Here is a 115,343-nt window from a genome sequence, read left to right as displayed (position 1 = left end):
TCGCCGATGATGTAATCGATGATGCGCTGGTCGAAGTCTTCGCCGCCCAGGAACGTATCGCCGTTGGTCGACAGCACTTCGAACTGCTTCTCGCCGTCCACGTCGGCAATCTCGATGATCGAGATGTCGAACGTACCGCCGCCCAAGTCATACACGGCGATCTTGCGGTCGCCCTTCTCGTTCTTGTCCAGGCCGAATGCCAGCGCAGCCGCGGTCGGCTCATTGATGATGCGCTTGACGTCCAGACCGGCGATGCGGCCGGCATCCTTGGTGGCTTGGCGCTGCGAATCGTTGAAGTAGGCCGGCACCGTGATCACGGCTTCGGTCACTTCCTCGCCCAGGTAGTCCTCGGCGGTCTTCTTCATCTTGCGCAGGGTTTCGGCCGAGATTTGCGGCGGTGCCAGCTTCTGGCCGCGCACTTCCACCCAGGCGTCGCCGTTGTCAGCCTTGACGATGGAATACGGCATCAGGCCGATGTCCTTCTGGACTTCCTTCTCTTCAAACTTGCGACCGATCAGGCGCTTGACGGCGTACAGCGTGTTCTTCGGGTTGGTCACCGCCTGGCGCTTGGCCGGGGCACCGACCAGGATCTCGCCGTCTTCCATGTAGGCGATGATCGACGGGGTGGTGCGAGCGCCTTCGGCGTTCTCGATCACCTTGGGGGTGTTGCCCTCCATGATGGAGACGCAGCTGTTGGTGGTACCAAGGTCGATACCGATGATTTTGCCCATGTTCTTGCTCCTCGAATCTGGTGTCAGGACTGCACTGAATACAAACTTGGATCGGATGTGGGAGTGCCGCCCGGCTTTTCAAGGCCGAATTTTGAAAAGTTGAGCATTTTGGCCGGTTTTTCTTGGGAAAGCACCCGAAAACGTGCGCTCCCTGGCAAAAACGCGCGTTTTGAACGCCCAGAGCCGCAAACCGGGCAAAAAAGGTGTGGGTGTTACCCTTGGGCACATTGCCACTCGCCGGACGCCAACCCGGCTTTTGTGTCCATGCCTTTGCACCCGCTCCGTTCCATTCTTGGCGCTGCCCTGCTTGCCGCATGCGCCGTGCCCCCCGCCGATGCCGCCGTTGCCCTCCTCCAGCCTTCCCGCCGCGTCAACGCCAACCAGCCCTTCACACTGACCCTCGTCATTTCGGGCGATGCCGCCCAGCGCAGCTATGCCGTGCCGGCCAAGTTACGCGTAACGGCCAGCGCTGACCTGCAGGGGCCCGTGGAAGTGATTCTCGATCGACACAATGCTGGCGCCGGCGAAACCCTGCACCTGCGGCCGGGCCAAGTCCGCACCGTCGCCTACACCGGCACGCTGCCCGAGGTGCTGCGCGGCACGGTTCGGATCGATGTGCCGGATCTCGATGCGGCACCCGTTCTGGTGACGCTCGTGCGCGGCGCAGACGCCCCGCAGATCGCGGCCGATGGCGCCCCCACTGGCGCAGCCCGCAACGCCGCCGCCGAAGCGACCCGCCCCGGGGGTGCGCTGGGCACCAACCCGAGCGCCCCCGCTGCCAGTGCAGCTGCTACTGCGACCCCGCCCACTCCCGTGGCAGTTGCTGGCAGTGGCGAGGCATCCCGCCCGCCCGAAGACACCGCACGCCTGACTTTCCACGAACCCATGTTTGCCGCAGTGGGCGCGCATGGGGGCCTGAACGCCAAGTTCCAGTTGAGCTTCAAGTTTCGGATTTTTCAGCCAGAGAACCCGGCATCGGCAGCGCTGCTGGATAACGTGTACTTCGGTTATACGCAGTTCTCGCTGTGGGATGTGGGCAAGGAATCGGCGCCGTTCCGCGATACGAACTACCGGCCCAGCGTGTTCTATTACCGGCCCGATACGGGCATCCATGGCGGCGCCCTCACGCGGCTATCGTTCGCGGGCGGCATCGAGCACGAGTCGAACGGCCGCGACGGCGACGCCTCGCGCGCCATCAACACCGTGTTTGTACGCCCGACGTTTCACTTTGGTGACCTGAACGATTACCACTGGAAGTTCGAGCCGAAGCTGTACGCGTACCTCACGCGCACCGGCAACACCGATATCGCGCACTACCGGGGTTTTGGGGATTTCCGCGTGTCCTATGGCGCCCCCAACGGCTGGGAATTGGCCGCCACGCTGCGCAAAGGCACCCGCAAGGCCTACGGCAGCGTCGACGCGCAATTGACGTATCCGATGAGCCGGATCTTTACCGGCACGGCTGGCTACCTGTTCATCCAGTATTTCACCGGCTACGGCGAGAGCCTGCTCGACTACAACCACAAGCTGGGCTCGCAGTTGCGCGTCGGGTACAGCCTCTCGCGATAGGACGCCGCCGGCTTAGAGCGTGTGCTGGCCGCTGGCCTCGGGCTGGAACGCAACGCGATCGATGCGCAAGGAGCGCTGTGCGCCATTGGGCGCCGAGTATTTGACCGACTTGCCCGCACGCGCACCCAGCAGCGCCGCGCCCATCGGCGAGAGCACCGACAGTTTGGCCGATGTCACGTTGGCGTCTTCCGGGTAGACGAGCGTCCACTCTTGTTCGGCGCCGGCGTCATCCACCACGCACACGACCGAGTTCATGGTCACCACATCGGCGGGAATCTTGTTGCCGGGCACCACGTTGGCACGAGCAATGAGGTCGTCGACCAGATCGGCCAGCGGTGAGTTGTTGCCCGCGCGAGTGGCGGCATTCTCCAGACGGGTGAGGTCCAGCTCAGTCAGGTAGATGGTGGCTGCTTTGGACATGACGATCTCCTACAGGTCTATGTTCAACACGAGGCAAAGCCGCTGCCGATGGCCTTACGGGCCAATGGAACGCAGCGGCAAGAACACCAGCGGGCGCATAGGCCGGCCGGCGGTGATACGAAGCCGAAACTTCTGGGGGAGTAGGGAGAGCCCGGCGGCAACGTGCCGCAAAGGCACTAGAACAACCACCGGGCGGCGGCAATGGCCGCGTTCATCGCCTGGGCGGCGCGCGGCGAAGTGCGCGCCACGCGCTTGGGGCGCACAGCACGGAAAGACGAAGAGATAAGAAAGGCGGCAGCCACCGGCATCGACGTCATGATGGTCGCTGCCTCAGATGAGCGGCTTGCCGGCCAGCTTGTTGCGCGCATTGGCAACGGCGGCGGCAAATTGCGCGTGGCCATGCCAGCCGGTCGCCCGGCCGAGCTTCTTGCCACGATGGAAAAACATGAACACCGGAATACCGTGCAGGCCAAAGCGCTGGCCAAGCTGAGGGTGCGCATAGACGTTCGCGTGCAGCCAGCTCAGCCCAAGCTCACGCACCGCGGCCGGTTGCGCGAGCATGGCCTTCTTCGCCATCTCGCAGTTGAAGCAATCGACGCCCCAGAAGAACACGCACACGAGTGCATCGCCCGCCGCCGCAATGGCTGCGTCGAAGGTCTCTGTGTTCACCTCGCGCATGCCAAACGCCGCGAATGCGGTCTTGTCGACCGTGATCGCGCCGTTGGCGTATTGCGAAGTGGTTGCGTTCTGGATCACGGGGCGTGGGCTTACTTGGGCGCCGCCACCGTCACGAGGGCTGGGCGCAGCACGCGGTCGGCCAGCGTGTAGCCACGCTGCAGAACAGCGACCACGGTATTGGCTTCCTGATCGGCCGGCACCATCGAGATGGCTTGATGGCGATGCGGATCGAACTTTTCGCCCACCGGGTTCAGCTCGGTGACGCGGCCCTTTTCGAATGCGGCGTACAGCTGCTTGAGGGTCAGTTCAACACCCTCGCGCAGCTTGGTGGCGTCGCCCGAGGTATCCGCCAAGGCGGCCTGCAGGCTGTCCATCACGGGCAGCAGGTATTCGGCGAAGCCTTCGATGGCGAACTTGTGGGCCTTAGCCACGTCGTCCTGACCACGGCGGCGGATGTTCTCGCCTTCGGCCGTGGCACGCGCCCAGTTTTCATAATTCTGGCGCGCCTTTTCTTCAGCAGCTTCCAGTTGGCGGCGCAGTTCTGCGACGTCCATGTCGGCCACCGCTTCTGCCACGGCGGCTTCGTCACCGGCGACGGCCTGGGCGTCGGCGCTCGCGCGCTGAGCCTGGCTCGAATAAGCGTGGGCCGCCTGGCCCGTCGCCGACTGGTTCGGCTGGGTGGCTTGGGTGTCCGCTGGCATGTCCGAGTTCGAGGAGGTGTCCGAAGTGTGTTTCATAGCGCTGGATAAAGAGGATCGACGCATGGCATGTGCCCGAGAGGATCCGCTGGATTTTACGAACGATTTGTCCCCGTTATGGGGCAATTGGCGCGCTTTTCAAGGGCGCCGGATGCGCGACAACTGTGCGTCGTGCATCACGAAATATGGGGTTACAACTTTCATCAGACTGCAACGGCACAGCAATTGCGACGCCTTTATTGGCCGCCTATGATGCAAGAAAAAACTGGGGGGCGCGAGCTTCTTTGAGGGTTCGTACCATGCATAACAAGCTGCCCGTTCTGACCGTGCTCCTGCTGTTGACGCTGACCGCAGCCACAACGTTTATTTGCCTGTCTGGGGCCGTCACACCGCGTTATACGGAGTACGGTAGCGGCAAGGCATTCTTCAAGCACTACATCATCAAGCCGGCACAGATGCAGCAGATGCCGCGCGGTTTGACCGTATTAAGTTAGCACACACTCGCACGGTGTACCTCACTCTCCGCCGAGTTTGTCGATACGCCGTCGATCTCGCTTGGTCGGTCGGCCAGCAATTTGTGTGGCGGGTTCCCGATACAGCCGGCGTTTGTCGGCATTCTCTTCGCGTTTTAAGCGACTGGTGTCCGTCTCGGCGTAGAGCGTTTGTGCAACGGAGGCTGGACCGCGCACTTCCGCCAGCGCCAATACCTCGACTTCCCACTGCTGTTCATGGGCGTGAACCCGCACGTGGTCACCGATCTTGACATCCTTGGCGGGACGAACCGGCTGATCGTTGATCTGCACGCGACCGCGCTCCACCGCATCGGTCGCCTGCGACCGAGTCTTAAAGAAACGCGCCGCCCATAGCCATTTGTCGATGCGCACGCGATCGGCCGCGTCGGTGCTCACTTTCATGCGGCGGCCCCCTTGCTCTGCGCACGGGTGCGGCTGGCATCCAGCACATGCGGGTGCGTAAGCGTGAGCGGCCAGCCCTGCAGATGCGCCAGCGCAATGTCGGCAATGCCGGCAATCCACGCTTCGCTGTCGTTCAGGCACGGGATGTAATGGAAATCCTTGCCGCCGGCGACACGGAACGTGGACTGCCCTTCCATGGCGATCTCTTCCAGCGTCTCCAGGCAATCGGCCGGGAAGCCAGGGCAGAACACGTCGACGCGGTTGGTGCCAACGCGGCCGAGTTCTTCCAGCGTGGGCGCGGTGTAAGGCTGCAGCCATTCGGCGCGGCCAAAGCGCGACTGGAAGGTGACCAGGTACTGACCCGGCTGCAGGCCGAGCGCTTCGCCCAACAAGCGGCCGGTCTTCAGGCATTCGCAGTGGTACGGGTCACCCAACTCCAGCGTTCGTCGCGGCACGCCATGGAACGACAGCACCAGTTTGTCGCCATGCGCAAAGTCAGGCGCGCCATGCTGCGCCCAATACGCGCCCACCTGCTGGTGCAGCGCATTGATGTAAGCGGGGTCATCGTGGAAATGCTTGACCAGCCGCAACTCGGGCTGATTGCGCATTTCACCCAGCACTCGGAAGACCTCATCGAAGGCCGTCGCAGTGGTGGTGCCGGAATACTGCGGATACATCGGCAACACGAGGATGCGCTCGACACCCTGCTTGCGCAGCGCCTGCATGACCGATGGGATCGACGGATTGCCATAACGCATCGCGCAGGCGACCACCACATCGTGGCCCTGGGCGTTCAGCAACTGCTGCAGCGCATGCGCCTGCCGCTCGCTGTAGACAAGCAGCGGCGAGCCCGTCATGTTGGCCTCGCGCAGCCAGATGCTTTCGTACTTGTGCGCTGACGCCCGCGAACGCAGCGGCACGATCAGCCCATTGAGGATGAACCACCACACGGCGCGCGGAATCTCCACCACGCGGGGGTCGGACAGGAACTGACGCAGGTAGCGGCCCACCTCGCGCGGCGACGTGCCGTCGGGTGTGCCGAGGTTGACGAGCAGGATCGCGGTGCGATCGGGCTGACCGTGCTGGAACAGGGGTTCGGGCAAGAAAGGCATGGGCGCGGATTCGCGATAGACCCGACCGATTATACGAGCCGAGTCATCGAGTGTGCCTTACGCCACCACAACGCCGTCCTTGACCACACCGGCACACGGGTTGAGCCCCATCGCATAGGCTAGATCGGCAGGCCGATCGATGCGCCAGAGCGCGAAATCTGCCGCGCAGCCCGGGGCAAGGACCCCACACGTGCCTGACAGACCCAGCGCAGCGGCGGCGTGACGCGTGGCGCCGGTCAGCGCTTCCAGCGGCGTCAGGCGGAACAGCGTGCACGCCATGTTCATCGCCAGCAGCAGCGACGACAACGGCGACGTGCCGGGGTTGCAGTCGGTCGACACGGCCATCGGCACACCGGCGGCACGCAGCGCGGCCATCGGCGGCAGGCGCGTTTCACGCAGGCAGTAGAACGCGCCGGGCAGCAGTACAGCCACAGTGCCGGCTTGCGCCATGGCGGCCACGCCCGCATCGGTCAGGCATTCGAGGTGATCCGCTGAAAGGCCGCCGTAGCGAGCCACCAGCGCTGCGCCACCCTGGTCGGAGAGTTGCTCGGCGTGCAGCTTGACCGGCAGGCCGTGGCGCTGCGCCGCGTCGAACATGCGCGCCGTCTGTGCGGGCGTGAAGCCGATGGTTTCGCAGAAGGCGTCAACGGCATCGACCAGACCTTCCGCGGCGAGCGCAGGCAGCACCTCGGCGCAGAGGTGATCGATGTAGTCATCCGCACGGCCGGCGAATTCGGGCGGCACGGCATGCGCGCCGAGGAAGGTTGTCCGCACGCGCACCGGCAACGCCTGGCCGAAGCGCCGTGCGACGCGCAGCATGCGGCGCTCCGTTTCCAGGTTCAGGCCGTAGCCGGACTTGATTTCGACGGTGGTGACACCTTCGGCGCGCAACGCATTCAGGCGCGGCAGGCTGGCTTCGGCCAACGCGTCTTCGCTGGCCGCCCGCGTGGCACGAACTGTGGAGAGGATGCCGCCGCCCGCGCGCGCGATCTCTTCGTACGGCACGCCGTTCAGGCGCGCTTCGAATTCATTGCTGCGGTTGCCGGCGTAGACGAGGTGCGTGTGACAATCGATCAGGCCGGGCGTGAGCCACGCGCCGCCGCCATCGTGGTCGCGTGTGGCGCGGGCGTTGACGGGCACATCAGCGCGGTAGCCAAGCCACGCAATGCGGCCATCCTTGACGGCGATGGCGCCGTCGCGGATCTCGCCGTAGCCGTCAGCATCGGCGGTGAGCGTGGCGAGGTGGACGTTGGTCCAGAGCGCGTCCCAGTGCAGGTTGGCCGGATCAGTCATGTGCGGCTCCCTGCAGGCCGATGCCGTCTGCCACGCGCGCCACCAGACGGGCAGCGACACGTGCGGTGTGATTGTCAATATCGAGCGACGGGTTCAGTTCCGCCACATCCGCCAGCCGCAGCTTGCCCGAGCTGACCACGCGATCGACGATGGGCTCGATCACGTCCATCCCGACGCCGCGTGCCGACGGTGCGCTCACGCCGGGGGCAACAGCGGCCGGCAGCACATCGAGGCACATCGTCAGATAGACGTGGTCGACCTGGCTCAGGAACACCTCGACCACCTTCAGCACGTGCGCGAGCTGCATGACGTCCATCTCGTCGTCGTGCATCCAGCGCACGCCGAGCTGGCGCGCACGCGCGAACAGCGCTTCGGTGTTGGCGTAGGTGCTCACGCCCAGGCAGGCGTAATGGAACGGCCAGCCGCGCCGGGCACAGTCTTCGGCGATCTGGCGGAACGGCGTGCCCGAGCTGCCGCGCTCGCCCGCACGCAGATCGAAATGCGCATCGAGGTTGAGAATGCCGATACGCGGCGGTTGATCGGATTTCGCGGCCAGATGCCGCGCCAAGCCGCCAAACGAGGCCCACGCGATCTCATGCCCGCCGCCGAGCGCAATCGGAAACGCGCCGCGATCGAGCAGATCGTGGAGCACACCGGCCAATTCGCTCTGCGCGTCTTCCAGCGCATCGCCCTGGCAAGTCACGTCGCCCGCATCGACGACCACACGGCCGGCACGCGCGGGCAAGTTCGCCAGCATCTTGCGGATGGCGGCGGGGCCCGCCTGTGCGCCGGTTCGCCCGTGGTTGCGCGCGACACCGGCATCGCAGGCGAAACCCGCCAGGGCGACGGTGTTGGCCAGCGGCGTCGATGCATCGATGCGGCGCACGGTCTGGTGCCAACGCAAACCCAGCGGGCCTTCCTCCGCATCGACGCGGCCTTGCCAGACGTTCGGTTCGGCTTGGGCGAGCATGGTCAGACGAGTGCGAGTTCGCCGACGTGCGCGCGGCACGAATCGCCCAGATCGCCGTCGAGCACGAGGCGGCGGGCGCCTTCGATGTCGGGGGCGAACAGGCGATCTTCACCGTAGTACGCCACACGCGCGCGGATGCAGCCATGCGCCTTCTGCAGCGTGTCGGACGTCGCCAGCGGCTTGTGGAAGTCGATGCCCTGCGCTGCCGCCAGCGCTTCGATGCCGACGATGGTGGCGGTGTTCTCGGCCATGTCCTGCAAACGGCGGCCGGCGAAGGTCGCCATGCTGACGTGGTCTTCCTGGTTGGCGGAAGTCGGCAGGCTGTCCACGCTGGCCGGGTGGGCAAACGTCTTGTTTTCCGAGGCCAGTGCCGCGGCCGTGACGTGCGCAATCATGAAGCCCGAGTTCAGGCCCGGCTGCTCCACCAGGAACGGCGGCAGACCCGACAGCGTGGAGTCGATCAGCAGCGCGATGCGGCGCTCGGACAACGCACCGATCTCGGCAATCGCCAGCGCAAGCATGTCGGCAGCAAACGCCACCGGCTCGGCGTGGAAGTTGCCGCCCGAAATCACTTCACCGGCATCGGCGTAGACCAGCGGGTTGTCGGTCACTGCGTTGGCTTCGGTGAGCAGCGTGGCGCCGGCCTGACGGATCAGGTCGAAACACGCGCCCATGACTTGCGGCTGGCAGCGCAGGCTGTACGGGTCTTGCACGCGCTTGTCGCCCACGAGGTGCGACTGGCGGATGGCGCTGCCGGCCAGCAGGTTGCGGTACACCGCGGCAGTGGCGATCTGCCCCGCCTGACCACGCACGGTGTGCACGCGCGGGTCGAACGGCGCATCGCTGCCCTTGGCGGCATCCACCGACAATGCCCCCGACACGGTGGCGGCTTGAAGCAGACGCTCGGCCAGGAACAGGCCGTTGAGCGCCAGCGCGGTCGACACCTGCGTGCCGTTGATGAGCGCCAGGCCTTCCTTGGCGGCCAGTGCGATCGGCTCGATGCCGGCGGCGGCCAACGCGGCACGCGCCGGCGTGCGCACGCCGTTCACACGTACGTCGCCCTCACCCAGCAGGGCAAGCGTCATGTGCGCCAGCGGTGCCAGATCGCCCGACGCGCCCACCGAACCCTTGGACGGAATGCACGGCACGATGCCGGCGTTCAGCAGTGCCAGCAGCGTATCGATCACGACACGGCGCACGCCCGAATAGCCGCGCGCCAGGCTGGCGGCCTTCATCAGCAGCACCAGTCGCGCCACGTTGTCGCTCAGGTCTTCACCCGTGCCGACGGCGTGCGAGAGGATCAGGTTGCGTTGCAGGCGCTCCAGCTCGTGCGTGGCGATCTGCGTTTTGGCCAGCAGGCCGAATCCGGTGTTGATGCCATAGGCCGGTGCGCCCTTGGCGACGATGGCCTGTACCGTGGCGGCCGACGCTTCGATGGCGGCCGCGCAGTCGCCAGACAGCGCGATGGGCGTCGGGGCCAGCCACACGCGGCGCAGGTCGGCAAAGGACATCTCGCCGGGTTGCAATGTCAGGATGGGGGGCGTGGTCATGGTGTTCATAGCAATACGAGCAGGATGTCTCTAACTTAGCCGATCATCGGCAGGTTCAAACCGTTGCGCTTGGCGCAGGCAATGGCGGTTTCGTAGCCGGCATCCGCATGGCGCATGACGCCGGAGCCGGAATCGTTGACGAGCACACGACCCAGGCGCTTGGCCGCAGCGTCGGTGCCGTCGGCGACGATCACCACGCCCGAGTGCTGCGAATAGCCCATGCCGACACCGCCGCCGTGGTGCAGCGACACCCACGTCGCACCGCCGGCCGTGTTGAGCAGCGCGTTGAGCAGCGGCCAGTCCGACACGGCGTCGGTGCCGTCGCGCATGGCCTCGGTTTCGCGGTTGGGGCTGGCGACCGAGCCCGTGTCCAGGTGATCGCGGCCGATCACGATGGGCGCCTTCAACTCGCCGTTCTTGACCATCTCATTGAAGGCCAGACCGGCCAGGTGACGCTCGCCCAGGCCCAGCCAGCAGATGCGTGCGGGCAGCCCCTGGAAGGCGATGCGGTCCCGCGCCATGTCGAGCCAGCGATGCACGTGCGTGTTGTGCGGGAAGAGTTCCTTGATCTTGGCGTCGGTCTTGTAGATGTCTTCCGGATCGCCCGACAGCGCCACCCAGCGGAACGGGCCCTTGCCCTCGCAGAACAGCGGACGGATGTAGGCCGGCACGAAGCCCGGGAAGTCGAAGGCGTTTTTCACGCCCTGGTCGAACGCGACCTGGCGGATGTTGTTGCCGTAGTCGACGGTCGGAATGCCCATGGCCTGGAAATCGAGCATGGCCTGCACGTGCACGGCGCAGGACTTGGCAGCCTCGTCGGTCAGGCGGGCGTGCTGCGACGGATCGCGTTGCGCAGCACGCCATTGCTCGACCGTCCAGCCAACCGGCAGGTAGCCGTTGACCAGATCATGTGCCGAGGTCTGGTCGGTCACCAGATCCGGCTTCAGGCCGCCGGCGCGGGCACGCTTGACCAGCTCCGGCAGGATTTCCGCCGCATTGCCGAGCAGCCCAATGGACACAGCCTCGCCGCGCTCGCAATGGTGGCGAATCAGGTTGAATGCGTCGTCGATGTCCTTGGCCTGCTTGTCGAGGTAACGCGTACGCAGGCGGAAATCGATACTCGATTGCTGGCATTCGATGTTCAGCGACACGGCGCCGGCCAGCGTGGCGGCTAGCGGCTGTGCGCCTCCCATACCGCCCAGGCCGGCAGTGAGAATCCAGCGGCCGGCTAGGTTGCCGCTCGTCCCCTCGGGGGACCGCCCTTGTGCCAGCAAGGGCGAGGGGCTGTTCGAATAATGCTGGCGGCCCGCCTCGGCAAACGTTTCGTAGGTGCCCTGGACGATGCCCTGGCTGCCGATGTAGATCCAGCTGCCGGCAGTCATCTGGCCGTACATGAACAGGCCCTTGCGATCCAGCTCGTTGAAGTGTTCCCAGTTCGCCCACTTGGGCACGAGGTTGGAGTTGGCGATCAAGACGCGCGGCGCATCCGGATGGGTCTTGAACACGCCCACCGGCTTGCCCGATTGCACGAGCAGCGATTCGTCGTCGTTCAGCTCGCGCAGCGTTTCCAGGATCTTGTCGAAGCAGGCCCAGTCGCGCGCGGCGCGGCCGATGCCGCCATACACGACGAGGTGCTTGGGGTTCTCGGCCACGTCCGGGTCGAGGTTGTTCTGCAGCATCCGGTAGGCCGCTTCGGTCAGCCAGCTCTTGCAATGCAGCTCGGTGCCGCGAGGGGCGCGGATTTCGCGCGAGGCGTCGTAGCGCGGGTCGTTGGTCAGGTGGGCAGCGTTGGTCGGGGCGTTCATATGAGGTCTCCTGCGAACTCCTTTGTCATGGAGCGCATCTTATGTTGTATATACAACTTAGGCAAGAAAACTTTACAAGCTAAGAGCAAACCCTGATGATGACCGCCATCCGCACATCACATCGGCCGCCCAAACCGCACCGCAAGCCACGTCCATGTCACACGACCCGTCCGCCAGCACGCCCGCCTTCCAGCGCATCAAGGAAGACATCCTCATGCGCATCCGCAGCGGCGAGTGGCAAGAAGGCGAAATGATCCCGGGGGAGACCACGCTCGCGCAGACGTTTGGCGTGTCGCGCATGACGGTCAATCGCGCGCTGCGCGAGCTGACCGCCGAGCAGATCCTCACGCGCGTGCAGGGGTTGGGGACGTTCGTCGCGCAGCAGAAGTACCAGGCGACGCTCGTAGCGATCCGCAACATCGCCGAGGAAATTGCCGCACGCGGCCACCGGCACCGTGCCGAACTGCACAAGCTGGAGCGCGCCCGCGCGAACGAAGCGATGGCCGCGTCATTCGGCGTACCGGTGGGGCAAGCCCTGTTCCACTCGCTGATCGTGCACTTCGAGAATGACCTGCCGATCCAGGTGGAAGACCGCTGGGTGAATGCCGGGCTGGCCCCTGACTATATGCAGCAGGATTTCACGCAGACCACGCCAAACGCCTACCTGATGCGTGCCGCCCCGTTGCAGGGCGTGGATTACGGCATCGAGGCGCGCCTGCCCACCCGCGAGATCGCCGAAATGCTGCACATGGATGTGCGCGAACCGTGTCTGATGCTACGGCGCAAGACGCTATCCCAGGGCCAGGTCGCCTCCGTGGCAACCATGTGGCACCCGGGCGGGCGGTATCAGTTCACGGGCAGTTTCTAAGCGCGTCGTTGCGCTACATCATGACCTTGCCCCGGGGCGCGGACGAGAATGCTCGAAAAGATGCGCGGCGGCTGATGCCAGTCCGCCCAGTTCGCTACCTCACTCCACACCCGGCCCAGGAGAGCACTGTCATGAGCGGCATGCCCGAATTCAAAAGCGTGGTCAAAGATGTGTCTGCGCACATGCGCAGCTTGCGCGAATCGCAGCCGGAGTTGATGACGGCATTCAGCCAACTGGCGGCAGCCGGCACAAAAGACGGCGCACTGAGCAAGAAGACGCGGGAACTGGTGGCGCTGGGAATAGCCATTTCCAGCCGCTGCGACGACTGCATCGGCTTCCATGTCCAGGCGCTGGTCAAACTCGGCACTACCCGTGCCGAACTGGAAGAGGTGTTGGGAACAGCCGTCTACATGGGAGGCGGCCCTTCGATGATGTACGCCACGCATGCGCTGGCGGCGTTCGAGCAGTTTTCAGCCTGAGACATTGGCGGGCAACCCGGCCCGCCACAGGCGGCGTTGTTTCAATACTGGCTGAGGGTGCTGGATAGCAGCTTGGCGGTGATATCCACGATCGGGATCACGCGCTCATACGCCATGCGCATCGGCCCGATCACGCCCAGCGTGCCGACAATCTTGCCGTCCACCTCGTACGGCGCGGTGATGACGGCCATGTCTTCGTGCGGCACAAGGCTGCTTTCGCCGCCGATGAAGATCTGCACGCCCTCGGCACGGCTCGATACGTCCAGCAGTTGCAGCAGGCCAGTCTTCTGTTCGAACACGGCAAAGAGCCGGCGCAGCTTGTCCATGGATGAAGACAAATCTTCCACATCCAGCAGCTTGCGTTCGCCCGAAATGACGACCGGTTCCTCTTCCGACGCGGCACTGCTGCCCGCTTCCACGGCAGCCTGCATCAGCGCGGTCATGTCGGCCTGCAGTGCAGACAGCTCGCCGCGCAGGCTTTCGCGCACCGCATCGAACGTCTGGCCGCCGTAGTGTGCATTGATGTAGTTGGCCGCTTCCACCAGTTGCGACGGGCTGTACGGCGTATCGGTATGGATGATGCGGTTCTGCACGTCGCCTTCGGGCGTGACGACGATCAGCAGGATGCGGGATTCCGACAGCCGCAGGAATTCGATCTGCCGGAACGCATGCGTGCGGCGCGGCGTCATCACGATGCCGGCAAACTGCGAGAGGTTGGACAAGGTCTGCGCCGCCGCCGCAATCACCCGCTGCGACGATTCCGACCCATGCGACGCCAGCTGCGTGCGCACCTGCTCGGCAATCGCACCCACCATCTGCTGCGCCATGCGGTCTTGCGTGCTCAGCACATCCAGCGGGCTGGCCGTCAGCATCGTATCGACGAAGAGGCGATAGCCGCGCGGCGTCGGCACGCGCCCGGCGGAGGTGTGGGGGCTCGCGATGAAGCCCATCTCCTCGAGGTCGGACATCACATTGCGGATGGTGGCCGGCGACAGATCGAGCCCCGAATACTTCGACAAGGTGCGCGAGCCCACGGGCTGGCCCTCGGCGATATACCGTTCGATCAAGGTCTTGAGGAGGATAGTGGCGCGCTTGTCCATGATTCTTCAATTTTACGCAAAATCGGCGCCCGTCTACGGGTGATGTCGGCGTTTCTCCACGAAACACGCGCTGACGTGGCGACGGTCATATCGATATGGTGTAATGCGCGCATGTCGATTCCCTCGTCCGCCGTGGCCCCGCAAGCTCCCGCCTCCTCGTCCGTTTCGCCTTTCAAGACCGTTGCGCTGGTCGGCCGGTATTCGGCTGCCAACATTGCCGGCCCTCTCATGGAACTGGCGTCGTGCATTGCCGCGCGCGGGCATGACATTGTCTTCGAGCGCGAAACGGCGCTCAACATCGGCGTTCAGGACTACCCTGCCCTGCCGCCCGAAGAGATGGCGCGCCACGCCGACGTGGCCGTCGTGCTCGGCGGTGACGGCACGCTGCTCGGCATCGGGCGCCACCTGGCCGGTGCCAGCGTCCCCGTGATCGGCGTCAACCACGGGCGGCTCGGCTTCATGACCGACATTCCGTTCGACGACGTACACACCGTGCTGCCCGACATGTTGTCGGGCCGCTACGAGGCCGAAACCCGCACGCTGCTGCAGGCTCAGGTCGTGCGCGACGACGAGGTCATCTTCTCCGCCCTCGCCTTCAACGACGTGGTAGTCAACCGCTCGGGCACCTCGGGCATGGTGGAGCTTGCCGTGTCGGTCGACGGCTTCTTCATGTACAACCAGCGTTCGGACGGCTTGATCGTCTCCACGCCCACGGGCTCGACGGCGTATGCGTTGTCTGCCGGCGGGCCGATCCTGCATCCTGCGCTCTCGGGTCTGGTGCTGGTGCCCATCGCACCGCACTCGCTGTCGAACCGGCCGATTGTCATTCCGCAAGACGCCGAGGTGGTCATCCAGGTCACCAGCGGGCGCGATGCCAGCGTCAACTTCGACATGCAGTCGCTCACGTCACTGCTGCCCGGTGACCGCATCGTGGTGCGCCGCTCGGAGCGCACGGTGCGGCTGCTGCACCCGGTCGGCTACAACTACTACGCCACGCTGCGCAAGAAGCTGCACTGGCACGAGTATCCGACCGAAGACAACCGGCTCTAAGAACCTGCCCATGATCCTACTGCGCGGCCCGATCTTGAACTTGCAATGCTCGCCGTACGCATGTACGGCTGCGCTTCTCGCTTCAACCTCGAGCCGCTCGCTACGAATCATGGGCAGGTACTAAAACTCCTCGCTCACCGCTTCCATGCTGCGCAGCCTCACCATCCGCGATTTCGTCATCGTTCACGCGCTGGATCTCGATCTGGCCGACGGTTTTACCGTGTTTACGGGCGAGACCGGCGCGGGCAAATCCATCCTGATCGATGCACTTGCACTCACGCTGGGTGAGCGCGCCGATGCGGCTGTCGTGCGCGAAGGCGCGCCGCGTGCCGACATCACCGCCGAGTTCGACGTGCATCCGCATGTGGCCGCATGGCTGGAGGCACATGAACTGCACGACGACGAGGGCGTGATCCTGCTGCGTCGCACAGTCGATGCTGCCGGCCGCAGCAAAGCCTTCATCAACGGCGCGGCCGTCACGCTGGCGCAGCTGCGCGAGGTGGGCGAACAACTGGTCGACATCCACGGTCAGCACGCGCATCAACTGCTGCTGAAGGCGGATGCGCAGCGCAGCCTCCTCGACGCCCATGCGGGCCTGGAAGGCGCCGTGCGCGTGGTCGGAGAACGTTACCGGGAGTGGCATGCCGTGGTGCGGGCACGCGAAGCCGCCGAGCAGCAGTCGCGCGAAGTCCAGCTCGAGCGCGAGCGCATCGAATGGCAGGTCAACGAATTGCAGAAGCTTGGCCCGCAACCTGGCGAGTGGGAAGAGGTCCAGGCCGAGCACCACCGCCTGTCGCACGCAGCCAGCCTGATCGAAGGCACGCGCGCGGCGCTGGATGGGTTGTCCGAGTCCGAAGGTGCGGTGCTCACGCAACTGGGAGCGACGCTCCATACGCTGCGTGAACTGGCCGAGATCGACCCCGCGCTTACCGACGTGCTGGCTGCACTTGAGCCGGCCGAGGTGCAGATCCAGGAGGCCGTGCACACGCTCGCCCGCTATGCCGATCGCGCCGAGCTGGACCCGGACCGCCTGGCCGAAGTTGACGCACGCATGCAGGCACTGCACACCATGGCACGCAAATACCGCGTCGCCCCCGAAACGCTGCCCGCTGAACTGGCTGAACGGCAGGCGCAACTGGCCGCGCTGCAAGCGGCATCCGACCTGGATGCGCTGCAGGCCCAGGAAGCGCAAACCCAAGCCGCCTATATGACGGTCGCGCAATCGCTGTCGCGCGACCGCGCCAAGGCCGCGCGCGAGTTGGCCGACGCGGTGACCGGGGCCATGCAAGGCCTGTCGATGGCCGGCGGCCGCTTCGACATCGCGCTGCACGCGCTGGAACATGGCGGGGCAGCGGGGCTGGAGCAAGTCGAATTCCTCGTCGCGGGGCATGCGGGCGTGTCACCACGGCCGTTGGCGAAGGTCGCCTCGGGCGGCGAGCTGGCGCGTATCAGCCTGGCCATCTCGGTGATTGCCAGCGAGGCAAGCCCGACGCCCACGCTGATCTTCGACGAAGTAGATTCCGGCATCGGCGGTGCGGTGGCAGAAGTCGTGGGACGACGCCTGCGCGAACTCGGCATGCGCCGCCAAGTGCTGTGCGTCACGCACCTGCCGCAAGTGGCCGCGCTCGCCAATCACCATATTCAAGTCGCCAAGCAGACGGTCGCCGGCAGCACGCGGTCCGACCTCGTGGTGCTGGACGCCACGGGCCGCGTGGACGAGATCGCCCGCATGCTGGGCGGCGCGTCGCTCACCGACACCACGCGGCGCCACGCAGACGAGATGCTCGCCGCGGGCCGTGCGCAATCGGCACCTGAATCCGCGGCGCGGAAATCCCGCCGCGTGGCACAGTGATCGCCTATACCGGAACCATTACTGCCAGGGTTGGCACGAAGGTTCCGGCTGAACACGCTACAAACATCCTCTACCGAATCCAAGGAGAACTTCATGGCCCGCATGGCCCGCACGATCCAACCGGCTGCCCGCCCTCGATCCCTGCTGTCGACCGCCAAGCCTGCGCTGGCCGCGGCTCTCGGCCTGTGCCTGCTGGCCGCGTGCAAGTCCGTGCCGGCCATTGATCCGGGCAAACCGCCTGCCATGGACCCCGCCTCGGCCAACACCCAGCCTCCTGCTTCCGTGTCGGCTGCACATAGTCTGGGCGACATCATCATCGGCCTGAGCACGCCGACCACCTCGTCCGCCACCGTGCAAGGCGTGCTGGATGCTGCCGGTGCACGCGCAACGCCGCGCCTGGCCTTTGCGGTGGTGCGTCCGATGTCGGGTGGATTCTGGGTGGTGCGCGCCAGCTCGGGCGATGCAGCGGCCACGCTGGATGGCGCAGTGACAGCTTTGCGCAGCACGCCCGGCATCGCTTCGGCCGACCCGGATCGCATCATGAAGATTCAACGCTGAACCACCGCGACACCACTCCACACTGTGAATGATCGGGCGCCGCCTGGCGTCCGGTTCCGGCTCCACACTCCCTCGCCAGGCCCGCATTCTGCTTCAGCAGCAACGCACCAGCCGGCCTTTTTCCCCTCGCAAACGTGATCGGCCATCGCCGCCACACCAAGCGGACAAGTCGCGTGCTACCTTTGGTTTTGTGTAACGGTATGTCAACGATCACATCCTGACGACGTTTCTCATTACAACGAGACCCCCACGGAGCACCCGCTGATGACCCCCTCCCTCTTCCGGTTGAAGTCTTGGCTCCGCGCGGGCGCCGGCCTGGCCTGTCTTGCCTGGGTGATGGGCAGCCAGGTCGCCACGGCTGCCGCGCCGCTGCCGCAATACACCGGTGACCTGATCATCAAATGGCGCGACGACACGAGTGGCACGCGCAAGACGCTCTCCGCCAGCGAGGCGAACAACCGCTTGCTGTCGGTAGCGCAAGCAGCGGGCAGCACGCTGCAGGTCAAGCGCACGCTGGGCACCAATGCGCAGCTCATGCACACCGGCCTGACCGATGCGGCCAGCATCCAGGCCACCGTCGACAAGATCGCGCAGGACGCCCGCGTGGCCTATGTCGTGCCTGATCGCATCCTGCGGCCCAACACCATTCCGAACGATCCGCTGTTCGCCACGCAGAACAACCTGGCCGCACCGGCGCTGGTACCGGGCGGCATCAACGCAGCCGCGGCGTGGAGCATCACGCAGGGCTCCACGGGCATCGTGGTGGCGGTGGTCGATACCGGCTACACCGATCATCCCGACCTGTCAGCCAAGATCCTGCCGGGCTACAACTTCATCTCGGACCCGGCCCGCGCGGGTAACACCTTCGGCCGGGGAACGGACGCGCATGACCTGGGCGATGGCGTAACGAGCACGGATGTCGCAAACATTTCGGGCTGCACCAGCAGCGATATCGCCAATAGCAGCTGGCACGGTACCGAGGTCAGCAGCGTGCTCGCCGCCCAGACAAACAACACCCTCGATATCGCAGGGGTCGGCTGGAATACGCCGATCGTGCCGGTACGCGTGTCGGGCAAATGCGGCGCGCTGCTTTCCGACACGGTGGACGGCATGCTGTGGGCGGGCGGCATCAACGTGTCCGGCGTGCCGACCAACGCCAACCCGGCGCGCGTGGTGAACGTGAGCCTGGGCAGCACGACGCAGTGCTCTGCGGCAGAACAGGACGCGGTGAACCAGTTGGCCGCACGCGGCGCCATCGTGGTGGCGGCCGCCGGCAATGAAGCCGCGCAGACCGTTGATGCGCCGGCCAATTGCACAGGCGCCATCGCCGTCACCGCGCACGTCGACAGCGGCGAGAACGCCAGCTACGCAAACGTGGGGCCCCAGGTGGCGTTGTCCGCGCCGGGCGGTGGCTGCGGCAACTCGAAGGTCGTTACTAGTACAACTCCGGCCACTTGTGCGGAACCCGTTTCCGTCATCCAGGCCGACTCGAACGACGGTACGCAGAGCGTCGGCAACCCCACGGTCAAGTCGGTGGCAGGTACGAGCTTCTCGACACCGGAAACAGCCGGCACCATCGCGTTGATGCTGAGCGTGCAGCCACAGTTGTCGAACGCGCAGGTATTGGCGGGCCTGAAGCAGACCGCACGCCCGCACCCGAGCGGCACGTTTTGCGCCGTGAACACCGGCATCTGCGGCGCGGGGCTGCTGGATACCGCAGGTGCTGTCAGTTATGCCCAGAACACGGCGCCTGCCGGCGCGGGTAGTGGGACGACGGGGTCGGGCGGATCGACCGGGAGTTCCAGCAGCGGTGGTGGAGGCGGTGGGACCATCCCGCTGGCCGGTGCAGCGCTGCTGTTGGTGGCCGGCATGTACGGCGGTCGCCGTCGCCCGAAGGCGCATTAAGCGCACGCGGCCTCCCACAAGGCGCCTCGCTTTTCGCGTGCAACGCTGCGCGGTACGCGGCTCTTGGCTGGTTACGCCGATTGACCGTACCGCACCCGCGATTTGAGCCAGATATAAAAATTACTAAACAACGCAGTTAGCCTGTTTAAGCGAGGAAACGCGCAATTCTTGTGATAATTGCGCCTCCGTTTCCCAAAATAACAGGTTAATTACATGAAATTGATTGCCCAGGGGGGCATTGTCCGCGCACTCGTCGCGCTTGGACTGGTCTCGTATCACGCTGTCCCGGCTTTGGCCGTAGGTCAACCAGCAAACGTTGGCGCCCAAATGCAATGGGTGTCGCAGTTGATCGTCAAGGAAAAGAGCGGTGGAAGCAGCACATCCCAGCTGCAGTCCTCCGAGACGGCAATGCACGTAAGCGTTGCGACGGTGCAACGCTGGTCGGCCGCTGCACAGTTGCCGATGACGTACAAGCGCGCAATGTCGGGCGGCGCTCATGTGGTCACGTTGCCGCAAACCATGTCGGTAGCAGACGCACAGGCCGTGGCCCAGCGCATGGAAGCCAGCGGCCAATTTGAGTATGTGTCTCCAGACCGGATCTGGCACGCGGCGTCCACGCCGTCCGATCCGCTGTTCCAATACCAATGGAACCTGCTACCCACGACCGGCACCGCCAACAACGTTGTAACGGTCAGTAACATTGCGCCCGCCAATGGCGCGACAACGGTGGGCGGCGCCAACGTGACCACCGCCTGGGACACGACCAAAGGGTCGAGCAACGTCAGCGTTGCTGTGCTGGATACTGGCATTCTCGCCGGCCACCCCGACTTGTCTGGGGCGCACATCAACCAGGGTTACGACTTCATCACCAACCCCGTTGTGAGTAACAAAGGTGGCGCCGGCCGCAGCAGCGACCCGACAGATCCGGGCGACTGGGTCACCAGCTCGGATATCACCACCTATCCGACTATCTGCGGCGGCCTGACGCCTTCCAACAGTTCCTGGCACGGCACCTTTGTGACCGGCCAACTCGTCGCGCAACAAAACAGCATAGGCGTCGCCGGCATCGCCCCGGGCGTCAGCCTGTTGATGGCACGCGTGCTGGGCAAATGCGGCGGTTCAAGCTCTGACATCATTGATGCACTGACGTGGGCCACGGGCGGCACCGTCACCGGCGTCACCACCGTTAATACGGCGCCTGCCAAGGTCGTCAACATGAGCCTGGGCGGCGTCGGCAGTTGCGATACCCCTACGCAAAACGCCATCTCGGCCGCGCGTGCCCGCGGGGCTGCCATCGTGGTGGCAACCGGCAATGAGGGCAACACGACGACCATTGGTACTCCCGCCAACTGCACGGGGACCATTGCCGTCACGGCGCATACCTTCGAGGGCGACAGGGCCAGTTACGCGAACGTCGGCACCGGCACGACGCTGAGTGCGCCTGGCGGTGGCAACGGTTCGATGGTCAGCGGTCTGGGGGCACTGGTTGCATCGGTGACGAACATGGGCACGACCACAGCCACCACAGACGGTTACACCGCTGAAGGCGGCACTTCGATGGCGACTCCGCACGTCGCAGGCGTCGCGGCGCTGATGCTGTCGGTCAACAGCTCGCTGACGCCTGATCAGATTGCCACCGTCCTCCAGCAGTCGGCTCGACCGTTCCCGGCGGGCACATACTGCGCAACGCATACGGGCGTCTGCGGCGCCGGCATGCTGGATGCGGGTGCCGCCGTTGCGCTGGCGAAGGGCAATCCGACTGTGCACGCATCGACGTCGGCAAGCACAGTGGTCGCAAACAACGCGGTCACGCTCACAGCAACCGGCAATGCCGGCCTCGTCAATACCATCGCGAGCGTGCAATGGGCGCAGACTTCCGGGCCGTCCGTCAGCCTCACCACTGCCGGCCCCGATAGCAACGGCAATTACACCGCCACATTCACGCCATCGGCCGAGGGCACCTACGCCTTCAAGGTCATGCTGACGAGCAACACCGGCGCGACCGCCACCGATACCGCCAACGTGACAGTCACTGCAGCCGCAGCGAGCACCGGCACCACCACCCCGCCTGCGACGACCACGTCCAGCGGTGGCGGCGGTGGCGGCGCTATCGGCCTGGGCGGCGCAGCATTGCTGCTGGCCGCCGGCTTGGCCGGCCGTCGGCGTCGTGTGAAGTAAGCCTATTGGTACTTTCGGCCCGCGCCTTCATTGGGCGCGGGCATTTTTCGCACTCCCGCTTTGTCCCATCGGACTTTCCGCTGCTCACCTAGGCAGGCGATTGTCGCGAAGGCGCCACTCCCCCAACACCCAAATCAGCAACCCGCTCGCCGCGCCAAACGCATGCGCAATGCGCACCACGCCAAACCCCCAGTGCGGATCAAAGGCGATGGGCGACAGCCAGGATTGCTCCAGCCACACCTTCACCAGCACGCCCGCGCACAGCGCCACGCCAATCCAGCGTGAGAAACGATCCTCTGCCGCGTCCGTGGATGGCCTCAGCAGCCGTAGCCCGCCCCATGCCGCCAGGCCATGCAGCGCGCCGGAGAGCCCACCGTACCACTGCACCGTGGGCTGATTGAGCAGTGCAACCTGCACGAGCACCCCGCACGCCACCAGCACTCCAACGATGACTTGCGGCCGCAACACACGCGCCAGCAGCAGGATGAGCCCGGCCGCCGCCATCGCATCCGCCAACCAATGCCACTGGTCCAGATGCACCCACATGGCGGTCACGATGCGCCACCACTGCCCTGTTCGCACGGCGTCGCGTTGATACAGCCCGACCGCATACAACCACGGCACGAACGAGAACGCCGCCGACAGCGCAGCCACACCGGCGCACGCGGCCCACGTGTGCAGCGTTTGCCGATGCACCCTCATTGCGCAGGCCCGAATACTTGCTTCCACAACGCACGTACGTGAGCGGCCTCGCGCGCGCAGGTGTCGATCGGTACGCGGGCAGTGGGTTGCCCGTCGAGCCGTAATTTGTGCTGGCGCGCGCGGAAGTCCCGATAGGCATCGGCCACTTGCGCGGCCGCTGTCGCATCGATCAACCCGAGTTCGCCAGCCATGCGCAGTAGCGCGATGTTGCCCTTGTTGAGGGTCAGCTCGGCATGCGCTGCGCTATGCAAAAGCACCAGGAACTGCACGGTGAATTCGATATCGACCATGCCCCCGCGATCGTGCTTGAGATCAAACAGCCCCGTCGGGTTCGCATGGCCTTCGGCCACGCGTTCGCGCATCGCTACGATTTCGTCGCGCAGCGGGCCGGGTTCGCGCGCCTGGCGCAATACGGCGGTGCGCAGCGCCTCGAAGCGCTCGCCGATTTCCGCATCGCCCGCACAGAAGCGTGCACGCGTGAGCGCCTGGTGCTCCCACACCCACGCTGCGTTGTCGCCCTCGCGCATCTGATAGCGGCGGAACGCCTCGAAGTGCGTGACCATCAGGCCCGCCGCACCGTTCGGGCGCAAACGCGTATCGACGTCGAACAGCGTGCCGGCGGCGGTATGGCTGGTCAGCCAGGTAATGAGCTTGCGTGCGAATGACGCGTACACGTCCGGCGCGCGCTCGTCATCGTCGTCATACAGGAAGATGATGTCGAGGTCCGACGCATAGCCCAGTTCCTTGCCGCCGAGCCGCCCGTAGGCGACCACGGCAAAGCGCGGCACCTCGCGGTGGCGTGTCGAGACCTGCTGCCAGACGGTTTCAAGCGTCAGGTCCAGCACGGCATCGGCCAGATCGGAAAGCCGGTCGCTGATGTGCTCGACACTCAGCATGCCCTGCAGGTCCTGCAACAGCACGCGGAAGGTCTCCGCATGGTGCTCCTGACGCAGGATATCCATCTGCATCTCGACATGGTCGGACGCTGCCTGCAGGCGTTCGCGCACGCGCGCCCGGAAGGCGGGCCAATCGGGCTCGGCCGACAACGCCTCTACGTCGAGCAGCTCATCGAGCAGTTGCGGATGACGCGTGAGGTAGTCCGCCGCCCAGCGCGACGCATGCAGCGTGTGGGCCACGCGCTCCATGGCCTGCGGATATTCGCTCAGCAGCGAGAGGTACGAGGATCGCCGGCTGATCGCGTCAAAGAAATCGAGAAAGCGCGCGATGGTGACATCGGCATCTGTCTGCCGCGATGCCTGGTCAAGGGCTCGGTTGATCAGCAAATCGAAACGCTGGCGGCTGACCTCAGACAACGCGCGATAACGCGGCGAATTGCGCGTCGCACGCAGTCGCTCCAGCACGCTGTCGGGGTTCGCATAGCCGAGTTCGGCGAGCTGTGCACGGGCGGTTTCGGTGTGCTCGTCGTCGAGCAGATCCGCATGCCAGACGGCGGCGCACGGCGGCTGGCTGTCCTGCTTGTCGGAGAAGGTTTGATCGAAATGCTGTGCGACTTCGTCCTGGTACGCCTCGAGCCTGGTGACCAGCGCCACATAATCGTCAAAGCCCATCATGCGTGCCACGCGCAGCTGATCTTCCGGCGAGCCCGGCAGGTTGTGCGTCTGTGCGTCTTCGATGTACTGCAGGCGGTGTTCAAGCTGGCGTAGGAAGCGATAGGCCTCGGTCAGGCGCGCCACGGCTTCGGCATCGATCAGGCCGCGCTCCGACGCCGCCCGAAGTACTTCCAGCGTGGGCCGCATGCGCAGCCCGAAATCCTGCCCGCCGCGAATGAGCTGAAACACCTGCGCGACGAATTCGATCTCGCGAATGCCGCCGCGCCCGAGCTTGATGTTGGGCGAGCGCGCCTGCAGGTGGCCCGCGTTATCGCGCTGCTGGTTGGCGCCATTGCTGCGCTTGGCGGCCTCGTTGCGGATCTGCGCATGCAGCGCGCGAATGGCGGAGATCACGCCGTAGTCGAGATAGCGCCGGAAGACGAACGGACCCGTCACGCGCTCCAACTGTTGAATGACCCGGGCCGCATGCGGGCTGGTCGGGTCGGTGATCACGCGGCCCTTGATCCAGGCGTAGCGCTCCCACTCGCGGCCCTGCACGACGAAGTATTCCTCCAGCATGCCCAGGCTGCACGCGAGCGGTCCCGCATCGCCGTTCGGGCGCAGGCGCATGTCGACGCGGAAGACGTAGCCGTCCTCCGTCACGTCGGCCAGCGCATTGATCAGCCGCCGGCCAAGCTTCGTGAAATATTCATGATTGGAGAGCGGGCGCGGGCCGCCCTGCGTGTCGCCGTCATCGTCGTAGAGAAAGATCAGGTCGATGTCGGACGAGACGTTCAGCTCGCGCCCGCCCAGCTTGCCCATGCCGACCACCACCAGTTCCTGCACCTCGCCGGAGGATTGCCCGATCGGCTGGCCGTGCAGCGCGCTCAGTTCCTGGCCGATCAAGGAAATGGCCGTGCGCACGGCAAACTCGGCCAGGTCAGTCATTGTTCCGGTGACCTCATCGAGCGTCGCGGCGCCGGACAAATCGCGCTCAACCAGTGTGCCGAAAACTTCATTGCGCAGCAGGCGCAAGGCGCGCTTGAGGGCAGTCTCGACCTCCACGGCATTGGTGTCGAACAGCTCGGTAAAGCGCGCCGACAGCCAAGCCACGTCAATCGGCTGCCCTGCGCCGGCCTGCACGCGCTCGGCCCAGCCTTCGCGCGCTTGCGCCTGGCGCTGGAGATAGCGCGAATACGCAAGTGCAAAGGGCAGCGCGGCGGCGGGAGCCTCCGGCGCGCGGGCCGGAGCTTGCAGAAATGGCTGGGCGGACAAGGCGGAATCAGTCATGCGGACGCATCGAGCATTGGCGGAAGCATCCATTCTCGCTGAAATGCGCGCCGATACACGCAGGGCAATCCGTGATCACCAACGTTCACGGGCACTGGGCGTGCTTGCCGCTGGGCAGGCGCCACACCGAACCCCAAATGTGGCGCCACCTCCTGAATATCGGATAATCCGCATCATGCCCCGCCCGTCCCAGCCCCCAGAATTGCCGAAGTCCGATGGTGGACACGCCAGCACCCTGTCCACACGCGGGGTGAGCCGACCCACGGCTTGGGCATGGCTGGTACGACGCGTCGGCCGGATCGGCACGGGCATCGGGGCTGTCTTACGCGCCCCGATCTGGCGCAAGCTGTGGCGCGTGCTCTGGAAGACGGCGGTGGCGCTGGCCGTCCTGGCCGTCGTGGGCATGCTGGCGGTGCGCTTCATCCTGTGGCCGCGCGCAAGCCTGGCGCGCGAATGGATGGAACGCGAGGCGTCCAGCGCACTGCACGCCACAGTCGGCATCGGCTCGCTCGAGACCTACTGGGAGGGCTGGCACCCGGCCTTCCGCGCCCAGCGCATTGACGCGCACGACACTGCCGGCCGCCGCACCTTGGCAGTCCAGGACGTGCAGGCACGGCTGTCCTGGCGCTCGTTGCTGCGCATGCAGATCACCTTTGCCGCCCTGCACGCCAGCAACGCCGACGTGCTCGTACGGCGCAATGCTGAGGGTGCCTTGCTCGTCGCGGGCATGCCGCTCGGCCCGGACACTGGCGGCGACAGCGATTTCCTCGACCAGCTCCTCTCCCAAGGAGACATCGATTTCCAGCAAGGCGCCGTCCGCTGGCTCGACGAGCAGCAGAAGCTGCCCGAAGTGGCACTGGGCAATGTGCGCGTGCAGCTACGCAGCGGCCCGACGCGCCACCGGCTGGAGGCCAGCGGCACCTCGCCCACGCTGTTCAACGGCCCCATCAAACTGCACGCCGATTTCCGTCACGACCTGCTGGCCCGCCCCGGCGATTGGCGCCACTGGCATGGCCAGGCTTCCTGGCAGGTCGATACGCTGCAGTTGGCTTCCGTGCAGCACTATGTTCCCGTGCTGGCCGCCGCCAAAAGCGGCACGCTCACGTCCGACGGCTCGGTGGAGTTTGCCGACGGCGTATTCACGCGCAGCCAGGCACGGCTGACGGGGCAGCAGCTCGATCTGCAGGTCCGCAAGGATCTGGATCCGCTGCAGTTGCGCAGCCTCCAGGCGCTGGCCACGCATCAGCGCAACGCGCGCGGTGAGCACACCTTGCGCGTCGACACGCTGCTCTGGCAGCCCCTGAACCCGCCGGCCCAACCGCCGTCGGCACCCGAACTGGCAGGCCCCGGCATTCAGGCGCCCACCAACCCGGCCGGCACGCCGCGGGGCTTGCGCAACGTCACCGTAGGGTGGGCGCTCGACTCGCGCGATGCCCTGCGCAGCCTGCAAGTCAAAGCCACGACGCTGGATTTGGCCGACTTGCGCGACATCGCCACCGCGCTGCCGCTGCCCGCCGGCGTGCTCGAACCGCTGCGTACCAAACAACCGTCCGGCCGCATCGACGATCTGGACATCAACTGGCAACGCGATGTCTCCCGCTGGCGACCAAATTCGCCGGCGCCCGTGCACTTCACCGGCCGCGCCACGATGCGCCAAGTGTCATTCGGCCCCGGCGCGCTGCCCGCGGTGCCGCCCGGCCAGCATCCAGAGCCAGCCGTGCCCGGCGTTGAAAACATCTCCGGCAATGCGGTCTTCTCCAACGACAAGGGCACGCTGCGCATCGAGTCCAACGACACCGCGCTGCTGCTGCCCGGCACCTTTGCCGACGCGCGCGTGCCGCTGGACCGGCTGCAAGGCACGTTCAACTGGACGTATCGCAAGCAGGAACTGGTCGTCACGAGCGACAACCTCGCGTTCTCCAACGACGACCTGTCGGCGCGCATCACGGGCAGCTATCGTCACGCGCCAGACACCAGCCATCTCGGCACCATCGACCTGAAGGGCACGCTCGACCGCGCCAGCGTTCCACGTGTGCCGCGCTACCTGCCGCTGTCGATTGGCCAGCATCTGCGCGACTACCTGGGCGGCGCGTTGCAAGCGGGCACGGCCAACAACGTCGATTTCGCACTGGCGGGCGATCTGCACGACTTCCCGTTCCGTCCGCCGCACAAGGGCGTTTTCCGCGTAGAAGTGCCGATCGAGGACGTGACGTACCAGTCCGCGCCGCCCGAAGCCGCGCACAACCCGCCGGGCCGCGTGCCCACGCACCCGGGCGACTGGCCAGCGTTCACCAACATCAACGGCACGGTGATCTTCGATCGGGCATCCCTGGCGTTCAAGGTGGCGCGCGCCAAGGTGATGGGCGTGAATCTGCAGGACGTGAATGGCAGCCTGCCCGACATGGGCGACCACAGCCCGCTGCTCACCATCGAAGGCCGCGGCGATGGCGCCACGCAGAACTTCCTGCAATACGTCGAGGCAAGCCCCATCGGCCAGTGGATCGGGCATTTCACCAAGGACGCGCGTGCCCAGGGCAACGCCACGCTGGCGCTCAAGCTGGAGCTGCCGCTGCACGAGATGCATTCGACGCGCGCCCAGGGCAGCGTCACGTTCGTGCGCAATGACGTCACGCTCGTGCCGCAAGCGCCGCCGCTCACCGATGTGAACGGCGCGCTCACCTTTACGCAGAAGGGCATCGGTTTCGATAACCTGCGCGCGCGCTTTGCCGGCGGCGAAATCCGCCCCACGGGCGGCACCGCACCCGACGGCACGATCCGCATCCAGGTGGCGGGCACCGCGTCGGCGCAAGGGCTGCGTGAGACGACGCCCGAGAACAGCCCGGTGGCCGCCGTCGCCCGCTCGCTGGATGGCAGCGCGCCGTACAGCGCGACCATCAGCGTCAAGCAGCATCGGCCGCTCATTCAGGTGCAGTCAGATCTCACACCGATGACGGTGCGTCTGCCGGCACCGCTGAACAAGGCGGCCGGGCAGCCGCTGCCGGTGCGTTTCGAGATGCAGCCGCTGGCGTCCAACAACGCCATCGACGAAATCGTTTTGCAGGTCGGCAATATCGTCAGCGCGCGCTACGAACAACGCAACACGGGCAACGGCGTGGAGGTGCTGCGAGGCGGCATCGGCGTGCGGCAGCCGGTGCCGCAACCCCAGGAAGGCGTGCAGGCCAACCTGGCGCTCGATCAGTTGGACATCGACGCCTGGCGCCAGGTATTTGCCGCGCCCGCCGCAGACAAGAGCGCCAGCCAGATTGCCGCCGAACACGTGGCCAACGCCGCCAACGCCCCCGACAGCCATAGCGCATATCTGCCCAGCCACCTGAGCGCCCGCGCGCAAACGCTGCGCATCCTGGGCCGCGACTTCAACGCGGTGCGCATTGACGCCACGCGCGACGGCCCCAACTGGCAATCGACCATTGATTCGCGCGAAATTGCGGGCAGCGCGCGCTGGCACGCCGAGAGCGCCGCCGTGCCCTTCGGCGAGCTGACGATGCGCCTGTCGCGCATGAGCATCCCAGATGCGAAGGAAGAGACTGCGCTCACCGAATCGCTGGCCAGCAGCTCGCAGGAAATACCATCGGTCGATCTCGTCGCTGACAAATTCGACCTGCGCGGCAAGGCGCTCGGCAAGCTGGAGATCAAGGCGCGCAACCAGATCACCGACGGCGCACCCGTCTGGACGCTTGAGACGCTGAAGATCGAGCAGCCCGCTGCCACGCTGACGGCACACGGTACGTGGCGCATCCCGCGACGCCTGCGTGGCGGCGGCGATGACCCCGAGCGCCGGACGCTGCTTGACTTCAACCTTGACCTGCGCGACACCGGCGACCTGCTGCAGAAGATGGGCTTCGCCAAGGTGATCGACGGTGCCAAGGGCAAGCTCGAAGGCCGCGTGGTCTGGCGTGGCTCGCCCATGTCGATCGACTACCCCACGCTCAATGGCCGCATGGCGCTGAACCTGGAGCGCGGCCAGTTCCTGCCGGTCGATCCGGGCCTGGCCAAGCTGGCCGGCGTGCTGAGCCTGCAGGGGCTGCTGCATTTCGCCACCGACCTGCGCAGCGCCACCGGGCGCGGCACGCCGTTCGAAAGCGTGGCAGCCACCGGCACCATCGCCAGCGGCGTTGCCCACACCGAAGATTTCGCCGTCAAGGGCCCGCAGTTCCAGGTGGCCATGCAAGGCTCGGCCAACATCCTCGATGAAACGCAGGACCTGCGCGTAAAGGTCACGCCCAAGGTGGATGCCACGTCGGCCTCGCTAGCAGCGGCGTTCATCAATCCGGCCATCGGACTGGGGACGCTGGCCGCGCAGCTGGTCCTGGGCGATCAGCTGTCGAAGGCGTTCGTCACGGAATACCACGTAACCGGTAGCTGGGCGGATCCGAAGATCGAGAAAGTCGCGTCCAACGGTAATTCGGGCAGCCAACCGCAAACCTCGGCAAAATAGGCGCCATGACTTCGACCACCGTTGCTCCGGCCCCCGTCGCATCCGGCATGGATGCGCCTTTCGATGCACCTTTTCGCGTCGCCGCCATCCAGACCGTGTCGGCCATCGACGTGGACGCCAACCTGGCGCGCGCAGACGCACTGCTTGCCGAGGCGGCCGCCCAAGGCGCGCAACTCGCGCTGCTGCCCGAATACTTCTGCATGATGGGCCGCAAGGACAGCGACAAGGTCGCCATCCGCGAGAGCGACGAAGATGGCCCGATCCAGACCTTCCTCGCCGATGCCGCGCGCCGCCACAAGCTGTGGCTCGTCGGCGGCACGTTGCCGATGTGGTGCGAAGACGAACAGCGCGTGCGCAATACGTCGCTTGCATTCAACCCGGCCGGATTGCGCGTCGCGCGCTACGACAAGATCCACCTGTTCAACTTCGTGCGCGGCGAAGAGCGCTACGACGAAGCCCGCACCATCGAGCCCGGCGCCGCGCCGGTGGCCTTCGATGCGCCGTGCGGCCGCGTGGGCATGTCGGTGTGCTACGACCTGCGCTTTCCCGAGCTGTACCGAGCGTTGGCGTCGCAAGGCAACCTGAACTTGATTCTGATGCCGGCGGCCTTCACCTACGTGACGGGCGCCGCGCACTGGGAAATCCTGCTGCGCGCCCGCGCCATCGAAAACCAGTGTTATGTGCTCGCCGCCGCGCAGGGCGGGCGCCATGAAAACGGCCGCCGCACATGGGGCCATTCCATGCTGGTCGATCCGTGGGGCGAGATCATTGCCTCCGTGCCCGAGGGCGAAGGCGTGGCCATCGGCGACATGGACCCCGCCCGTATCGCACAAGTGCGCCGGGATTTGCCGGCGCTCAAGCACCGCGTGATGTAAGCCAACCGAATTTTTTGCGAGAACCGATCATGAACGCAGGCGACATCGCCATCCAGAATCTGTCCATCGCGCGCCGCGTGCTGCTCGATCCGTACGGCCTTGACGAAGCACACTTGCAGCGCGCGCTGGCCGACATCTTCACGCACCGCGTGAACTATGCCGACCTCTACTTCCAGTACACCCGCAACGAGGCGTGGAGCCTGGAAGAAGGCATCGTCAAATCCGGCAGCTTCAGCATCGACCAGGGTGTGGGCGTGCGCGCCGTGTCGGGCGACCGCACTGCGTTTGCCTACTCCGACGACATCAGCCTGCCCGCGCTGATGCAGGCCGCCGGTGCCACGCGCACGATCGGCAAAGCCGGTGCCGGCCGCGTGAAGGTCGCCAGCAGCCTGGCGAGCACCCCGGGCAGCCACTCGCTATATGCACCGAATGACCCGCTCGATTCGATGACCGCCTCCGAAAAGGTTGCCCTGCTCGAGCGGATCGAAAAGCTCGCCCGCGCCAAAGACCCACGCGTGGTGCAAGTGATGGCCGGCCTGGCCGGTGAATACGACGTGATGCTCGTTGCGCGCAGCGACGGCGTGATCGCCGCGGATGTGCGCCCGCTCGTGCGCATCTCCGTCACGGTCATTGCCGAGCAGAACGGTCGCCGCGAAATGGGCAGCTCCGGCGGCGGCGGCCGCTATTCGTATGGCTACTTCACCGACGAACTGCTGCGCGAATACGTGGACGAGGCAGTCTCCTCCGCGCTCGTCAACCTGGAAGCCAAGCCGGCACCGGCCGGCACGATGACCGTGGTGCTCGGCCCGGGGTGGCCCGGCGTACTGCTGCACGAGGCCATCGGCCACGGCCTGGAAGGCGACTTCAACCGCAAGGGCTCGTCGGCATTCTCCGGCCGCATGGGCGAGCGCGTGGCCGCCAAGGGCGTCACCGTGGTGGATGACGGCACGCTGGCAAACCGCCGGGGCTCGCTGAACCTCGACGACGAGGGCAACCCCACGCAGTGCAACACGCTTATTGAAGACGGCATCCTCACCGGCTACATGCAGGACACGCTCAACGCGCGCCTGATGAAGATGCCCGTGACCGGCAACGCCCGCCGCGAGAGCTACGCCGCCCTGCCGATGCCGCGCATGACCAACACCTACATGCTCGGCGGCGACAAAGACCCCCAAGAGATCATCGCCAGCGTCAAGAAGGGCCTGTATGCGGTCAACTTCGGCGGCGGCCAGGTCGACATCACCAACGGCAAGTTCGTGTTTTCGGCCAGCGAGGCCTACCTGATCGAAGACGGCAAGATCACCGCCCCGGTCAAGGGTGCAACGCTGGTCGGCAGCGGCCCGGAATCGCTCAAGCACGTGACCATGATCGGCAACGACATGCGCCTTGATTCAGGCATTGGCGTGTGCGGCAAGGAAGGCCAGAGCGTGCCGGTGGGTGTGGGCCAACCGACGCTGCGCATGGAGAACATGACGGTTGGCGGCACGGCCTGATTGCCCTGAAACCGTCGTTTTGGCACCGCAGGCCCGGAAAATACGCGCTTGCGGGCCTCAAGAAAAGGGTTTATAAAGACGGTTCGATTGGTGCGGCGCAGTAGTTTCAAGTCACCTCTGCGCCACAATTTTTCCTGCACTGCCTGCTTTCCCTCTCATGTCCTTCGCCAAGTTTTTTTACTTTTACTTTTGGCATCTCGCACCGCTGGCGGAAGGAGAGGGGCGCTTGCAGCAAAAATAAAGCACCCAGCAGATACGGAAAACCGCCAGCGACCCTGGCGGTTTTTTTTCGCCCAGTCACCTGCCCCACCCCGGCAACGACGCGAAACACGATCCGAACACAGTAGACGTTTCCAATAGAACTCAAGACATATCCCCGGAGCTTTCCATGCCGAAGAACACCGATGATTTGCGCATTCGCGAACTGAAAGAGCTGACGCCGCCGTCGCATCTGATCCGCGAATTCCCGTGCAGCGACACCGTGTCCGACCTGATCTACCAGAGCCGGAACGCGATGCACCGCATCCTGCATGGCATGGACGACCGCCTGATTGTCATTATCGGCCCCTGCTCCATCCACGACACCAAGGCAGCGATGGATTACGCCCGCCGCCTGGTCGAGCAGCGCGAGCGCTTCAAGAATGAGCTGGAAATCGTGATGCGCGTGTACTTCGAGAAGCCGCGCACCACGGTCGGCTGGAAGGGTCTGATCAACGACCCGTACATGGACGGCAGCTTCAAGATCAACGACGGCCTGCGCACCGCGCGCGAGCTGCTGATGAACATCAACGAACTGGGCCTGCCCGCCGGCACCGAATACCTCGACGTGATCAGCCCGCAGTACATCGCGGATCTGGTGAGCTGGGGCGCAATCGGCGCACGTACTACCGAAAGCCAGGTGCACCGCGAACTGGCTTCCGGCCTGTCGTGCCCGGTGGGTTTCAAGAACGGCACCGACGGCAACGTGAAGATCGCTGTGGACGCCATCAAGGCCGCATCGCAGCCGCACCACTTCCTGTCGGTCACCAAGGGCGGCCACTCGGCCATTGTGTCGACGGCGGGCAACGAGGATTGCCACATCATCCTGCGCGGCGGCAAGGCGCCCAACTATGACGCCGCCAGCGTGCAGGAAGCCTGCGACGCCATCTCCAAGTCGGGCCTGGCTGCACGCCTGATGATCGACGCTTCGCACGCCAACAGCAGCAAGAAGCACGAGAACCAGATCCCAGTGTGCGAAGACATCGGCCGCCAGATGGCTGCGGGCGACAACCGCATCGTCGGGGTGATGGTGGAATCGCACATCAATGCTGGTCGCCAGGACCACGTGCAAGGCACGCCGGTGTCCGACCTGGCCTACGGCCAGAGCGTGACCGACGCCTGCATCGGCTGGGACGATTCGGTGAAGGTGCTGGAAACGCTGGCCGACGCGGTGCGCAAGCGCCGTCTGGTGCCCGGCAGCGGCAACTAAGACGCCATCATCATGATTTGGGAAGGACGCCTGCGGGCGTCCTTTTTCTTTGCGCGCGCGTCAAAGCGCAGATCTATAACAAATGTGAGCGAGACGTATCAAAGTCACACAAGTGCGTTGTCTTTGACATATCGTAGGTGGATTCCCCCTGCTCTCCCGGAGGCATCCATGGCAGACACCCTGGCGGACACCGCCGTCAACACCGCAAACAAGTACCAGGCGATCGTGGCGCAGTACGCCACCGACGTCGGTATGAAGATCCTCGCGGCCATCGTCTTCTGGGTCGTCGGCCGCTGGCTGATCCATCTTGCGGTACGCATGGTCGAAGGCTCGTTGAGCCGACAGAAGGTCGATCCGACCGTGCTGCGCTATGTCGGCTCCATCATCACCGTCACGCTGAACGTGCTGCTGGTGATCGGCATCCTCGGCTATTTCGGCATCCAGACGACGACGTTCGCGGCGCTGATTGCCGCAGCCGGTGTGGCCATCGGCATGGCGTGGTCTGGCCTGCTGTCGAACTTTGCGGCGGGCGCGTTCCTGATCGTGCTGCGGCCGTTCAAGGTGGGCGACTTCGTGACGGCCGGCGGCGTGACGGGCACGATCAAGGAGATCGGCCTGTTTGCCACGACCATCAACACGCCGGACAACGTGGTCACGATGGTGGGCAACGGCAAGATCTTTGCCGACACGATCCAGAACTACACCTCCAACCCCTACCGCCGCGTCGAGCTGAAGGCGCAGCTGGCCGGAAGCGCCGACCACCGCGCCGCCATCGCGCTGCTCAAGGAGAAGATTGCCGCCATTCCGAACGTGCTGACCGATCCGGCGGTCGATGTCGAGATTCTGGAATTCAACTTGGTGGGGCCAGTGCTGGCCGTGCGCCCGTACACGCACAACGACAATTACTGGCAGGTCTATTTCGACACCAACCGGACGATCAAGGAAGCGCTGGCCGAAGGCGGCTTCCCGGCGCCCACGCCATCGCAGGCGCTGACCATCACCACGCCGGGGCAATTGGCGGGCTTGGCTGCCGTGGCACAAAGTACGACCACGCCGACCAGCGTGAACTGATCCACGCGCGGCAAAGCAAACGGCCCGGTGCACAACCGGGCCGTTTTGTTTTGATGCGCCGACTGCGATCAGGTCGGCTTGTGCTCGTCGCGTTTCCAGAGCACGTCCGAGCCGCCATCTGCGCGATTCAACACGCGTGCCAGCACAAACAGCAGGTCCGACAAGCGATTGACGTATTGGCGCGGCGCCTCGCCAATGGTTTCCGCCCGGCCCAGGGCGACGATGCTGCGCTCGGCACGGCGCGCAACGGTGCGGCAGACATGCGCCTGTGCCGCAGCGCGGCTGCCGCCTGGCAGGATGAATTCGGCCAGCCGCGGCAGATCGGCGTTGTAATCGGCCAGCCATTGGTCGAGCCGCAGCACGTGCGCGGTGGTCACCATCGTGTAGCCGGGAATGCAGAGTTCGCCACCCAGATCGAACAAGTCGTGCTGGATGGCGGTGAGCGCTGCGCGCACGCCGTCGGGCAACGTTTCCGTCAGCAGCACGCCGATGTGCGAGTTCAACTCGTCGACGTCGCCGATGACGGCGATGCGCAGGCTGTCCTTGGCCGTGCGGCTGCCGTCGCCGAGGCCGGTGGTGCCGTCGTCACCGGTGCGGGTGGCGATTTTGGATAGGCGATTGCCCACGGTGCGTCTCCCTGTATTGCGTCAATGTTGGTGGCGCCATTATCGCAAGGACGGCATGACCCCGGCGTTAGAATGACAGCCCGAGCCGGCTTCAGACCGCTGCCCCACGCGAGACGCCATGAACCATCCAGCCCCGCCCTCCCAGATCATCCGCAAGCCGATTCCGCCTGCGATGCTCGACGCGCTGCGTGCCCGCTTTGGCGATCGCATCTCCACCGCTGAAGCGGTACGCGCCCATCACGGCCGCGACGAATCCGCCTACGACCCGATGCTGCCCGACGCCGTCGTCTTCGCGCAGACCACCGAGGAAGTCGCTGCCGTCGCCAAGCTCTGCTTTGAACAGGAGATTCCGCTGATCCCGTACGGCGCCGGCTCGTCGCTCGAAGGCCATCTGCTGGCCGTGGCCGGCGGCGTGAGCCTCGATCTCTCGCAGATGAACCATGTGTTGTCTGTGCATCCGGAAGACCTGACGGTGACGGTCGAGCCGGGTGTCACGCGCAAGCAGCTCAATACCGAGATTCGCGATACCGGTTTGTTCTTCCCGATCGACCCGGGCGCGGATGCGTCCATCGGCGGCATGTGTGCGACGCGCGCGTCCGGCACCAACGCCGTGCGTTACGGCACGATGCGCGAGAACGTGCTGAACCTGACGGTGGTCACCGCTGACGGCCGCATCATCAAGACAGCCAACCGCGCGCGTAAATCGTCGGCGGGCTACGACCTCACGCGCCTCTTCATCGGCAGCGAGGGGACGCTGGGCATCATCACCGAGATCACGCTGAAGTTGTATCCGCAGCCCGAAGCCGTGTCCGCGGCCGTGTGCGCCTTCCCGAGCATGGGCGATGCGGTGTCCGCCGTGATCGACACCATCCAGATGGGCGTGCCGATTGCGCGCGTCGAGTTTGTCGATGCGCTCGCCATCCGTGCGATCAACCAGTACGACAAGCTCACGCTGCCCGAGATGCCGACGCTGTTCTTCGAGTTTCATGGCTCGGAGCACGGCGTGCAGGAGCAAGCCGAGACCGTCCAGCAGATCGCCGCTGAACACAAAGGCCAGGGCTTCGAATGGGCAACGCGCCCCGAAGACCGCAGCCGCCTGTGGAACGCCCGCCACAACGCCTACTTCGCCTTCCTGCAGCTCAAGCCGGGCTGCCGCGCCGTCACCACCGACGTGTGCGTGCCGATCTCGCGCTTGGCCGACTGCGTGGTGGAGACCGAGAAGGACCTGCTCGCCAGCGCGCTGCAACTGCCTGCCCCCATCGTCGGCCACGTGGGCGACGGCAACTTCCACGTCGCGCTGCTGATCGACCCGAACAAGCCGGAAGAACTGGAAGAAGCCGAGCGTATCAACCAGCGCATCGTGGCGCGTGCGATTGCCATGGACGGCACCTGCACGGGCGAGCATGGCGTGGGCCTGCACAAGATCGACTTCCTCATCGCCGAGCACGGCAACGATGCGATCGACCTGATGCGCAGCGTCAAGCAGGCGCTGGACCCGAAGCACATCCTGAACCCCGGCAAGATCTTCCACCTGTAACCGACGCACCCACCAGCGACCACCCGCATGTCCTCCGTCTTCAAGCGCGTTCCTCCGCTGCATCTGCTGATTGCCTTTGAGGCGGGGGCGCGCCATGCGAGCTTCGCGCGCGCGGCCGAGGAGCTGTCCGTCACGCCCAGCGCGGTATCGCACCGCATCAAGAACCTCGAAGAACTGTGGGGCGAAGACCTCTTCGTGCGCACCGGCACAGCACTGCGGCTCACCGCCGCCGGGACGCGCTACCTGCGCAGCGTGCAAGTCGCGCTCGACACGCTGCACGAACTGGCGCGGCCGGAGTTCAGCAAGCAGCGTGCGCGGCTGCGCGTGGCGATCCCGCCCACGTTCGGGCGCCAGCACCTCGTGCCGCGCCTGCCCGAGTTCAACGGGCTGTACCCGCACATTGATCTGGAACTGCATCTCTCCATCCCGTTCCTCGACGTGAAAGCCGAGGACACCGATGTCGAGATCCGCTACGGCACCGGCCGCTATCCGGACCTGAAGACCACGCTGCTGCTCAACGAACCGGTGTTCCCGGCGTGCGGGCGCGGCTACTTCGAGCAGATCAGCGGCAACACCATCACCGAAGCGTCGCAGTTGCTGAACCTCACGCTGCTGCGCAGCCCCCTGGAGCCATGGCGCCCGTGGTTTGAGGCAGCGGGGCTGGACGCGCCGGAGCCCGCCACCGGCTCGCTGTTCAACGACATCGGCCTGATGCTCGAAGCGGTGGCCTCCAACCAGGGCGTGGCGCTGGTGCGGCAGGCGATGGCGCGCAACTGGCTGGGCTCGGGGCAGATCGTCCGGCTGCTGGACATCGAATCGGCCTCGCCGCATGCTTATTACATCGTCCAGCGCGAACAAGCGCCGATGAAGCCCGAGGCACGGCAATTTGTGGATTGGTTGCTTGGGCTGGATTGGTAAGCCGCTCAACTGTGGGCAGCCGAGCCTCGTCACCGGAGCTCAAACCACCACATTCGAAACTTTTAGTATCGACGTTGAGGCCCTGAAGCCTCAACGTTGATGAAAAAAGCAGCAACGTCGGAGCAAAAAGGGTCATGGGTCGAGCCTCCGAGCCTCGAAGGCGACGTTCTGAACCTCATCGTTGCTGCTTTTTTCATCAACGCTGACCCTATTGGCCTCATGCGTGAGGTACCGGAACTCCGGATTCGAAACTTTTAGTGTGAAGCGCGGTGATCGGAGCCCCGCCATTGACCGTCGAAGGCTCGATCGTGAGGATCGGACCTCCACGATCCAGCCGTGCAACCTTGCCGCACCGCGATGAACCGCATTGGGCGCCTCGGCGAGCCAAATTCATCGCAGCAAAAGTCCTTAACACGCCGCATGGCGCGGCGGCCGGGCTATAGTGCCCTCCACCCCGGCCACCGCTGCCGGGCACAACGATGAGAGACACCCCATGAACGCGTCGCTGCCCGCCACCGCCCGCGATCAATCCGCCCTGCAGGCCGAGTTGACCGCCGCGCTGTCCCAGATCGTGTCCGACGACGCGCTGCTCTGGGAGCGCGAAGACACCACTCCGTATGAATGCGATGGCCTTGCCGCCTACCGGCAGGTGCCGCTGGCCGTGGTGCTGCCGGATACCGAGGCGCAGGTCGTCGAGATCCTGCGCGTGTGCCACCGCATGGGCGTGCCCGTCGTGCCGCGCGGCGCGGGGACGAGCCTGTCGGGCGGCGCGATGCCGACGCCGGGCGGGCTGGTCCTGTCGCTGGCCAAGTTCAAGCGCATCATCAAGGTCGACCCCTACACGCGCACGGCGGTGGTCCAGCCGGGCGTACGCAACCTCGCCATATCCGAAGCCGCCAACCCGCACGGGCTGTACTACGCGCCCGATCCGTCCTCGCAGATCGCCTGCACCATCGGCGGCAACGTCAATGAAAATTCGGGCGGCGTGCATTGCCTGAAGTACGGCCTGACCGTGCACAACGTGCTGCGCGTGCGCGCCGTGATGATGGACGGCGAGGTGGTCGAATTCGGCAGCGAAGCACCCGACGCACCCGGCCTCGACCTGCTGGCCACGGTGATCGGCTCCGAAGGCATGCTGGCCGTGGTGACGGAAGTGACCGTGCGCCTGATCCCCAAGCCGCAGCTCGCGCAGGTGATCATGGCGAGCTTCGACAACGTGGAAACCGGCGGCAACGCCGTGGCCGACGTGATTGCCGCGGGCATCATCCCGGCCGGGCTGGAGATGATGGACAAGCCCGCCACCGCAGCCGTTGAGGAATTCGTCTGCGCCGGCTACGACCTGGACGCGGCGGCCATCCTCCTGTGCGAGTCCGACGGCACGCCCGAAGAGGTGGCCGAAGAAATCGCGCGCATGAGCGAAGTGCTGCGTGCCTCCGGTGCCACGCGCATCCAGGTGTCGCAAAGCGAAGCCGAGCGCCTGAAGTTCTGGAGCGGCCGCAAGAATGCATTCCCGGCAGCGGGCCGCATCTCGCCGGACTACTACTGCATGGACGGCACCATCCCGCGCAAGCACATCGGCACGCTGCTGCGGCGCATCCAGGCGATGGAGCAGAAGTACGCCCTGCGCTGCATCAACGTGTTCCATGCGGGCGACGGCAACATGCACCCGCTCATCCTCTTCAACGGCGAAGACCAGGACGAATGGCACCGCGCCGAGCTGTTCGGCTCCGACATCCTCGAGACCTGCGTAGAACTGGGCGGAACCGTGACGGGCGAACACGGCGTGGGCGTGGAAAAGCTCAGCTCGATGTGCGTGCAGTTTTCGGCGGAAGAGCGCGACGCCTTCCTGCGCGTAAAGGCGGCTTTTGACCCGGCGCGCCTGCTGAACCCCGACAAGGCCATCCCCACGCTCGCGCGCTGCGCCGAATACGGCAAGCTGCACGTGCGCAACGGCCTGCTGCCGCACCCGGACCTGCCCCGCTTCTAAGCACGCGACGGCCATGAGGAATCCGCCCCGCAACAGCCGCAACCGATGGCACGCCCATAACGCGCGCCTTGGCGAGTATCTCGGCAAACCCGAGAGCGGCTGGCGCGCGCGCTGGTACACCGTCATCTTCGAAGCCGATACGCGCGCCGGCAGGCTGTTCGACCTGACCCTGCTGGGGGCCATCCTCGCCAGCGTGCTGGTGGTGATGCTCGACAGCCTGCCGAGCGTCAGCGGCCGCGCGGGCACGCTGTTCACGGTGCTCGAGTGGCTTTTCACGCTGCTGTTCACGGCGGAATACGCCATGCGCATCCTCGTGGTGCGCAGGCCCTGGCGCTACGTGCTCAGCTTCTACGGCGTCATCGATTTCATCTCGATCCTGCCGACGTGGCTGGCGATCTTTGTGCCCGAGTTGGCCTACCTGCTCGATGTGCGGCTGCTGCGCCTGCTGCGGATCTTCCGGATCCTGAAGATCACGGTCTACTTTGAAGAGGCGCAGATCCTGCTGCGTGCGCTGCTGAACGCCCGGCACAAGATCTTCGTGTTCCTGGGCACCGTCTTCATCATCACCATCATCCTGGGCACGGTGATGTATGTGGTGGAGGGGCCGCAGCATGGCTTCACCAGCATTCCGGTGAGCATGTACTGGGCGGTCGTCACGCTCACCACCACGGGCTTCGGCGACCTTGTGCCGAAGACCCCGCTGGGGCAGTTCATCACGTCGATGACCATCCTGCTCGGCTACAGCATCATCGCGTTTCCCACCGGCATCATCGGCGCCGAACTGGTGAACACCATGCGCGAAGAGTCCGGCACCGGCTCCGCCTCCGCCGCCCCACCGCAGACCCGCGCGTGCAGCGGCTGCACGCTGGAACGTCACGATACAGACGCCGCATTCTGCAAGCGCTGCGGCACACGGCTCCCACTGCTTCCAACGGAGACAGCTGGCAGCCAGTGAGCTGCCCGCCAGAAAGTTCGACATGCCAATCACCCCAGACACTGCCCTTTCGCCTGCGCTTTCGCGCTTTCGTGACGCCATCGCCCAGGCCGCCGACAGCCGCACGCCACTCACCCTGCGTGGTGGCGGCACCAAGGATTTCTACGGCCGCGCACCGGCACCTCACGGCACCGTGCTCGACACACGCGAATGGTCCGGCATCGTCGACTACGACTGCGCCGAGCTCGTCATCACCGCGCGCAGTGGTACACCGCTCGTCGAGATCGAAGCCGCACTGGCCGAGCACCGGCAGATGCTGGCGTTCGAGCCGCCGCACTTTGCAGCTGACGGAAAACAGGCAACGGTGGGCGGTGCGTTTGCATCGGGCCTGTCGGGGCCGCGCCGGCAGTCGGTGGGGGCTCTGCGCGATTTCGTGCTCGGCGCCGTCGTCATGGATGGCCGCGGCGACATGCTGAACTTCGGCGGCCAAGTGATGAAGAACGTGGCCGGCTACGACGTCTCGCGCCTGATGGCCGGTGCACTCGGCACGCTAGGGCTGATCGTCCAGGTGTCGCTCAAGGTGCTGCCGATGCCGTTCTGCGATGCAACGCTGCGCTTTGCCATGGCGCAAGGCGAGGCCATCGACACCCTCAACCGCTGGGGCGGCCAGCCGCTGCCGATCGCAGCGTCTGCGTGGATCGACGGTGCGCTGTGGGTACGCTTGAGCGGTGCCGATGCGGCAGTGCGCGCAGCCATCACCAAGCTTGGCGGCGAGCGCGTTGATGACACAGAAGGGGCCGCGTACTGGCGCGACCTGCGCGAACAATCGCATGCATTCTTCGCCCGCGCCGTGCAAGGCAGCCTGCCGCTGTGGCGCATCGCCCTGCCCCCCGCCACGCCGCCGCTGGCGCTGGGTCATGCGTCGGCCGATGAGCAACTCGTCGAATGGGGCGGCGGCCAGCGCTGGTGGATCGACACCGCCAACACCTCCGCCGAAGTCATCCGCGATGCAGCACGCAAGGCCGGCGGCCACGCCACGCTGTTCCGCAACGGCGACCGCGCCAGCGACATCTTCACGCCCGTCGGCGCGCCGTTGATGGCCGTGCACAAACGCCTGAAAGACAGCTTCGATCCGCACGGCATCTTCAACCCGGGCCGTCTGTATTCAGCGTTCTGACTGCCGACTTCTAACGCAAGCCCATCATGCAAATCACGCTCGCGGCGTTCCTGCGCAACACCCCCGACGGCGAAGAAGCCCAAAGCATCGTGCAGAAGTGCGTGCACTGCGGTTTCTGCACGGCCACCTGCCCGACCTACCAACTGCTCGGCGACGAGCTGGACGGCCCGCGCGGGCGCATCTATCTGATGAAGCAGGTGCTGGAAGGCCAACCTGCCGGCGAGGCCACGCGCCTGCACCTGGACCGATGCCTGACCTGCCGCAACTGCGAATCGACCTGTCCGTCCGGCGTGACCTACGGGCGCCTGGTGGAGATCGGCCGCAAGATCGTCGATGACCAGCTCGATGCGAAAGGAGAATCACGCCCGCTCGGCGAACGCGCCGTGCGCTGGGCACTGCGCGAAGGGTTGACGCGGCCGGCGCTGTTCGGCTCCGCACTCAAGCTCGGGCAGGCCGTGCGGCCGATGTTGCCGCAGGTGCTGCGCAACAAGATGCCAGCCAAGCAGCCTCACGCCGGCATGCGGCCAAGCACCGCACACGCACGCAAGATGCTGCTGCTCGAAGGCTGCGTGCAACCCGCCATGTCGCCCAACATCAATGCCGCCACGGCACGCGTCTTCGACAAGCTGGGCGTGCAGCTCATCAGCGCAGACCGCGCGGGCTGCTGCGGGGCCATCCGCTATCACATGAACGACCACGCAGGCGGCCTTGGCAACATGCGCGCCAACATCGACGCGTGGTGGCCACATATCGAAGCGGGCGCCGAGGCCATCGTCATGACGGCCTCCGGCTGCGGTGCGATGGTCAAGGAATACGGCCACCTGCTGCGCGATGACCCCGCCTATGCCGAGCGCGCGGCGCGCGTGTCCGCCATGACGCGCGACCTGTGCGAGGTGCTGCCCGCGTTTTCGCAACAGCTTCTGCAGAAGGCCAAGCCTGAAGCACAGCGGCCGCGCGTGGCGTGGCACCCGCCCTGCACGCTGCAGCACGGCCAGCAGATCCGCGGCGCGGTGGAAACGCTGCTCGGCTCGCTGGGCGTGGACGTCAAGCTCTGCGCCGACAGCCACCTGTGCTGCGGCTCGGCGGGCACGTATTCGGTGCTGCAACCTGAACTCGCCTACCGCCTGCGCGACGACAAGCTCGCCAAGCTGCAAGCGACGCAGCCCGAGCGCATCGTCAGCGCCAACATCGGCTGCGTGACGCATCTGCAGAGCGGCACCGATACGCCGGTCGAACACTGGATCGAACTGGTCGACCGCATGCTGGCCTGAAACGAACGCAGCCGGGTTCTATACTTGGCGCTTCGTTTCGCCCGGAGGCCCCATGCTGCAAACCTTCGCGATCCTGTTGACGTTCCAGTCGGTAGGAGAGCTGCTCACGTATTCGCTGCACCTGCCGGTGCCCGGCCCGGTGATCGGTATGGTGCTGCTGGTCATCTATCTGCTGGTAGACAAGGGCCGCGTGCTCGAAGTCATGCAGGGCACCGTCAGCGACCTGCTGCGACATCTGACCATCCTGTTCGTGCCGGCCGGCGTGGGCGTCATGACGCAACTGAACCGCATCGGGCAGGAATGGCTGCCCATCGTGGTGGCGACCGTCGTGTCGACGTGGCTGTCGATTGCCGCCGGTGCACTCGTCACCCGCGCCCTGATGCGCCGCTTGGGTGACAGCGGCGAAGGCAACGAGGAGCTGGCCCCATGAACGCAATGGCTCCCAACCTGCATCAACTCTGGGTCTACCTGGCCGCCAGCCCGCTGCTGGGCCTGACCGCCACGCTCATCGCCTACCTGATCGGCGTGCGTCTGCACGAGCGCAGCCGCTTCAACCCGATGGTCAATCCGCTGCTGATTGCGGTGGTCATCCTGGGCACACTCCTGACGCTCACGGGCACGCCGTACAAGACGTACTTCGACGGCGCGCAGTTCGTGCACTTCCTGCTGGGGCCGGCCACGGTTGCGCTGGCCGTACCGCTGTTCCAGCAATGGGCGAAACTGCGCCGCCACGCGCTGCCGCTGATGGGCGGGCTGCTCGCAGGGTCGGTGGTGGCGGTGGTGTCGGCAGTGGGCATTGCGTGGCTGTTGGGCGCATCGCCCGAAACGCTGCGCTCGATGGCGCCGAAATCGGTGACGATCCCGATCGCCATGGGCATCTCCGAGAAAATCGGCGGCGCGCCGACCATCACGGCAGTGCTGGTGCTCATTACCGGCATTGTCGGCGCCACTACCACGACGCGGCTGCTGAACCTGCTGCGCGTGCGCGAGTACAGCGTGCGTGGCTTTGCCACCGGCATTGCGGCGCATGGCATCGGTACGGCGCGCGCGTTTCAGGTGAATCCGGAAGCGGGCGCGTTCTCGGCGTTGGGCATGGGCCTGAACGGCGTGCTGACAGCCGTGCTGGTGCCGCTGCTGGCGGGTTGGATTCCGCACTGAGTCGCCTCCCCCTCCGCCCGGCTTTCACTGCCTGGGCAATCTGCAACACGCTGCCCAATCCTCCTGAATGCTCCTGACAGAACGCTGTCAGGAGCCCCCCGCCAAAATCGCTCCACCTTAACGAGACAGGTATCTCCGCTCCCTTCAAGCGGCCTGCCTCACCAACCGGAGCGACAACATGGCAAGCGTGATCAACTGGTTTGAAATCCCCGCCAACGATTTCCCGCGCGCGGTGAAGTTTTACGAGAACGTCTTCGACACGCAGCTCAAGCAGGAAGACATGGGCGACATGACCATGGGCGTGTTTCCGGCGGGTGAGACGACCATCCACGGTGCGCTGGTCAAGGGCGAAGGTTTTGCGCCTTCCGACAAGGGCAGCGTGGTCTACCTGAACGCACCCAACCTGGACGCCGTGCTCGAACGCGTAAACGGCAGCGGCGGCCAATGCGTGTTCGGCCCGATGACGCTGCCCGACCACATGGGCCGCATTGCCCACATCGTCGACACCGAAGGCAACCGCGTCGGCCTGCACGAGCCGGACGCCAAGACGCAGGCGTATCTGCTACAGCAGTAACGCCCCCCGAGGCCGGTGCGCGGGCGCCGGCCTTCACTACGAGACAGAGAAGAACACCATGCCGAGCCAATCCCCGTATCTCATGCGTGCCGCGGATATCACCGCGCGCACGCAGTCGTTTTCTCACCCCTGGAACAGCCTGTCGGAAATCCACGGCACCATGATGGGCCGACTGCTCGGGCTCAAGCGCACCGGCGTGAACTTTGCGCGCGTGCCGCCGGGCAAGGAATCATTCGTCTATCACTCGCACCAGCGCGAAGAGGAATGGATCTACATCCTTTCCGGTGAAGCGCAGGCCGAGATCGACGACAACATCTTCACCGTGCGCCCCGGAGACTTCATGGCCTTCCCCACGGGCGTGGCGCACCACCTGCGCAACTGCGGCAAGGAAGATCTCGTCTATCTGTGCGGCGGCGAACATCTCAACATCGAGATTGCCGATTTCCCGCGACTGGGCAAGCGCATGCTGCGCCGTGGCGAGCAGGTCGACGTGGTCGACATCCACCCGCAACGTGAACTGACGCCCTTCGGCGCGTAGGGGATATGGCCCGCATTGCACCCGGGCCGAAGCCCACTACAATGCCGCGCATGACCCGCCGCGCCGACCGCCTGTTCCAGATTGCCCAGATCCTGCGAGGCCGCCGTTTGACCACGGCGGCCATGCTGGCCGAGCGCCTCGGCGTGTCGGAGCGCACGGTGTACCGCGACATCCGTGACCTGTCGGTCTCGGGCGTGCCGATCGAAGGGGAAGCCGGTATCGGCTACCGCATGCGCGCGGGCTTCGACCTCGCGCCGCTCATGTTCACCGCCGATGAAGTCGAAGCGCTGGTGGCCGGTGCGCGCATGATCAAGGCATGGAGCGGCGGCACCATGGCCGACTCGGTCGAAGCGGCTCTGGAAAAACTGATGGGCGCCCTGCCTGCGGAGCGCCGCTCCGAAGCCGAGACCACACGCATCTTCGCGCCCGGCTACGGCATGGGCGACGAGGTCAAGCAGGTCTTTGACACGCTGCATGCGGCGCTTGGCCGCCATGCGGTTGCGCGGCTCGCCTACCGCGACGCGCAAGGCCAGTTAACTGAACGCTGCATCCAGCCGCTCGGCCTGTTCTTCTGGGGACAAGTCTGGCTGGTGGCGGCCTGGTGCGAGCACCGTCAGGACTACCGCACCTTCCGCCTCGACCGCTGCGTCAAGGTCGACATCCTGGAGCGCCACTTTGCCGAATCCGCCGAGCGCTCGCTGGCGGATTTCATGCGCAAGGTGCGGGGCTCGTCAGACTAGCGAAGGCAACCTCAGGCGGGATCCGGCTCCGCCAACAGCCGCTCGATATCGTCGGCAATCTCTTCCGGCTTGGTCATGGGCGCATAGCGCTTGTAGACCGTGCCGTCGCGGCGCAGCAGGAACTTGGTGAAGTTCCATTTGATGGCGCCGATGCCAAGCACACCGGGCTTTTCCGAGGTCAGCCACTTGTAGAGCGGATGCGCGCCCGAGCCATTCACGTCGATCTTGCCGAACATCGGAAACGAGACGCCGTAGTTCTTCTCGCAGAAGGCACCGATTTCGTCTTCGCCGCCCGGCTCCTGCTTGCCGAACTGGTTGCACGGAAAGCCGAGCACCTCAAGGCCTTTCTCATGCAGCCGCTTGTACACCGCCTCCAGCCCCGCGTATTGCGGCGTGAATCCGCACTTGCTTGCCGTGTTCACGATCAGCAGGACCTTGCCTTTGTACTGCGACAGCGGCACGCGCTGGCCGGTCAACGAATCGGCCTCGAATGCGTAGACGTCACTCATGGCTACTCTCCGGATGGTTGCGGGAACGGGGTGCTCCGGCATCTGTCCGGAATTGTAACGGCCCGCGCTGGGCGGGCCGTTGAGGCAGAAGTTAGGGCTTCTTGTCGGTTTCAGAGAACCAGAACGTGCGCTTGCGTTTGCCGAGGCCCTTGGGGACGACCTTCACCGGGGAAAGTGCTGATCCGCCACCGCCTGAACCCGTTTGGTTGCCGCAGCCGAAACATACAGGCACAGAAGAGGTCGTGCCGTTGCCATTATTGATCAGGACAACGCCATAGACGGACGAGGGTGGAAAGCCACCACCGTCGAGAACGACAGAGCGGTTCGGATTTTGCCCTGTACCCGTCAGGAAGCCGACCGAATACGTGCGCGCGACACCCAGGTTGGGATAGCACTGGCCCGCCGTGGGGATAGCAGGCGTGTTGGTCCCGAACGTGGTGTATCCGGCAACGGTCAGTGGTGCGTTCACCACCTTCTCTCCGGGGTTGGGCAACGTGATGAAGAAACCTGACCCCGATCCGTCGTACGCCAGCGTTGACGCATCGAACAGGTTGGCTTCGGTGATCGGAGTCCAGCTCGCGGGCATGCTGCCGAGATTCGGATCCTTCACCATGTAGAACCGGTTGACCACGTTGTAGGCCGTACCCGGCGTCGTGTTGGAAGAATAAAGCGGGTGCTCGCGATCGCCCGTGCCAGCCATGATGGCGTTGTAGGCGGAGGTGGGCACCACGTCGGGAGCATAGAAGAACTTGCGCGCGTTATTGGTGTTGGCGGCGCCGCCCAGGGTTGCGAGTTTGGTGATCGTCCAGTTGGAAGGCGTATTGCCAGCCGAGGTCTGGAAATCGACGCGCCAGATGTTGCCGCCGACATCTCCGGCGTAGGCCATTTGGATATAGCCGCTGCCCGTACGGTCGACCACCGTGACGTCAGACGGAATGGATCGCGTCAGTCCGGTGTTCTTCACGCACACACCCGCCATGCCGGAACAGCTCGGAAGCGCGCTCCATACCGGTGCACCCGTGTAGGCATCCAGCACCACGATCCCGCGGCCCATCGTATCGGTACCAGGAGCCGGATCACTGTCTTCGGAGGCTGCGTCATAGCCGGCGCCCATGATCAGCAGTGGCCCGGAGTATCCCGCTACCGTCATCAGGCGCGGCTTTGACCAAGTCTGGCCGAGCTCCGGAATATCGCTATTGCTGCGCGACCACAAATATTGCGGACTCATCGGATTGGTCACGTCCAACGCGTAGATCAGGTTCCCGCCGCGACGTGCGGTCAGGTAGATGATCGTGCGCGGGCTTCCCGGATTCCGCTGGTCCTGCATGACGGTCGTGCTGCCGTCAAAGAAATCGTCGCGCGGCGTCGGCGTCGGCGAGATGCCGCTCGGCGTCGTGGACAGCTTCACTTCCGGCGAGTTGGCATAGAGACGGCTCAGCTTGCCGATGAACTCAGGCGCAATGAAGCCCCACAGTTCACCGCCGGGACGGACACCATTGATGCCCATGCTCTGATTCGCATTGACGGCATGGAACACACCATCATTGGCGCCATAGAACGCCACGATGCCGATGCTGCCTCCATAGTTCACGACGACGGGGCGTGAATGCAGGACGTCGCCATGAACCGAGCTTCGCACCGTCACGGATCCGCCCGGCCCGGTCTCGGCTTCCTGCCCGGCGCCGGTGCTGGCCCCGCCGTCAAGCGCATACACGTCGCGCCCGCGCACCCAGTTGATCAGATAGTTCTGCTGCGCCGAGGTGATCGTCGGCGCCCCGCTGGAACCGGAATTGATCGCGTTCAACCCGTTGGTACCCGCGAGCCAATTGTTGGACGTATCGAATGACGGCATAGCGGTGCCGGCTGGACATGTTCCCACGCCGTTGCACGTATAGAGCGTCCGTCCCAATTGGCTGGTCACGTTCTGGGCGCGCAACATCTCGCCGGCACCGCCCTTTTCAACGATCTGGCCGTCAGGCGAATCCAGGTTCCAGCCCACGCCGGATGGGCTGTTCTTCCAGAAGCCGTTGCTTGGCCAGCCGGATACCCCCGATGTCCCATAGCTGGTCGCCCCGAACGTTAATGGCGGATCCTGCGTCCAGAAGCTCACCGCTGTGGGTGCAATGAAGCCCGTGCCCGCACTGCTGATGGCTGGGTTTCCGAGAGAATCCTGCAGGACGACATTGCCGCTCGTGTCGTACCCGACCTGGTACTGCTTGAGGTTACCCATCCAACGCGGTGCAGCCGTGGCATCTGGCCGGAACATACCGATGTAGACCTGGCTCAGGAACTGACCTTGGGTGTTGACCGCAGCTGGCAGACTGACCGATGCGAAGACACTGTTGACGGCCTGGATTTCATTGAGGATCGACAGCAGGGCCTGCTGCAATCCTTGCACGTCGCCAAGCTGGATGGTGTAGGCCTTGCCGCCACCGTTGGTGGCCATGCTGTTGTCGAACGCGACGTAGTCGGGGTTCTTGCCGTCCGTGACCGTGATGGCGTATGTGACGACGTTCTGCGGATTGGCCGAATTGGCCGTCCCCTGCAGATCGGTCTGATACATGAAGCGCGCCCACTCGTCGCCCCAGTTGCTCTGGTACTTGTTGTACGTCGGGATGACGATCTGCTGAAGCTGCGACGAAGTCGGGGTCGGCGCGGCAGCCGCCAGCGCGTTGTACATCTGCGAATCGCTTTCAGCCGGGTGGCCGCTGTTGGTCGCGTTTCCGATGTAGATGATGAAATTGCGCTGGCACGGATCCGTGAGGGGCGACGTGTACTGGTTGCCCGACAACGCAATCATCTTGTTGAGCGAGGAATGGTATCCGTAATAAAAGGACCAGGCCTCCTGCATCGCGCCCGACGTCTGAACGTTGTTGCCGTTCAGATCGCTGGGAAACTGATTCTGCATGTACGACAGGAAACTGTTCACCCCGTTGCCGTCCATTGGCTGCAGGGTTTGGGCGGACGGCGAGCTTGCAGACGGGAACCGGAAGATGCCGCCAGGGCTCTTGGGGTCGAACATCATCAACCCGAGGTTCAGGTTACCCAGCAGCGGCGAAGTACTGTTGATCGACTGGATCGCCCCATACAGCGCGCATTGCTCGGCGCCAGAACTCTTCTTCGGATTGGCGACCGTCAGACCTTGCGCAGAACAAGTAAAAGTGGCGTTGGCGTCTGAGTTCGCGCCATCGTCAAAGACGATCAGTACGTTGGGCTTGCCAGCGTTCTGCTGCAACCCCGTATAGAGGTCAATATCCTCGGCGCCTGCTGGCTGGGATCCCAGCGCGAGCATGAAGGTGGCCGCAGCGGTCAGGGCGATACGTTTGGAAAATGTGCGCATGTCAGTCTTCCTGGCTTGGCGCGTGCGGGCTTAGGGGCACAACGTGCCGGTCAGGACCCGTACAGCGACACCCTGATGTAAGGTGGTGTTCGTATTTGTTGCGTTCGCATCGTTGACCGTGGCGGAGACGTCCCATTGCGTCGCGCTGCAGTTCGACATCCCGCCAGGGGTGCCCGCCTTGGTCAGCAGCCCCGTATCCGAATTGGTATTCACGCCGCCAAAGCAGGATGAATCGTTGGCGAAATTTGGGTTGGCCGGGTCCAACGTCAACTGGGTGTTGGAGATCTGCTTGGTGGCCAGGCATGTGGGCGCCGCCACCTGCGCTGTATACTCCGGCTTGCCATCTCCGTTGACATCCACGGGCACATTGACGGCCGCAGCCGCAGGGTTGCCGGTGAAGTCGGAACTGATGACCTGCTCAATACCCTGCTGCGCAGCGTTGCGCGCTTCCAGGCCGTATTGCTGGTTGGCGGCGATCTTGGTGTTGATCACACCCGAATTCATGATCATCACGACGATGCCCATGAAGATCGCCAGGAAGATCAGCGTGACAACAAGCGTCACGCCCGACTGACGTGCCGATTGGCGAACCGAAAAGCGCCGCATGGCTACTCCCGTGGGCCGGCTACATTGGCGACGCGTGCGAGTTCCGCATAGACGTGTCGCTTATAGCCATCGTTGAAAGGGGCGGTGAGCGTGCCGCGGCCCATGTCGTAGGACCGCGTGTCGGTCCAGCCCGGCGACACACCTAGCGTGCGCGCGAGCAAGTTGATGCGTACGGCGGTCACGTTGCTCCAGTTCGTCGCAGCGGATGCGGTCCAGTTGTAGCCACTCACGGTGGTGCAGGCGGCGCTGTTGTCGATGCCCGGATTGGCGACATAGCAATCGGGCGAACCGTTGCCGTCCATGTCTACGCCGTAGGCGAAATGCACGTCGTCGATGCCCTGGGCGATTGAGTTGGGCGGCTGCAGCGCCCCATTGGAGAACTCGACCATCTTGAGCGTGGGAATGCTGTCGCCGCCGGGGCCGCAGCGGTCGCACGTAGCAAGGTAGAACGCTCGCACACTGACTTGGCGCAGCGGGGCAGCATTTGCGCAGGTTTTGTCTTTCAACACGAAGTCCGCGCTGTTGCTGCTGAAGACAAAGGGAGCGGTGTCCGTACTGCAGAACGAGTCCTGCAGATAGGCCTGCCCTGCCGCTACGGCACTCGCAGAGGTGACGGTGCTCGACACGCGCCGCACCACCAGGATTTCCGAGTTGGGCGACAGGTTGGGCAGGCATGGCGCCGCGTTCGCACCGGGTACGTAGCCGTAGATGGCCACCGGTACCGTCGCTGGGCTGTTGGTAAAGCCCAGCGCATTGGTGGCGCTTGCGCACACATCGGGCGTCGCAAGCGCTGAGGTTCCCAGCAGATTCAGATCGCCAAGGAAACCTCCGAGCCCGACTTCCTGGCTGATGATGTCGAGCGCATAGCGGCCGTTCTCGATCTGCGTGGCGCTGTTGCCCAATTGCACGCGCGATTGCGAGGTCGACGCATACAGGCTTGCCAACGCGGTCAGCAACAGCAGCCCCAGCGTCATGCCGACCATCAGTTCGATCAGCGACATCCCGCGCTGCAGACGCCTCGAAGTCCGATTGGACGTCATGACAGCACCCCCATGCGCACCTGCACGCTAATGGCGCGCCGATAGGCGTCGTTACCGTAATTGTTGCTGCCGCTGCCACATGGCAACGCCGGCGCCACGGTCTGCACCAAGCCTTGCCATGCGACGGTTACGCGATAGATCTGGTTGACCGTGTCGATGGCTTCGATGCAGCCGCGCGCGCCGATCATGGCGCCCAGGGCAACGGTGCCGCTCGCGGCAGTCTCCGTATTGCCGAGCAGCGCATTGTTCCAAGCCGCGAGATCGGTTGTGACGGTGGCTTGCTGGGCGGCCGTGCCGGTCGTGCAGCTGGGCGCCGAGACACCGCCCGTGCCAACCGTGGTGATTACACCGGGCGCGGCGTAGCACGAGGCCACCTGGCGGTTGGCATTGAGCCGCGCAGCCATGTCCTGCAACAGCGTCAGGGCCTGCACGCGCTGGTAAGACTCCATCTCGGACTGGTTCGAGCGGACCATCATTCCGGCCGCGCCCAACAGCGCCACCAGCAGGATCACGACCGAAATCAGGATCTCGATCAGGGTCGACCCGCGCTGCCCGCGCTTGCCGAACCGGCGATGTGACAAATGTGCGATGGCGCTCATGAGCACGTTCCTGAAACCACGGCGACGCGGCCGGTGCCGCCCACCTGTACGCAGCTTGACGAGACCGATTGCGACGCGCTCGTCGGCGTGACCTGGAACGTGACGCCGCCCGCAGTGGGCCGGCCATCGTTGCCGAACGACAGCGTGTTGCCGTTGCTCGCTGCAATGGTGACGCCGTTGTAAGGGCCGAACGTGCGGATCACCGTGGCAGGCGTGCCCGCCATCAGCGTCCAGCCGGCCGCCCAAGTGCTGCTGGTCGATACGGTGACGATGGTGTTCTGCTTGACTGCCTCCGCCCGCGCCAACGACACGGCGGACGACAGGTCAAACGACGCATTGCGCGTGGCCTGCGTCGCAATCATTCCGGAGAACGACGGCACGGCAATCGTCACGAGAATGGCGAGCACGGCCAGCGTGACCATCAGCTCCGTCAGCGTGAAACCTTGAATGGGCTTGCGCAGGATCTTCATGGCTCGCCTCACTTCCAGCAGTTGGATGCGCCAGTGGACGCCGCCTTGGCACCCGTGTTCGTCAGGGTGAGCGTGCCGCACGCGGTGTCGTTCACCTGCTGCGAGCCCTGCGGAGCCGCTGCCAGCTGGTAAGACGGCGGCACGCTGCTGGCGCTCAGCGTGAACGTGTAGTTGGACGAAACGTTGGCCGGCACGTTGCTGGCGTATTGCAACGTGGCCAGATTCGGCGCGTAGGCACGGTTGTCGAGCAGGAAACGCTCCTGCGCGGCCGCCACTTCCTGCATGAAGGATTCCGCCGCTGCCCGATTGGAGCGGACGATGTACTGGACGTAGCTGGGATACGCAATGATCGCCAGGATGCCGACAATGGCCACTGTGATCATCAGCTCAATCAGCGTAAAGCCCCGCGCCGCCCGCGCGCGCTGACACCTCGGCTTGCTTGCCACGTTTTTACCCACCCGGATTTGCTGTTGCTTTTATGTTTTGATGCGTGCCTGCCGATGACTTGGCAGCCCCGCTCACCGCTTAAACGGCAATTCTCAGCAAATATTAAGGAAAGATCATGACGACCGGGTGGCCTTCCGAGCGGCGCAAACGTTATGCGCCGCAAATTACCTCAAATGGTGTAGCGCTTTCGACACATCACACGACGTTGAGATGTTCAGTGCCGGCAGACAGGTCTGTTTGCCCGCCACGCTTGCTGTGCAGCTTGATCTGCAGGCGCAGATCGTTGAGCGAGTCCGCATTGCGCAGCGCGTCTTCGTACGTGATCTTGTTTTCCTCGTACAGCTCGAAGAGCGCCTGGTCGAACGAGATCATTCCCTGCTCGCGGGATTTCTTCATGACCTCCTTCAGCTCGTGCACCTCGCCCTTGAAGATGAGGTCTTGCACCAGCGGGGTGGCCAGCATGATTTCGACGGCCGGGACGCGCCCCTTCCTGCCCTGACGCGGCAGCAGGCGTTGCGCGATCATCGCGCGCAGGTTCAGCGACAAGTCGATCAGCAGCTGCTGGCGCTTCTCTTCCGGGAAAAAGTTGATGATCCGGTCGATGGCCTGGTTCGAGCTGTTGGCATGCAGCGTAGCAAGGCACAGGTGGCCGGTTTCCGCGTACTGGATGGCGTATTCCATCGTGTCCCGGTCGCGGATTTCGCCGATCAGGATCACGTCCGGTGCCTGGCGCAGCGTGTTTTTCAGCGCCACGTGCCAGGACTCGGTATCCACGCCCACCTCACGCTGCGTCACCACGCAATTCTGGTGCGTGTGCACGTATTCCACCGGATCTTCAATGGTGATGATGTGGCCGTATGAATTCGCATTGCGATAGCCCACCATTGCCGCCAGCGAGGTCGACTTGCCCGAGCCCGTGGCCCCCACCACGATCACCAGCCCGCGCTTGCTCATCACGATCTCATTGAGGATCGGCGGCAGGTCAAGCTCGCCCAGCGTCGGAATCTTCGTATTGATGGTCCGCAGCACCATGCCGGCGCGGCCCTGCTGCATGAACGCCGACACGCGGAAACGCCCCGCGCCCGGCGCCGTGATGGCGAAGTTGCATTCCGAGCTGTCTTCGTACTCGCGCAGCTGCTTCTCGTTCATGATCGACTTGACCAGACCGATGGCCTGCTGGGCATTCAGCGGCTGCTGCGAGATCGGCGTGACCTTGCCGTCCACCTTGATCGCGGGCGGAAATTCTGCGGTGATGAACAAGTCCGAGCCACGGCTGTTCACCATCAACTGCAAGAGTTCGTGGATGTATTTGGTGGCGGCTTCGCGGTCCAGCATGGCGTGCCCCTCCTGAAGAGAATTGGAAAGCGCGCCGACGAGTCAGTCAGCGCATCAGTTCGCGTATCAGCTCGCGAACGCGTCCGGGTTCTTGGCGATGGCGCGCGCGTCTGCGTAGTTGATCGCCGAGCGCTTGATCAGCTCCGACAGGCACTGGTCAAGCGTCTGCATGCCCATGCCACTGCTGGTTTGCATCATCGAGTACATCTGCGAGATCTTGTTCTCGCGGATCAAGTGACGGATGGCCGGCGTGGCAATCATGATCTCGTGCGCCGCAATCCGCCCCGAACCATCGCGCGTCTTGAGCAGCGTCTGCGAGATCACCGCCTCCAGCGATTCGGAAAGCATGGTCCGGACCATCTCCTTCTCGTCCGACGGAAACACGTCGACGACCCGGTCAATGGTCTTGGCGGCCGAGCTGGTGTGCAGCGTGCCGAACACCAAGTGGCCGGTTTCTGCGGCAGTCAGCGCCAGGCGGATGGTTTCAAGGTCACGCAATTCGCCGACCAGCACCACGTCCGGGTCTTCACGCAGTGCCGACTTCAGCGCATTGGCGAACGAGTGGGTATGGGGCCCGAGTTCACGCTGGTTGATCAGGCTCTTCTTCGATTCGTGCACGAATTCGATCGGGTCCTCCACCGTGAGGATGTGGCCCATGTCGTTTTCGTTGCGGTGGTTGACCATCGCGGCAAGCGTGGTCGACTTGCCCGAGCCAGTCGGGCCCGTGACGAGCACCAGGCCGCGCGGCTTCATCGCCAGATCGGCAAACACGGCGGGGGCCTTCAGGTCATCCAGCGAGAGCACCTTCGACGGAATCGTCCGGAACACGGCCGAAGCACCGCGGTTCTGGTTGAAGGCGTTGACCCGGAAACGCGAGAGGCCGGGGATCTCAAACGAGAAGTCGACTTCCAGGTTTTCTTCGTAGACCTTGCGCTGCCCGTCGCTCATGATGTCGTACACCATGGAGTGCACGTCCTGGTGCGTGAGCGGTGGCACGTTGATCCGGCGCATGTCGCCGTGGATCCGGATCATCGGCGGCAGTCCGGCCGACAGGTGCAAGTCCGACGCCTTGTTCTTGGCGGAAAACGCCAGAAGCTGCGCGATGTCCATCTTATAATGACCCCCGACTTTTTTATGTCGCCCGGGCGTCGCAAAGGCGCCTCCAGACGCGCTCCGAGCCGTTGATTTGACGTGCCGGAACCTTGTTTATTTGTAACAAACGTCGCCGGATTATGTCTGTAATCGCCGCCAACTTGCAAGCCGTGCGTCAACGGATCACAACGGCCTGCACACTGGCTTCGCGCGATGCTGCGGGTGTCACATTGCTGGCCGTTTCCAAGACGTTCGACGCCGATGCCGTACGCGCCGCCCATGCCGCAGGGCAACGCCTCTTCGGCGAAAACTACGTGCAGGAAGGCATCGCCAAGATCGAGGCGCTGGCCGACCTGCGCACGGGCGCCGACCCAATCCGCTGGCATTTCATCGGCCCCCTGCAGAGCAACAAGACGCGCGCCGTGGCCGAGCAGTTCGACTGGGTACATAGCGTCGATCGCCTCAAGATTGCCGAGCGGCTGTCGGCCCAGCGCCCCGATACCTCGCCGCCGCTACAGGTCTGCCTGGAGATCAACATCAGCCGCCAGGCCAGCAAGCATGGCCTCCTGCCCGATTTCGATGAAGTGCTTGCCGTGGCACAAGCCGTGTCGGCCCTACCCCGCTTGCAGTTGCGCGGCCTGATGGCCGTGCCCGAGCCCAGCGATGACCCTGTGGCCCAGCGCAAGCCTTTTGCGGATCTGCGTGCCCTGGCAGGCCGCCTGCGCGAGGCTGGCATCCCGCTCGATACCTTGTCGATGGGCATGTCTGCCGACCTGGAAGACGCGATTGCCGAAGGCGCCACGATTGTGCGCGTCGGCAGCGCCATCTTCGGGGCACGGCAGTATGCCAACGCCTGAATTCCTGTTTTCTCTCACACCACCACTCTCATGCTCGACACTCTGAAACTCGGCTTCATCGGCGGCGGCAACATGGCGGCGGCCCTCATCGGCGGCCTGATTGCCAAGGGCGCGCACGGCGCCAACATCGTGGTGGTGGATCCGACCGAGCCTGCCCGCAGCCGCGCCGAACAAACCTGGGGCGCCCACACCGCTGCCGCCCCGGGCGCAGAACTGGCCGACCGCGACGTGATCGTCCTGGCAGTCAAGCCGCAGCAGATGCGTGAAGTCTGCGCGCAACTCGCACCGCATCTGGGCGACAGCCTGGTGCTGTCGGTGGCGGCAGGCATCCGGATCCAGGATCTGTCACGCTGGCTGAATGGCCACGCACGTGTGGTTCGGGCGATGCCGAATACACCAGCGCTCTCCGGTCTGGGTATGACGGGCCTGGCCGCCAACGCTGGCTTGTCCGGCGACGACCGCGTGACCGCCAGCGCCATCGCCAATGCCGTCGGCAAGAGCGTGTGGGTGCCCGCCGAGGCGCAGATTGATGCGGTGACCGCCATCTCGGGTAGCGGCCCGGCATACGTGTTCTATTTCATCGAGGCGATGCAGCAGGCGGCGCAGGAGCTGGGGCTGTCGGCCGAGGATGGGCGCACGCTGGCGGTGGAGACGTTCATTGGCGCGGCCACGCTGGCAGGCCAATCGACCGAGACGGTTGAGGTACTGCGCGAGCGCGTGACATCCAAGGGTGGGACGACCTACGCGGCGCTGACTTCGATGGAAGGGGCCGGTATCAAGGCTGCCTTTGTACGCGCGATGCATGCTGCAGCGGCACGCGGTAAGGAGATGGGCGAGGAATTCGGGCGGGATTGAACCTGTCGGTCCATCCCCGGCTGAGTATGAAGCGCGGGATGGACCAGCAACGCCCTAGCGCAGCAAATACGCCCCCGCCACACCGGCAAACAAACACGCCCCCAGCCAATTGTTATGCCGGAAAACAAAAAAGCACTTCATCCGATCGCGCGTCTGCAGCATCGGGTAATACCAAAGCGACAACGCAACGGCAGCGGCAAACCCGATCCAATACGCCATGCCTAGCCCCATCACATAGCCAGCCCAGGCCATGATCCCGAAGAAGCCGACGTAGCACAGCATGATCGCCGCCACATCGTAGCGTCCGAAAGTAATGGCCGACGTTTTGATGCCGATGACCAGATCGTCATCGCGATCGACCATCGCGTATGCGGTGTCGTAGGCAATCGCCCAGAACACATTGCCGGCAAGCATCAGCCACGCCAGCACCGGCACCTGATCCTGCACCGCTGCATACGCCATCGGAATCCCAAAGCCGAACGCAATACCCAGGTACGCCTGCGGGATTGCGAAGAACCGCTTGAAGAAGGGGTACGTGCCGGCAATCACGATGGCCGCCACCGACATCCACTTCGTCAGTGCATTGAGCGGCAGGATCAGCGTGAAGGCGATGAGCGACAGCACCGCGGCCACCGCCAGCGCTTCCCACGGGGCGATCAGGCCCGCAGTGATCGGCCGCTCCTTGGTGCGTTTGACGTGCTTGTCAAAGTCGCGATCGGCCCAGTCGTTGACCGCGCAGCCGGCTGAGCGCATGAGGAAGGTACCGACCGTGAAGATCACCACCAGCGACAGCGGCGGATGACCATCAGCCGCCATCCATAGCGCCCACAGCGTCGGCCACAGCAGCAGCAGCGTGCCGATCGGTTTGTCCATCCGCATCAGGCGCGCATAGAGCACGAGGCGGCTGGGTTGGGCAGCGGACGATTGCATGGAACTCACCAAAGAAAAATGGCGCCTGCACGAGGCAAGGCGCCATTTTAGTCCCGCCGAAAGCAGCTTAGGCGGCGGCCAAATCGAACCGGTCGAGATTCATCACCTTGACCCAAGCGGCAACGAACTCGCTGATGAAGCGCTCTTTACCGTCGGCGCAGCCAAACACCTCGGCCAGTGCGCGCAGGATCGAATTCGAGCCGAACACCAGATCGACGCGTGTGCCGGTCCACTTGAGTTGACCCGTCTTACGATCGAACCCCTCGTAGATGTTGCCGGCGGCCTTCCATTCGGTGCCCATGTCGAGCAGGTTGACGAAGAAATCGTTGGTCAGCGCGCCCGGCGTGGCGGTAAGTACGCCGTGCTGGCTGCCATCTGCGTTGATGTTGATGGCGCGCAGGCCACCGATCAGCACCGTCAGTTCAGGCGCGGTCAGCGTCAGCAACTGAGCCTTGTCGAGCAGCAACACTTCGGCCGGCATCGCGTAGTCGGCTTTCTGGTAGTTGCGGAAGCCGTCGGCCACCGGTTCGAGCGGCGCGAACGAAGCGGCGTCGGTTTGCTCGGCCGTGGCATCGACGCGGCCCGGCGTGAACGGCACGGTGATCGTCGTCCCGGCTGCCTTGGCGGCCAGTTCGATACCGACGCTGCCCGCCAGCACGATCACATCGGCCAGCGAAGCCTTGCCGGAAGCGCGTTGAATCTCCTCCAGCTTGGCCAGCGTGCCGGCCACCGGCTGGTTGACTGCCCAGTCGTTCTGCGGGGCCAGGCGAATGCGAGCACCGTTGGCACCGCCGCGCTTGTCCGAACCGCGGAAGGTCGAGGCGGATGCCCATGCCACCGCAACCAGCTCGGAGGCCGACAGACCGGAAGCAGCAATCTTCGCCTTGAGGTCGGCGATGTCGGCCTCGGTCGGCTTGTGCGTGGCAGCCGGCAGCGGGTCTTGCCAGATCAGGTCTTCACGCGGCACTTCGGGGCCGAGGTAACGCGACTTCGGGCCGAGATCACGGTGCGTGAGCTTGAACCAGGCGCGCGCAAAAGCTTCGGCAAACGCCTGCGGGTTGTCGAGGAAGCGGCGCGAGATCTTTTCGTACGCCGGATCGAAGCGCAACGACAGGTCGGTCGTCAGCATCGTCGGGCGACGCTTGGGCGAATCGGGCGTGGGGCCCGGAATGATCGCCTCGGCGTCCTTGGCCACCCATTGCAGCGCCCCGGCCGGGCTCTTCTCCTGCACCCATTCGTACTTGAACAGGTTTTCGAAGAAGAAATTGCTCCATTGCGCAGGGGTCTGCGTCCAGGTGACTTCCAGCCCGCTGGTGATGGCGTCGGCACCCTTGCCGGTCCCATATGTGCTGGCCCAGCCCAGGCCTTGCGCTTCCAGCGGAGCCGCTTCGACATCAGCGCCAACATGGCTTGCCGCGCCCGCGCCGTGCGTTTTGCCGAAGGTGTGGCCGCCGGCGATCAGCGCGACGGTTTCTTCATCATCCATCGCCATGCGGGCGAAGGTGTCGCGGATATCGCGTGCGGCAGCCAGCGGATCTCCGTTGCCGTCCGGGCCTTCCGGGTTCACATAGATCAGGCCCATTTGCACGGCGGCCAGCGGGTTCGCAAGATTGCGGTCGCCCGAGTAGCGGCTGTTGGGATTGTTGGTGGGCGCCAGCCAAGCGGTCTCGCTGCCCCAATAGACGTCGTTGTCCGGTTCCCAGGTGTCCTCACGGCCAGCGGCAAAGCCGAAGGTGCGGAAGCCCATGGTTTCGAGTGCCACGTTGCCTGTCAGGATCAGCAGGTCGGCCCACGAGATTGCCTGGCCGTACTTCTGCTTGATCGGCCACAGCAAGCGGCGCGACTTGTCGATGTTGACGTTGTCGGGCCAGGAGTTGAGCGGTGCGAATCGTTGCTGGCCGCGCCCTGCGCCGCCACGGCCATCACCCGTGCGGTACGTGCCGGCAGCGTGCCATGCCATGCGGATGAACTGCGGACCATAGTGGCCGAAGTCTGCCGGCCACCAGTCCTGTGAATCGGTCATCAGTTTGCGCAGATCTGCCTTGAGCGCTTCGTAGTCGACCGACTTGAAGGCTTTGCGGTAGTCGAACTTCGCGCCGAGCGGGTTCGACTTTTCCGAGTGCTGATTCAGCAGATCAACACGCAGTTGGTTCGGCCACCAGTCCTTGTTGGCCGTACCGCCACCGAAGGCGTGCGAAGCAGCGGGAGCATGGCCGGAAAACGGGCATTTGGCTTCAGTCGTCATGATTCTCTCGTTTAGGTCATGGGGTTGATGCCGCCCCACCCGCAACACAACGGGCTCGCGGGAGGGGCGCAATTCGCTGCTATCGAAACGCCTGTCGCAAACGTGGCGAACGGCCGTCAAGCCAGCCTTAAGCCAGGAGCGAGCGCAGCATCCACGCGGTCTTTTCGTGAATGTCCATGCGTTGCGTCAGCAGGTCGGCGGTCGGTTCGTCGGCGGCCTTGTCGACATCGGGGAACAGGCTGCGGGCGGTTCGGGTCACGGCTTCGTGGCCGGCCACCAGTTCGCGCACCATGTCCATCGCCTCGGGAATGCCCTTCGACTCCGGAATCGACGACAACTTGGCGAACTCCGAATACGAGCCCGGTGCCGGATAGCCCAGGGCGCGGATGCGTTCAGCCACCGGGTCGACGGCATTCCACAGTTCGTTGTACTGCGTCTCGAACATCAGATGCAGCGTGTTGAACATCGGGCCGGTGACGTTCCAGTGGAAGTAATGCGTCTTCAGATACAGCGAGTAGGTATCGGCCAGCAGGCGCGACAGGCCGTCTGCGATCTTCTTGCGATCCTTGTCGGCAAGGCCGATGTTAATCTGGGCTGCGGCAGTCGCGCCGTTGTTCTTCTTTGCCATCTGGATTCCCCTATGAAGTGGTGTGCAAAAACGCGATGCCCTTGCCTTGATTCAGCGTGGGGCCACGCGTGCTTCGAGCCTTCTTTCGGTTGCCGCTCGCGCAGCAAGTTCCGATCGTCGCATCGTCCCATGACGAAACGCACAGCGGATGGCAACCGAGCATCAGGCCGGTCATCAGACCATGAGCTGCACCATACCGTGCAGGAGCACGATCATAGCGCCGGCAGCCACGATGGTTAGACCGATCTGCTTGCGCACCCACTTGCGTTGAAGGCGGGCGGATTCTGCAGCGCGCGTACCGAGGCCCGCCGCCGCACTGCCGGGCATACCGGACAGCGTCGGCACCTCTGCCTGCGACGCGCGCACGGCGCCCGCAAACCCCTGCCATTCCGAAGCGAACATCCGCACCATTGCCATGCTTTTTCTCCTTGCAACCACACGCGTTCCTGAAGCCCGTACGACAAGCCCGGGCGGCTTCATGCCTGCTTCAGGTCAGTGCGATTCCCCATAGGCAGCGAGCCATTCCAGCACGGTCGCGACGGAGTTCGAGGCAAGCGAGAGGGACATGACAGGCTCCACGGTGATTGGGCAGTGAGCGAGGCGCTCACGATGGAAGACAGTCTACTTTCGCACTATCGCTATGTACATTTGATTGTTTTTATCTATCAATTAGACGTGCGCTATGGCCGCCATGGATGACGGCCAATAGATATCTCAGAGGATCAGTGAATCAGCGGGGTGGGCGGCAACCGCTTGATGCCAGGAAGGTCGCATTGCGCGACCGCCTTGGCCACCGCTTCGATCGCGGCAATGCGGGTGAAACTCTTGCGCCAGGCCAGAACGACGCGGCGGTCGGGCACAGGCTCCTGGAAAGGCACATAGCTCAGCAGATCGGTGGCGGCGGGCTGCATGCTGGGCACCGATGTACGCGGCAGCACCGTAATGCCCACGCCGCTGGCAACCATATGGCGGATCGTTTCCAGCGACGAACCTTCGAACGTCTTCTGTATTCCGTCCGCGTTCTGCGAGAAGCGCGACAGCTCGGGGCACACGCCCAGCACGTGGTCTCGGAAACAATGCCCGTTGCCGAGCAGCAGCATGGTCTGCTGCTTGAGCGCTTCCGGGTCAACTGACGACGCCTTGGCCAGTTCATGACCGCGCGGCACCGCCACGACAAAGGGCTCGTCGTACAGCGGCAGCGTCATCAGGCCCGCTTCGGGAAACGGCTCGGCCATGATGGCGCAGTCGATCTCGCCCTGCTTGAGCAGCTCCACCAACCGCACGGTGAAGTTCTCCTGCAGCATCAGCGGCATCTGCGGGACGGTGTCGATCATCTGCTTGACGAGCGCGGGCAGCAGGTACGGCCCGATCGTGTAGATCACCCCCAGGCGCAGCGGCCCGGCCAGCGGGTCCATCCCCTGCTTGGCAATCTCCCGGATCGCCATCGTCTGCTCAAGCACACGCTGCGCCTGCGTAACGATCTGCTCGCCGACGGGCGTGACGCTCACTTCCGATGCGCCGCGCTCGAAAATCTGCACGGCCAGTTCGTCTTCCAGCTTCTTGATGGCGACCGACAGCGTCGGCTGCGAGACGAAGCAGGCCTCGGCGGCACGCCCAAAGTGGCGTTCCCGCGCGACGGCGACGATGTATTTGAGTTCAGTGAGCGTCATGACGATCAATCGGCTTGGGGATATCGATAGATTTTACCAAGGGACGTGCAATATTGCTTGGCGTTCGAACGACGACCCGGCATTGACAACGCTGCCATCCACCCCATCTTCCGGGGATACGCCCCACCGAGACAAAAAAGGAGCCGCCCCAGCATGAGTGACGAACCTAACGGCAGCCGATCCCTGCCCCGCGGCAGACGCCGCTTCCTGATGACGACGGTCGGGCTCATGGCAGCGCTGCATCTCTATATCGGGTGGCGGCTGCTCCCGGATCTGGGCTGGAATGGCGCGGGCTGGGCTGCAGGCGCCGTCTTCTTGTTCGTATCGACGGTGATGATTCCGACTGGGATGGCTGCGCGCTTCGTGATCCGCCCCATCTCGCTGGCGGATCGCGTGACCTGGTTTGGCGCGTTGCTGATGGGCCTGTTCTCGTCGCTGCTGGTGCTGACGCTGCTGCGCGACGTGGCGCTCATCGTGCTGCCGCAGGCCTATCGGCACGACTCGGCCCTGCTCGTCGTCGGCCTCACCGTGTTGGTGACCGTGATCGGCTATGTCAACGCACGCCGCATCCCCCGCGTCGCTCGGGTGACGGTGCCCATTGCGGACCTGCCCGCCGCGTTGCACGGCTTCACCATCGCGCAGATCACCGATCTGCATGTCGGCCCCACCATCAAGCACGCGTATGTGGCCGGCGTGGTCGAGCGGCTCAATGCGCTGCAACCGGATGTCGTCGCCGTGACGGGCGATCTGGTGGACGGCGAGGTTGACGTGCTGCGCCCGCATATCGCGCCGCTGGCCGGCATGTCGGCTCGGCACGGCGTTTATGCAGTGACGGGCAATCACGAGTACTACTCAGGGGTCGGCCCCTGGGTGTCGGAGTTCGAGCGGCTCGGCATGCGCGTGCTGATGAACGAGCATGCGGTGCTTGAACACAACGGCGCGCCGCTGGTGATCGCGGGCGTAACCGATTTCAGTGCTGGCAAGTTCGACGCTACACACGCGAGCGATCCAACCCGGGCGCTGGCAGGGTCGCCGCCCGGCGTGACACCCACCATCCTGCTCGCGCATCAACCGCGCAGCGCTCCTGCCGCTGCAGAGGCTGGCTTCGACTTGCAACTGTCGGGGCACACCCATGGCGGCCAGTTCTGGCCATGGAGCCTGTTTGTCCCGCTGCAGCAGCCTTTTACGGCTGGGCTGCACAGGCTGGGGCGCCTGTGGATCTACACCAGCCGTGGCACGGGATACTGGGGGCCGCCCAAGCGGTTCGGTGCGCCGTCGGAGATCACACTGATACGGCTCGAGCCGGCCGTGGGCTAAACCTAAGAACTGAAATCCGACTAAGAAAACGTTCAGTTGACCTAGACCACCGCCCTGCTCGATCAGGCCGGTCATGCGCTGTGCCCGGCCGAGCGCTTGCGCAAGCAGGCTCTGCTGGGGCACTAAAAAGCCGAGCGTCGCGGGCCTTAAACGCGCAGATAGTGCTCGCGCTCGCCCAGCCAGCGCTTGAGATGGGTATCGACGGCTTCGGGAAACCGCGCAAGCATGTCGTCCGCCGCGCCCTGCGCAAACTCGACGAGCCACGCATCGTGGTTCAGATCGGCAAAGCGCAACATCGCTTCGCCCGATTGCCGCGCCCCGAGGAATTCGCCGGGCCCGCGAATCTCCAGATCGCGCCGGGCGATCTCGAAACCATCGGTGGTCTCGCGCATGGTCTGCAGACGCTGCTTGGCCGTCGGCGACAAAGGCGCCTGATACAGCAGCACGCATACCGATTCCGCCGTACCGCGGCCCACCCGCCCGCGTAGCTGGTGCAACTGCGCAAGGCCAAAGCGCTCGGCGTGCTCGATCACCATCAACGAGGCATTGGGCACGTCCACACCGACTTCAATGACGGTGGTGGCCACCAGCACGTGCAGCTCGCCGCCCGCGAAGGCGCCCATCACGGCGGCCTTCTCGGCCGATGGCAGACGTCCGTGCACGAGACCGACCTTCAAACCTTGCAGACTTTCCGAAAGCGTCTCGAAGGTTTCGACGGCGGTCTGCAGCTGCAGCGCCTCGCTCTCTTCGATCAGCGGACAAACCCAATAGACCTGCCGACCTTCGCGTGCGGCGGCGTAGATGCGTTCAATCACTTCGTCGCGGCGCGCATCGTTCACCAGGCGCGTGACGATGGGCGTACGGCCGGGCGGCAATTCGTCGATGGCAGAGACGTCGAGATCGGCGTAATACGTCATCGCGAGCGTGCGCGGGATGGGCGTGGCGGACATCATCAGCTGGTGCGGCACCTGGGCGCGGGCGGCGGGCGCATGGCCATTGCCAGCCTTGCCCCGCAATGCCAGACGTTGCGCCACGCCAAAGCGATGCTGCTCATCCACCACCGCCAGGCCGAGCCGGGCGAACGTGACCGCATCCTGGATCAGCGCGTGCGTGCCAATCACGAGTTGTGCCGTGCCGGCGGCCACGCGCGCGGCCGCCTCGTCCTTCTGCTTGCGCTTGAGGCTGCCGGCCAGCCACACGATGTCTACGCCCAGCGGTTCCAGCCAGGCAGAAAGCTTGCGGTAATGCTGCTCGGCCAGCAGTTCGGTCGGCGCCATCAGGGCGGCCTGCCAGCCGGCATCGATGGCCTGGCAGGCTGCCAGCGCAGCAATGACGGTCTTGCCGCTCCCCACATCGCCCTGCAGCAATCGCTGCATCGGGTACGGGTGCGCGAGGTCGGCGCGGATCTCTTCCCACACGCGGGCCTGCGCGCCGGTCGGCTTGAACGGCAGCGCATTCATGAAGCGCGCGAGCAGCCCCTCCTTGCCGCTGTCGCGCAGGACGGGCGCGTTGCGCATGCGGCGCGCGGCCTGCGCACGCTTGAGCGACAGCTGCTGCGACAGCAGTTCATCAAACTTGATGCGCAGCCACGCCGGGTGCGTGCGTTCGACGAGGCTATGCTCATCGACATCGGGCGTCGGCTGATGCAGCAGGCGCACGGCATCGGCCGGCGTCATCAGCTTGAGCGGCGCAAGCGGGCCAGTGATGAGGCTGTTCGGCAGCGTTTCCGGCAGCGGCGTGCGCGTAAGCGCGTTCAGGATCGCCTTGCGCAAATAGGCCTGCGCCACGCCAGCCGTGCTCGGATACACCGGTGTCAGGCGATCGGGCAGCGGTTCATCTTCTCCCACGGCGCGCACGGTCGGGTGCACCATCTCTGCGCCGAAGAAGCCGCCGCGTACCTCGCCGCGCACGCGCAGGCGCACGCCTTCAGCCATCTGCTTGACCTGGCTGCCGTAGAAATTGAGAAAGCGCAGGACAAGCTCGCCCGAGTCATCGGCGATATGCACGACCAGTTGCCGGCGCGGCCGAAACGCCACTTCATTGCGCGTGACCGTGCCTTCCACCTGCGCAGCCCACCCGGTGTTGGCGCGGGCCGTGGCCTCGGCAATCGTCAGCAGCGTGGTTTCATCCTCATAGCGCATCGGCAGATGCAGGACGAGATCGACGTCGCGGTGCAGACCAAGCTTGGCGAGTTTGTCCGCCGGGCGGGCGGTCTTGGCCGCTGGCTTGGCCGGCTTGTCTGCCGAGGCTGCGCGTTTGGGCTTTGGCGCCGGCGCAGTATCAGCGTCGGGCATAGGAGCAGCATCAGTGGCGGAACGGACGCGAGGCGGCACAGGACGTTTACAATGGCGAACTTTGCGGTTCGCCCGATTGTACCGGCGCCCGCGACCATCACTTGGCGCAATCCACGTCTGCGCCACTTTTCATGCTGACGCTGTCCGATTTCGATTTCGATCTGCCGCCCGAGCTGATCGCACAAACCGCCCTGCCCGACCGCACCGCGAGCCGCCTGCTGGCCGTGTGCCGTGCGGAAGATGCCGTGCATTTTGAAGACCGCCAGTTTGCCGATCTGGTCGATTACCTGCGCCCCGGCGACCTGCTGGTCTTCAACGACACGCGTGTCATCAAGGCACGCTTTTTCGGCCACAAAGCCAGCGGCGGAAAGGTGGAGGTGCTCGTCGAGCGCCTGCTGGACGAACACACGGTGCTGGCGCAGATCCGCTCCAGCAAGTCGCCGGTCGAGGGCACCACGCTGCGCCTGGCCGACGCCTTTGACGTGACGGTCGGCCCACGCGCCGAACCGTTCTTCACGTTGCGTTTTCCGCAGCCTGCGCTGGAGCTGATCGAGCAATACGGCCGCCTGCCGCTGCCGCCCTACATCGAGCACGATCCGGACAGCTTTGACGAGACGCGCTACCAGACCGTGTATGCGCGCAATCCGGGCGCCGTCGCGGCACCCACGGCGGGCCTGCATTTCGACGATGCGCTGTTCGCCAAGCTGGACGCCATGGGCATCCAGCGCGGTTTTCTCACGCTGCACGTCGGTGCCGGCACGTTCCAGCCGGTGCGCGTGGAAAACATCGCCGAGCACCGGATGCACAGCGAGTGGTACCAAATTACGCCGGAACTGGCCGAAGCCATCCGCGCCACGCGAGCTGCCGGCGGCCGCATCATCGCGGTCGGCACCACGTCGATGCGGGCGCTTGAATCGGCCGCGCAGCCGGACGGCACGCTCAATGCCTGCAGCGGCGAGACCGACATTTTCATCACCCCCGGCTACCGCTTCCGCGCCGTCGACCTGCTGGTGACGAACTTCCACCTGCCTAAATCGACGTTGCTGATGCTGGTATCGGCGTTTGCCGGCATGAACGCCATCCGAGACGCCTACCAGCACGCCATCGCCCAGCGCTACCGCTTCTTCAGCTACGGCGACGCCATGCTGCTGACGCGCGCTCCCTCCGAACCCGGCGAACCCCAATCGCTCTGATCATGCTCAAGTACGAACTGCTCACCACCGATGGCCTCGCCCGACGCGGCCGCATGACCCTGAACCACGGCGTGGTGGAAACGCCCATCTTCATGCCGGTGGGCACTTATGGCGCGGTCAAGGCGATGTCGCCGGCGGAGCTGAAGGACATCGGCGCGCAGATCATCCTGGGCAACACGTTCCACCTGTGGCTGCGCCCCGGGCTGGAAGTGATGGACGCGCACAAGGGCCTGCATGGCTTCAATGGCTGGGACAAGCCCATCCTGACCGATTCCGGCGGTTTTCAGGTGTTTTCGCTGGGTGATCTGCGCAAGATCACCGAAGAAGGCGTGACGTTCGCATCGCCCATCAACGGCGACAAGCTGTTCCTGTCGCCCGAGATCTCGATGCAGATCCAGCGCCGGTTGAACTCCGACATCGTCATGCAGTTCGACGAATGCACGCCGTACAAGATCGGCGATCGGCCAGCCACCGAGGCTGAAGCCGCCGCGTCGATGCGCATGAGCCTGCGCTGGGCGCAACGCTCACGCAATGAATTCGAACGCGAGAAGAATCCGAACGCACTGTTCGCCATCGTCCAGGGCGGCATGTTCGAAAACCTGCGTGATGAATCGCTGGCCGGCTTGCAAGCCATTGACGCCGATGCCGGCGGCGAAGGTTTCGGCGGATACGCCATCGGTGGCCTGTCGGTCGGCGAGCCGAAGGAAGACATGATGCGCGTGCTGCAGCACGTGGCGCCGCGCCTGCCCGCCAACAAGCCGCATTACCTGATGGGCGTCGGTACGCCGGAAGACCTGGTGGCGGGCGTCGCCAGCGGCGTCGACATGTTCGACTGCGTGATGCCGACCCGCAACGCGCGCAACGGCTGGCTCTTCACCCGCTTTGGCGACATCAAGATCAAGAACGCGGTACACCGCAACGATCCGCGCCCGCTGGACGAGACCTGCGGCTGTTACACCTGCAGCAACTTCTCGCGCGCGTACCTGCACCACTTGCAGCGCGTCGGGGAAATCCTGGGTGCCCGCCTGAACACCATCCACAACCTGTATTACTACCTGGAATTGATGGCCGAGATGCGCACCGCCATCGAGTCGCACAGCTTTGCCGCATTCCAGGCGCGCTTTGCCGCAGACCGCGCGCGCGGGGCGCTGTAAAGGCGCCTCACCAGGGCGCTGGACGCGCCCATTTGCCGCAGCATCGCAATGGTAGAATGTCGGGTCCGATTTTTGACCGATTGACGAACCATTACGGAGTTCTGACGTGTTCCTGATTTCCGACGCTTACGCGCAAACTGCACCGGCAGCTGGTGGTGCCGCGGGTGGCCTGATGAGCTTCCTGCCCATCATCCTGATGTTCGTGGTGCTGTGGTTCATCATGATCCGCCCGCAGATGAAGCGCCAGAAAGAAACCAAGGCGATGCTCGAAGCCCTGGCCAAGGGCGACGAAGTCGTCACTGCCGGTGGCATTCTGGGCAAGGTGAGCAAGGTGGCTGAGCAGTACGTCACCGTGGAAATCGCTGCCAACACCGAAATCACTGTACAGAAGAGCGCCGTGACGACCGTGCTGCCCAAGGGCACGCTCAAGGCACTGTAATCGGCCCATCCTGGCGCCGCGCACGATTGCGCCGGCGCCGGAACCCCAGGCAGCGCCTATTCTAAGAATCCGCGCCCGCGCCCCTCGGCGTCGCCTCTCTGCATTCCAAGATGAATCGCTATCCGCTCTGGAAATACATTGTGATCCTGGTGGCGCTTGCCATTGGGTTCATCTACACGCTGCCGAACTTCTTCGGTGAGGCGCCTGCTGTACAGGTGTCTTCGGGCAAGGCCACCGTCAAGGTCGACCTGAACGTGCAAAAGCAGGTCGAGAGCCTGCTGGCTGCGGCCAGCATTCAGCCCGACGGCGTGTTCTTCGACAACAACGGGACATCCGCCAGCGTGCGCGTGCGCTTTGCCGACACCGACACGCAGCTCAAGGCCAAGGACGTCCTGGCTCGCGGCCTGAACACTGATCAAGCCGATCCGACCTACATCGTGGCGCTGAACCTCCTGCCGGGCTCGCCGCGCTGGTTGAGTGGCGCGCCATTCTTTGCTAAACCGATGTTCCTGGGCCTCGATTTGCGCGGTGGCGTGCACTTCCTGCTGCAGGTCGACATGAACGGCGCCGTGACGAAGAAGCTCGACTCGCTGGCCGGCGACATCCGCACGCAACTGCGTGACAAGGGCATCCGCCACAGCGGCATCGATCGCAACAGCAACGCGATCACGATCAAGTTCAGCAACCCGGATGACGCCGAGCGCGCCCGCGGTCTGCTGGCCGACTCGACCCGCGAACTGGCCTACACCGTGGACAAGAGCGCCGACGGCGCCACGCTCACCGGTACCTTCACCGCCGCTGCGATGAAGGAAGTGCAGGACAACGCGGTCAAGCAGAACATCGTCACGCTGCATAACCGGGTGAATGAACTGGGCGTGGCTGAACCTGTGATCCAGCAGCAGGGTCCGGACCGTATCGTCGTGCAATTGCCCGGCGTGCAGGACACCGCCAAGGCCAAGGACATCATCGGCCGCACGGCAACGCTGGAAGCGCGCCTGGCCGATCCGAACGCGCCGCTCGCCCCGCGTGCCGGGGATCCGGTGCCGCTGGGCGACGAGCTGTTCACGCAAGGCCGCAGCGCCCCGGTGCTGCTGCAAAAGCAGGTGATCTTCACGGGTGACCGCATTACCAGCGCCTCGGCCGGCTTCGACCAGAACCACAACTCGTCGGTCGACATCACGCTCGACGGCCAGGGCGGACGCATGCTGCGCGATGTCTCGCGTGACAACATCGGCAAGCGCATGGGCATCGTGCTCTTTGAAAAGGGCAAGGGCGAAGTGCTGACGGTGGCGACCATCCAGTCCGAACTGGGCTCGCGCTTCCAGATCACCGGCATGGGCTCGACCGAGGCGGCTTCCGACCTGGCGCTGCTGCTGCGCGCAGGCTCGTTGGCAGCGCCGATGGAGATCATCGAAGAGCGCACCATCGGCCCGTCGCTGGGTGCCGACAACATCAAGAAGGGCTTCGATTCGGCGCTGTACGGCTTCCTCGCCATCTCGGTGTTCATGGTGCTGTACTACATGCTGTTCGGTGCGTTCTCGGTGGCGGCCCTGGGCGTCAACGTGTTCCTGCTGATCGCCCTGCTTTCCATGCTGCAGGCCACGCTCACGCTGCCGGGTATCGCGGCAATCGCGCTGGCGCTCGGTATGGCCATTGACGCCAACGTGCTGATCAACGAACGCGTGCGTGAAGAGCTGCGCAGCGGCGCATCGGCACAGATGGCGATTGCCGCCGGTTTTGACCGCGCCTGGGCGACCATCCTCGATTCGAACGTCACCACGCTCATCGCCGGTCTGGCGCTGATTGCCTTTGGTTCGGGCCCGGTGCGTGGCTTCGCCATCGTGCACTGCCTGGGGATCGGCACGTCCATGTTCTCGGCGGTGTTCTTCAACCGCGGTCTCGTGAACCTCTGGTACGGCCGCAAGAAGAAGCTGCAGAGCGTCGCCATCGGGCAGGTGTGGAAGCCGGGCAATACGAACACGCAATCGCCCGCCAAGTAATCACGCCACCCACAACGAATCTCGCATAACCGGCACCGCCCCCGGCACTACAGGGGCGGTCGCTACAAAGGGCAGACCATGGAGTTCTTCCGCATCCGCCGCGACATTCCGTTCATGAAGCACGCGTTGATCCTCAACGCGCTGTCGTTCCTGACGTTTATCGCCGCTGTCTTCTTCCTGTTCCACAAGGGGCTGCACCTGTCGGTGGAGTTCACTGGCGGTACGGTGATGGAAGTCGCTTACACCCAGGCCGCCGATCTGCCGAAGATCCGCGGTGACGTTGAAAAGCTCGGCTATGCCGACGCCCAGGTGCAGAACTTCGGCACCTCGCGCGACGTGATGATCCGCCTGCCGCTCAAGAACGGTCCGGACGGCAAGCCCATCGCCTCGGCCGTGCAAAGCCAACAGGTGATGACGGCCTTGAATGCCGCCAACCCTGACGCCAAGCTGCAGCGTGTCGAGTTCGTCGGCCCGCAGGTCGGCAAGGAGCTGGCCACGGACGGCCTGCTGGCGCTGCTGTTCGTGGTGATCGGCATCGTGATCTACCTGTCGATCCGCTTCGAGTGGAAGTTTGCCGTGGCGGGCGTGATCGCCAACCTGCACGACGTCGTGATCATCCTGGGCTTCTTCGCCTTCTTCCAGTGGGAGTTCTCACTGTCGGTGCTGGCGGGGGTGCTGGCGGTGCTGGGCTATTCGGTCAACGAATCCGTGGTGATTTTCGACCGGATCCGCGAAGCGTTCCGCAAGTACCGCAAGATGAATACGCACGAGGTGATCGATCACGCGATTACCAGCACCATCTCGCGAACGATCATCACCCACGGTTCGACCGAAATGATGGTGGTGTCGATGCTGGTGTTCGGCGGCCCGACGCTGCACTACTTCGCTCTGGCCCTGACGATCGGTATTCTGTTCGGCATCTACTCTTCGGTGTTTGTGGCAGCCGCGCTGTGCATGTGGCTGGGCGTCAAGCGCGAAGACCTGGTCAAGTCTGAAAAGAAGGCTGGCGGCCCGAAAGAAGACGATCCCAACTTCGGCGCGCAGGTCTGAAGAGACCGCTCCGCACTGCCCCGGAGGACTCATTCTTCGGGCAACAAAAAAGCCCCGCAACTGCGGGGCTTTTTCTTTGGCTGTGACGTTTGCCAGGCTTATTGCTGCGCTACGCTGGCGTCTTGCTTGATGCCTTCCACCTGGATCTTGAGCTTGGTTTCCATGTTGAAACCGTAGGCCTTGCCGTAGTCGACGCCGAAGTCGTCGCGCTTGAACTTCATTTCGGCATCGGCGCCGCAGACTTCACGCTTGAGCATCGGATGCTGCATGCACTTGAACGCGTCGATTTCCAGCTTGGCCGGCTTGGTCACGCCGTGCAGCGTCAGTTGGCCTTCGGCTTCGGTCGGCACGTCGCCCTTGAACTTCGTGAAGTTGCCCTTGAACGTGGCGGTCGGGTACTTGGCCACGTCGAAAATCTCGGCGCTCTTGGCGTGCTCGTTCATCTTGGCGAGACCGAAGTCGATGCTGTCGGTCTGCACGGTCACGTCAATGCTGCCGGTCTTGGCGGCGCGATCCAGCGTCACGGTGCCGCTGGACTTCTCGAACTTGCCGCGCCACTTCGACAGACCGCCCATGTGGTCAGCTTCGAAGCTCGGGTAGGTGTGGCTCGGATCCAGCTGGTACGTGGCCGGTGCAGCAAAGGCGGCAGTGGCAGCAAAGGCCGACAGTGCGGCAACGAGGGTACGCAATTTCATGAGAACTCCTGCGGAATAAAAGCGGCACACGGGGGCCGAAAAACGTTGGATTGAGACTTCTGATTACTTCTTGGCGATAACAACGCGGAACTTGATCGTCACGTCGTCCGAGACGACCGACGTATCCTTCCACTCACCATCACCCACCTTGAATACGTTGCGCTTGACCGGCAGCGCACCTTCAAAGATCTGATTGGCGCCTTCCTGCTTGAACGTCACGGGTGCCGTCACGTCCTGCGTGATGCCCTTGATGGTCAGCTTGCCGACCACATCCACCTTGCCACCCGCGCCGGGCTTGAATGCGGACGACACGAACGTTGCCTTCGGATACTTGGCCGTGTCGAACCAATCCTTCTTCTTCAGTTCGTCGTTGTATTCCTTGCTGCCCACGTCGACGCTGGTGACATCGATGTCGACCTTGGCCGTCGATGCAGCCAGGTTGGCCGGGTTGTAATTGACGGCGGCGTCGAACTTGCCGAACTTGATGTCCATCGGCACACCGAGCTGCTTGCCGGTGGCGGTGACGCTGCTCTTGGCGGCATCCACCTGGGCGATGGCCGATACCGATACGGCAGCGATCGACAGCGCGCCGGCAGCAACCAGGGCAATGGCGCGGGGGCGCACAAAACGTTTCATCATCAGACTCCTTCGGTCAGGCCGGGTCATGCCGGCAGTCTTGGTCAGGATGGAAAGGCAGAGCGCCGGCACACCGTGCAGCGGCGCGTTTGGAGATCAGCGGAGGAAAGGCGCCATGCGGCGCAGCGTGCCGTCACGATCGACGACGTGGTGCTTGAGCGCAGCCAGAATGTGCAGCACGACGATGGCCGCCATGCTCCAGTTCAGCCATTCGTGCGCCATGCTGAAGATGTCCTTCAGCGCATCGCTCTTGTCGAATGGCATCGGCAGTTCCCACAGGCCGAGATAGACGACCTTGACGCCGGCTGCGACGCTCAGCAGATAACCGGTCAACGGCACAGCAAGAATCAGCAGATACAGCCCGACGTGTGCGGCTTCCGCGGCAGCGTGCTGCCACTTCGGCATGCCCGGCACGGGCCCTGGGGCGGGGTGCGTCAGGCGCCACAGCACACGGAGCACCGCAAAGATCAGCACAGTGATGCCGATCCACTTGTGATACGAGAACAGCTTCAGCTTGGTGGGCGTAAAGCCTGGGATATCGGTCATGTACAGACCGAGCCCAAAGGCCGCGAAGATCAGCAGAGCGACGATCCAGTGCATCGCAATCGCGGGTTTGGCATAGGCGCCGTGGTCAGCGGCGCCGCGCATGGCGAGATTCGAGTGGGCGGCTTGTGACATCGGTTCCCTCGGTATTTTGGAGCGCTCAGTAGGCGGCGCCTGTGGGTATGACCACGACGCCAAACGATTGTGCATTATTTGCGCGATCCGACCGGCCAAGGCAGCCCTAAGTTCATCAAGAAATTCAAATTTTTTGATTGACTAGGCACATCAATGCGAGCGGCTGGGTAAAAGGTTCTTCGGAAGCCACCAAGCAAAACGGCCCGCCCCCGGATTCGAGAGCGGGCCGTTCTTCACACGGCACCACCAAATTTTTGAAACAATCAGGCGATACGGCGTGCCAGTTCTTCCGCCTTGCCGATGTAGCTACCGGGGGTCATGTCGAGCAGCAGCTTGCGGGCGTCTTCGGGAATCGCCAGCGTGCCGATGAACTCACGCAGCGCCTCGCGCGAAATGCCCTTGCCGCGCGTCAGTTCCTTGAGCTGCTCGTACGGATTGGCGATGCCGTAGCGGCGCATCACGGTCTGCACCGGCTCGGCCAGCACTTCCCAGCAGGCGTCCAGGTCTTCGGCCAAGCGGGCCGGGTTGGTTTCCAGCTTGCCCAAACCGCGCAGGCACGCGTCGTAGGCCAGCAGGCTATAGCCGAATGCCACGCCGATGTTGCGCAGCACGGTCGAATCGGTCAGGTCACGCTGCCAACGCGACACGGGGAGCTTTTCCGACAGATGACGCAGCACCGCGTTGGCCAGGCCGACGTTGCCTTCAGAATTTTCGAAGTCGATCGGGTTGACCTTGTGCGGCATGGTCGACGAGCCGATCTCGCCGGCCTTGGTCTTCTGCTTGAAGTAGCCCTGCGAGATGTAGCCCCAGACGTCGCGGTCCAGATCCAGGATGATCGTGTTGGCGCGCGCCACGGCGTCGAACAGCTCGGCCATGTAGTCGTGCGGTTCGATCTGGATCGTGTACGGGTTGAACGTCAGGCCCAGACGGGTCTCGATCACGTTCTTCGAGAAGGCTTCCCAGTCGAGCGACGGATACGCCGACAGATGCGCGTTGTAGTTGCCCACGGCGCCGTTCATCTTGCCCAGCAGCTCCACGGCTTCGATGCGGCGGATGGCGCGGTCCAGGCGGGCGGCCACGTTGGCCATTTCCTTGCCCAGCGTGGTCGGGCTGGCCGGCTGGCCATGCGTGCGCGAGAGCATCGGCACATCGGCGTTGGCGTGGGCAAGTTCCACCAGGCGCGCCTGCACACGGCGCAGCGTCGGCACGATCACGGTGTCGCGCGCGCCCTTGAGCATCATCCCGTGCGAGGTGTTGTTGATGTCTTCCGACGTGCAGGCGAAGTGGATGAACTCGCTGGCGGCTTCGAGCTCGGCGTTGCCGCGCGCGCGCTCCTTCATCCAGTATTCGACGGCCTTCACGTCATGGTTGGTGACGGCTTCGATCTCTTTGATGCGGGCGGCGTCTGCCTCGGCAAAGTTTTCGACCAGGGCCAACAGGGCGCCCTCGGCGGCCGCCGAGAAACGCGGGATCTCGGCCAGGCCGGCCTGCGACAGGGCGATCAACCAGTGCACCTCCACCTTCACGCGATTGCGCATGAAAGCGGCTTCCGACAGCCACTCGCGCAGCGGATCGGCCTTGGCAGCGTAGCGGCCATCGATAGGAGACAGAGCGGTCAGGGCAGAAAGCGACGACATGGCAGGCGGGAAAAAATGTGAAGGGAATCTCAATCCGGACAACCCGGACGCGGCGTTGCGCGTTGAACCAAGGTGCATATGCGCACCCAAGCGAGCCCACGATTTTACCACCCGGCACCTGTCTTTCACGGCCAATCCGGCCTAAGGCAAGCCTCCGTTTGGTTGAGTTGGGTTCAGGCGCCGCGCAGCGCACTCGGGAAAGTGCGCAGCTATACTTCGGCCTCCAACATGACATGCCTATGAAACTGATCGGATCGCACGCCAGCCCGTACACCCGCAAGGTGCGCGTCGTCCTGGCTGAAAAGAAAATCGACTACCAGTTCGTGCTGGAAGACGTGTGGAGCGCAAGTACGCAGATCCACCAGTTCAACCCGCTGGGCAAGGTGCCCTGCCTGGTGATGGACGACGGCGGCGCTCTCTTCGACTCGCGCGTGATTGCGGAATACGCCGATACGCTGTCGCCGGTGGCGCGCCTCATTCCGCCCTCCAGCCGCGAACGCGTGGAAGTGCGCTGCTGGGAGGCGCTGGCCGACGGCCTGCTCGACGCCGCGCTCATGCTGCGCATCGAACATACGCAGCGCACGCCGGAACAGCGCAGCGAAACGTGGCTCGCGCGCCAGACCCACAAGATCGATCAGGCACTGCAAGCCATGTCGCAAGGCCTGGCCGACAAGACCTGGTGCAACGGCAATCACCTGACGCTGGCCGACATCGCCGTCGGCTGCGCGCTTGCCTACCTGGATTTCCGCCAACCGCAGATCGACTGGCGCGAACGTCACGCCAACCTGGCGACGTTCTACGCGCGCATTGAAAAGCGGCCGAGTTTCATGGAAACCCAGCCGCAGTAACAACAGAAACTCCCGGGCCTTACACGGCCACCGGATCAAACCGCTCGGCCTGGGCCAACGGCCAGTAGCGTTCGTACAGCTGAAAGCGATACCGCCCGGCGAGCAGGTCGCCGGGTTCCAGATACTTCAGCAGCGCGGAAAGCAACTGCACCTCGTTGCCCGACACGCGCCGCACGATGTGGTGCGCGCGGAAATCCGCCGGATGCTGCAGGCCGGCTGCCTGCGTCAATTCCAGCAGCGCGTGCAACGTGTGCGCGTGATATTGATGCACGCGCTCGGCCTTGTCCGGCACCACCAGCGCCTTCTGACGAGAAGCGTCTTGTGTCGCTACGCCGGTCGGGCAGCGGTCGGTGTGGCACTTCTGCGCCTGGATGCAACCGAGCGCAAACATGAAGCCGCGCGCAGCGTTGCACCAGTCGGCACCCATCGCCAGCGTGCGGGCCACGTCGAACGCCGTGACGATCTTGCCCGACGCGCCAATCTTGATCTTGTCGCGCAGGTTGGTGCCGACCAGCGTGTTGTGCACCAGCAGCAGCCCTTCCTGCAGCGGCGTGCCGACGTGGTCCGTAAATTCGAGCGGTGCCGCGCCCGTGCCGCCCTCCGCGCCGTCAACGACGATGAAGTCCGGCAAGATGCCCGACTCGAGCATCGCTTTGACGATGCCGAAGAACTCCCACGGATGCCCGATGCAGAGCTTGAAGCCAGTGGGCTTGCCGCCGGATAGCGTGCGCAGCCGGTCCACAAACTGCAGCAGACCCAGCGGCGTGCTGAACTCCGAATGCGCGGCGGGCGAAATGCAGTCCTTGCCGATCTGAATGCCGCGCGTGGCCGCAATCTCGGGCGTCACCTTGGCGGCAGGCAAGACGCCACCGTGGCCCGGCTTGGCGCCCTGCGACAGCTTCACCTCGATCATCTTCACCTGCGGGCTGCGCGCCTGTTCGGCAAAGCGGTCCGGATCAAACCGGCCATTGGCGTCACGGCAGCCGAAGTAGCCGGAGGCGACTTCCCAGATCAGGTCGCCGCCTTCTTCACGGTGGTATGGCGAGATCGATCCCTCGCCGGTGTCATGGATGAAGTTGCCGAGCCTCGCGCCACGGTTGAGCGCGCGAATGGCATTGCCCGATAGCGCCCCAAAGCTCATCGCCGAGATGTTGAACACCGACATCGAATACGGCTTGGCGCGGCCCTCGCCCACCATCACGCGAAAGTCTGACGAGGCAATGCGCGTGGGCGCCAGCGAGTGGCCGATCCATTCGTGCCCCGCCACCTTCACATCGACTTCGGTACCAAACGGACGGCTATCGACTTCGCCCTTGGCGCGCTGATACACGATGCTGCGCTGGGCGCGCGAGAACGGTTTTTCGTCGGTGTCGTCTTCAACGAAATACTGGCGAATTTCCGGACGAATGAACTCGAACAGGAAGCGGAAATGGCCCCAGAGCGGGTAATTGCGCAACACCGAGTGGCGCGTCTGCGTGATGTCGTGCACGCCCAAGATGACGAACATGCCCGGAATGACCGCGCACACCCAATGCAGGCGCCCTGCTACCGCAAACCCCGCGGTGACGGCAAACAACAGCACAACGCCCGCGAAGGCCCAGTAGCGACGTGGCAGCATGACCAACCCTGTGTGAGACAAATCAGGGCGCAAGCTTAAACGAGTGCTGCAACAGCCGCAGCCAGCACAACGCAGTGTTGCAAAAACCGATCAGGCGACCGCTTTTTCCACGACAGCCGGTTCAGCCGCCGAAATAATGCCGCCGCCCAGGCAGACTTCACCGTCATACAGCACGGCGGATTGACCCGGCGTAACCGCCCACTGCGCCTCGGGGAAGGTCAGCGTGAGCGCGCCATCGGCGGCGCGTTCGACCGTGCAAGGTGCATCCGCCTGGCGGTAACGCGTCTTGGCGCCAAGATGGGTGCCTTCGGCGGGCGCGTGGCCGGCCACCCAGCTCAGATCATCGGCGTGCACGGTGTGCGCGAGCAGCCACGGGTGGTCATGACCCTGCACCACGTACAACGTGTTGGCCGCCATGTCCTTGCGCGCCACGTACCAGGCGTCGCCGTTACCGTCGCGGCTGCCGCCGATGCCGATGCCCTTGCGCTGTCCCAATGTGTAGAACGCCAGGCCGATGTGCTCGCCGATGGTCTTGCCGTCCGGCGTCTTGATCGGACCGGGCTTGGTCGGCAGGTAGCGGTTGAGAAAATCGCGGAACGGCCGCTCACCAATAAAGCAGATGCCGGTGGAATCCTTCTTCTTGGCGTTGGGCAGGCCAATCTCGGCGGCAATCTCACGCACCTTCGTCTTCGGCATCTCGCCCAGCGGGAAGAGCGTGCGCGAGAGCTGTGCCTGGTTCAGCCGGTGCAGGAAATAGCTCTGGTCTTTCGTGTGGTCGAACGCCTTGAGGAGTTCGAAGCGGCCGTCAACCTCGCGCACGCGGGCGTAGTGCCCGGTCGCGATCGTGTCGGCGCCAAGGGCCATCGCGTGATCTAGGAAGGCCTTGAACTTGATCTCGGCGTTGCACAGCACGTCGGGATTGGGCGTGCGGCCGGCCGAATATTCGCGCAGGAAGTCCGCAAATACGCGGTCCTTGTACTCGGCGGCAAAGTTGACAGCTTCCACGTCGACGCCGATCAGGTCGGCCACCGAGACCACGTCGATCCAGTCCTGTCGGGTCGAGCAGTACTCGCTGTCGTCATCGTCTTCCCAGTTCTTCATGAACAGGCCGACAACGTCGTAGCCCTGCTGTTTGAGCAGCCACGCCGTGACGGACGAATCCACCCCGCCGGACATCCCGACGACGATGCGCTTCTTGCTCATGGCTGCCCTCCCAGCCCGTACACACTGGCGTGCGTATGGATGACGTCGAGCGGATAGCGCTTGCCGGCCAGGTAGTCTTCCACGCAGGCGAGCAGCAGCGGGCTGCGATGACGCTCGCGGCTGGCGCGGATTTCATCCGGCGTCATCCACACGGTGCGGACGATGCCTTCGTCCAGCGTGCGGCGCGGGTCTTGGGGGCCAAGCTCGCCGGTAAAGGCCATCCGCACATAAGTGATCGGATCCCCCTGCGGCGGTTGGAACTGCGCCATGTAGCAGCCCAGGAGGGCGGTCGGCACAAAGCTGTACGCGGTTTCTTCCATCGCCTCGCGCGCGACGGCGTCGACCAAGCTTTCGTCCGGGTCGAGATGGCCGGCAGGCTGGTTCAGACGCAAGCCGACATCGGTGTGCTCCTCAACCAGCAGAAAACGCCCATCTTGTTCGATGACGGCGGCAACGGTAACACTGGGTTTCCAGCGGACAGCTTGGTTCATGGCAAAAAGGCAACAAAAACAAGGCGTTATTGTAGCTGGAGGCTGCTCTCCCCGCTCGCCAGTGGCGTTGGGACAGGCACATACCGCCTGCCGGGCAGTTGTGAACAATTGAGCACACGTTTGCGCAGGATCGACCCGCATTCCATGTCGGTTTGGATATTCGACATGGCATTCGATGACCGTCCGTGCGCCAAAAAGTTCGGGTAAGCTGCACGTCGATCTTGATCCAGCGCGCCTTCGTTCACTTCGCGCGCATCCTAAACATAATCAGCGAGGAGAGAACACGATGCACATCGGCATCCCGCAGGAGACGCGGGCGGACGAGACGCGCGTTGCCGCGACCCCGGAAACGGTGAAAAAGTACGTGGCGCTTGGCCATCAGGTGACGGTGCAATCGGGTGCCGGCGTGGCCGCCGCCCAGCCCGACGACGCATATGTCGCAGCCGGCGCCAAGATCGGCACCGCAGCCGAAGCGCTCGGCGCGCAGATCGTGTTGAAGGTGCGCTCGCCGGAAGCCACCGAACTGGCGCAGATGCAGGCGGGCGCGGTGCTCATCGGCATGCTCAACCCGTTCGATGACGAGAACACGGCCCGCCTCGCTGCTGCCAACGTCACCGCGTTCGCGCTGGAAGCCGCGCCGCGCACCACGCGCGCGCAGAGCATGGACGTGCTCTCCTCCCAGGCCAACATCGCCGGCTACAAGGCCGTGATGGTGGCGGCCAACCATTACCAGCGCTTCATGCCGATGCTGATGACCGCCGCCGGCACCGTAAAAGCCGCGCGCGTGCTGATCCTCGGCGCCGGGGTGGCCGGCCTGCAGGCCATCGCCACCGCCAAGCGCCTGGGTGCCGTCATTGAGGCGTCCGATGTGCGCCCGGCTGTGAAAGAGCAGATCGAATCGCTGGGCGCCAAGTTTCTCGACGTGCCGTTCCTGACGGACGAAGAGCGAGAGATCGCCCAGGGCGTCGGCGGCTATGCCCGTCCGATGCCGCCCGACTGGATGCGCCGCCAGGCTGAACTCGTGCACACGCGCGCAACCCAGGCCGACATCGTCATCACCACGGCGCTGATCCCGGGCCGCCGCGCGCCAACGCTGCTGTCCGAAGCCACCGTGCAGGCGATGAAGCCGGGCTCGGTCGTCGTCGATCTGGCGGCGGCGCAAGGCGGCAACTGCCCGCTGACCGAAGCCGACCGCGTGGTCGTCAAGCACGGCGTCACGCTGGTGGGCTATACCAACCTCCCGTCGATGGTGGCGGCCGATGCCTCTGCCCTCTACGCCCGCAACGTGCTCGATTTCCTCAAGCTGATCATCGACAAGGATGGCGGCCTGAACATCAACCGCGAAGACGACATCGTGGCCGCCTGCCTGCTCAGTCAGGCCGGCCAGGTGGTGCGCGCTCCCGCAGCCACGAGCGCCGCCAAATAAGAACGGAGACGGCGGCCTGCCGGACGTCACAGCCCGGCGCGGTCGCCAGTGGCGATTTCATTTCTGTTTCAAGGAAAGCTTCATGCAACGCAACATGCTTCGCGCCAAGCTGCACCGCGCGACGGTCACCCAGGCCGATCTCGACTACGAAGGCTCCTGCGGCATCGACGAGGACCTCCTCGATGCCGCCGACATGCGCGAATACGAAAAGATCGAGCTGTACAACGTCAACAACGGCGAGCGCTTCTCGACCTACATCATCAAGGGCAAACGCGGCTCGGGCGAAATCTCGCTCAACGGTGCCGCTGCACGCCGCGCCCACGTGGGTGATCTGCTGATTATCTGCACGTACGCGCCGATGAACGAAGAAGAAGTCGCCAGCTACAAGCCCAAAGTCGTGCTACTGGGCGAGGGCAACAAGATCAAGGCCATCAAGGAAACCTGACGCGCCAGGCGGCCCGTGTCTGCATGACAGGGCCGCTTCACACATCGACCAAGAAGCGAGGAGGAGCACTCATGGAGCTGGTCAATCACACGGTGATCAATCTGATCATCTTCGTGCTGGCGATCTACGTCGGCTACCACGTGGTCTGGACGGTCACGCCGGCGCTGCATACGCCGCTGATGGCCGTGACGAATGCCATTTCGGCCATCATCATCGTCGGCGCCATGCTGGCAGCCGGCCTGACGCAGACGGGTCTGGGTCGCACGATGGGCGTGGTGGCGGTGGCATTGGCAGCGGTCAACGTGTTTGGCGGCTTCCTCGTCACCCAGCGCATGCTTGAGATGTTCAAGAAGAAAGAGCCGAAGGCCAAGGGCGGCCAGACTGAGGGAGCCAAGCAATGAGCATGAACCTCGTCACCCTGCTGTATCTGCTGGCGTCGGTGTGCTTCATCCAGGCGCTCAAGGGGCTTTCGCATCCGACCACGGCGCGGCGCGGCAACGCGTTCGGCATGACGGGCATGGCGATCGCCGCTGTCACGACCATCGCGCTTATCTACAAGCTCAAGGCCGAGATGTTTGCCGGCACCGAGAGCGGCACGTCCACCGGTTTCATCCTGATCTTCGCGGGCCTGGTGGTTGGCGGCGGGATCGGCGCCTATGTGGCACGCACGGTCGAAATGACCAAGATGCCCGAGCTGGTGGCGGCCATGCACTCGCTGATCGGTCTGGCGGCGGTGTGCATTGCCGTGGCCGCCGTGGCCGAGCCGTCGGCGTTCGGCATCACGATGGCTGGTGACAACGTGCTGCCGCTGGGCAACCGCGTGGAACTGTTCATTGGCACGTTCGTCGGCGCCATCACGTTCTCGGGCTCGGTGATCGCGTTCGGCAAGCTGTCGGGCAAGTACAAGTTCCGCCTGTTCCAGGGCGCGCCGGTGCAGTTTGCCGGCCAGCACATGCTGAACCTGCTGCTGGCGGTGGCCATGCTCGGCTTCGGCATCCTGTTCTTCCTGAGCCAAAGCTGGCTGCCGTTCATCATCATGACGGCCATCGCCTTTGTGCTGGGCGTGCTGATCATCATCCCGATCGGCGGCGCCGACATGCCGGTCGTGGTGTCGATGCTGAACTCGTACTCGGGCTGGGCAGCGGCCGGCATCGGCTTCTCGCTCAACAACCCGATGCTGATCATCGCTGGCTCGCTGGTGGGCTCGTCCGGTGCAATTCTGTCTTACATCATGTGCAAGGCGATGAACCGGTCGTTCTTCAACGTGATCCTGGGCGGCTTCGGTTCTGAAGCATCCGCCGGGGCAGCAGCGGGTGGCGGCGGGCAGCAGCGCCCGGTCAAATCGGGTTCGCCGGATGATGCTGCGTTCCTCATGGGCAACGCCGAGACCGTCATCATCGTCCCCGGCTACGGTCTGGCCGTGGCACGCGCACAGCACGCCCTGAAGGAGCTGACCGAAAAGCTGTCGGACAAGGGCGTGACGGTCAAATACGCGATCCACCCGGTCGCAGGCCGCATGCCGGGCCATATGAATGTGCTGCTGGCCGAAGCCGAAGTGCCGTACGACCAGGTCTTCGAGATGGAAGACATCAACGGTGAGTTCGGCCAGGCCGACGTGGTGCTCGTGCTGGGCGCCAACGACGTGGTCAACCCGGCCGCCAAGAACGATCCGAAGTCGCCCATTGCCGGCATGCCGATCCTGGAAGCCTACAAGGCCAAGACGATCATCGTGAACAAGCGCTCGATGAACGCCGGCTACGCCGGGCTCGACAACGAGCTGTTCTACATGGACAAGACGATGATGGTGTTTGGCGATGCCAAAAAGGTCGTCGAAGACATGGTGAAATCTGTCGAGTAAAGCGGTGCACTGACGGCCGTCAACGGGTCGTCAGGTCAGACGGGTTCCGCTTGCTCCCGGCGGCGGCAGACAGTAACGTAGTGAAAACGGGCAGCGCCGGCCACACCGGCCTTGCGCTGCACCCTGCCCTCTTCCGATTCCTCCCGACGTATGCAACAGGACAGCGCCCTGCCGGTCTATTTCCACCCTACCCTGACGGTGGTGGTCGACGACAGCCAATCGTTCGTGGAAAGCCTCGGGTTCCAGATGGACCCATCGCGTGCGCTGCTGGCCTTCAATGATCCGGAAGAGGCGCTGGCGTGGTTGCGCCAGTGGCACTCGCTTCGCATGCCGGGCTTCCTGCCGGTGCGCGTCACGCACGATGATCTGACCTTCTCAACCGAGCGCCGCACCATCCAACTCGACGTTGATCGCGTCTACCGTCAGATTCACGAGGTCAACCGCTTCCTTCAGCCGTCCGTCATCGTGGTGGATTACTCCATGCCGCGCATGAATGGGCTGGAGTTCTGCGCCAAGCTCAAAGATCTGCCGTGCATGACGATCCTGCTCACCGGCATGGCCGACGAGAACATCGCCGTGCAGGGTTTCAACGACGGCCTGATCGACCGCTACATCAAGAAAGACAATCCGGCGATGGCGGAGCGGCTCAGTGCGGAAATCGAAGCACTGCAGGTGCGCTACTTCAGCAACCTGTCGAGCACATTGCGCGATCTGCTGTCGCGCCACTCGTTCAGCTTTCTCTCGGACCCGGCGATCACACGGCTCGTGCGCGAGCTGTCCTCGCGCTACCGCTTCATCGAGTACTACCTGTATCCGCACCCCGCCGGCGTGCTGCTGCTCACGGCCGATGGGCGCGCTACGCTCATGGTCATCGAGACCAACGCGAGCATGCTCACGCACCTGGAAAACGCCGAGGCGTACAACGCGCCCGATGCGCTGCTCAAGGGCCTGCACGACAAGCAGATCGTCCCGTTCTTCTGGCCCGGCGACGGCATGTACACCCCGGCCTGTGTGGAGTGGGAACAATATTGCTTGCCCGCGGAGGTATGCCAGGGGCGCGAGCCGTACTACTACGCGCTGTTCGACATGCCCAGCCACCTGCTGCCGGCACAGGTCTACAGTTACACCCAGTTCCTCACCAACTACAAACAAGATCCGGACGCGCTCACCGGCCGCAAATCACGCTGAGGTGGTGTTTCCGCTTTGCTCTGCACTGCGGGTTTCCGCATTGTGTGGGTCACATTGGGCAAGTACAATCGATTGCGTTATCCGGTAGCCATGACGTCAGAGCATGGCCCGGCTGAATCGCCCTGATGCATGCGTGGCATAGCTGCGGCATCATGGCGAACGAGGGTACCGGCATGCAACATTCGATACGGCGCCCCGAGTTCATTACTGTGCGGGATTCTCCTTGAGAGACAATTTGGGATGCAGCAGCGGGCCGCGCGTTCAAGCAGCGCGCGTTGCGGATGTCAGGGGAGTGCATCGTTCCAATCTGGTCATGGTTCACGGTTGCACGATTCCCGTTGCCACGCTGTTGATCGGCGTGCAGTAGAGGTGCCCCGGTAGCAGTACTGAAGGCGCCGGCTGCAGTCGATCATCTTCCCCGATTTTCTCGGAGCGGGTTTGGGCGAGAGACGCCCGGGCTGGCGCGTATTGCGCACGGCCAGCGGACGGCTTCAAGCACGCTTTCACGACTGATGCGGCGGCATGCCCGGCAGTGTCGGCGGGGCGCGTCGTGTTCGCGGTGCCCGGATTCGCAGTTCGACTCCGAGTGCGCGGTTGTTGGAGTGAGCGTCCCGCTTGGCAGACGTTTTCCCTGAAGTCTCCGGCAAATTCGCACCGTGTACTCACCCAACCAAATCGATCCCGCGGTCAGCTTCCGTAACTCACAGGGTCAGCAGGTCCGCGGCACCATCATCACGCTGCAGCGGCGTGCCCTGGTGATGGAGATCTACAACCCCTACTCGATCGTGCAGGTGAGCGAGGTGCTGTCCGAACTCGCGATCAAGATGGGGACGCGGCAAGCCTATCTTGGCAAGGCGGTGGTAATCAGCCTGGTGAACACGGGTCTGACCGCCGTCGTCTCGCTCACGCTGATCGACGAATGGCGCGAGCTGTCGGAAGTGGCCGACACGCCTGCCTCGGTGGGCGAAGAAGCGCGAACGTTCGTGCAGGAATGGCAGGAACGGTTCCGCATCCACCGCGACTACCAGATCGTCGTCAACGAGATGCGAGCCTTCCTGGCCGAAGTGTCGCGCTGGGTGGAACAGGTGGATCTGTCGAAGACATTGCCGCGCGAGGACAACAAGCTGCGCATGGATGTCTTTCAAGAGCTGGCCGAGCCGATCATGCTCAAGCTCAAGGGCTACATGGACGGGCTGGAGTCGGAGGCGGGCAAGGTCGAGGCGGAGCTTGCGCCGGCGCACCGCACGTTCGCGCAAGCCGCGCTGCATCCGCTGCTGTTGCGCGCGCCGTTCATCTATCGCACGTACACCAAGCCGCTGGGTTATGCGGGCGATTACGAGATGGTCAACCAGATCCTCTCAGACCCGCGCGAAGGGCCCAACACGTACTTCCAGATCGTCAACGCCGCCTTCCTGCGCACGGATGTGGCGGAGGCGCACCGCAACCGCATCGACATTCTCGTGCAGTATCTGAGCGATCTGGCCGCCCAAGCCAAGGCGGCGGGCCGAACGTTCAAGGTGCTCAACGTGGGCTGTGGGCCGGCGGTGGAAATTCAGCGCTTCATTCAGCAGCATCCGGAACCAACGTTGCTGTCATTCGAACTGGTGGACTTCAGCGAAGAAACGCTCGACTACACCCGCGAGCAGATGCGCCGTGCGATGGACCGTGCGCGCAAGACCGTCACCGTCGATTTCGTGCATGAATCGGTGCATCAACTGCTCAAGCGCCGCATCACGGCCGACAGCCCGCAAGCCGGCGATTGCGATGCGGTGTATTGCGCCGGCCTGTTCGACTACCTCTCGAACAAGGTCTGCCAGCGGCTGCTTGCCTACTTTGCTTCGCGCACGCGCCGCGGCGGTGCCATCCTCGCGACCAACGTTCACGGCAACAACCCGATGCGGTTCGTGATGGAACACGTGCTGGAGTGGTACCTCGTCTATCGCGATGAACCGCTGATGGCCGAGCTGCTGCCCGAAGGCTCGCACGATGTACGTGTCTATACCGACGTGACCGGCGTCAACGTATTCGCCCAGGCCAGCGTGGCCGGGCTTGCCACATCCGCCGCTTAATCCGCTGCCCAGGAACACGCATGGAGCCCATTACACATCGCGGATACCAGGCCGAGCTGAAGCAGTTCCGGCTCGTCTTCAGCCGCATGGCGGCCGTGACCGGCATCGTGCTGGTACTGGCAGGCGTCGGGCTGGACTACGGCATGTATGTGGACAAGCTCTGGCTGTTTGCCTCGCTGCGCGTCATCACCTCGCTCATCATGTTCGGCGCGCTGCTTGTGCTGTATACGCGCTGGGGCGAAGAGCATGTGCAGAGCCTGACGTTCTTCTGGCTGATCTGTCCGCAGATCATGATCTCGTGGATGATCTACGACACCGAGGGCGCCAGTTCTCCGTATTACTCGGGGCTGAACCTGGCGATCTACGCGGTGGGCATGGTGATGCCGATCGGCTTTCTGCAAGCCGTGCTATTCGGCACCTGCACGTATATCTTCTGGGTGATTGCGTGCACATTGCATCCGGGCGGCATCCAGTCGCGCGAAATCTTCATCGTGCATTCGCTGTTCATCCTGTTCTCGATTGCGACGAGCACGCTGTACACGTACTTCAATGAGCGCGGGCGCTTCCAGCTTTTCCGGCTCAAGGAAGAAGTTGCACAGAAGAACGAGCAGCTCGCGCGGACCAATCAGGATCTCACCGACATCAAGGGCCAGCTTCTGCAGCAGGAAAAGATGGCCGCCATCGGCACGCTGTCGGCGGGCCTGCTGCATGAGATCAACAACCCGGTCAACTTCTGCTTGATGGCGATTGCCGTGGCGCAGGAAGACCCGACCGCCAAGGGCAGCCCGATGCTGCTCGAATGCCTGACCGATGCCAAGGAAGGCATGCAGCGTGTGCAGCACATCGTGTCGGACCTGAAGACCTTTGCCTACCGCAGCCCCGAGAAAGGCGAGGCAAATGCGCCGTTCCTGGCGGAAAAGGCCATTGACTCTGCCATCCGCCTGACCAGCCACGAGTTGCGCGGTGTGACCCTCGAACGCAAACTGCCGCCGGACACGCTCGTGCGCGGCGATGAGGCGGCAATCATCGGCGTGCTGATCAACCTCTTGTCGAACGCGGCGCTTGCCATGCAAAAGGTGCAGCGCGAGAACCCCCGCATCGAGATTGCCGCCGAATGGATCGACAACCGCCTGCATGTGGTGGTGACTGATAACGGCCCTGGCATCTCGGAGAAGAACCTGTCGCGCGTGTTCGAGCCGTTCTTCACCACGCGCGATGTCGGCAAGGGCCTGGGCCTCGGCCTGTCGATCAGCTACAGCGTCATCCAGCGTCATGGCGGGACCCTGGCCGTGACGAGCCAGGAAGGCGAATGGGCGCGCTTCACGTTCGATCTGCCGCGCTCGGAGTAGACGCATCATGGACACCACGCCGGACACCGTCACCATTCTCTACGTCGACGACGAAGCGCAAGCCTGCAAATGGTTCGCGCGCACGATCGGCGCCGGCTACGAGGTACTGACGGCCAACAGCGTCGAAGAGGCCAAGACGGTGCTGCGCGATTCGCACGAGCGCATCAGCGTGGTCCTGACGGACTTCCGCATGCCGGGCGGCGACGGCACCGAACTGCTGCGCTTCATCGATGCGGAATACGGCGACATCGCCACCATCCTCGTCACCGCATATGCCGACAAGGACCTGCTGATCCAGGCCGTGAATACCGGACGCGTGTTCAAGATCCTGGAGAAGCCCTATCAGCCCGAAGACGTGCGGCGCTCGTTGCAGGAGGCGCTGGCCCTGCGCCAGGATCGCCTCTTGCGTACCCAGCGCCTCATGGCAATCGACGAAACGCTGGCCTTTCTTGCGCACGAGCTGAACACGCCGCTGGCCGCCATCTCCAACTTTGCGCGCGGCATCCGCATGCGCGTGGACCAGACCGAACCCACGCCCGGGGCCCTTCCCGAAATCGGCCGCGCGGCCGATCGCGTGCAGGACAACGCGCGCTATTGCCTCTCCGTCATCGCCACGTTCCTGAACTCCGTGCGCAACACGTACGGCAAGCCCGGCACAGCGGCCACGCCCAACAGCGCGGGCGGGCTGATCCGCTCGTTGTTCGACACGTACCCGTTCACGAACGCGCAGCGCGAATGGGTGTCGTACCGCGTGGAAGACGATTTTCCGATCCAGACGCTGCCCAACTGCGTGATGCTGGTGCTCTCGTCGCTCACGAGCAACGCGTTGCAGGCGCTGCGGCACACCAATGCGCCGAAGCTTCAAATCGTTGCCAGCCGCGTGCCGGACGCCGGCAACGCCCAGCACATGATCCGGATTGAGGACAACGGCCCCGGTATCGCGCCCGACGTCCTTGCTCGGCTGACCATCGACCCCGTGACAACGCGCGCCGAAGAAGGCGGCAACGGCATGGGCATGATTTTTTGTACGCGGATCATGCAATCGTTCGGGGGAGCGATTGCGATTGATTCTGCACCCAGCGCAGGCACGCGCGTGACTCTGACGTTCCCATGACAAGACCATCAACACTACGAACCACGCCGCACGTGATCCGCGCGTTCGCCGTATTGGCTGCATTTGCTATGAGGAGTGACGGATGACCAATCCCGGGGGCAACGAGCCCAAGATCCTGTACGTGGACGACGAGACATTGGCGCTGACTTACTTCGGCCGTGCCATCGGTTCACTCGCGCCGGTCGTCACCGCCACCTCGGTCGAAGAAGGCAAGCGCATGCTCGACCAGCACGCCGCCACGCTGGGCGTGCTCGTGTCGGACCAGCGCATGCCCGGCGAACTCGGCAACGAACTGCTGCGCTACGCACGCGAGCGCTATCCGCACCTCGTGCGCATCCTGACCACCGCCTACTCCGAAATCGAAGACACGGTTGAGGCAGTCAACCAAGGGCAGATTCACCGTTACATCAAGAAGCCGTGGGACATCACCGCACTGCGCGTGGAACTGAAGCAGGCATTGGAATTCTCCGATCTGCGCCGCGAGCGTGACGCGCTGCTGCGCGAGAAGATGACCGTACGCCAAAGCCAGACGCTCACGCATCGCATCGGCGCGCTGCAGACGCTGTACCTCGCGGTGTCGGGGCTGTCGTCGTTCAGCGCCGTCAACGATTACCTGCGCGCCGCAGCAGCCGTTGGCCTGCAATCGCTGGCACAGCCCGACTGGGCGATGAAGGATTACACCGAGCTGGTCGGCGAAGAAAGCCTGCGCACCGGCGAGTTCAGCCACGCAGTGCGGCAGGCATATCTGGACTTGTCATCGCGCTTTGACAGCAAGCCCGCGGCGCAAGCGTTGGAAGTGCTGGCTGAGGTGCTTCACGGCAAGGTCTCGCCGTCGGGCAGCGATGCGGCGGCGGTAGTGGATCTCACCGCGCTGACGGAATTCCTGGAGGCGGCGTCCACGCACAAGGTGTCGGAATCGCATGCCAAGTGGCTGGCGTTCCTGCTGTGGCTCGACGGCAAAGGTTGGTCGCTCACGGCAGAGCGCGATGGCGCGACGGTGAAGCTGCGCCTGCTGGACAACCAGACGCAGCTCACGCCGGATCAACTCGCGGCGTGGATGGAGCATTTTCAGGATCTGCAGGCCGCCTGAAACGGGCCCGCAGTTGTCACACAACGCCGATGCTTATGCGTCGGCGTTGTCGTTTGAAGTACCGTCCTGTGCAGGCCGCTCGGGTCGATCGCGCATGCCGCCCTTCACCATATCGAAGCGAAACAGACGGCATTCGATGTTGCCGTTGTAGAGCGGCGTGCGCTGCGATTCCTTCAGCCGCATGCGACGCGGCATCGAGAGATCGCCGGTAAAGACGAAGGCCTTCCAGCCCGCGAACTCGCGCTTGAGCGTGCCGGCAAAGGCCTGCGCAAATTCGTTGGCGGCGGCCTCTTCCTCGGGGTCGACGGGCGGTGGCGGTTCGGGCTGACGCAGCTCACGCATCGGACGGCGCCCGTCGTCGCGCGGGGCGCCCATGGCGCGGCTGGCGCGCTCGAACACGGTGCCATCTTCCTCACCCTCCCCTTCCGGCCGGCGACGGCGCGAGCCGTGTGCACCACGCACCACAATACGCTCGCCGTATGGGGGATTCATCAGCAACACACCGGCAGTCTCGAATGGCGGCTTGCCGAAGCGCGCATCGACCTGCTTGAGCACTGGCTCGCCCGGGAGGCCGGCACGTTGCCAGTTGGCAGCGGCATAGGCGAGCATGTCGGTGGAAATATCGGCACCAGCAACCAACGGCGGCGCACGGCGCATAGATGCTGCGGCCGCATCGGCGGCGGCTTCGCGCAGGCGCTTGAAACATTTGGCGTCATGGCCCTGCAACCACTCGCAGGCAAAGGCGCGTTGCCCGCCTGGCGCAATGCCAAGCGCACGCTGCGCAGCTTCAACGAGGAACGTGCCGCTGCCGCACATCGGATCGTAGAACGGCATGCCGTGGGCACCCGTCCAGCCCGTCAGGCGCAGGATGCCGGCGGCGAGGTTCTCCTTCAGCGGGGCCTCGCCCTTTTCCTGGCGCCAACCGCGCTTGAAGAGCGGCTCGCCGGTGGTGTCGAGGTAGATCGTGCAGTCCGTCTCGGTCAGGTACGCGTAGATGCGTACGTCGGGCGAGACCGTATCGACGCTCGGGCGCGCGCCCATGCGCTGGCGGAAGCGGTCACACACCCCGTCCTTCACGCGCAGGCCGACAAACTTCAGGCTTTGCAACGGCGATTTGTGCGCCGTCACGTCCACGCGGATCATCTCGTCGGGCGTGAAGTAATCTTCCCAGCGCTGCGCGGCGGCCAGCGCGTAGATGTCGTCCTCCGAGCGATACCCGCGCGAGCCGAGCCGCATCAGCACGCGGCTGGCAATGCGGCTGTGCAGGTTGACGGCATACGCCGCGCCCTGCGTGCCGAAGAAGTGCACGCCGCCCGGCACGGTGCGGCCCACCTCGAACGCGGCCAGCTCGTCCACCTCGGGGCGAATGGCGATTTCGGCCAGTTCATCGGCCAGCGCCTGTTCCAGCCCGCGGGGGCATGGCGCGAAGTAAGCAGTTGCCATCGGAAAACCAGAAAAAATCAGAATGGCTTCACGACCACCAGGATCGTAATCGCCAGCAACAACAGCACCGGCAGTTCATTGAACCAGCGGTAGAACTTGTGGGAACGCTTGTTGGCGCCCGCCTCGAACTTGCGCAGCAGCACGCCGCAGCCATGGTGGTAACCGATCGTCACAAGCACCAGCGCGAGCTTCGCATGCATCCAGCCATTGGGCGGATACAGCCCGATGCGATATCCCAGGAACAGCCACAGCCCCAACAGGATCGCGACAATCGCCAGCATGGTCGTGAAACGAAACAGCTTGCGCGCCATGATCAGCAGGCGCGTGATGGCCGCACGCTCGGTTTCCATCGCAAGATTGACGAAGATACGCGGCAGATAGAACAGCCCGGCAAACCACGACGCAATGAAGACGATGTGAAAGGCTTTGACCCAGAGCATGCGAACCGTCCCGTGAATGGTGTGAAGCGCGATCGGAAAAAACAGCGCGCCGCTCGTGGCGGCGCTTAACGTGCAGCAAGCGAAATCAGGTGCGAATCTCGCCGTGCCCGAACACGACGTACTTCAACGAGGTCAGCCCCTCCAGCCCGACCGGCCCGCGCGCGTGCAGCTTGTCGTTGGAGATGCCGATCTCGGCGCCCAGGCCGTACTCGAAACCATCGGCAAAGCGCGTGGATGCGTTGATCATCACGCTGGCCGAATCGACCTCTCGCAGGAAGCGCATGCCGGTCGAATAGTTCTCGGTGATGATGGAATCGGTGTGTGCAGAGCCGTAGGTATTGATGTGCTCGATGGCGGCGTCCAGGCCGTCGACGGTACGGATCGACAGGATCGGCGCGAGGTATTCGGTGTGCCAGTCGGCCTCAACGGCGTCCTTCAGATTGCCGAAACCGGCAGCTTCCAGCATGGCACGCGTGGCCGGGCACACGCGCAGTTCCACACCCTTGTCCTGGTAGATCTTTGCCAGCGGCGGCAGCGCGCGTGCAGCCACGTCGCGCGATACAAGCAGCGTTTCCATCGTGTTGCACGGCGCATAGCGCTGCGTCTTGGCGTTGTCGCACACGCGCACGGCCTTCTCGATGTCGGCATCGACGTCGATGTAGACGTGGCAGATGCCGTCCAGGTGCTTGATCATCGGCACCCGAGCTTCTTCGATCAGGCGCGCGATCAGGCTCTTGCCGCCGCGGGGGACGATCACATCGACGTACTCCGTCATGGTGATGAGCTTGCCGACCGCCGCGCGGTCCGTGGTGGCCACCACCTGCACAGCATTGGCAGGCAGGCCAGCATCGGCCAGCCCTTCCTCGATGAGCGCCGCCAGCGCGCCGTTCGATTCGATCGCTTCGGAGCCGCCGCGCAGAATGGTCGCGTTGCCCGACTTGATGCACAGCGCCGCGGCATCCACCGTCACGTTCGGCCGCGACTCATAGATGATGCCGATCACGCCAAGCGGCACACGCATCTGGCCGACCTGGATGCCGGTCGGGCGGAACTTCATGTTGCTGATCTCGCCGATGGGGTCGGGCAGCGAGGCGATCTGCTCCAGGCCAGCGGCCATGGAATCGATGGCGCGGTCGGTCAGCGTGAGGCGGTCGATGAAGGCTGCATCCTGGCCGTTGGCGCGGGCACGCTCGACGTCGCGGGCGTTGATCTCTTTGAGCTTGGCGGCATCGCGACGGACGGCGGCCGCAATATGCAACAGCGCGCGGTTCTTTTGCGCGGTGCCGGCACGTGCCATGCCGCGCGAGGCGGTGCGCGCCTGACGGCCGACCAGGGCCATGTATTCGTTCACGTCGAGCTGCTTCATGATCATCGCGACCGGCGGACTGCCGGCAAATTCAGTGTGAGGACAATTCGGAGGCTTGCGCCGATGGCGCGGATCAGGCCGGCACCGGGAGGCTGCCCGGCCGCGCGATGCGCATCGCCAGTTGCAGCAGGCCATCCCATGGTTCAGCCGGAAGCGATGGTTCGCGCAACCCCTTGACCTGCCGATCCAGCTTGGCAGCCATCGAGAGCGCGCCTTCCAGCTCGCGCTGCGACAGCCGCTGGGCCGCCTGCGGCACCAGCCGCTCGCGCGGGCCCCAGACCCGAAGCTCCCGCAGCATGGACGCCACCGGTTTGCCCTGGGCCGCGCCCGAGGCGATTTTTGATAATACGCGAATTTCTTCGGTCAACGTCCAGAGGACCAGGACGGTCGCTTCGCCCTCGCCGCGCAGGCCTTCGAGCATGCGTACCAGCCGCGGCACATCGCCCGCCAGCATGGCTTCCGACAGCTTGAACACGTCGTAGCGCGCCACGTTGAGCACCGCATCGTGCACATCGTCGAACGTCAGCACGCCGGGCGGATGCAGCAGACCAAGCTTCTGGATTTCCTGATGCGCGGCCAGCAGGTTCCCTTCCACACGGTCGGCAATGAACTGCAGCGCGCGGCGGCCGGGCTCGCCAGGCTCCACGCGCTGCTGCTGGCGCGCCAGGCGCTCGCCAATCCAGCCGGGCAGCTTGGTGCGATCCACCGAATCGACCTTGATCGACACGCCCGCGCCCTCCAGCGCCGCAAACCACGCCGACTTGGCAGTCGCAAAATCCAGACGCGGCAGCGTGATCAACGTGAGGGTATCGGTGGCGGGGCCGGACGGTGTGCCCGCAGCCAATGCGCGCAAGGCTTCGCCGCCATCCTTGCCGGGCTTGCCGGACGGAATGCGCAGCTCGACGATCTTGCGATCCCCGAACAGCGACATCGATTGCTGCGCCTCGGTCACCCGCGACCATGAGAAGCCGCGCTCGACACTCATCACCTCACGTTCGGTAAAGCCCTGCGCGCGTGCGGCCTGGCGCAGCGCGTCGACGGCTTCCAGCGCGAGCAGGTGCTCGTCGCCATGCACCACGTACAGCGGCGCGAGCCCCTTGGCGGTGGCCTGCTTCAGATGACCTTCGAGCGCATCGAGCCGCAATTGCATGGCAAACCTTGCCCTGATCCGCCGCTTACGACCGCAGCTTCACGGCGGCCAGACGCCGCACGAGCTGGTTGATCGTATCGCCCTGCATGTCGCGGTAGAGCGCCGCTTCTTCGTAGTCCTTGGCAAGCACCTGCGTCTCGTTATACGAGAGATCGCGGAACTGCGTGATTTCCGATGGCGGAATCAGCAAGTTGTCGTGCGCATCGCGCAGCTGGAAGCGGAAGCGATACGTGATGCGGTATTCGCGCACCACGCCCTGCGGCGTGAGCGATGAGATGGTCTTCACGCGGTCTTCGGCCAGCACGTCAAGCAGCGCATCGGCGTCTTTCTTGTCCGACACGATGATGGTGTCGGAACCGTTGTCGACCAAGCGACGCAACTGCGCCCGCATCTGCGAGTTCTGCGGCAGATTGATGTACAGCCGCTTGAACGCGAAATCGGTATTGCCCCGCATGTGGAAGCCGCAGGCGGACAACGCCGGCAGCGCGATCGCCACGGCAAGGACAGCGCGACCAAAGCGGCGGCGGGACAAACCTCGGGACAACGACATAACCATGCGTTCCTTGAGTGGGATGGCCGCTCAGGCCACCACGTTCACCAGACGGCCCGGCACCACGATGATCTTCTTGGGCGGCTTGCCTTCAGCAAATTTCTGGACCGCTTCATCCTTGGCGGCAATCGCTTCAATGGCAGCGCGGTCGGCATCGGCGGGCACGACAATGCTGCCGCGCACCTTGCCGTTGACCTGCAGCACGAGTTCGATCTCGCTCTGCACCAGCGCGCCTTCATCGACCTGCGGCCACGGGGCGTCGAGCAAGTCGCCATACACGCCGGCGTAGCCCAGTTCTGTCCACAGCACGTGCGTGATGTGCGGCACCACCGGATACAGCACGCGCAGCAGCAGCCCCAGGGCTTCGCGGCGCGCATCGGCGCCGGCGTCCTTGGCGCCTTCCAGCGCGTTGAGCATCTTCATCGTCGCCGAGACGACGGTGTTGTACTGCAGGCGCTCGTAGTCGTAGTTGGCCTGCTTGAGCACGGTGTACAGCTCGCGACGCAGCGTGCGATCGGCATCCGTTGCACCCGCCACGACGCCATTGCCGTGACCGGCTCGAATGGCGTCGCCATGGGCCACGCCAAAGTTCCACAGACGGCGCAGGAAGCGCGAGGCACCTTCCACACCGGCGTCGTTCCACTCGAGCTGTTGCTCGGGCGGCGCGGCGAACATCGTGAACAGGCGCGCCGTGTCGGCACCGTACTGGTCGATCAGCGCTTGCGGGTCGATGCCGTTGTTCTTCGACTTCGACATCTTCTCCACGCCACCAATCACCACGGGCTGGCCGTCAGCCTTGAGCGTGGCGCCCACGGGGCGGCCGCGCTCGTCGGTCTGTACGTCGACATCGGCCGGGTTGATCCACTGCTTCTTGCCCGAGGCGTCTTCGCGGTAGTACGTCTCGTTGAGCACCATGCCCTGCGTGAGCAGGTTGGTGAACGGTTCGTCGAACTTGACCAGGCCCAGGTCACGCATGACCTTGGTCCAGAAGCGCGCGTACAGCAGGTGCAGGATGGCGTGTTCGATACCGCCGATGTACTGGTCCATCGGCATCCAGTAATCGTTGCGGGCGTCGACCATGGTGTCGCCGTCCGGGCACGTATAGCGCATGTAGTACCAGCACGAATCGATGAAGGTATCCATCGTGTCGGTCTCGCGGCGCGCGGGCTTGCCGCACGACGGGCACGTGCACTCCAGGAAGCGCGGGTCCTTGGCGAGCGGGTTGCCCGTGCCGTCCGGAACGAGATCCTCGGGCAGGCGCACCGGCAGATCCTGCTCGGGCACCGGCACGACACCGCAGCTCTCGCAATGAATCAGCGGAATCGGCGTACCCCAGTAGCGCTGGCGCGAGATACCCCAGTCGCGCAGGCGCCAGGTGGTCTTCTTTTCGCCAAGGGCTTGTGCAGCCAGATCTGCTGCCACGGCGTCAACGGCCTGTTGGTAGTTCAGGCCGTCGTACTTGCCGCTGTGGAAGAGCACGCCGTGCTCCTTGTCACCGTACCACTCGGCCCAGGTGGTCGTGTCGTACGGCTGGCCCTTCACGTCAATGACTTGCTTGATCGGCAGGCTGTACTTGTTGGCGAAGGCAAAGTCGCGCTCGTCGTGCGCGGGCACGCCCATCACGGCGCCATCGCCGTAGGTCATCAGCACGTAGTTGCCGACCCACACCGGCACGGATTCGCCCGTGAGCGGGTGCGTGACGGTCAGGCCGGTCGGCATGCCCTTCTTTTCCATGGTGGCCATGTCGGCTTCCATGACGCTGCCGTGCTTGCACTCGTCGATGAACGCGGCGAGTGCCGGGTTGGCCTGCGCAGCATGCGCGGCAATCGGGTGCTCGGCGGCCACGGCGCAGAAGGTCACGCCCATGATGGTGTCCGCACGCGTGGTGAAGACGTACAGCTTGCCGTCGTTGATGAGCTTGCCGTCATCCCCGGAAATGTTGTGCGGGAAGGCAAAGCGCACACCCTCGCTCTTGCCGATCCAGTTCTGCTGCATCAGCTTGACGCGCTCGGGCCACCCAAGCGGGTCGAGGTCGGAGAGCAGCTCCTGCGCATACTTGGTGATGCCCAGGTAGTACATCGGGATCTCACGCTTTTCCACGACCGCGCCTGAGCGCCAGCCGCGCCCGTCGATCACCTGCTCGTTGGCGAGCACGGTCTGGTCAACCGGGTCCCAGTTCACGGTGCCGGTCTTGCGATAGGCGATGCCCTTTTCGAGCATCTTCAGGAACAGCCACTGGTTCCAGCGGTAGTAGTCGGGGCTGCAGGTCGCCACTTCGCGCGACCAATCGATCGCCAGGCCCATCGACTGCATCTGCTTCTTCATGTAAGCGATGTTGTCGTACGTCCATGCAGCCGGTGCTACGCCGTTGTTGAGGGCCGCGTTTTCTGCCGGCATGCCGAAGGCGTCCCAGCCCATCGGCATCAGCACGTTGTATCCCTTCATGCGCAGCTGACGCGTCATCACGTCGTTGATCGTGTAGTTGCGCACGTGGCCCATGTGCAGCTTGCCCGACGGATACGGCAGCATCGAGCAGGCGTAGAACTTGGGCTTGTCCGAGCCGTCAGCAGCGCGCGCGTGTTCGGTCACGCGGTAGGCATCCAGGGCCTGCCAGTGTTGCTGCGCTTGCTGTTCGACTTCAGACGGGGAGTATTTGTCTTGCATGGTGATGGGTCGTCCGGGTGCCCCGGGCGATTGCAGCCGCGCCACCAACGCGCGCAGCCGGATTGAATAACGGAAAAAGCCCGATTATACCGTCGCCACCCGCCCCATCCGGGCGATCGCGAGTGGAGAAAAAGGGCGCCGGACAGGCCTGCCGGCGCCCCTTTCCAGCCCGCCTGATTTACAGGCCGAGCACGTCGTTCATGTCGTACAAGCCCTTCTTGCCAGCTACGTAGATTGCAGCGCGCACGGCGCCTTCGGCATACGACTGGCGCGTGTTGGAGCGATGCGTGATCTCGATGCGCTCGCCGTCACCGGCAAACAGCACGGTGTGGTCGCCCACGATGTCGCCGCCGCGCACGGTGGCAAAACCGATGGTGCCCAGCTCCCGCGGGCCGGTCTCGCCTTCGCGCGCATAGACGGCCCGGTCGGCCAGCTTGGTGCCCTGTGCCTCGGCCACGATCTCGCCCATCTTGAGCGCGGTGCCCGACGGCGCGTCAATCTTGTGCTTGTGGTGCGCCTCGATGATCTCGACGTCGTAACCCTGCGCCAGGATCTTGGCGGCGACTTCGATCAGCTTGAAGGTCGCATTCACGCCCACGCTCATGTTCGGTGCCCAGACCACGCCGATCGATTCACCGTAGGTCTTGAAGCCGGCCTTCTGCTCGGCCGTGAAACCGGTCGTGCCGATCACCACGGCAGTTCCCAGCTCACGCGCCACATTCAGGTGATTGAGCGTTGCGTCAGGACGCGTGAAATCGATCAGCACGTCGGCCTGCGAAAGCCCGGCGCGCACGTCGTCGGTCACGATCACGCCGGTGGTCTTGCCAAGCTTGGCGCCTGCGTCCTGGCCCACGGCATCGCTGCCCGGGCGGTCCAGGGCGGCGCCCAGCGTCACGCCCGGCGTGCGCAGTACGGTGTCGATCAGCATCTGGCCCATGCGGCCCGAGGCGCCTGCAATCGCAATTTTCATGTCGGTGGAAGCGAAAAGCTGCAAAAGAGAAAGCGGTCTGTAAAACGCACAAGCGGCGGAACCCGTCCGCCGCTCGCTCGAAGAGATGGTGTGCCGGTGCTCTGGCTACGTGCGCCCCTGGGCGTTCAGGGCGACGTGGTGGCCGGCGGCGGAACGCTGGTGTCGGTACCGCCACCGCCGGTGCGGTGCTCCGGCAACGTCACGTCAACTTTGTTTTTGGAGCCGGTGGTCGACTGCACACGGTCGGCTGCTTCAGCCGATGGAATCGACGGCGCACGCGCTGCAGGTGCGGCGCCGGCAGCAGCGGCGGCCTGCGCGGCGTCCTTCTTCGGGCGTTTGATGCCGTCGATTTCGGAGATCAGCTCCGATTCGGACGGCAGTTCATCCGCGCCCACCCATTTGGCCAGGCGATCGCCGTCAAACCACACGGTCAGCTTGCGCTCCTGCACAACGGCCGTATTACCGCGCTTGAATGAGAAGATGTAGTCCCAGCGGTTGGCATGGAACATATCCGTCAACAGCGGCGTGCCCAGTACGAAGCGTACCTGGTCGCGCGTCATGCCTTCCTTGAGCTGTGCCGCCTGTTCGCGCGAAACGAAATTGCCTTGCACGATATCGATGCGATACGGCGTGATGGCATTGGCGATCTTGCGCGTGGTGCTGTCATAGGTGCCGCATCCGGCCAGCAACGCCGACGCAGCGAGCATGGCACCCACCAACAGACCGCCGCGACGGGCGAAGTGGGCAAAACGGACAGGACTGCGCGCAAAGGAAAAGGTCATGAGCGATCGGCCTTCAAACGGTTCCGGACATGCCGGTACAGGAGGAATCGGCGAGGGCCAGGCACATCGTGCAGGCCCGTCAATAGGACTTTTGCCGCCAAAACCCTTATGATTGGAATCCGAACATTGTACTCTAGGGAGCCTGGCGCATGCCGAGTCCTGCAGACCTCAAGAACATCGGTCTGAAAGCCACGGTGCCGCGGTTGAAGATCCTCGAGATCTTTCAGACCAGCGAAGAGCGCCACATGAGCGCCGAAGACGTGTACCGCATCCTGCTCGCCGAGCACATGGACATTGGCTTGGCCACGGTCTATCGCGTGCTGACGCAGTTCGAGCAGGCGGGGCTGCTGTCACGTAACAACTTCGAATCCGGCAAGGCGATCTACGAACTCAACGAAGGCAAGCACCACGATCACCTGGTGTGCCTCGATTGCGGCCGCGTGGAAGAATTTTTCGATGCCGAGATCGAGCAGCGCCAGCAGAGCATTGCCCGAGCGCGCGGTTTTGCGCTGCAGGAGCACGCGCTGTCGCTCTATGGCAATTGCGTGAAGGAAGCCTGCCCGCACCGACCAAAGCGCTGAAGCGTTATCGCAAAAGAAAACGGCCGCATCGTCTGCGGCCGTTTTTCATTGGAGCGGCGAGATGGCGGATGTCAGACGGACAACCGCGTCTCGCCCTCCTTTTCTGCGTCGCCCTGGCCGCCTTTCTCGGCCTTGCCGTGCGCATTGGCTTGCATGGGCGGATGCGCCGGAACACCCGACGCCTGCCCGGTGTATTCGGCCACGACCTGCTTGAAGAGCTGACGCGCCCACACCAGCATTGGATGCGTGTTGCGGCTGCGGTGCCACAGCATGTTCAGGCCCAGCACGGTTTCAAGCTCCGCCGGCAGCGGGAACGCGTTGAGGTCGTACATCTTGCAGACCATATCCTTCATCAGCGAGTTGACCGTGAAGATCATGTCGGTCTGGGCGGCCACTTCGCCCTGTGTGCGCCAGCTATGCACGGTCATGGTCGAGTTGCGCTTGAGGCCACGCTGCTGCAAGGCGTAGTCCAGTGGAATGAGCGAGGGAGCGACGCGACTGCCGGGGCTGCCCTGCGCGATGAAGATGTGCTCGCAGTCGAGGTATTGCTCGAGCGTGCAGCGTTCGCCCAGGATCGGGTGGTCCTTGCGTGCGCAGACCCACATGTTGAAGGAGGTCACCACCTCTTCCATGATCTCAGGGTGGCGCGTGGGGAACGGCGAGAACGCCAGATCCAGCTCGTTGGCGCGCATGGCGGCTACATCGGCTTCCCACGAGGACGACTCGGTCAGGCGCACCTGCAGTGCCGGCGCCAGCCGCTTGATGCGCAACAGGAAGCGATCGAACAGCGCATCGCCCAGCGTGCCGGCAAAGCTGACATTGAACGTGCCGGTGGCTTCGGCCGGGTCAAACGTGGCGATGTCGCCTTCGTTGATGGCGGCCCACAAGTCGAGCATCTCGCGCACCTTGGGGCCCAGTTCCAGCGCCTTGGGCGTGGGAGTCAGGCCATGCGGCACACGGATGAAGAGGGGATCGTCGAAAATTTCGCGTAGACGGCCCAGCGAATGCGAGACAGCCGGTGCGGTCATGTGCATCTTTTCAGCCACGTAGGTGGCGTTGCGCTTGCTGAGCAGCTCAACAAAAATCACCAGCAGCTTGGTATCGACGTTGACCATGGGACGCCTTGGCTCGAACACGTTGGAAAACTGGAAAGGCAACCATTGCCGAGGCAATGGGTCGGATGCGGCGTAAAAGCCCGCCACATCACAATGTAGTAATTGTTCAGTGTACGGACTGCAACCCGATTTTCAAAGCGAATTCCTGTAGCGCGAATTCGAAACTTGCCCGCCCGCAAACGTTTCTTTTCAGTTCTTAACAAACCGGGATCGAACATGCGCGGAGTGGCGCGTGGCTGTGACGGCTGCTCCGCTTCGCTCACTTATGAAAAACGCGCCCGAAGGCGCGTTCGTCTGTTCCATTGATCGGGATTACTTGCCGACCACGCGCGCCATTTCCAGGCACTTGTTCGAGTAGCCCCACTCGTTGTCGTACCAGCTCACGACCTTGATGAAGGTGCCGTCGAGTGCGATGCCGGCTTCGGCGTCGAAGATCGAGGTGCGTGCATCGCCGCGGAAATCCGTAGCGACGACCTTGTCTTCGGTGTAGCCCAGCACGCCCTTCAGCGCGCCTTCGCTCTGTGCCTTCATTTCGGCGCAGATTTCAGCGTACGTGGCGGCGCTTTCCAGTTCGACGGTCAGGTCAACGACCGACACGTCCGAGGTCGGCACACGGAACGACATGCCGGTCAGCTTCTTGTTCAGTTGCGGGATCACCACGCCCACGGCCTTGGCGGCGCCAGTGGACGACGGGATGATGTTTTCCAGGATGCCGCGGCCGCCGCGCCAGTCCTTGTTGGACGGGCCGTCAACGGTCTTCTGCGTGGCGGTGGCAGCGTGCACGGTGGTCATCAGGCCGCGCTTGATGCCCCACTTGTCGTTCAGCACCTTGGCAACCGGTGCCAGGCAGTTGGTCGTGCACGAAGCGTTGGAGATGATCGCCTCGCCCTTGTACGTTTCGTGATTCACGCCGTACACGAACATCGGGGTGTCGTCCTTGGACGGGGCCGACATGATCACCTTCTTGGCGCCCGCGTCGATGTGCTTCTGCGCGCCTTCCTTGGTCAGGAAGATGCCGGTCGATTCGATCACCACGTCGGCGCCGACTTCGCCCCACTTCAGCTCGGACGGATCCTTCACGGCGGTCAGGCGGATCTTCTTGCCGTTGACGACGAGCGTGTTGCCGTCGACCGACACTTCACCGTCGAAGCGGCCGTGCACCGAGTCGTACTTCAGCATGTACGCCAGGTAGTCGGGCTCGAGCAGGTCGTTGATGGCAACGACTTCGATGTCCTTGAAGTTGGCGGCGGCGGCGCGGAACACCATGCGTCCGATGCGGCCGAAGCCGTTGATGCCGATCTTGATGGTCATGGTCAGTCTCCTGATAGCAGAAAAGAAATCGACGGTGCGATAAAAACCAGCGCGGCACCTCGTGGGTGCCGCATACGCAAATTCAGTTAAGCAACGACGCTCTTGGCGGTGTTCACCACGTTCTCGACGGTGAAGCCGAAGTGCTTGAACAGCACGCCCGCCGGGGCCGACTCACCGAACGTGTCGATACCGACCACGGCTTGTACCTGGTACTTCCACCAGAAATCGGTCACGCCTGCCTCCACGGCGATGCGCGGCACGCCGGCCGGCAGCACGCTCGCCTTGTAGGCCGAATCCTGTTTGTCGAACACGGTGGTGGCGGGCACCGAAACCACGCGCGCGTGGATGCCCTCGGCGGCGAGCTGGTCTGCTGCACCGACTGCCAGGCCAACTTCCGAACCGGTGGCGATGATGACCACGTCCGGCTTGCCGTTGGGGGCATCGCGCAGCACGTAGCCGCCGCGAGCAATGGCTTCGCGCGTGGCCGGGTTGCGCGCCTGGAACGGCAGGTTCTGGCGGCTGAAGATCAGGCAGCTCGGGCCGTTTTGGCGCTCGATGGCGGCGGCCCAGGCGACGGCGGTTTCGGTCGTGTCGGCGGTGCGCCAGACATCCATGTTCGGGATCAGGCGCAGGCTGGCAACGTGCTCGATGGACTGGTGCGTCGGGCCGTCTTCGCCCAGGCCGATGGAGTCGTGCGTGAAGACGAAGATCGAGCGGATCTTCATCAGTGCGGCCATGCGCAGCGCGTTGCGGCTGTAGTCGGAGAACGTCAGGAACGTGCCGCCGTACGGAATGTAGCCACCGTGCAGCGCGATGCCGTTCATGATGGCGCTCATGCCGAACTCGCGCACACCGTAGTTGATGTGGTTGCCCCAGGCATCCACACGCACGGCCTTGCTGCCGCTCCAGTTGGTCAGGTTCGAGCCGGTCAGGTCGGCCGAGCCGCCCAGCAACTCGCCCAGCACTGGGCCGTAGGCTTCGAGCGTATTCTGGCTGGCCTTGCGCGTGGCAATGGTCTCGGCCTTCTGCTCACACTTCTCGATGAACTCGGCGACGGCCTTGTCGAAGGCTTCCGGCAGTTCGCCACGCATGCGGCGCTCGAACTGCGCAGCCTCGGCCGGGTAGCGCTCGGAATACGCATCGAACAGGGCATTCCAAGCCTTTTCCAGTGCCTGGCCCTGGCCCTTGGCATCCCAGGCGTCGTACACGGCCTGCGGAACTTCGAACGGAGCGTGCGGCCAGGCCAGCGCTTCGCGTGCGGCAGCAATTTCAACGCCGCCCAGCGGGGCGCCGTGCACATCGTGACCGCCTTCCTTGTTGGGCGCGCCCTTACCGATGAGCGTGCGGCAGCAGATCAGGGTCGGCTTGTCGGACTTCTTGGCTTCGGCAATGGCGGCGTCCACGGCGGCAACGTTATGGCCGTCGACGGCGCGGATCACGTTCCAGCCGTACGCTTCAAAGCGCTTCGGGGTGTCGTCGTTGAACCAGTGGACAACGTCGCCGTCGATCGAGATGCCGTTGTCGTCCCACAGCGCGATCAGCTTGTTCAGCTTGAGCGTGCCAGCCAGCGAGCACGCTTCATGGCTGATGCCTTCCATCAGGCAGCCGTCGCCCAGGAAGACATAGGTGTGGTGGTTGACGATGTCAAAGCCCGGGCGATTGAATTCCTGGCCCAGCAGGCGTTCGGCCAGTGCCATGCCGACGGCGTTGGTGATGCCCTGGCCCAGCGGGCCGGTGGTGGTTTCCACGCCCGGGGTGATGCCGTATTCCGGGTGGCCGGCGGTCTTGCTGTGCAGCTGGCGGAAGTTCTTCAGTTCCGACATCGGCAGGTCATAGCCGGTCAGGTGGAGCAGCGCGTAGACCAGCATCGAGCCGTGGCCGTTGGACAGCACAAAGCGGTCGCGATCAGGCCAGCGCGGGTTCAGCGGGTTGTGGCGCAGGTGGCGGCTCCACAGTGCCACGGCGATATCCGCCATGCCCATCGGCGCGCCGGGGTGGCCCGAATTGGCTTGCTGGACGGCGTCCATGGCAAGCACGCGAATGGCGCTGGCCATCAACTGGGTAGGCTGGGTGGTATTCGAGTGGAGGGCGGGGGCGGTCATGCGAACCTGCGGCAGGAGATAGGCGGGAAAACCGCGATTTTACCAGACGGGAATGACCCGGCTGGGGTGATCGCGGTCAGTAAAACGTGCTACGACGTCCCCTCCCCCGCCCGGCTTACCACTCCGCGACGGAACCGTCGGCGTGGCGCCACACCGGGTTGCGCCAGTCGGGGGCTTCCTTGCTGCGCTCGATGACCAATGCCTCGTCAATATCCACGCCCAGGCCAGGCAGGCGCGGCGGGCGGATATAGCCGCCTTCCAGCGCAAAATCAGCCTTGTTCCGCACGTAATCGAGCAGTTCAGCGCCCTTGTTGTAATGAATGCCCATGCTCTGTTCCTGCAACGTGGCGTTCCAGCTCACGAAATCTACGTGCAGGCAAGCGGCCAGCGCGATGGGGCCAAGCGGGCAATGCGGCGCCAACGCCACATCGTAGGCCTCGGCCATGGCGGCGATCTTCACGCATTCAGTAATGCCGCCGGCGTGAGACAGGTCCGGCTGCAGGATCGATACCCCGCCCGCTTCCAGCACGCGCTTGAAATCGAAGCGCGAGAACATGCGCTCACCAGCGGCGATGGGCAGATGCGTGTGGGCGGCCAGGCGGGCATAGGTTTCTGCCTGCTCGGCCAGCACGGGTTCTTCGATAAAGAGCGGGCGATACGGCTCCAGCTCCTTGATCAGCACCTTGGCCATCGGCGCAGACACGCGGCCGTGGAAATCGAGCCCGAATTCGACGGTGTTGCCGAACGCCGAGCGAATCTCGGCGACCTTGGCGACCGCCGCGTCGACGGCGCGGGACGTGTCGATGATGCCCATCTCTTCGCAGCCGTTGAGCTTGAAGTGATCGAAGCCGCCGGCCTGCAGCGCCTTCATGCCTGCAATTACGTCGGCCGGACGGTCGCCGCCGACCCAGCTGTACGTGCGCATCTTGTCGCGTACGAGACCGCCGAGCAGTTCGTATACCGGCACGCCCAGCACCTTGCCCTTGATGTCCCACAGCGCCTGATCGATGCCGGCGATGGCGCTCATCAGGATCGGGCCGCCACGGTAGAAACCGGCGCGGTACATGGTCTGCCAGAGGTCGTTGATGCGGCTCGGGTCTTGGCCGATGAGGTAATCGGACAGCTCGTGCACCGCCGCTTCCACCGTGCGCGCGCGGCCTTCAATGACGGGTTCGCCCCAGCCGGTGACGCCCTCGTCGGTCTCGACTTTCAGGAACATCCAGCGCGGCGGCAGGCGGTACGTGGTCAGGCGGGTGATTTTCATGGATCGAATCGATGGTGCGTTCAGGTGCGGTCGGATTGGGCGGTGCGGTAGGCGGTGACAAAGGCGCGTGCGCGTTCGGCGGTGCGCTCGACGGGCTGGCCAGGGCGATACAGGTCGCTGCCGAGGCCTGCGCCGATGCAGCCGGCGGCAAGGTAATCGGCGAGGTTCTCCGGCGTGATGCTGCCGACGGCAAACACCGGCACCTCGGCGGGCAGCACGGCCTTGAGCGCACGCACGTAGCCCGGGCCAAGCGCGCCGGCCGGAAAAATCTTTAGCGCCTGCGCGCCCGCGTCGAGCGCGGCAAAAGCTTCGGTGGCGGTCATGCAGCCGATGCAGGTAACGAGCTTGCGTGCGGCTGCGGCACGGATCACGTCTGCATTCGTATTGGGCGTCACGACCAGCTTGCCGCCGGCCGCGACCATCAAGTCAACGTCTTCGGGGCGCAGCACGGTGCCCGCGCCAATCAGCGCGCGGTCGCCAAAAGCACGTGCGGCAAGCTGCACGCTCTGCGCCCAGTCGGGCGAGTTCAGCGGAATTTCGATGGCATCGAAACCGGCATCGACGAGCGCCTGCGTGTGCGCCAGCACCTCGTCAGGCCGGATGCCGCGCAAGATGGCGATCAGCGGAAGGTGGGTTGTCCAGGTCATTCGTGATAGAGCTGCGAGCGCCCGCCATCGATCAGGATGTCGGTCGAGTTGATGAAACGCGCCTCGTCGGAAGCGAGGAACAGCGCGGTGTAGGCCACCTCTTCGGGCTCGCCGATGCGCTTGCACGGCAGCAGTTCGGCCTGGCGGCGGCGTTCGGCTTCGGGGTCGGGTGCGGCGGCAAAGCCGGCCTCGGCAATGGGCGTGAGAATCAGCCCCGGCGAAATCGAATTCACGCGGATACCGCGCGCCGCATATTCAATGCCCAGCGCACGCGTGAGCCCGATCAGCCCATGCTTGGCCACCGGATACGGAAACGCGCCAGGAATGATCTTGTGCCCATGCACTGACGCGATGTTGACGATGCTGCCCGCCCCGCGCGCCAGCATGTGCGGCAGCACGGCACGCGCGCAGTGCCACGCGCCTTCCAGATCGACGGACAGGCAACGCGCCCAGTCGTCCTCGCTCAACGTGAGCGGATCGGAAAATACGTTGATGCCGGCGTTGTTGACCAGCACGTCGATCCCGCCAAAGCGTTCGACGCCAGCAGCGACCATCGCGTCGATCTGGGCGCGATCGCGCACGTCGGCTTGCACGAGGAGGATGTTGGCTTCGTTGCCAACGCTGTTGCCAATTTCGGCGGCGAAGGCTTCAGCACGTTCGTCACGCACCAGCGTGTTGACGATCACGCGTGCGCCGTGCTGCGCGAAGAGCTTGGCAATCGCGCCGCCAATGCCTTGCGTGGCGCCCGTCACCAGAGCGACCTTGCCGGCAAGACGCGGCGGAAAAGACACGGAAGAAGCAGTCATGCGTCGGGACGATTCACGGTGAATTGATAGCTGCGCTGCAGGCTCTGGCCGGTGCTGAGAATGGTCAGCCCATGGTCTTGCGGCAGGCCCGGCAGGTTGTGCGCATTGATGGCGTGGTCGACCGGCTCGAAGCAGAAGAAGTCGTACTCGGCCGGGGTGTACAGCACATAGCGCGACGTGTCGGCGGCAATCTGCACGGACATGCGGCGGCTGGGCCAGACGATCTCGGCGTGGCCATCCCAGCCTTCAAAGCTGTGATTGATGGCGGCACGGGCTTCCAGCTTCCGCAGCTTGCAAAAATCTGCGTCCACAGATGGCGCCTGCAGATCGGTCGGCAGATAGTCCGGCCCGGATTGCCACATCGCGGTTGCGCACGCGAGCAACCGAACATCGGGCGTGCGCGGAAAGAGCGGATGCACGCCCAGCCCGAATGGCAGCGGTGCGCCTTCGTTGCGTACCGTCAGCGCGATGTCCAGCGTGTTGCCCGCGAGCGTGTAGCGCTGCATCGCCTGATAGCGGAACGGGCGGCCGTGGTCGACCGTTGCGGCGAGTTCGACCGACGTGTCTGTTTGTGAGACCACCTCCCACGGCATCAGCCAGCCGTGACCATGCAGCGGATACGGTTCGTCGTCACGCGTGCGCGGCACTTCGATGGTCTGCCCTTGGAACGAGAAGCGCCCGCCGCCGATGCGGTTGGACCACGGCACCAGCGGATAGCAGGCGAGCGTTCTCGGATCGCGCAGTGCGGCGTCTGCCTCGCCCGGCCGGAAGATGGGCACAACATCGCCATCGCGCAGCAGATCAAAACGCAGCAACCCGCCACCGGCTTCGGGCAATACCTCGGCGCGGAGCGTGCCGTTTTCAAGCCGCAACGTAGGCATGGCCGAACCGGCCCTCCGGCAATCCGCGTACGTTGGGTACGGCAAGCTGCAGCGTCGCGCCAGCGTTGACGTCTTCTGCCAGGCGATGCGCCGACAGACCGTCGCGCGCCGTCGTCAGATACAGCGTGCCGAGCGCCTCGCCGCCAAAGGCCGGGCATGTGGGCTGCGATGCCGGCACGGACACGCGCGCCAGCACGCGCCCGTCCGCTGCGTAGCGCGTCAGGCGGTTGCCGCCCCACTCGGCGTTCCAGAGGCAGCCGTCTGCGTCGACGGTGGAGCCATCGGGCGAGCCCTTGTGGGCACCATCGGCATCCTGGTCGCGCAGATCGGCGAAGACACGAATATTGGCGACTGCGCCGGTCTGCCCGTCGTAATCGCACGCGTGAATACGGCGGCTGTGCGTATCGCACCAATACATGGTCCCACCGTCGGGGCTGAAGGCGATGCTGTTTGCAACGGCGATGTGCGGCAGCGCCAGGCGTTGCAACGTGCCCATCGGCGTGAAGCGATAGAAGCTGCCGGTGGGTTCCGGACCGCCTTCGTGCATGGTGCCGAAGACGTAGTTGCCGGAACGATCCGCGCGGCCGTCGTTGACACGCGTGGTCGGGTTGTCGGGCTCGACGTGGGCCAGCAGCGTCAGCGTGCCGGTGCGCGTGTCAAAGCGGGCGATGTTCTTGGCAAGGCCGAGGATCAGCACGCCGGGTTCGTCCGTCAGCACGAAAGAGCCCACGCGTTGCGGCAGCGGCCATTGGCGCTCCTGCCCCGTCGCCGGATCGTGCTGCCACAGCAGCGATTCCTGGATGTCGGTCCACCAGAGCACACGCATGGCGTCGTCCCAGACGATGCCTTCGCCCAGCGTGCAGCGCAGATCGGAAAGCGTGATTGCGGTTGTCATCTGCGGCGCCTCACTCGCGGCCGCCGCGGTTCTTCAACTGGTCGACCAGCACCGCCGCCAGCAGAATCGCGCCGCGCACGAGGTACTGGTAGAACGCGTCGATGTTCAGCAGGTTCATCGCGTTCTGCACGGTGCCCATGATGAGCACGCCGACCAGCACCCCGCTGATGGTGGCGCGGCCGCCCAGCAGCGACACGCCGCCCAGCACACAGGCCGAGATCACGTTCAGCTCAAAGCCTTGCGCCGCATTCGGCTGGCCGCTGGTGATGCGCGCCGCCAGAATCACGCCCGCCAGCGCCGCAATCACGCCCTGGATCAGGAAGATGACGATGCGCGTCATGTTGACATTCACGCCGGCCAGCCGCGCGGCTTCCGGGTTGCCGCCAATCGCCAGCGTATTGCGGCCGTAGATCGTCTTGTTGAGCAGCACGCCAAACACCACGAAGCACAGCCCCGCCACCCACACCGGGGTCGGCACGCCAAAGACGATGGTGTTGCCCAGGTCGAAGAAATCCATGTCGGACACGCCCACCGCCTGGCCATGCGAGGCAATGAAGGCGAGGCCGCGCACGATTTCCATCGTGGCCAGCGTGGTGATCAGCGCGTTGATTCTCAGCTTGGCGATCACGAAACCGTTGACGCCACCAATGATCGCGCCCGCCACCAGGCTCCCACCGATGCCCAAGGCGATGCTGCCGGTGGCGTTGATGATCATGGCGCACAGCACGCCGGCAAACGCCACCGTGGAGCCGATCGACAGATCGAAATCACGCGACGCCAGACAGAACATCATTGTGCAGGCGACCATGCCGATCTGCGAGACGGACAACGCAAGGCCGACCATGTTCTGCCACGAGAAAAAGTACTCGACCGAGAACGACAGCGCGGCAAAGAGAATGGCGAAGATCAGCGGCAGGCTGAAATCGTCCAGCAGGCGAAGCAGGCGCGTCTTGTTCATGGCAGAGCGTGCCGATGCGGCGAGCGCATCGGAATGTTGCAGGGGTTGAGACTGGGACATCTTGGACTCCGGGGTTCTCAGGCAGCCAGCGGCGGCATGGGGGCAGACGGCAGCGGCGCAGATTCAGGTCGCAGCGCGAGCTTGAGCACGGCCTGCTCATTGGCCTGCTCGCGCGGCAATTCGCCGGCGATGCGGCCTTCGCTCATCACGAGCACGCGGTCGGCCACACCGAGGATTTCCGGCAATTCGCTGGAAATCATCAGCACGGCCACGCCGCGTTCGGCCAGCTCGTACAGCACCTGGTAGATCTCGTTCTTGGCACCGACGTCGATGCCGCGCGTGGGCTCATCGATGATCAGCACGCGCATGTCGTCTTCGGCCAGCCAGCGCGCCAGGATGGCCTTCTGCTGGTTGCCGCCCGACAGCAGGCGGATCGGCTGTTCGCGGTTGGGCGTCTTGATGCGCAGCCGGTTGATGTAGTGATCAGCCGTCTTCGCTTCCTGGCGGTCATTGACGAACAGGCCGAAGCGGCGCTGGTTGCGCCGGCAGCTGATGTTGATGTTTTCCGACACCGAGCGGCAGCCGATGATGCCTTCTTCCTTACGGTCTTCCGGGCACAGGACAATGCCCTGGCGGATGGCGTCGGCCACATCCCGGATGCGGATCGGCGCGCCATCGAGCGTGATGCTGCCCGCCGTCTTGCGATCGGCGCCGTAGATCAATCGCGCCAGTTCCGAGCGCCCCGCACCCACCAGCCCGAACAGGCCGACGATCTCGCCGCGGCGTACGGACAGGCTTGCCGGCTCGGCCAGCTTCGGGCCCATCAGGCCATCTACCTGCAAGCGCACATCACCCAGCGGGCGCGCGCGGTAATCGAAGATGTCGTCGATCTGGCGGCCGACCATCTGGGCCACCAGCTCGTCGCGCGTGACGTTGGCCATCGCCGGAAAATCCGCCACCTTGCGGCCGTCGCGGAAGATCGTGCAGCCGTCACACAGCTCGAAAATCTCATCGAGCCGGTGCGAGATGTAGATCAGGGCCCGGCCCTGCGCGCGCAGGTCTTTCACGAGACGGAACAGGATGTCGGTCTCGCGTATCGACAGCGAACTCGTCGGCTCATCCAGCGCAATCACGCGCGCGTCGCGCAGGATCGCCTTGCAGATTTCGACCATCTGGCGCTGGCCGATCGACAGGTGTTTCAGCTTGGCGCGCGGGTCCAGGTCAACGCCGATGCGGCCGAGCTGCTCGCGCGTCCAGGCCATCGCCTCGCGCTGCCGGATGAAGCCGCCGCTGGCCGGCAGGTGGCCGAGCAGCAGGTTATCCATCACCGTCAGCTCGGGCACCGTCTGCAGTTCCTGGTGGATGACGGCAATGCCGGCATCCAGCGCCGCCCGCGTGGTCGGGAACGTCGTCGGCTTTCCCTCGACGAGGATCTGGCCGCCATCGGGCTGATAGTCGCCGCCCAGTATCTTCAACAGCGTCGACTTGCCCGCGCCGTTCTCGCCCAGCAAGCCGTGCACGCGACCGCATTCGATGCCGAACGACACATCGGACAGCGCCCGCACACCCGGGAACACCTTGCTGATGCCACGAAACTCAAGAAACGCCGACATGGCAAGTCTCCTTCAACAACGTCATCCGCAAAATCACAAACCCATCTCTTGGCGGACGGCCTTTTCGTTGTCGCGCGTCATCAGGCGGCCGCTGGTCAGGATGAGCGGGTCCGGCGCCTTGTTGTTCTTGATCCACTCGTACATGTTGACCGAGGTTTCGTAGCCGTGACGCTTCGGGCTGATCAGCACGGTGCCGAAGAAACCTGTCTTCTCGGGCTTGGCGAACTCGTTGAGCGCCGACTGGCTGCCGCCGATGCCCACCCCGATGATGTCCGCCGGCTTCACGCCGTGGCCTTCCGCTGCACGCACGGCGCCAAGCACGGCTTCGTCATTCAGGCCGAACGCAATCCAGTGCTTGAACTTCGGGTTCTTGGTCAGGGTGATGTTGGCGGCGTTGAACGCGGCTTCGGTATCCGTCTTGGCCTGCGGGCTGGTGAGCACGTTGGCAGCCGGGAAGCCCGCCTTGGTGAGCGCGGCGACGGCGCCGTCGGTGCGCTCCTTGGCGGTCGGCAACTGGTCATAGGCGATGCGGATGGCACCGACTTCCGACAGATTCCAGCCGCGCTTCTTCATTTCCTGCGCGATGGCATCGCCCACCTGTTCGCCGATCTTCGTGGCCGAGATGCCCATGTGCGGCACCGACTCGATCGGCTTACCTGCGCCATCCACCAAACGGTCATCCACCGTCATCAGCTTGAGGTTGTTCTGCTTGGCCTTGGCCACGACCGCCGGCCCCAGCTTCACGTCGGGCACGCAGATCACGAAACCCTGCGCATGCTGCGCGCCAAGGTTGTCGATGGCGGTCAGCACTTCGCCGCCGCTAGGCACGCCGATCTTCACCAGCTTGAAGCCCTTCTCCTTGGCAGCCTGGTCTGCGAACTTCCATTCGTCCTGGAACCACGGCTCTTCGGGCTGCTTGACCAGGAAGCCGATCTTCACTTCGTCGGCTGCATGGGCAAACACCGAAAGGCCGCCGGCCATGGCAAACAGCGTGGCGGCCGCAATGGCCTTGAATGTCCCGCGTCGTTGTTGTTGCATGTTGTCTCCTTGCGATGCCGTCTTTGCGGCATCTGTTCTGCGTTGGATGAAAGATGGAATGGCGTGCGCGCCCGGCTTACGCCACCTTCAAGGTTTTGACCAGGCCGCGCTCGCGTGCGATGGCGATCGCGCCGCTGCCGGCCAGGTGCTCCTGCTGTTCACTGCTGGTGACGGTGACCTTGCCCGAGAAGAAATCGTCGTCCGACACCAGCACGGCCAGCGCTTCGCGCAGCAGCGGCTTGCCCGTGATGACGAACTGCGTGCCCGGGTTCATGCGGATCGCGCTGCTGTTCTTGAGCGTGAGCAGATCCGCGCCCAGCACCGCGCCCAGCAGGAAGTTGGCCCGCGCATTGCGCTCGTAGATCGTGAACTGGCCCAGCGTGCGCACCATGAAGCAGGCGCGCCCCAGTCCGATGCTGCTGGCGCTGCGCGCGCCGGACAGCAGCATTTCCGGATCGACCTCGGTAGCAAAGTCGGAGTCGAGCGCGTCGGCCAGGATGGTGTTGTGCGTGATCACATGCAGCAGCTCGCCCGCCAGCGTCGTGACACAGCCGGTGATGCGCTGGTCAGCATCCAGATGCACAAACTTCGAGTGCGAGCCCGGCAGCACGATCACCGCAGGTTCCGTGATGCCGAGGCGCGAGACCAAACCCATGGTCTCGACCTCTTCGCCGCGCATCATGTCCATCGACTCGATGTTGTGCAGGCCGAGGTTGTCTACCGGATTGCGCACGCCCGGCACAAACCAGATCGGCTGGGGGCACACCTCCGGGATGGTCGCCTGCACCATCCCCGCCGCCAGGTCGCGCAGGCCGGCCGGTGCCACCAGGTGCGGTACTTCGTGCAGGCCGACGTTGGAGGTGATCATGCCGGACGCCAGCACCAAGTCGACCTGGCTCATACCGAAACCGGCCTTCTGCAGCGCAGCTTCGATGGTGTCCTGCACGCCGCGCTGCAGCGTCGTCCGGTTGCCGGTGATGGCGGTGTCGCGCACGCCAACCTGGCGCGCAGCCTGGCAGAGCGCAACGTCATCGCGCCAGACCGTGACGCGTGTGTTGGTGGTACCGGTATCGATGGTGAGGATGTTCATGCGTGGCATTGCTTGGTGTGACGTGGGACGGAGCCCGGGGTTAAAACCCTTTCATGATCCGCGGCGAGCGGCCCGAGGTTGACTTGGAAAACGCCGCCACCCATGAAGACCTCGTTGGGAAGCGGCAACGTCGCACAGTCGAGTTCGGGGCGCGCAACAGGATCATGAGCGGTTTTTTAGAACGAGTGGACGATACCGGTGTAAGCACCCAGCTGGTTCTTGCCCGGGGCCGGGTTGTTGTTGGTCGCCTCCACCGAGAAGTTGGCGGTGGCGCTGTTCTGCACCGTACCGACGCTCGCGTACAGCATCGTGCGCTTGGACAGGTTGTAGTTCGCGCCGGCCATGAAGAGGTTGGCGTTGCCGCCGCCATGGTTCACGTTGACACGGTAGGCCGCGCCGATCAGCGTCAGCGCCGGCGTGACTTCGTAGTTGATGCCCAGCCAGTAGTGGTTGGCCTTGGTCGGGGCGCCCGCAGCAGCATCCGGCGCTGACAGGTTTTCATACGCCGCAAACAGCTTCGCCTTGCCGATGGTGTACGTGCCGCCGATCGTCGCTTCCTTCGAGAAATTGAAGATGTCGCTGAACTTGCCGTTGCCGTCGCGGATCACGTCGTAGATCGCGCGCACTTCCAGCGGGCCCGTCTTGTAGACGGCGGACACGCCATCGCGGCGGCTGTTCGTGAACGAGCCGGGTTGCTCGCCCAGGCCGGTCTGCAGGCCGATCTGGAAGCCGCCCCAGGTCGGGCTCTGGTATTCGACGACGTTGTTGGCGCCCGGCCAGTTGCGCCCGCGCACCAGCGTGGCCGAGCCAATGAACTGCTGGCCGGTCGGGTCGAGGAACCAGACGTCGTTGCTGATGAAGAGGTTCTTGCCGGCCGTCAACGTGCCCCAGGTCGGGCTGGACAGGCCGACGTACGAACGCCGATTAAACAACGCGTCGCCGTTGGTCCGGCCTTGGGCCGCGCCAAAACCGGACTCGAGCCGGAAGAGCGCCTGCAGGCCACCGCCGAGATCCTCCTTGCCCATGAACCCGAACATGCTGGTCCCCCACTGGTTGTCGGCGGCGCGCCAGAGGCTGCCGCCCGGCGAGGTCGCGGTGGGGGCGACGTTGTTCTGGTAGTCGATGCCGCTGGCGACGCGGCCGTACAGCGTGACGTTGGTTTGTGCA

At 64.3% G+C, this 115,343-nt stretch carries 102 protein-coding genes (1 of these 102 running past the window's edge); 44 read left to right on the top strand and 58 right to left on the bottom strand.

The window, feature by feature from the left end; translation table 11 throughout:
• Positions 1-731 carry the 5' portion of a molecular chaperone DnaK gene (gene dnaK / locus ACTJK4_RS06760; protein WP_260802110.1) on the bottom strand. 1,225 nt of this gene lie to the left of the window's left edge, so the window shows 731 of its 1,956 coding nt (coding positions 1-731); it begins with the start codon at positions 729-731; the stop codon falls past the left edge of the window.
• 264 nt (positions 732-995) lie between these two features.
• Between dnaK and ACTJK4_RS06755 the strand changes: the two genes are divergently transcribed.
• Entirely contained in the window at positions 996-2,300 is a 1,305-nt protein-coding gene (locus ACTJK4_RS06755; RefSeq protein ID WP_440817021.1) for a phospholipase A, read from the top strand.
• A 12-nt stretch (positions 2,301-2,312) separates the two neighbouring features.
• Here the strand turns inward: ACTJK4_RS06755 and rnk are convergent, their stop codons facing one another.
• The 4 genes from rnk to grpE form a co-directional block, all read right to left on the bottom strand.
• On the bottom strand, positions 2,313-2,720 hold the full coding sequence (gene rnk, locus ACTJK4_RS06750; RefSeq protein WP_232040919.1) for a nucleoside diphosphate kinase regulator: 408 nt from the start codon (positions 2,718-2,720) through the stop codon (positions 2,313-2,315).
• A 176-nt stretch (positions 2,721-2,896) separates the two neighbouring features.
• Positions 2,897-3,037, bottom strand: coding sequence for a hypothetical protein (locus tag ACTJK4_RS06745; protein ID WP_440817018.1), 141 nt, complete (start codon positions 3,035-3,037; stop codon positions 2,897-2,899).
• A 13-nt stretch (positions 3,038-3,050) separates the two neighbouring features.
• On the bottom strand, positions 3,051-3,476 hold the full coding sequence (locus ACTJK4_RS06740; RefSeq protein ID WP_440817016.1) for a thioredoxin family protein: 426 nt from the start codon (positions 3,474-3,476) through the stop codon (positions 3,051-3,053).
• An 11-nt stretch (positions 3,477-3,487) separates the two neighbouring features.
• Positions 3,488-4,135, bottom strand: coding sequence for a nucleotide exchange factor GrpE (gene grpE / locus ACTJK4_RS06735; RefSeq protein ID WP_440817013.1), 648 nt, complete (start codon positions 4,133-4,135; stop codon positions 3,488-3,490).
• Between the two features lie 260 nt (positions 4,136-4,395).
• On the opposite strand from grpE, the gene ACTJK4_RS06730 reads away from it, so the two are divergent.
• Entirely contained in the window at positions 4,396-4,590 is a 195-nt protein-coding gene (locus ACTJK4_RS06730) for a hypothetical protein (RefSeq protein WP_440817010.1), read from the top strand.
• 21 nt (positions 4,591-4,611) lie between these two features.
• On the opposite strand, the gene ACTJK4_RS06725 is transcribed toward ACTJK4_RS06730, so the two are convergent.
• The 6 genes from ACTJK4_RS06725 to hutU are packed head-to-tail and all read right to left on the bottom strand — an operon-like array spanning position 4,612 to position 11,740.
• The gene (locus ACTJK4_RS06725; protein WP_232040924.1) at positions 4,612-5,010 is read right to left on the bottom strand and encodes an RNA-binding S4 domain-containing protein; all 399 of its coding nucleotides are present in this window, start codon (positions 5,008-5,010) and stop codon (positions 4,612-4,614) included.
• On the bottom strand, positions 5,007-6,122 hold the full coding sequence (gene hemH, locus ACTJK4_RS06720; RefSeq protein WP_232040925.1) for a ferrochelatase: 1,116 nt from the start codon (positions 6,120-6,122) through the stop codon (positions 5,007-5,009). The genes ACTJK4_RS06725 and hemH overlap by 4 nt, the downstream gene beginning before the upstream one ends.
• A 57-nt stretch (positions 6,123-6,179) precedes the next feature.
• Positions 6,180-7,415, bottom strand: a complete 1,236-nt coding sequence (hutI, locus tag ACTJK4_RS06715) for an imidazolonepropionase (protein WP_440817005.1) — start codon at positions 7,413-7,415, stop codon at positions 6,180-6,182.
• Positions 7,408-8,385: a formimidoylglutamase gene (gene hutG / locus ACTJK4_RS06710; RefSeq protein ID WP_414561037.1), complete on the bottom strand. Its 978-nt coding sequence runs from the start codon at positions 8,383-8,385 to the stop codon at positions 7,408-7,410. Before hutG ends, hutI begins: the two co-directional genes overlap by 8 nt.
• A gap of 2 nt (positions 8,386-8,387) precedes the next feature.
• Complete coding sequence (gene hutH, locus ACTJK4_RS06705; protein WP_232040928.1) at positions 8,388-9,944, bottom strand: histidine ammonia-lyase; 1,557 nt, start codon at positions 9,942-9,944, stop codon at positions 8,388-8,390.
• Positions 9,945-9,970: 26 nt separating this feature from the next.
• Positions 9,971-11,740 (bottom strand): urocanate hydratase, encoded by a 1,770-nt coding sequence (hutU, locus tag ACTJK4_RS06700; RefSeq protein WP_316684196.1) that lies wholly within the window; start codon positions 11,738-11,740, stop codon positions 9,971-9,973.
• A 154-nt stretch (positions 11,741-11,894) separates the two neighbouring features.
• Here hutU and hutC point away from each other — a divergent pair, with 154 nt between their 5' ends.
• Together hutC and ACTJK4_RS06690 are read left to right on the top strand one after the other, a co-directional pair.
• Complete coding sequence (gene hutC / locus ACTJK4_RS06695; protein WP_440817000.1) at positions 11,895-12,608, top strand: histidine utilization repressor; 714 nt, start codon at positions 11,895-11,897, stop codon at positions 12,606-12,608.
• A 131-nt stretch (positions 12,609-12,739) separates the two neighbouring features.
• Complete coding sequence (locus tag ACTJK4_RS06690; protein WP_232040931.1) at positions 12,740-13,087, top strand: carboxymuconolactone decarboxylase family protein; 348 nt, start codon at positions 12,740-12,742, stop codon at positions 13,085-13,087.
• 41 nt (positions 13,088-13,128) lie between these two features.
• Here the strand turns inward: ACTJK4_RS06690 and hrcA are convergent, their stop codons facing one another.
• On the bottom strand, positions 13,129-14,187 hold the full coding sequence (gene hrcA, locus ACTJK4_RS06685) for a heat-inducible transcriptional repressor HrcA (protein WP_232040932.1): 1,059 nt from the start codon (positions 14,185-14,187) through the stop codon (positions 13,129-13,131).
• Between the two features lie 111 nt (positions 14,188-14,298).
• On the opposite strand from hrcA, the gene ACTJK4_RS06680 reads away from it, so the two are divergent.
• The 5 genes from ACTJK4_RS06680 (at position 14,299) to ACTJK4_RS06660 (ending at position 21,730) form a co-directional block, all read left to right on the top strand.
• Positions 14,299-15,237 carry an NAD kinase gene (locus tag ACTJK4_RS06680; RefSeq protein ID WP_440816997.1) on the top strand — a complete coding sequence of 313 codons (939 nt, stop codon included), beginning with the start codon at positions 14,299-14,301 and terminating at the stop codon, positions 15,235-15,237.
• Positions 15,238-15,382: 145 nt separating this feature from the next.
• Entirely contained in the window at positions 15,383-17,089 is a 1,707-nt protein-coding gene (gene recN, locus ACTJK4_RS06675) for a DNA repair protein RecN (RefSeq protein ID WP_433865216.1), read from the top strand.
• A 93-nt stretch (positions 17,090-17,182) separates the two neighbouring features.
• Positions 17,183-17,647: a hypothetical protein gene (locus ACTJK4_RS06670; RefSeq protein WP_440816993.1), complete on the top strand. Its 465-nt coding sequence runs from the start codon at positions 17,183-17,185 to the stop codon at positions 17,645-17,647.
• 264 nt (positions 17,648-17,911) lie between these two features.
• Positions 17,912-19,552 (top strand): S8 family peptidase, encoded by a 1,641-nt coding sequence (locus ACTJK4_RS06665; protein ID WP_440476641.1) that lies wholly within the window; start codon positions 17,912-17,914, stop codon positions 19,550-19,552.
• Positions 19,553-19,765: 213 nt separating this feature from the next.
• Complete coding sequence (locus ACTJK4_RS06660) at positions 19,766-21,730, top strand: S8 family serine peptidase (protein WP_440816990.1); 1,965 nt, start codon at positions 19,766-19,768, stop codon at positions 21,728-21,730.
• An 84-nt stretch (positions 21,731-21,814) separates the two neighbouring features.
• Here ACTJK4_RS06660 and rrtA read toward each other — a convergent pair whose 3' ends face one another.
• Together rrtA and glnE are read right to left on the bottom strand one after the other, a co-directional pair.
• The gene (gene rrtA / locus ACTJK4_RS06655; protein WP_316870148.1) at positions 21,815-22,432 is read right to left on the bottom strand and encodes a rhombosortase; all 618 of its coding nucleotides are present in this window, start codon (positions 22,430-22,432) and stop codon (positions 21,815-21,817) included.
• Positions 22,429-25,272 carry a bifunctional [glutamate--ammonia ligase]-adenylyl-L-tyrosine phosphorylase/[glutamate--ammonia-ligase] adenylyltransferase gene (glnE, locus tag ACTJK4_RS06650; protein ID WP_440816986.1) on the bottom strand — a complete coding sequence of 948 codons (2,844 nt, stop codon included), beginning with the start codon at positions 25,270-25,272 and terminating at the stop codon, positions 22,429-22,431. Before glnE ends, rrtA begins: the two co-directional genes overlap by 4 nt.
• Positions 25,273-25,447: 175 nt before the next feature.
• Here glnE and ACTJK4_RS06645 point away from each other — a divergent pair, with 175 nt between their 5' ends.
• From ACTJK4_RS06645 to ACTJK4_RS06625, 5 genes are all read left to right on the top strand, one after another.
• Positions 25,448-29,728, top strand: a complete 4,281-nt coding sequence (locus ACTJK4_RS06645; RefSeq protein WP_440816983.1) for a YhdP family protein — start codon at positions 25,448-25,450, stop codon at positions 29,726-29,728.
• A gap of 5 nt (positions 29,729-29,733) precedes the next feature.
• Positions 29,734-30,603: a carbon-nitrogen hydrolase family protein gene (locus ACTJK4_RS06640; RefSeq protein WP_440816981.1), complete on the top strand. Its 870-nt coding sequence runs from the start codon at positions 29,734-29,736 to the stop codon at positions 30,601-30,603.
• A gap of 29 nt (positions 30,604-30,632) precedes the next feature.
• Positions 30,633-32,096 (top strand): metalloprotease TldD, encoded by a 1,464-nt coding sequence (tldD, locus tag ACTJK4_RS06635; protein ID WP_316878634.1) that lies wholly within the window; start codon positions 30,633-30,635, stop codon positions 32,094-32,096.
• 388 nt (positions 32,097-32,484) lie between these two features.
• Complete coding sequence (aroG, locus tag ACTJK4_RS06630; protein ID WP_232040943.1) at positions 32,485-33,564, top strand: 3-deoxy-7-phosphoheptulonate synthase AroG; 1,080 nt, start codon at positions 32,485-32,487, stop codon at positions 33,562-33,564.
• Positions 33,565-33,732: 168 nt separating this feature from the next.
• Positions 33,733-34,635: a mechanosensitive ion channel family protein gene (locus ACTJK4_RS06625; protein WP_260784953.1), complete on the top strand. Its 903-nt coding sequence runs from the start codon at positions 33,733-33,735 to the stop codon at positions 34,633-34,635.
• A gap of 68 nt (positions 34,636-34,703) precedes the next feature.
• Here ACTJK4_RS06625 and ACTJK4_RS06620 read toward each other — a convergent pair whose 3' ends face one another.
• A complete protein-coding gene (locus ACTJK4_RS06620; RefSeq protein ID WP_440816978.1) occupies positions 34,704-35,261 on the bottom strand; it encodes a cob(I)yrinic acid a,c-diamide adenosyltransferase in 558 nt (185 codons plus the stop codon).
• A gap of 118 nt (positions 35,262-35,379) precedes the next feature.
• Here ACTJK4_RS06620 and ACTJK4_RS06615 point away from each other — a divergent pair, with 118 nt between their 5' ends.
• From ACTJK4_RS06615 to ACTJK4_RS06565, 11 genes are all read left to right on the top strand, one after another.
• Positions 35,380-36,798 (top strand): FAD-binding oxidoreductase, encoded by a 1,419-nt coding sequence (locus ACTJK4_RS06615; RefSeq protein WP_440816975.1) that lies wholly within the window; start codon positions 35,380-35,382, stop codon positions 36,796-36,798.
• A gap of 27 nt (positions 36,799-36,825) precedes the next feature.
• The gene (locus tag ACTJK4_RS06610; protein ID WP_232040947.1) at positions 36,826-37,716 is read left to right on the top strand and encodes a LysR substrate-binding domain-containing protein; all 891 of its coding nucleotides are present in this window, start codon (positions 36,826-36,828) and stop codon (positions 37,714-37,716) included.
• Positions 37,717-38,209: 493 nt separating this feature from the next.
• Positions 38,210-39,703 carry an FAD-linked oxidase C-terminal domain-containing protein gene (locus ACTJK4_RS06605; protein ID WP_260802129.1) on the top strand — a complete coding sequence of 498 codons (1,494 nt, stop codon included), beginning with the start codon at positions 38,210-38,212 and terminating at the stop codon, positions 39,701-39,703.
• Positions 39,704-39,716: 13 nt separating this feature from the next.
• On the top strand, positions 39,717-40,658 hold the full coding sequence (locus ACTJK4_RS06600; protein WP_260802130.1) for an ion transporter: 942 nt from the start codon (positions 39,717-39,719) through the stop codon (positions 40,656-40,658).
• A 22-nt stretch (positions 40,659-40,680) separates the two neighbouring features.
• Positions 40,681-41,814 (top strand): glycolate oxidase subunit GlcE, encoded by a 1,134-nt coding sequence (gene glcE, locus ACTJK4_RS06595; RefSeq protein ID WP_440816970.1) that lies wholly within the window; start codon positions 40,681-40,683, stop codon positions 41,812-41,814.
• A gap of 26 nt (positions 41,815-41,840) precedes the next feature.
• On the top strand, positions 41,841-43,085 hold the full coding sequence (glcF, locus tag ACTJK4_RS06590) for a glycolate oxidase subunit GlcF (protein WP_440816967.1): 1,245 nt from the start codon (positions 41,841-41,843) through the stop codon (positions 43,083-43,085).
• A 52-nt stretch (positions 43,086-43,137) separates the two neighbouring features.
• Positions 43,138-43,515, top strand: a complete 378-nt coding sequence (locus ACTJK4_RS06585; RefSeq protein WP_232040952.1) for a CidA/LrgA family protein — start codon at positions 43,138-43,140, stop codon at positions 43,513-43,515.
• Positions 43,512-44,243, top strand: a complete 732-nt coding sequence (locus tag ACTJK4_RS06580; RefSeq protein WP_092972481.1) for an LrgB family protein — start codon at positions 43,512-43,514, stop codon at positions 44,241-44,243. Before ACTJK4_RS06585 ends, ACTJK4_RS06580 begins: the two co-directional genes overlap by 4 nt.
• 178 nt (positions 44,244-44,421) lie before the next feature.
• A complete protein-coding gene (locus tag ACTJK4_RS06575; protein WP_102066760.1) occupies positions 44,422-44,817 on the top strand; it encodes a VOC family protein in 396 nt (131 codons plus the stop codon).
• A gap of 58 nt (positions 44,818-44,875) precedes the next feature.
• Positions 44,876-45,355, top strand: a complete 480-nt coding sequence (locus tag ACTJK4_RS06570; protein WP_232040953.1) for a cupin domain-containing protein — start codon at positions 44,876-44,878, stop codon at positions 45,353-45,355.
• A 41-nt stretch (positions 45,356-45,396) separates the two neighbouring features.
• Positions 45,397-46,095, top strand: a complete 699-nt coding sequence (locus ACTJK4_RS06565) for a helix-turn-helix transcriptional regulator (RefSeq protein ID WP_232040954.1) — start codon at positions 45,397-45,399, stop codon at positions 46,093-46,095.
• 11 nt (positions 46,096-46,106) lie between these two features.
• On the opposite strand, the gene ACTJK4_RS06560 is transcribed toward ACTJK4_RS06565, so the two are convergent.
• The 9 genes from ACTJK4_RS06560 to ACTJK4_RS06520 all read right to left on the bottom strand — a co-directional run bounded on the left by ACTJK4_RS06560 (position 46,107) and on the right by ACTJK4_RS06520 (position 55,551).
• On the bottom strand, positions 46,107-46,604 hold the full coding sequence (locus ACTJK4_RS06560) for a glutathione peroxidase (protein ID WP_232040955.1): 498 nt from the start codon (positions 46,602-46,604) through the stop codon (positions 46,107-46,109).
• A gap of 91 nt (positions 46,605-46,695) precedes the next feature.
• Positions 46,696-49,944: a pilus assembly protein gene (locus ACTJK4_RS06555; protein ID WP_260802133.1), complete on the bottom strand. Its 3,249-nt coding sequence runs from the start codon at positions 49,942-49,944 to the stop codon at positions 46,696-46,698.
• A 30-nt stretch (positions 49,945-49,974) separates the two neighbouring features.
• Complete coding sequence (locus ACTJK4_RS06550) at positions 49,975-50,550, bottom strand: pilus assembly PilX N-terminal domain-containing protein (protein WP_260802134.1); 576 nt, start codon at positions 50,548-50,550, stop codon at positions 49,975-49,977.
• A gap of 2 nt (positions 50,551-50,552) precedes the next feature.
• Positions 50,553-51,590, bottom strand: a complete 1,038-nt coding sequence (locus tag ACTJK4_RS06545) for a PilW family protein (protein WP_260802135.1) — start codon at positions 51,588-51,590, stop codon at positions 50,553-50,555.
• Positions 51,587-52,189, bottom strand: coding sequence for a type IV pilus modification protein PilV (gene pilV / locus ACTJK4_RS06540; RefSeq protein ID WP_232040959.1), 603 nt, complete (start codon positions 52,187-52,189; stop codon positions 51,587-51,589). The genes ACTJK4_RS06545 and pilV overlap by 4 nt, the downstream gene beginning before the upstream one ends.
• Complete coding sequence (locus ACTJK4_RS06535; protein WP_232040960.1) at positions 52,186-52,659, bottom strand: GspH/FimT family pseudopilin; 474 nt, start codon at positions 52,657-52,659, stop codon at positions 52,186-52,188. The genes pilV and ACTJK4_RS06535 overlap by 4 nt, the downstream gene beginning before the upstream one ends.
• 8 nt (positions 52,660-52,667) lie before the next feature.
• Positions 52,668-53,105: a type IV pilin protein gene (locus tag ACTJK4_RS06530; RefSeq protein ID WP_260802136.1), complete on the bottom strand. Its 438-nt coding sequence runs from the start codon at positions 53,103-53,105 to the stop codon at positions 52,668-52,670.
• A 196-nt stretch (positions 53,106-53,301) separates the two neighbouring features.
• Positions 53,302-54,441 carry a PilT/PilU family type 4a pilus ATPase gene (locus ACTJK4_RS06525; RefSeq protein ID WP_232040962.1) on the bottom strand — a complete coding sequence of 380 codons (1,140 nt, stop codon included), beginning with the start codon at positions 54,439-54,441 and terminating at the stop codon, positions 53,302-53,304.
• A gap of 66 nt (positions 54,442-54,507) precedes the next feature.
• Entirely contained in the window at positions 54,508-55,551 is a 1,044-nt protein-coding gene (locus ACTJK4_RS06520) for a type IV pilus twitching motility protein PilT (RefSeq protein ID WP_024974790.1), read from the bottom strand.
• Positions 55,552-55,673: 122 nt separating this feature from the next.
• Between ACTJK4_RS06520 and ACTJK4_RS06515 the strand changes: the two genes are divergently transcribed.
• The gene (locus ACTJK4_RS06515; RefSeq protein WP_440816956.1) at positions 55,674-56,390 is read left to right on the top strand and encodes a YggS family pyridoxal phosphate-dependent enzyme; all 717 of its coding nucleotides are present in this window, start codon (positions 55,674-55,676) and stop codon (positions 56,388-56,390) included.
• Between the two features lie 30 nt (positions 56,391-56,420).
• On the top strand, positions 56,421-57,245 hold the full coding sequence (proC, locus tag ACTJK4_RS06510) for a pyrroline-5-carboxylate reductase (RefSeq protein WP_440816954.1): 825 nt from the start codon (positions 56,421-56,423) through the stop codon (positions 57,243-57,245).
• A gap of 54 nt (positions 57,246-57,299) precedes the next feature.
• Here the strand turns inward: proC and ubiA are convergent, their stop codons facing one another.
• The 5 genes from ubiA to ACTJK4_RS06485 form a co-directional block, all read right to left on the bottom strand.
• Positions 57,300-58,175, bottom strand: coding sequence for a 4-hydroxybenzoate octaprenyltransferase (gene ubiA, locus ACTJK4_RS06505; protein WP_440816951.1), 876 nt, complete (start codon positions 58,173-58,175; stop codon positions 57,300-57,302).
• Positions 58,176-58,242: 67 nt separating this feature from the next.
• Positions 58,243-60,420: a catalase/peroxidase HPI gene (gene katG, locus ACTJK4_RS06500; RefSeq protein ID WP_440816948.1), complete on the bottom strand. Its 2,178-nt coding sequence runs from the start codon at positions 60,418-60,420 to the stop codon at positions 58,243-58,245.
• 127 nt (positions 60,421-60,547) lie between these two features.
• On the bottom strand, positions 60,548-61,048 hold the full coding sequence (locus ACTJK4_RS06495) for a Dps family protein (protein ID WP_440816945.1): 501 nt from the start codon (positions 61,046-61,048) through the stop codon (positions 60,548-60,550).
• Positions 61,049-61,222: 174 nt separating this feature from the next.
• Entirely contained in the window at positions 61,223-61,465 is a 243-nt protein-coding gene (locus ACTJK4_RS06490; RefSeq protein WP_260802141.1) for a hypothetical protein, read from the bottom strand.
• Positions 61,466-61,770: 305 nt separating this feature from the next.
• Positions 61,771-62,718 (bottom strand): LysR substrate-binding domain-containing protein, encoded by a 948-nt coding sequence (locus ACTJK4_RS06485; protein WP_440816943.1) that lies wholly within the window; start codon positions 62,716-62,718, stop codon positions 61,771-61,773.
• A gap of 153 nt (positions 62,719-62,871) precedes the next feature.
• Here ACTJK4_RS06485 and ACTJK4_RS06480 point away from each other — a divergent pair, with 153 nt between their 5' ends.
• A complete protein-coding gene (locus ACTJK4_RS06480) occupies positions 62,872-64,035 on the top strand; it encodes a metallophosphoesterase (RefSeq protein ID WP_322017594.1) in 1,164 nt (387 codons plus the stop codon).
• A 146-nt stretch (positions 64,036-64,181) separates the two neighbouring features.
• Here the strand turns inward: ACTJK4_RS06480 and recG are convergent, their stop codons facing one another.
• Entirely contained in the window at positions 64,182-66,329 is a 2,148-nt protein-coding gene (gene recG, locus ACTJK4_RS06475) for an ATP-dependent DNA helicase RecG (RefSeq protein ID WP_440816941.1), read from the bottom strand.
• Positions 66,330-66,460: 131 nt separating this feature from the next.
• Between recG and queA the strand changes: the two genes are divergently transcribed.
• The 5 genes from queA to secF all read left to right on the top strand — a co-directional run bounded on the left by queA (position 66,461) and on the right by secF (position 72,165).
• Positions 66,461-67,522 carry a tRNA preQ1(34) S-adenosylmethionine ribosyltransferase-isomerase QueA gene (gene queA, locus ACTJK4_RS06470; RefSeq protein ID WP_316870182.1) on the top strand — a complete coding sequence of 354 codons (1,062 nt, stop codon included), beginning with the start codon at positions 66,461-66,463 and terminating at the stop codon, positions 67,520-67,522.
• Between the two features lie 2 nt (positions 67,523-67,524).
• Positions 67,525-68,676 carry a tRNA guanosine(34) transglycosylase Tgt gene (tgt, locus tag ACTJK4_RS06465; protein ID WP_232040973.1) on the top strand — a complete coding sequence of 384 codons (1,152 nt, stop codon included), beginning with the start codon at positions 67,525-67,527 and terminating at the stop codon, positions 68,674-68,676.
• 106 nt (positions 68,677-68,782) lie between these two features.
• Positions 68,783-69,115: a preprotein translocase subunit YajC gene (yajC, locus tag ACTJK4_RS06460; RefSeq protein WP_004632835.1), complete on the top strand. Its 333-nt coding sequence runs from the start codon at positions 68,783-68,785 to the stop codon at positions 69,113-69,115.
• Positions 69,116-69,225: 110 nt separating this feature from the next.
• The gene (gene secD, locus ACTJK4_RS06455; protein WP_232040974.1) at positions 69,226-71,115 is read left to right on the top strand and encodes a protein translocase subunit SecD; all 1,890 of its coding nucleotides are present in this window, start codon (positions 69,226-69,228) and stop codon (positions 71,113-71,115) included.
• A gap of 78 nt (positions 71,116-71,193) precedes the next feature.
• Positions 71,194-72,165 (top strand): protein translocase subunit SecF, encoded by a 972-nt coding sequence (gene secF, locus ACTJK4_RS06450; protein WP_232040975.1) that lies wholly within the window; start codon positions 71,194-71,196, stop codon positions 72,163-72,165.
• Positions 72,166-72,263: 98 nt separating this feature from the next.
• On the opposite strand, the gene ACTJK4_RS06445 is transcribed toward secF, so the two are convergent.
• The 4 genes from ACTJK4_RS06445 to purB all read right to left on the bottom strand — a co-directional run bounded on the left by ACTJK4_RS06445 (position 72,264) and on the right by purB (position 75,811).
• Positions 72,264-72,860 (bottom strand): YceI family protein, encoded by a 597-nt coding sequence (locus ACTJK4_RS06445; RefSeq protein ID WP_232040976.1) that lies wholly within the window; start codon positions 72,858-72,860, stop codon positions 72,264-72,266.
• Between the two features lie 63 nt (positions 72,861-72,923).
• Positions 72,924-73,496, bottom strand: a complete 573-nt coding sequence (locus ACTJK4_RS06440) for a YceI family protein (RefSeq protein WP_232043047.1) — start codon at positions 73,494-73,496, stop codon at positions 72,924-72,926.
• 96 nt (positions 73,497-73,592) lie between these two features.
• Positions 73,593-74,174 (bottom strand): cytochrome b, encoded by a 582-nt coding sequence (locus ACTJK4_RS06435; RefSeq protein WP_232040977.1) that lies wholly within the window; start codon positions 74,172-74,174, stop codon positions 73,593-73,595.
• Between the two features lie 263 nt (positions 74,175-74,437).
• Entirely contained in the window at positions 74,438-75,811 is a 1,374-nt protein-coding gene (gene purB / locus ACTJK4_RS06430; RefSeq protein WP_322017592.1) for an adenylosuccinate lyase, read from the bottom strand.
• A 239-nt stretch (positions 75,812-76,050) separates the two neighbouring features.
• Between purB and ACTJK4_RS06425 the strand changes: the two genes are divergently transcribed.
• Positions 76,051-76,659, top strand: coding sequence for a glutathione S-transferase (locus tag ACTJK4_RS06425; protein WP_232040979.1), 609 nt, complete (start codon positions 76,051-76,053; stop codon positions 76,657-76,659).
• A 19-nt stretch (positions 76,660-76,678) separates the two neighbouring features.
• Here ACTJK4_RS06425 and ACTJK4_RS06420 read toward each other — a convergent pair whose 3' ends face one another.
• From ACTJK4_RS06420 to ACTJK4_RS06410, 3 genes are all read right to left on the bottom strand, one after another.
• Positions 76,679-78,277 carry an FMN-binding glutamate synthase family protein gene (locus ACTJK4_RS06420; RefSeq protein ID WP_440816934.1) on the bottom strand — a complete coding sequence of 533 codons (1,599 nt, stop codon included), beginning with the start codon at positions 78,275-78,277 and terminating at the stop codon, positions 76,679-76,681.
• 90 nt (positions 78,278-78,367) lie between these two features.
• A complete protein-coding gene (mnmA, locus tag ACTJK4_RS06415; RefSeq protein ID WP_440816932.1) occupies positions 78,368-79,480 on the bottom strand; it encodes a tRNA 2-thiouridine(34) synthase MnmA in 1,113 nt (370 codons plus the stop codon).
• On the bottom strand, positions 79,477-79,971 hold the full coding sequence (locus ACTJK4_RS06410) for an NUDIX hydrolase (protein ID WP_232040982.1): 495 nt from the start codon (positions 79,969-79,971) through the stop codon (positions 79,477-79,479). Before ACTJK4_RS06410 ends, mnmA begins: the two co-directional genes overlap by 4 nt.
• Before the next feature lie 286 nt (positions 79,972-80,257).
• Here ACTJK4_RS06410 and ACTJK4_RS06405 point away from each other — a divergent pair, with 286 nt between their 5' ends.
• The 9 genes from ACTJK4_RS06405 to ACTJK4_RS06365 all read left to right on the top strand — a co-directional run bounded on the left by ACTJK4_RS06405 (position 80,258) and on the right by ACTJK4_RS06365 (position 90,510).
• Complete coding sequence (locus ACTJK4_RS06405; protein WP_440816927.1) at positions 80,258-81,397, top strand: Re/Si-specific NAD(P)(+) transhydrogenase subunit alpha; 1,140 nt, start codon at positions 80,258-80,260, stop codon at positions 81,395-81,397.
• An 82-nt stretch (positions 81,398-81,479) separates the two neighbouring features.
• Positions 81,480-81,842, top strand: a complete 363-nt coding sequence (gene panD / locus ACTJK4_RS06400) for an aspartate 1-decarboxylase (protein ID WP_009241493.1) — start codon at positions 81,480-81,482, stop codon at positions 81,840-81,842.
• A 71-nt stretch (positions 81,843-81,913) separates the two neighbouring features.
• Entirely contained in the window at positions 81,914-82,243 is a 330-nt protein-coding gene (locus tag ACTJK4_RS06395) for an NAD(P) transhydrogenase subunit alpha (protein ID WP_440816924.1), read from the top strand.
• Positions 82,240-83,700, top strand: coding sequence for an NAD(P)(+) transhydrogenase (Re/Si-specific) subunit beta (locus tag ACTJK4_RS06390; RefSeq protein WP_260802150.1), 1,461 nt, complete (start codon positions 82,240-82,242; stop codon positions 83,698-83,700). Before ACTJK4_RS06395 ends, ACTJK4_RS06390 begins: the two co-directional genes overlap by 4 nt.
• Positions 83,701-83,850: 150 nt before the next feature.
• Positions 83,851-84,888, top strand: coding sequence for a response regulator (locus tag ACTJK4_RS06385; RefSeq protein WP_260802151.1), 1,038 nt, complete (start codon positions 83,851-83,853; stop codon positions 84,886-84,888).
• Positions 84,889-85,544: 656 nt separating this feature from the next.
• Positions 85,545-86,957 (top strand): class I SAM-dependent methyltransferase PhcB, encoded by a 1,413-nt coding sequence (gene phcB, locus ACTJK4_RS06380; RefSeq protein ID WP_260802152.1) that lies wholly within the window; start codon positions 85,545-85,547, stop codon positions 86,955-86,957.
• A 20-nt stretch (positions 86,958-86,977) separates the two neighbouring features.
• Positions 86,978-88,306: a two-component system sensor histidine kinase PhcS gene (phcS, locus tag ACTJK4_RS06375; RefSeq protein ID WP_045202594.1), complete on the top strand. Its 1,329-nt coding sequence runs from the start codon at positions 86,978-86,980 to the stop codon at positions 88,304-88,306.
• A gap of 7 nt (positions 88,307-88,313) precedes the next feature.
• Positions 88,314-89,420 (top strand): two-component system hybrid sensor histidine kinase/response regulator PhcR, encoded by a 1,107-nt coding sequence (gene phcR / locus ACTJK4_RS06370; RefSeq protein ID WP_260802153.1) that lies wholly within the window; start codon positions 88,314-88,316, stop codon positions 89,418-89,420.
• An 82-nt stretch (positions 89,421-89,502) separates the two neighbouring features.
• On the top strand, positions 89,503-90,510 hold the full coding sequence (locus ACTJK4_RS06365) for a response regulator (protein ID WP_316870191.1): 1,008 nt from the start codon (positions 89,503-89,505) through the stop codon (positions 90,508-90,510).
• A gap of 33 nt (positions 90,511-90,543) precedes the next feature.
• Here the strand turns inward: ACTJK4_RS06365 and ACTJK4_RS06360 are convergent, their stop codons facing one another.
• From ACTJK4_RS06360 to ACTJK4_RS06325, 8 genes are all read right to left on the bottom strand, one after another.
• Positions 90,544-91,953 (bottom strand): THUMP domain-containing class I SAM-dependent RNA methyltransferase, encoded by a 1,410-nt coding sequence (locus ACTJK4_RS06360; protein WP_440816918.1) that lies wholly within the window; start codon positions 91,951-91,953, stop codon positions 90,544-90,546.
• Between the two features lie 17 nt (positions 91,954-91,970).
• Positions 91,971-92,393: a CopD family protein gene (locus ACTJK4_RS06355; protein ID WP_027680553.1), complete on the bottom strand. Its 423-nt coding sequence runs from the start codon at positions 92,391-92,393 to the stop codon at positions 91,971-91,973.
• An 85-nt stretch (positions 92,394-92,478) separates the two neighbouring features.
• Positions 92,479-93,759, bottom strand: a complete 1,281-nt coding sequence (locus ACTJK4_RS06350; RefSeq protein ID WP_440816914.1) for a glutamate-5-semialdehyde dehydrogenase — start codon at positions 93,757-93,759, stop codon at positions 92,479-92,481.
• Between the two features lie 73 nt (positions 93,760-93,832).
• Positions 93,833-94,909 (bottom strand): DNA polymerase III subunit delta, encoded by a 1,077-nt coding sequence (holA, locus tag ACTJK4_RS06345; RefSeq protein WP_232040991.1) that lies wholly within the window; start codon positions 94,907-94,909, stop codon positions 93,833-93,835.
• A gap of 25 nt (positions 94,910-94,934) precedes the next feature.
• Entirely contained in the window at positions 94,935-95,459 is a 525-nt protein-coding gene (locus tag ACTJK4_RS06340; RefSeq protein WP_440816911.1) for an LPS-assembly lipoprotein LptE, read from the bottom strand.
• Between the two features lie 30 nt (positions 95,460-95,489).
• Entirely contained in the window at positions 95,490-98,123 is a 2,634-nt protein-coding gene (gene leuS / locus ACTJK4_RS06335; protein WP_440816908.1) for a leucine--tRNA ligase, read from the bottom strand.
• Positions 98,124-98,301: 178 nt separating this feature from the next.
• The gene (gene dapB / locus ACTJK4_RS06330) at positions 98,302-99,093 is read right to left on the bottom strand and encodes a 4-hydroxy-tetrahydrodipicolinate reductase (RefSeq protein WP_440816905.1); all 792 of its coding nucleotides are present in this window, start codon (positions 99,091-99,093) and stop codon (positions 98,302-98,304) included.
• 125 nt (positions 99,094-99,218) lie between these two features.
• On the bottom strand, positions 99,219-99,875 hold the full coding sequence (locus ACTJK4_RS06325) for an outer membrane protein assembly factor BamE (RefSeq protein WP_232040995.1): 657 nt from the start codon (positions 99,873-99,875) through the stop codon (positions 99,219-99,221).
• Positions 99,876-100,024: 149 nt separating this feature from the next.
• On the opposite strand from ACTJK4_RS06325, the gene fur reads away from it, so the two are divergent.
• The gene (fur, locus tag ACTJK4_RS06320; RefSeq protein ID WP_232040996.1) at positions 100,025-100,456 is read left to right on the top strand and encodes a ferric iron uptake transcriptional regulator; all 432 of its coding nucleotides are present in this window, start codon (positions 100,025-100,027) and stop codon (positions 100,454-100,456) included.
• Positions 100,457-100,527: 71 nt separating this feature from the next.
• On the opposite strand, the gene ACTJK4_RS06315 is transcribed toward fur, so the two are convergent.
• The 13 genes from ACTJK4_RS06315 to ACTJK4_RS06255 form a co-directional block, all read right to left on the bottom strand.
• Entirely contained in the window at positions 100,528-101,571 is a 1,044-nt protein-coding gene (locus tag ACTJK4_RS06315; protein ID WP_232040997.1) for a LysR family transcriptional regulator, read from the bottom strand.
• 312 nt (positions 101,572-101,883) lie between these two features.
• Complete coding sequence (gene gap / locus ACTJK4_RS06310; protein ID WP_009241512.1) at positions 101,884-102,882, bottom strand: type I glyceraldehyde-3-phosphate dehydrogenase; 999 nt, start codon at positions 102,880-102,882, stop codon at positions 101,884-101,886.
• Positions 102,883-102,968: 86 nt separating this feature from the next.
• The gene (tkt, locus tag ACTJK4_RS06305) at positions 102,969-104,984 is read right to left on the bottom strand and encodes a transketolase (protein ID WP_440816900.1); all 2,016 of its coding nucleotides are present in this window, start codon (positions 104,982-104,984) and stop codon (positions 102,969-102,971) included.
• A 115-nt stretch (positions 104,985-105,099) separates the two neighbouring features.
• The gene (gene dgoD, locus ACTJK4_RS06300; RefSeq protein ID WP_012762895.1) at positions 105,100-106,248 is read right to left on the bottom strand and encodes a galactonate dehydratase; all 1,149 of its coding nucleotides are present in this window, start codon (positions 106,246-106,248) and stop codon (positions 105,100-105,102) included.
• 20 nt (positions 106,249-106,268) lie between these two features.
• A complete protein-coding gene (locus ACTJK4_RS06295; RefSeq protein ID WP_343659082.1) occupies positions 106,269-106,895 on the bottom strand; it encodes a 2-dehydro-3-deoxy-6-phosphogalactonate aldolase in 627 nt (208 codons plus the stop codon).
• The gene (locus ACTJK4_RS06290; RefSeq protein ID WP_440816895.1) at positions 106,892-107,701 is read right to left on the bottom strand and encodes an SDR family oxidoreductase; all 810 of its coding nucleotides are present in this window, start codon (positions 107,699-107,701) and stop codon (positions 106,892-106,894) included. Before ACTJK4_RS06290 ends, ACTJK4_RS06295 begins: the two co-directional genes overlap by 4 nt.
• Positions 107,698-108,582 carry an aldose 1-epimerase gene (locus ACTJK4_RS06285; RefSeq protein ID WP_440816893.1) on the bottom strand — a complete coding sequence of 295 codons (885 nt, stop codon included), beginning with the start codon at positions 108,580-108,582 and terminating at the stop codon, positions 107,698-107,700. Before ACTJK4_RS06285 ends, ACTJK4_RS06290 begins: the two co-directional genes overlap by 4 nt.
• A complete protein-coding gene (locus ACTJK4_RS06280) occupies positions 108,563-109,477 on the bottom strand; it encodes an SMP-30/gluconolactonase/LRE family protein (protein WP_440816890.1) in 915 nt (304 codons plus the stop codon). The genes ACTJK4_RS06285 and ACTJK4_RS06280 overlap by 20 nt, the downstream gene beginning before the upstream one ends.
• Before the next feature lie 10 nt (positions 109,478-109,487).
• Positions 109,488-110,435, bottom strand: coding sequence for an L-arabinose ABC transporter permease AraH (gene araH, locus ACTJK4_RS06275; protein ID WP_373407695.1), 948 nt, complete (start codon positions 110,433-110,435; stop codon positions 109,488-109,490).
• Positions 110,436-110,512: 77 nt separating this feature from the next.
• The gene (gene araG, locus ACTJK4_RS06270) at positions 110,513-112,048 is read right to left on the bottom strand and encodes an L-arabinose ABC transporter ATP-binding protein AraG (protein WP_440816887.1); all 1,536 of its coding nucleotides are present in this window, start codon (positions 112,046-112,048) and stop codon (positions 110,513-110,515) included.
• Positions 112,049-112,081: 33 nt separating this feature from the next.
• Positions 112,082-113,086, bottom strand: coding sequence for an arabinose ABC transporter substrate-binding protein (locus ACTJK4_RS06265; RefSeq protein ID WP_392397748.1), 1,005 nt, complete (start codon positions 113,084-113,086; stop codon positions 112,082-112,084).
• A gap of 76 nt (positions 113,087-113,162) precedes the next feature.
• Positions 113,163-114,176: a 2-dehydro-3-deoxygalactonokinase gene (locus ACTJK4_RS06260; RefSeq protein ID WP_232041006.1), complete on the bottom strand. Its 1,014-nt coding sequence runs from the start codon at positions 114,174-114,176 to the stop codon at positions 113,163-113,165.
• Positions 114,177-114,352: 176 nt separating this feature from the next.
• A partial coding sequence (locus tag ACTJK4_RS06255; protein WP_440816883.1) for a porin occupies positions 114,353-115,343 on the bottom strand: 991 nt, incomplete at its 5' end.

The organism is Ralstonia sp. 22111 (assembly GCF_052045895.1).
GTDB lineage: Bacteria > Pseudomonadota > Gammaproteobacteria > Burkholderiales > Burkholderiaceae > Ralstonia > Ralstonia wenshanensis.
The sequence above is the reverse complement of the archived record's forward strand: the minus strand, read 5'-3'. Positions and strand labels throughout refer to the sequence as shown.

Coding starts and splice junctions, on each gene's coding strand:
- ACTJK4_RS06575 (WP_102066760.1), top strand. CDS start 44,422: ATGGCAAGCGTGATCAACTGGTTTGAAATCCCCGCCAACGATTTCCCG.
- ACTJK4_RS06665 (WP_440476641.1), top strand. CDS start 17,912: ATGACCCCCTCCCTCTTCCGGTTGAAGTCTTGGCTCCGCGCGGGCGCC.
- proC (WP_440816954.1), top strand. CDS start 56,421: ATGCTCGACACTCTGAAACTCGGCTTCATCGGCGGCGGCAACATGGCG.
- gap (WP_009241512.1), bottom strand. CDS start 102,882: ATGACCATCAAGATCGGCATCAACGGCTTCGGCCGCATCGGACGCATG.
- mnmA (WP_440816932.1), bottom strand. CDS start 79,480: ATGAGCAAGAAGCGCATCGTCGTCGGGATGTCCGGCGGGGTGGATTCG.
- ACTJK4_RS06280 (WP_440816890.1), bottom strand. CDS start 109,477: ATGACAACCGCAATCACGCTTTCCGATCTGCGCTGCACGCTGGGCGAA.
- ACTJK4_RS06670 (WP_440816993.1), top strand. CDS start 17,183: ATGGCCCGCATGGCCCGCACGATCCAACCGGCTGCCCGCCCTCGATCC.
- panD (WP_009241493.1), top strand. CDS start 81,480: ATGCAACGCAACATGCTTCGCGCCAAGCTGCACCGCGCGACGGTCACC.
- tgt (WP_232040973.1), top strand. CDS start 67,525: ATGCTCAAGTACGAACTGCTCACCACCGATGGCCTCGCCCGACGCGGC.
- ACTJK4_RS06290 (WP_440816895.1), bottom strand. CDS start 107,701: ATGACTGCTTCTTCCGTGTCTTTTCCGCCGCGTCTTGCCGGCAAGGTC.
- ACTJK4_RS06680 (WP_440816997.1), top strand. CDS start 14,299: ATGTCGATTCCCTCGTCCGCCGTGGCCCCGCAAGCTCCCGCCTCCTCG.
- ACTJK4_RS06265 (WP_392397748.1), bottom strand. CDS start 113,086: ATGCAACAACAACGACGCGGGACATTCAAGGCCATTGCGGCCGCCACG.
- ACTJK4_RS06405 (WP_440816927.1), top strand. CDS start 80,258: ATGCACATCGGCATCCCGCAGGAGACGCGGGCGGACGAGACGCGCGTT.
- ACTJK4_RS06360 (WP_440816918.1), bottom strand. CDS start 91,953: ATGGCAACTGCTTACTTCGCGCCATGCCCCCGCGGGCTGGAACAGGCG.
- ACTJK4_RS06350 (WP_440816914.1), bottom strand. CDS start 93,759: ATGAAGCAGCTCGACGTGAACGAATACATGGCCCTGGTCGGCCGTCAG.
- purB (WP_322017592.1), bottom strand. CDS start 75,811: ATGTCGTCGCTTTCTGCCCTGACCGCTCTGTCTCCTATCGATGGCCGC.
- ACTJK4_RS06570 (WP_232040953.1), top strand. CDS start 44,876: ATGCCGAGCCAATCCCCGTATCTCATGCGTGCCGCGGATATCACCGCG.
- ACTJK4_RS06660 (WP_440816990.1), top strand. CDS start 19,766: ATGAAATTGATTGCCCAGGGGGGCATTGTCCGCGCACTCGTCGCGCTT.
- ACTJK4_RS06295 (WP_343659082.1), bottom strand. CDS start 106,895: ATGACCTGGACAACCCACCTTCCGCTGATCGCCATCTTGCGCGGCATC.
- hutU (WP_316684196.1), bottom strand. CDS start 11,740: ATGAACGCCCCGACCAACGCTGCCCACCTGACCAACGACCCGCGCTAC.
- rnk (WP_232040919.1), bottom strand. CDS start 2,720: ATGTCCAAAGCAGCCACCATCTACCTGACTGAGCTGGACCTCACCCGT.
- ACTJK4_RS06485 (WP_440816943.1), bottom strand. CDS start 62,718: ATGACGCTCACTGAACTCAAATACATCGTCGCCGTCGCGCGGGAACGC.
- ACTJK4_RS06395 (WP_440816924.1), top strand. CDS start 81,914: ATGGAGCTGGTCAATCACACGGTGATCAATCTGATCATCTTCGTGCTG.
- queA (WP_316870182.1), top strand. CDS start 66,461: ATGCTGACGCTGTCCGATTTCGATTTCGATCTGCCGCCCGAGCTGATC.
- ACTJK4_RS06645 (WP_440816983.1), top strand. CDS start 25,448: ATGCCCCGCCCGTCCCAGCCCCCAGAATTGCCGAAGTCCGATGGTGGA.
- ACTJK4_RS06615 (WP_440816975.1), top strand. CDS start 35,380: ATGAACCATCCAGCCCCGCCCTCCCAGATCATCCGCAAGCCGATTCCG.
- ACTJK4_RS06525 (WP_232040962.1), bottom strand. CDS start 54,441: ATGCTGGACCGCGAAGCCGCCACCAAATACATCCACGAACTCTTGCAG.
- tkt (WP_440816900.1), bottom strand. CDS start 104,984: ATGACCGCCCCCGCCCTCCACTCGAATACCACCCAGCCTACCCAGTTG.
- ACTJK4_RS06340 (WP_440816911.1), bottom strand. CDS start 95,459: ATGTCGTTGTCCCGAGGTTTGTCCCGCCGCCGCTTTGGTCGCGCTGTC.
- ACTJK4_RS06520 (WP_024974790.1), bottom strand. CDS start 55,551: ATGGACATCGCGCAGCTTCTGGCGTTTTCCGCCAAGAACAAGGCGTCG.
- pilV (WP_232040959.1), bottom strand. CDS start 52,189: ATGAGCGCCATCGCACATTTGTCACATCGCCGGTTCGGCAAGCGCGGG.
- ACTJK4_RS06690 (WP_232040931.1), top strand. CDS start 12,740: ATGAGCGGCATGCCCGAATTCAAAAGCGTGGTCAAAGATGTGTCTGCG.
- recN (WP_433865216.1), top strand. CDS start 15,383: ATGCTGCGCAGCCTCACCATCCGCGATTTCGTCATCGTTCACGCGCTG.
- ACTJK4_RS06755 (WP_440817021.1), top strand. CDS start 996: ATGCCTTTGCACCCGCTCCGTTCCATTCTTGGCGCTGCCCTGCTTGCC.
- ACTJK4_RS06480 (WP_322017594.1), top strand. CDS start 62,872: ATGAGTGACGAACCTAACGGCAGCCGATCCCTGCCCCGCGGCAGACGC.
- fur (WP_232040996.1), top strand. CDS start 100,025: ATGCCGAGTCCTGCAGACCTCAAGAACATCGGTCTGAAAGCCACGGTG.
- araG (WP_440816887.1), bottom strand. CDS start 112,048: ATGTCGGCGTTTCTTGAGTTTCGTGGCATCAGCAAGGTGTTCCCGGGT.
- ACTJK4_RS06560 (WP_232040955.1), bottom strand. CDS start 46,604: ATGAGTGACGTCTACGCATTCGAGGCCGATTCGTTGACCGGCCAGCGC.
- ACTJK4_RS06515 (WP_440816956.1), top strand. CDS start 55,674: ATGTCTGTAATCGCCGCCAACTTGCAAGCCGTGCGTCAACGGATCACA.
- ACTJK4_RS06555 (WP_260802133.1), bottom strand. CDS start 49,944: ATGCGCACATTTTCCAAACGTATCGCCCTGACCGCTGCGGCCACCTTC.
- ACTJK4_RS06285 (WP_440816893.1), bottom strand. CDS start 108,582: ATGCCTACGTTGCGGCTTGAAAACGGCACGCTCCGCGCCGAGGTATTG.
- ACTJK4_RS06730 (WP_440817010.1), top strand. CDS start 4,396: ATGCATAACAAGCTGCCCGTTCTGACCGTGCTCCTGCTGTTGACGCTG.
- dgoD (WP_012762895.1), bottom strand. CDS start 106,248: ATGAAAATCACCCGCCTGACCACGTACCGCCTGCCGCCGCGCTGGATG.
- ACTJK4_RS06625 (WP_260784953.1), top strand. CDS start 33,733: ATGGCAGACACCCTGGCGGACACCGCCGTCAACACCGCAAACAAGTAC.
- phcR (WP_260802153.1), top strand. CDS start 88,314: ATGGACACCACGCCGGACACCGTCACCATTCTCTACGTCGACGACGAA.
- araH (WP_373407695.1), bottom strand. CDS start 110,435: ATGAACAAGACGCGCCTGCTTCGCCTGCTGGACGATTTCAGCCTGCCG.
- ACTJK4_RS06325 (WP_232040995.1), bottom strand. CDS start 99,875: ATGACCTTTTCCTTTGCGCGCAGTCCTGTCCGTTTTGCCCACTTCGCC.
- grpE (WP_440817013.1), bottom strand. CDS start 4,135: ATGAAACACACTTCGGACACCTCCTCGAACTCGGACATGCCAGCGGAC.
- hemH (WP_232040925.1), bottom strand. CDS start 6,122: ATGCCTTTCTTGCCCGAACCCCTGTTCCAGCACGGTCAGCCCGATCGC.
- aroG (WP_232040943.1), top strand. CDS start 32,485: ATGCCGAAGAACACCGATGATTTGCGCATTCGCGAACTGAAAGAGCTG.
- ACTJK4_RS06545 (WP_260802135.1), bottom strand. CDS start 51,590: ATGACGTCCAATCGGACTTCGAGGCGTCTGCAGCGCGGGATGTCGCTG.
- ACTJK4_RS06585 (WP_232040952.1), top strand. CDS start 43,138: ATGCTGCAAACCTTCGCGATCCTGTTGACGTTCCAGTCGGTAGGAGAG.
- hutI (WP_440817005.1), bottom strand. CDS start 7,415: ATGACTGATCCGGCCAACCTGCACTGGGACGCGCTCTGGACCAACGTC.
- rrtA (WP_316870148.1), bottom strand. CDS start 22,432: ATGAGGGTGCATCGGCAAACGCTGCACACGTGGGCCGCGTGCGCCGGT.
- glnE (WP_440816986.1), bottom strand. CDS start 25,272: ATGACTGATTCCGCCTTGTCCGCCCAGCCATTTCTGCAAGCTCCGGCC.
- ACTJK4_RS06315 (WP_232040997.1), bottom strand. CDS start 101,571: ATGGTCAACGTCGATACCAAGCTGCTGGTGATTTTTGTTGAGCTGCTC.
- secD (WP_232040974.1), top strand. CDS start 69,226: ATGAATCGCTATCCGCTCTGGAAATACATTGTGATCCTGGTGGCGCTT.
- ACTJK4_RS06640 (WP_440816981.1), top strand. CDS start 29,734: ATGACTTCGACCACCGTTGCTCCGGCCCCCGTCGCATCCGGCATGGAT.
- ACTJK4_RS06610 (WP_232040947.1), top strand. CDS start 36,826: ATGTCCTCCGTCTTCAAGCGCGTTCCTCCGCTGCATCTGCTGATTGCC.
- ACTJK4_RS06550 (WP_260802134.1), bottom strand. CDS start 50,550: ATGCGGCGCTTTTCGGTTCGCCAATCGGCACGTCAGTCGGGCGTGACG.
- hutC (WP_440817000.1), top strand. CDS start 11,895: ATGTCACACGACCCGTCCGCCAGCACGCCCGCCTTCCAGCGCATCAAG.
- ACTJK4_RS06535 (WP_232040960.1), bottom strand. CDS start 52,659: ATGAAGATCCTGCGCAAGCCCATTCAAGGTTTCACGCTGACGGAGCTG.
- ubiA (WP_440816951.1), bottom strand. CDS start 58,175: ATGCAATCGTCCGCTGCCCAACCCAGCCGCCTCGTGCTCTATGCGCGC.
- ACTJK4_RS06565 (WP_232040954.1), top strand. CDS start 45,397: ATGCCGCGCATGACCCGCCGCGCCGACCGCCTGTTCCAGATTGCCCAG.
- ACTJK4_RS06425 (WP_232040979.1), top strand. CDS start 76,051: ATGAAACTGATCGGATCGCACGCCAGCCCGTACACCCGCAAGGTGCGC.
- dapB (WP_440816905.1), bottom strand. CDS start 99,093: ATGAAAATTGCGATTGCAGGCGCCTCGGGCCGCATGGGCCAGATGCTG.
- ACTJK4_RS06355 (WP_027680553.1), bottom strand. CDS start 92,393: ATGCTCTGGGTCAAAGCCTTTCACATCGTCTTCATTGCGTCGTGGTTT.
- glcF (WP_440816967.1), top strand. CDS start 41,841: ATGCAAATCACGCTCGCGGCGTTCCTGCGCAACACCCCCGACGGCGAA.
- ACTJK4_RS06725 (WP_232040924.1), bottom strand. CDS start 5,010: ATGAAAGTGAGCACCGACGCGGCCGATCGCGTGCGCATCGACAAATGG.
- ACTJK4_RS06490 (WP_260802141.1), bottom strand. CDS start 61,465: ATGGCAATGGTGCGGATGTTCGCTTCGGAATGGCAGGGGTTTGCGGGC.
- ACTJK4_RS06260 (WP_232041006.1), bottom strand. CDS start 114,176: ATGAACATCCTCACCATCGATACCGGTACCACCAACACACGCGTCACG.
- leuS (WP_440816908.1), bottom strand. CDS start 98,123: ATGCAAGACAAATACTCCCCGTCTGAAGTCGAACAGCAAGCGCAGCAA.
- recG (WP_440816941.1), bottom strand. CDS start 66,329: ATGCCCGACGCTGATACTGCGCCGGCGCCAAAGCCCAAACGCGCAGCC.
- holA (WP_232040991.1), bottom strand. CDS start 94,909: ATGCAATTGCGGCTCGATGCGCTCGAAGGTCATCTGAAGCAGGCCACC.
- tldD (WP_316878634.1), top strand. CDS start 30,633: ATGAACGCAGGCGACATCGCCATCCAGAATCTGTCCATCGCGCGCCGC.
- ACTJK4_RS06600 (WP_260802130.1), top strand. CDS start 39,717: ATGAGGAATCCGCCCCGCAACAGCCGCAACCGATGGCACGCCCATAAC.
- ACTJK4_RS06420 (WP_440816934.1), bottom strand. CDS start 78,277: ATGCTGCCACGTCGCTACTGGGCCTTCGCGGGCGTTGTGCTGTTGTTT.
- ACTJK4_RS06435 (WP_232040977.1), bottom strand. CDS start 74,174: ATGTCACAAGCCGCCCACTCGAATCTCGCCATGCGCGGCGCCGCTGAC.
- ACTJK4_RS06605 (WP_260802129.1), top strand. CDS start 38,210: ATGAACGCGTCGCTGCCCGCCACCGCCCGCGATCAATCCGCCCTGCAG.
- hutG (WP_414561037.1), bottom strand. CDS start 8,385: ATGCTCGCCCAAGCCGAACCGAACGTCTGGCAAGGCCGCGTCGATGCG.
- ACTJK4_RS06580 (WP_092972481.1), top strand. CDS start 43,512: ATGAACGCAATGGCTCCCAACCTGCATCAACTCTGGGTCTACCTGGCC.
- hutH (WP_232040928.1), bottom strand. CDS start 9,944: ATGAACACCATGACCACGCCCCCCATCCTGACATTGCAACCCGGCGAG.
- ACTJK4_RS06390 (WP_260802150.1), top strand. CDS start 82,240: ATGAGCATGAACCTCGTCACCCTGCTGTATCTGCTGGCGTCGGTGTGC.
- ACTJK4_RS06440 (WP_232043047.1), bottom strand. CDS start 73,496: ATGAAACGTTTTGTGCGCCCCCGCGCCATTGCCCTGGTTGCTGCCGGC.
- ACTJK4_RS06745 (WP_440817018.1), bottom strand. CDS start 3,037: ATGACGTCGATGCCGGTGGCTGCCGCCTTTCTTATCTCTTCGTCTTTC.
- ACTJK4_RS06410 (WP_232040982.1), bottom strand. CDS start 79,971: ATGAACCAAGCTGTCCGCTGGAAACCCAGTGTTACCGTTGCCGCCGTC.
- ACTJK4_RS06385 (WP_260802151.1), top strand. CDS start 83,851: ATGCAACAGGACAGCGCCCTGCCGGTCTATTTCCACCCTACCCTGACG.
- hrcA (WP_232040932.1), bottom strand. CDS start 14,187: ATGGACAAGCGCGCCACTATCCTCCTCAAGACCTTGATCGAACGGTAT.
- secF (WP_232040975.1), top strand. CDS start 71,194: ATGGAGTTCTTCCGCATCCGCCGCGACATTCCGTTCATGAAGCACGCG.
- ACTJK4_RS06495 (WP_440816945.1), bottom strand. CDS start 61,048: ATGGCAAAGAAGAACAACGGCGCGACTGCCGCAGCCCAGATTAACATC.
- ACTJK4_RS06445 (WP_232040976.1), bottom strand. CDS start 72,860: ATGAAATTGCGTACCCTCGTTGCCGCACTGTCGGCCTTTGCTGCCACT.
- katG (WP_440816948.1), bottom strand. CDS start 60,420: ATGACGACTGAAGCCAAATGCCCGTTTTCCGGCCATGCTCCCGCTGCT.
- ACTJK4_RS06365 (WP_316870191.1), top strand. CDS start 89,503: ATGACCAATCCCGGGGGCAACGAGCCCAAGATCCTGTACGTGGACGAC.
- phcS (WP_045202594.1), top strand. CDS start 86,978: ATGGAGCCCATTACACATCGCGGATACCAGGCCGAGCTGAAGCAGTTC.
- glcE (WP_440816970.1), top strand. CDS start 40,681: ATGCCAATCACCCCAGACACTGCCCTTTCGCCTGCGCTTTCGCGCTTT.